A 91,445-nucleotide genomic window follows, 5' to 3' on the forward strand; every position below is an offset into this window, starting at 1 on the left:
AGCGCGGCGGTGCCGTCGGCGACCTGCCCGGTTCCGGTGGCCAGGGCGTCGGCTCCGGTCGCGACCTGGCCCGCGCCGGCGGCGAGGCCGCCCGCTCCCGTGCTGAGCTGCGCGGCCCCGGCGGCCAGGCTGTCGGACCCGGTGGCGACCTTGCCCGTGCCGTCGGCGATCTGGGCGGCACCGTCGGCGAGCTGCCCGGTGCCGTTGGCGAGGGTGCCGGCTCCCGTGGCCAGCTGGCCGGTGCCGTCTGCGAGCCGGCCCGCCCCGTCGGCGAGGCTGCTGCCGCCGTCTACGGCGGTCGACGCGCCATCCGTCAGCTGGGTGGCGCCATCGGCGGCGTCGACCAGGCTCGAGCGGATGTCGGACAGGCCGATGAGCAGGGTGTCGGCGGCCTGCTCGTTGACCCGTTCGACGATGGCATCCCGAATGGTCTGGGCGGCCTGGCTGCCGATCGTGGAGGCGAGGTAGCTGTTGGTGTCGTTGGTGGTGAGGGTGATCGTGGCCTGGTGCGGGGTATCGGATGAGGACGAGGCGATCGAGCTGGAGAAGTCGGCGGGAATCGTGACGCTGAAGTCGTAGGTGGCGTCGGCCACACCGGCCTTCGCGGTCGCCGCGGTCACGGTGTGCCAGTCGAAGGTGCCGTCCTCGATGAGCTGCTCGGCGACGTCGGTGCCGTAATTGGTGGCGGCGCCGTCCAGCTCCGAGCCGGTGTCGGACACGACGAGGGCCACGGGCACCCGGTCCAGGCCCGCGTACGGGTCCTGGTTTGCCCAGAGGTAGAGGCCGCCGTAGAGCACGGGCACCAGCATCAGCGCGACGAGTGCCACGCGGGACATGGTCGTGGCGGTCAGGCGCGCCAGTTCGGCGCGGATCATGGCGAAGATCTTCACAGTTCGTCGGCTCCAGCGGTGGTGAGGGATGAGCGCACGAGTCCGGCGGGCAGTTCCCCGGCCGGCTCGAGGTTGGTCAGTTCCAGGTCGGCGATCGCGTGCGCGGAGGCGTCACCGGCGATCACGAGCACCGCATACCCCCGCGCGGCCAGGCCGCCCGCGACGTCCCACCAGCCCAACGGGTCGCCGCCGTGGCGGTCGGGCGAGGTGAGAACGAGGCCCAGAACGCCGTCGCGAAGCACCGCCAGCTCGGTAAGCAGGCGGATGCGGTCGTCGGGCGCGAGGTCGCCCATGTCAGAGCGTGCCTGGTCGGCGAGGTCGAGCTCGGTGAGCACCCGCGTGACCGTGCGTCGGCGGCCGAGTCGGCCGGCGAACATGAGCTCTTCGGCTACAACCTCGTCAACCTTCAGGTCCGCGGCCGGCTCCGAGACCCCGAGGGCGTCGACGAGGGCGATCTGGCGGCGCAGTCCCGCATAGTCGGTGTGGCCGTCCAGGGTGACGGTTCCGGCATCCGGCCGCATCCGCCCCGAAGCGATCAAGCCCAGAACAGTGGGGCGGCGTTCGGTCTCGGCGCGAGCAAATGTGACGGCGCCGCTGGCGAATTCCAGGGTCGTTTCCGGAAGGGCCGAGTTCTTCGGTCCTTTGGTGACGGCAGTGAGGTTAACGCGCATGCGAGCGCCTCCAGGGGGAGAGGGGCCCGACCAACGCCGGACCGAATTCTGGGGGAAAAGGGGCATCGCGGCGCTGGGACAGGGTCACACTCTAATTCACCCACCCCGACTTGGGCTGACTAGTCAGTGTGAGTTCGAAAGCTCTCAGAGAACACCCGAGCCAGGGGTGCGCTTGCATCCGTCGAAAGAGCGGATCTATACTGACTAGTCGGTACAAAGATGCCGACGAGAGAGGAACGACGTGCAGGCGACACTGGTAGCGGATGAACTGAGCGTGAGTCACAAGCGGGGCGTGGTCTTCGGGCCGCTGAGCTTCAGCGCCGACGACGGCCTCACCGTGATCTGCGGTCCGGCCGGCAGCGGCCGCACGAGCCTGCTCCTCACCCTGGCCGGGCGGATGAAGCCCAGCTCCGGCAGCCTGTTCGTGCTCGGGGAGGACCTGCCCCGCCACGCCAGGCGGATCCAGCGCCGCACGGGCGTGTCGGGGTTCCACGGCATCGACACCCTCGAGGAGTCGGTCAGCGTGGCCGCGGCCATCCGAGAACGCCACGCGTGGCTCGCCCCGTGGTGGTCCTTCATCCGCGCGGTCGACGATGCCGAGGTCGCCCGCGTCTGCGGTCCCGTCTTCGGTGACATCCCCGTGCCCGCCGCCAGCACCATGATCTGGGACCTCGACGAGGTGGAGATGGTGCTGCTGCGCGCGTCGCTGGCCATGATGAGCCGCCCCGACGTGCTGTTCTTCGACCAGGTCGAGCAGGTGCATTCCGCCGAGGCCCGCCGCCAGCTCTGGTACCGGCTCGGTGCGATCGTGCAGGCCGGCACCCCCGTGATCGCCTCGGCGATCGCACCGGACTTTGAAATGTGGGCGGAACTGGGCATCGACCCGACCGTCCTGTACATGAACCAGGAGATTCGCTAGATGTTCGCCTTCCTCTCTACGGGAACGGAGCTGCGCCGCTTCGGCAAGGGCACTCTGCCCAAGATCGCACTCGTCGTGCTGATGTTCATCCCCCTGATTTATGGCGCCCTGTACCTGTGGGCCTTCTGGGCGCCCGACAAGGAGCTCAGCCACCTGCCGGTCGCCCTGGTCAACACCGACACCGGCGCCAGCCGCGACGGTGAGGAGTTCAGTGCCGGCGACGACCTCGTCGACAAGCTCATCGACGGCAACGACCTGGGCTGGGTCGAAACCAGTGCCGCGGATGCCGCCACCGGCGTCATCGACGGCGACTTCTACTTCTCGGTCACCATCCCCGCCGACTTCTCCACCGACGCGATCTCCGCCGGCACCGACACCCCCACCGCGGCCGAGGTGCAGGTCGCCTACAACGACAGCAACAGCTTCCTCGCCTCAACCCTGGGCAAGCAGGCCATGGTGCAGCTGCGCGACGCCGTGTCGGTGAACATCGGCGACCAAACCGTCAGCGCGATGCTCGTGGCCGTGAACGAAGCCGGCGACGGCATCCGCAGCGCGGCAGACGGCGCCGGCACCCTCGCCGACGGCCTCACGACGGCCGAAACCGGCACCGGCACCCTCGTCGACGGGTTGGGCGACCTCTCCGCCGGCGCTGTGGAGCTCGACGACGGCGCCGCGCAGGTGGCCGACGGCTCCTCCACGTTGGCCACCGGGCTCGGCACGCTGTCCACCGGAGCGGCGACCCTGTCCGACTCCTCGGTGAAACTCGCCGACGGTGCCACCGCGGTCGCCGACGGATCCCAGAAGGTGTCCGACGGCTTCGCCAAGGCCGCCACCGGGGCAGTCACCCTCTCCGACTCCTCCGACCAGCTCGCCGCCGGGGCCACCTCGATTGCCACCGGTGCCGGGCAGCTCGCCACCGGGACGACCACGCTCTCCGATGGTCTGAAGAATCTCGAGGCGGCCATCGCTGCGGCCCCGGCCGGCACACCGGCCTCCGCCTTCCTGCCCTCGGTGACCAAGCTCGCCGGCGGCGCCGACACCCTCAACACCCAGACGGAGGGTGCCGCGACCCAGATCTCGGCCTACGCGACCTCCAGCGGGCAGTTCGCGGCCGGTCTCGGCCAGCTCTCCGACGCCCTCACCGGTGGTGCCCCCGGCGCCGCCCAGGTCGCATCCGGAGCCTCGGACGTCGCCGCCGGCGCCGGCGCCCTCTCGGCCGGGGCCGGCAAGCTCGCCACCGGCGCGGCGACCGCGGCCACCGGATCGGCGACCCTCGCCGACGGCGCTGACAGCCTGGCCGCCGGAACCGGCACCCTCGTCGACGGCAGCACCAAGCTGGTCGACGGCGGGACCGAATTGCAGTCCGGCACCGTGCAACTCGCCGATGGCGGCCACACCCTCGCCGATGCCCTTGCGACCGGCGCGGCAGCCGCGCCGGACGACAGTGACGCGCAGATCGCCACGAAGGCCTCGGTGATCGCGAACCCGGTCGACCTCAAGCAGACCTGGGAGAACGCCTCCGACAGCTTCGGAGAGGGGTTCGCGCCCTTCTTCCTCGCCCTGGCCACCTTCGTCGGTGCGCTGATCACCTGGCTGATCCTGCGGGCGCTGCCCACCCGGGCGCTGGCCAGCGCCGCCTCCGGGCTGCGCGCCACGATGACCGGGTTTCTGCCGGCCATGGCGATCGGCCTCAGCCAGGTCGTGATCATGGTCCTGGTGCTGGTCTACGGCATCGGGCTCACCCCGGCGCACTGGCTGGGCATGTCGGTCTTCATCTACCTCACCACTCTGGCGTTCCTGGCGCTGCAACAGATGTTCATCATCCTGTTGGGCACCGCGGCCGGCCGCGTGGTCAGCCTGGTGCTGCTCATGCTGCAACTGAGCTCGTCGGGCGGAACCTACCCGGTGGAGACCACGCCGGAGTTCTTCCAGATCCTGCACCCGTGGATGCCCGCCTCGTACGTGGTCACCGGGCTCCGGCAGCTCATCACCGGAGGAATCGACTCTAGACTGTGGCTCTCCGTGCTTGTGCTCGTGGGCATCCTGGTCGGCTCGATCGCCGTCAGCGCCTGGAGCGCGTCCCGGCAGCGGATGTGGACGATCACCCGGCTGCACCCCGAGATGACCATCTAGCCCTGAGCCCGCACCGAGTGCACTGAGAGGACCGGCCCATGCCCCGCGCGATCGGAACCAAACGAGCGATCCTGGATGCCGCGCTGGAGCTGGCCGCCACCCGCGGGATCACCGGCACCACGATGGATGACGTCGCGGAGCGCGCCGGGGTGGCCAAGGGCAGCCTGTATTACAACTTCAGCTCGAAGGACAACCTCTTCGAGGCGCTGTTGCAGGAGGGGGTCGGCGCGCTCGCCGATTCCCTCCGCGTGGCGCGCACCGGCCTGCACGGCCGGGCCGCGCTGGAAGCGTTGATCACGGTGCTGCTCGACCGGATCGAGGCCAACGCGGGCCTGGCCAAGCTGATGGCGGCCGAGATCTTCCGCACCGACCGGGCCTGGCAGAAGACCCTGTTCGCCCTGCGGCACGACGCCCTCGCGGTCTTCGCCGAGGCGATCGCCGAGACCAAGCCGGCCACCGCGGCGGCCGGCACCAGCGGGCTGATGGCGTCCAGCGTGTTCGGTGCCGTGCTCATGGCCGGCCTGGAATGGCTGGTTTTCGAGCCCGACCGGCACCGCGACGAGGTCTCCGCGGCCATCCTCGAGTCCCTCTCCGGCGGCCTGCTCGCCTGAGCCCCCTGTCGCGAACTGTGACCTGAGCCCCAGAATCGGGCGAATGTGGTGCTTAAGTCGCAGCTCGCGGGGCTGAATCGCGGGTCGCGGTAGTATCGAGTGTGACCGGCGCAAATCTGATCGACCAGCCCGAGACCCTCCTACCCGCGGAACCGGAGGTGACCGAAGCGCTCAGCCGAACCGCAACGCAGGATATTGCGACCGTGGTGGCGGCGCATCCGAAGTCATCGCTGGCCTGGTCGGCGCTTGCCGACTACACGCACAGCCAGGGTCGCCTGCTCGAGGCCTACGCCTATGCCCGGGTGGGCTACCACCGGGGCCTCGACGCCCTCCGTAAGGCCGGCTGGCGTGGCCAGGGCCCGATCCCGTGGGCGCACGAACCCAACCGGGGCGTGCTCCGCGCGCTGTTCGCCCTCCGCCGTGCCGCGGCCGAGATCGGCGAGACCGACGAGTTCGAGCGTCTCACCGCGTTCCTTACGGGCGCGGACCCCACCGTCATCACCCGGTTGCGCTCGCAGCACACCGAGACCCAGATGTTCCCGGCGATTCAGCCCGCCGTTTCGCCCGGCGACGACCCGGCCCCGCCGACCGCCGCCTTTGTTATTCGAGGAGACAACTAACCCATGCCAGCAATTGTTCTGATCGGCGCCCAGTGGGGCGACGAAGGTAAGGGTAAGGCCACCGACCTCCTCGGCAGCCGTGTCGACTACGTCGTCAAGTTCAACGGCGGCAACAACGCCGGCCACACCGTGGTCGTGGGTAACGAGAAGTATGCGCTACACCTGCTGCCCTCGGGCATCCTCACCCCCGGCGTGACCCCGGTGATCGCCAATGGCGTCGTCGTCGACATCGAGGTTCTCTTCGAGGAACTCGACGCGCTCAGCTCCCGCGGCGTGGACGTGTCGAAGCTGCGCGTGAGCGCCAACGCGCACGTCATCACGCAGTACCACCGCACCATGGACAAGGTCACCGAGCGGTTCCTGGGCAAGCGCCAGATCGGCACCACCGGCCGCGGCATCGGCCCGACCTACGCCGACAAGATCAACCGGGTCGGCATCCGCATCCAGGACCTGTTCGACGAGAACATCCTGCGCCAGAAGGTCGAGGGCGCCCTCGGCCAGAAGAACCACATGCTGGTCAAGGTCTACAACCGCCGCGCCATCACGGTCGACGAGATCGTCGACGACCTGCTCAGCTACGCCGAACGCCTGCGCCCCATGGTCGCCGACACCGCGCTGCTGCTGCACCAGGCGCTCACCGAGGGCAAGACCGTTCTGTTCGAGGGCGGCCAGGCCACGATGCTGGATGTCGACCACGGCACCTACCCGTTCGTCACCTCATCGAATGCCACCTCCGGCGGCGCGGTGACCGGTTCCGGCATCGGCCCGAACCGGATCGACCGCATCATCGCGGTCGTCAAGGCGTACACGACCCGGGTCGGCGCCGGTCCGTTCCCCACCGAGCTGTTCGACGAGTCCGGCGAGTTCCTTCGCGCCAAGGGCTTCGAGTTCGGCACCACCACCGGCCGCCCGCGCCGGTGCGGCTGGTACGACGCCCCGATCGCCCGCTACACAGCACGCATCAACGGTGTCACCGACTTCGTTCTCACCAAGCTCGACGTGCTCACGGGCCTGGAGACCATCCCGGTCTGCGTCGCCTACGAGGTCGACGGGGTGCGCTTCGACGAGGTGCCCGTGTCGCAGTCCGACTTCCACCACGCGAAGCCGGTCTACGAGGAGTACCCCGGTTGGACCGAGGACATCACCATGGTGCGTCACTTCGAGGACCTGCCCAAGAACGCCCAGGACTACGTGCTCGCCCTCGAAGCAATGAGCGGCGCCCGCATCTCCGCGATCGGCGTGGGCCCCGACCGCGAGGCCATCCTCACCCGTCACGACCTCATCGACTAACCCGCACCGCACGCGAACCGTGAGCACGGCCCCGACCCCGAGTTTTTGGGGCTCAGCTCACGGTTCGGCGAAGGGAGAACCCACGTGACCGCGTTTCCACCCCAGGCGAGGCTGCTGACGGGGCGCTTCGTGTGCCTGGAACCGCTCAGCCGGGCACACCTGCCCGAGCTGCATCGCGCCATCGCGCATCCGGCCGTCTTCGCCGGTGGTTACGGCGGCGGTCCGCACGGCCTACCCGCCGACCTCGATGATTTCGTGGCCTTCGCCCTCAATTACTACCAGTGGGATGCCCACCCCTACGCCGTTCGCGTCGTCTCCGGCCCACACGCCGGCAACCTGGTGGGCACCTCGACGCTGGGCGACATCGACCTGCCCAACGAGGCACTGCACCTGGGCTGGACCGCATACGCCCCGCAGGTCTGGGGCACCGCGGTGAACCCGGAGACCAAGCTGCTGATGCTCGGTGCCGCCTTCGACAGCGGCTTCGGCCGGGTCAAGATCCAGGCCGACGTGCTCAACTCGCGCTCCCGGGCCGCGATCCTGGGCATCGGCGCCCAGTTCGAGGGCATCAACCGGCGGGTGCAGCGCCGGGCGGACGGGTCCTGGCGGGATACCGCCGTGTACTCGGTTCTCGCCGACGAGTGGCCTGTCGTGCAGGCCGGGCTGCACAAACGACTCGACGTTTTCGGCGGCAAAGTCGTGGAGTACCGCGACCCGCGGGCACCCCGCCGTCGGGTCACACCCAGCTGATTTCGGTCATCCGCCCGCGATTTTCGGACATCACCGTCGGCGCGGGTCACGGTGCCCGCCGGGCACCGCGCCCGTGGGCTAGGGTCAGCGGGTGACTGATATTTCCAGCCCCAACAACCCCAGGGTGGCCCTGCAATTCCTCGGGATGGGGGTGGTCTGGGGCGCCAGCTTCCTGTTTATGAAGGTGGCACTCGACGGCGTGAGCTTCGGCCAGGTCGCCTGGTCACGCCTGGTCTTCGGGGGGCTCACGCTGGGCCTCATCGTGCTGGCCACCCGCCCGCGTCTGAACAATGGTCCGGTGCTGCCCCGGGAGGGCGTCGTCTGGCTGCATTTCCTGGTGATCGCGCTCACCGGATGCGTCGTGCCGCACCTGCTGTTCGCCTGGGCCGAGCAGTACGTGTCGTCGAGCCTGGCCAGCATCTACAACGCCGTCACGCCCATCATGACCGCGGTGATGGTCACCGCCGTGTTCAGGGTGGAGAAACTCGCCCGCGACCAGGTGATCGGCGTGCTGATCGGCATCATGGGTGTGGTCGTGATCATCGCGCCATGGCAGTATTCGGAGCTGACCGGTGACCTGTGGGGCCAACTCGCCTGCCTGGGCGCGGCGCTCTGCTACGGCTTCACCTTCGGGTACACCCGCAAGCACCTCAGCGGCCGGCCCATCGCGGGCACCACCTTCGCCTTCCTGAACATCGGCCTGGCCGGCGTCGTGATGCTCGTGCTCACGCCCGTGCTCGCCTGGCAGCCGGTGTCCCTGACCATGCCGATCGTGCTCAGCCTGCTCACCCTCGGGGTGCTCGGCACCGGATTCGCGTACATCTGGCACATCAACGTCCTGCGGGCCTGGGGGCCGACGACCACCTCCACGGTGACCTACGTCACCCCGGTGGTCGGTGTGCTGCTCGGGGTGCTGGTGTTGGCCGAAACGTTCTCCTGGCACGAACCGGCCGGGGCCGTGCTTGTGCTGCTCGGCATCCTGCTGACCCAGAAACGGCTGCGGCTGCCGCTGGCGGTGCCTCGAACCGCTTCGTGAGCGGCGCCGCCCGGCGCGGGCATCCGGGCCGGTGCAATATCGTAAGGACATGGCTGTAAACGAGGAATTGCCCGCTGACGCGGGGCAGGACGCGATCAACGAGTTGCAGAGCATCCGCCAGAGCATCGACAACATCGATGCCGCGCTCATTCACCTGCTCGCCGAGCGGTTCAAGTTCACCCAGAGCGTGGGAAGGTTGAAGGCCGAGCACGGTCTGCCCCCGGCCGACCCGGCCCGGGAGTTCTTGCAGATCCAGCGCCTGCGCGGCCTGGCCGAGGACGCCAGACTGGACCCGGCGTTCGCCGAGAAGTTCCTCAATTTCATCATCGCCGAGGTCATCCACCACCACGAGAAGATCGCCGGCGACTCGTCCGGGGGCGCCAGGGCCGCGGGCGCAGCCGCGTCTCGCCCCGCCGACCCGGCCCACCCCGCCACCTCAGCGTGAGCTGGAACCCGCGCGCGCTGCCCGACCAGTCCGGGCGCACCTTCGTGGTCACGGGCGCCAACGCGGGCCTCGGCTACTTCACGAGCGAGCAGCTGGCCGGCGCCGGCGCCCACGTGGTGCTCGCCTGCCGCAACCCGGCCAAGGCCGCGGCCGCCATCGCCGCGATCCGCGGACGGGTGCCGGGAGCCTCCGTCTCCGCTCTCACCCTCGACGTGGCCGATCTCGGCTCGGTGCACGGCGCCGCCGACCGGATACTCGAATTCCCGCGGCTGGACGGCCTCATCCTCAACGCCGGCATCGTGCACCCGCCGCAGGACCGCTCCGTGAGCCTGGACGGTGCCGAACTGGTGCTCGCCACCAATTACACCGGGCACTTCCTGCTCACCAGCCTCGCGCTGCCCGCCCTGCAGCGCACCCCCGGCAGCCGGGTGGTGTCGCTCGGCTCGATGATCTCCCGGCTGATGGACTCGTCGCTGGATGACCTGCAGCTGGAGGTCACCTACAACGGCTGGAAGGCCTACGCGCAGTCCAAGATCGCCATGCAGGTGTTCGGCTTCCAGCTCGACCGTCGCCTGCGCGCTGCCGGCCAGGGCGGCCTCGACGGCGTGCAGAGCCTGGTGTCGCACCCCGGTTACTCGATCTCTGGACTCACCCCCGGCATCCGCGGGGTCAACGAGGTCAGCCGGGCCAAACGCTTCGCCGACACCCTGCAGGGCTTCATCGGCGCCCAGAGCAAAGACGCCGGCGCCTGGCCCACGGTGCGCGCGGCGATCGACCCGGATGCCCGCGGTGGCCAGTACTACGGCCCGCGGTTCCTCACCCGGGGTGCGCCGGCCCTGCAGCACCCCACCCGCACCTCACTCGACCGTGGCATCGCCGAGCGCCTGTTCACCCGAACCGAGGCCCTCGTCGACCAGCCCTTCGCCCTGCCCGCACAACTCGGGCCGCTCTAGCCCTGCTATCTCGCGAGAGCGGCCGCGTGGCTACCTCAGCGGGCTGAGGCAGCCACCTTCCCGCTTTCGCGACCCTTGAGTTTCCGAGAAACGACCACGGGGCCGCTTTCGTGCCTCAGGGGCGCCAGCCTGCGGCTTCCAGAGCCGTGGTGATCTTCCGCAGGGCGGGTGAGGGCGACATCCTCAGGTGCGATTTGTTGACGCGGATGACGCGCCAGCCGGCCTCCATGATCGCGTCAAGACGGTCCACGTCCCAGTGATATTGCTCCTCGTCCGAGCGGTGCTGCTCGCCGTCATACTCCACCAGGACCCGGTACCCGCGAAAGACCAGATCTCCGGTCGCGATCTTGCGGCCGAGCCTGTCGAAAATCTCACCGTTGACCTCCGGTTCGGGTAGCCCGGCCCGCACGATCATCAGCCTGGTCGCTGTCTCCTTGGCTGAGTCCGTGCGGGGACGCACCGACTCGAACGCTTCACGCAGCCTTTTCGCACCCCGTTGCCCGGTGTAGCGCAACACGCCAATGCGCAGCTCAGCCATGGTTGCCAGCGGCCGCTTGCGTCTCACCAGCGCATCTCCCACCTCAATCAGGGTGTCCAACGCCAACAGGGTGGACAGCTGACACCAGGTGTCGACCGGAGCCGTCACCGGCACTCCGCTTACGACGACGACCCGAACACGGTCGCGCTGCACGTGGTGCCCCACCACCCCGCGGCCGCCGTGCCGCAACCCGGCGATGTGTGTCGACACGTGCACGCGTGGGTCGCGGGCAAGGCGCGGTGGCAGCGGCAAGCCGTGGATCAGTGCCGCACTGGAATGGCTGAAAAACTGCTCACTGCTGAGATGGGGCAGGTATGCGCGGACATGGGCGAGCGGGTCAGTCGGGTCCAGGGGCGGGGAGCGGATCCCGTAGTACGGCGTGGCCAGGTCGTCACCACGCATCCGCGCCCGCGTGACGCCTTCGGCCAACCCTTCTTGATGGCTGAATGCACGACCTCGTAGAGCCGTAGGTACCTCGGTGCGCCGCTTCATCCCCAGAGGATGCACCTAGGCTCCCTCGCCGCGCCGAACTTATCCCCAGCCCGCGCCCGGCATCCCGCGAGAGCGGTCGTGTGGCTGCTTCATCCCTGTGAGGCAGCCCTTTCGCCGCTCTCGCGGGAGGTGGGGGTAGGGGTGCTTTCGCGAGAGCGGTCGGGTGGCTGCTTCATCCCTGTGAGGCAGCCGTTTCGCCGCTTTCGCGGGATGCCGGACGCGGGCCGCCGCGTGCTCGGGGCATGCGGGCCTGGAATGCTGCGTTCTGCCGGGCGGGGCATTGCCCAGGCACCGCTCCGGGGGCAGGATGCCACCGTGCGGGGGTTCGTCGAACCTGTGGTCCGCCACGGGCGGTGCAACGGGACGGACGGGCATGGGCGATCGGATTGCGATCATCGGCGGCGGAATCGTAGGGGTCGCTATCGCGCGGGCACTCGTATTACGCGGATTCGGCGACGTCACCGTGTTCGAGAAGGAAGACCGGCTTGCCGCGCACCAGACCGGGCGCAACTCGGGGGTGGTGCACGCCGGTCTCTACTATCAGCCGGGCACGCTCAAGGCGCGGTTGTGCGCCGCGGGCCGGATCAGCATCCGCGACTACTGTGCCGAGAAGAACCTGCCCTACCGGGAGGTGGGCAAGCTCGTCGTCGCGGTCGACGAGTCCGAGCTGGCCGCCCTGGCCGACATCGAGCGCCGGTCACTGGCCAACGGGGTGCCCGACCTGGCCCGCCTCGACGGGCTCGACCGCCTCCGTGAGATCGAACCATCCGTCGCGGGCATCGCCGCGGTGCACTCGCCGCACACCGCGGCAGTGGACTACGGCGCGATCACCGAGGCGATGGCCGAGGATGTCCGCAGCCACGGCGGCACCATCCTGACCGGCCACGAGGTCGTGGCGTTGCACATCGAAGGCCAGACCGTGCGGGTGCGCACGCGCGACTCCGAGTATCTCGTTGACCGAGTGATCGCCTGCGCCGGGCTGCAGTCCGACGTGGTGGCGCACCTGGTCGGCGCGGACCCGTCGCCGAAGATCCTGCCGTTCCGCGGTGAGTACTGGGCGCTGGCTGCCGCCCGCACCGACCTGGTGCGCGGCATGATCTACCCGGTGCCCGACCCTCGATTCCCGTTCCTCGGCGTGCACTTCACTCGCGGTGTCTACGATGACGTGCACGTGGGGCCCAACGCGGTGCCGGCGCTCGCCCGTGAGGGCTACACCTGGCTGACCATCTCACCGAAAGACACCTGGGACTCGCTGCGCTGGCCGGGGGCCGGCACTCTCGCGAAACAGCACTGGCGGATGGGACTGGACGAGATCAGCGGCTCCCTGCTGAAACCGTTGTACTACCGCAAGGCCCGCCGGTTCATCCCCGAACTCAGGATGAACGACCTCACGAGCAAGACCGCCGCCGGGGTGCGCGCCCAGGCCTGGGGCCGGGACGGCGCCCTTCTGGACGATTTCGCGGTCGACCAGGTCGGCCCGGTCACCCTGCTGCGGAACGCCCCGTCACCGGCCGCGACGTCGTCGATGGCGATCGCCGATCACCTGATCGAACACTACGTTTTCGCCCGCACGACCGACTAGCCGACGGGGCGGGGCACCCTCGCCGGCGCTCGCTGCCCCTCTGCTGGCGCTACCCGCCACGGACGGGGCGGCAAAGACCTGCCTACTCGCTGAGGTTGTCGCTGAGGATCTCGAGCACGGCCGAGCGAGTCACCCGGGCGCGGTCGCCCAGGCGGGCCGCCACCACCTCCACCAGCGCTTCGATCAGGATCACATGCGGCACCCGCGACGTGTGCTCGAGTTCGTGCCGGAAGGTACCCCGGGCCGGCGCCACAACCAGGGCGACGTCGGCCAGGCTGACCAGCGGCGAGGTGGCGAACGATGTGATGATCAGCACCGTCGCTCCGGTCTGCCGGGCCGCACGCGCGGCCTTGAGGCTCGCCTCGCTCGCACCGCTGCCGCTGATGATCAGCACCGCATCGGCCCCGGTCAACTGCCGGGCAGCGATCTGCTGCCCGATCGGGTCGGCCACGAACTCGGTGGGCCGGCCGATCGCGGTGAGCCGCATGCCCACGTCCAGCGCCAGCGGTGAGGACAGCCCGCTGGCCAGCGCCAGCAACCGTCCCGCCCCCACGATGGTGCTCACGGCCCGCTCCACAGCATCCTCACCGAGCACACTCGCGATGCGCGGCAGCGTCGCGGCCAGCGCGTCGATATCCGCGCGGATGGCGCCCAGCGCGGATTCGCCGTAGTCCCGCTCGCTCACCAGCGTCTGCGCGAGCTCCCGGGTGAGGGCCACCCGCAGCTGGGCGAAACCGCGGTAGCCCAGCTTCTGGCAGGTGCGGATGACGCTCGACCGAGCCACCCCGGCCCGGTCGGAGAGGTCCTGCGCGGTCATCTCCACCACGCCCTCGGCGTCGGAGAGGATCAACCCGACCACGCTGAGCTCGCTGGGCTGCAGGGAATTTTGCACGGTGGCGATGCGGGTCGTCACAGTGGCGTCGTCGTTACCGGTCCAGCTCACGAACGGATGCTCCTTCGGTTATGCGCCGGCGCAGGGCGCCGGACACGGCATCGATGCTCATCGTCACGACAACCACCACGAGGAGCAGCATCCCCACCGTCGACCACTCGCGATACTGAGTGTACGAGGTGAGCATGTCGCCGATGCCGCCGACACCGATCAGGCCGAGTATTGCGGATGCGCGCACGTTGATCTCGAATCGGTACAACCCGAACGAGATGAAGTCGGGCATCGCCTGAGGCCAGACGCCCCAACGGATCACCTCCGGGGTCGACCCGCCCGCCGCGCGCACGGCCTCGAGGGGCCCGGGGTCGACACTCTCGATGGCCTCGTACCCCCACTTGCCCAGCGTGCCGACGCTGTTCACGGCCAGCGCGAGCGCCCCGGTAAGCGGTGTCAGGCCGGTCACCGACAGGATGGCGATGGCGATGATGATCTCCGGCACCGCCCGGATGACCGAGAACAAGAGGCGCAACGCGCCACGGGCCGGTGCGGGGGCGAAACCGCGCGCGGCGAGAAAGCTCAGCGGCAGCGAAATCACCAGGCCGATGACCGTGCCCACCCAGGCCATCTGCACGGAGCGCCAGGTCTGCAGCAGCGCCTCGCCGATTTTGTCCCAGTTCGGATTGGCGAACATCAGCCAGAGATAGCGCACGATCTCGCCGGGCATGCTGCCCAGCCTGGCCCAGTTGATGTCGACCGACCAGAACGCGACGATCACGATGACCGTCACCACGACGGCGGCGGTCAGCCGGCCCCGCGAGCTGGGCTTGGCCGGCAACACGAGGGCGCGGGTGGCGGGCGGGGAGGAGATGAGAGCGGTCATACCAGCCTCCGTCGGATAGCGGCGCTGACCGAGTCGATGACGACGACCACCACGAGGATCTCGAGGATGATCAGCGACAGCTGGTCATAGCGGTAGAAGGTGCGCACGGCGTCGATGAGCAGGCCGAGCCCGCCCGCGCCCACGAGGCCGAGCACTGTCGAGGCGCGCACGTTGAGTTCGAGCACATACAGGGTTTGGTTCACGAACGCGGGCCAGGCATCCGTCAGCGCGATGGCGCGGTTGATCTGCAGCTGGCTGCCGCCGGCGGCGCGGCCGGCTTCGAGCGGTCCGGCGTCGTTCACCTCGATCGACTCCGACACCATTTTCACGATGATGCCCACGTTGAACAGCACCAGCGAGATAATGCCGGGCAGCGCGCCCACTCCCACCATCGCCACCAGCACGGATGCGTAGAGCAGGTCAGGAATCGACCGCACCGCGTTGAGCACGGTCTTGACCACACCGCGGGTGTACCGGTTCGGATTAGTCAGCCGCGCCGCCCAGAGGCTGAGCGGCAGCGAGACGACGGCCCCCACGAAGGTGGCGATCACGGCCATCTGCAGGGTCTCCATCAGGGGTGGAATGGTGCGCGGGAAGAACGTCCAGTCCGGTCGCAGCAGGGCGAGCACCTTGTCGGCGCCGTTCTGCCAGTTGCGCACTATCGCGTCGAAGCTGAACGCGATGCCCCACTGCGGACTCAGCGTGACTGCCGTGATGAGCAGCACCACGGCCAGGCTCAGCCAGGGTTTCCACCGTCCGCGCGGCTTCGGCGGTAGAACCAACGGTGCCAGGGCGCTCATCAGCCGAGCACATCCTCGTGTTGGATCGACCGGCCGTAGATGGTCTCGAACACGGCGTCGGAGGCGGTGGCGGCCGGGCCGTCGTAGACGACCTCGCCCGCGCGCAGCCCGATCAGCCGGGTGCCGTAGGTGCGGGCCAGGTCCAGCAGGTGCAGGTTGGTGAGCACCGTGATGCCCAGGTCCTGGTTGATCCGGCGCAGGTCCCGCATCACGCCGTGCGCGGTGGGCGGGTCCAGGCTGGCGACGGGTTCGTCGGCGAGCACCAGCTTGGGCTGTTGGGCCAGGGCGCGGGCGATGGCCACCCGCTGCTGCTGACCGCCCGAGAGCGTGGACGCGCGGTCATATGCCTTCGCGAGAATACCGACGCTGTTCAGCGCCTCGTAGGCGATCTGCTTGTCGTCTGCCCGGTAGAGGCCGAGCAGGGTGCGCCAGGTGGGTGTGTGGGCGAGCCGGCCCACGAGCACGTTGTTCAGCACGCTCGCGCGCCGGGCCAGGTTGAAGCCCTGGAAAATCATGCCTATCTCGCCGCGCAGCTGCCGTAGTTCCCGGCCGCGGGCGGTCTCCAGGTGGCGTCCGCCTACCTCGAGGGTGCCGGAGCTGATCGGCACGAGCCCGTTGATGGTGCGGATCAGGCTGCTCTTACCGGAGCCTGACAGTCCCACCACGGAGACCATCTCGCCGGCTTCGATGTTGAGGGACACGTCCTTCAGCGCGACGACCCCGTTGGGGTAGCGCACGTTGACGTCCCGCATCCGGATCGACCACGGCGCGGCGGCCGGGGTGTGCACCCCGGCCGCCGCGCTTTCGTGAAGGTCAGTCATCGGCTACTGCAGTCCCAGCTTCGTGGCCGCGTCGGCGACGACGGTGAGCGTCGACGGGTCGGCGGGCGCGAGCTTGGTGATGGAGTAGATCGAGGTAAGAACGGCGGAACCCTCTTCGGTGCTGGAGTAGTCGGCCAGGGCGGTGGTGATCTTCTCCTGCAGCTCGGGGGAGAGGCTCTCGGTGAGGGCCACGCCGTCGTTGGGGATCTCGTCGGTCAGTGCGAACACGACGACCTTCTCGCCCACGTCGGGCTTGTCCTTGGCCACGATGGTGCGGGCATCCCAGAAGCTGAAGCCCACTTCGGCGTCACCGTTGTAGACGGCGAGCACGGATGCGTCGTTGGTGGTCACCGGGATCTGCTCGATGTCGGCGTCGGTGTCCAGGCCCGCGTTCTTCAGTGCGAGGACCGGGTAGATGTAGCCGGCGGGCGAGCCCGGGCCGAGCAGGGCCACCTTGGCACCGGTGACCTTCTTGATGGAGTCCAGGCCGGCCGGGCCGGCGAGGGCGTCTGCGCCGTTGCAGAACAGCATGCCGTCGCGCTCCACCGGGGTGTCGTCGCAGTACTTGTCGGGGTTGTTGGTCATGAACTGCGCCGGGTAGGTGATGTTGCCGTTACGTTCGGTCTGCAACACCACGGATGCGCCGTACATGTCGCTGGCCTGCCAGAGCTGCAGGGACGGCAGGAAGCCGATCTGAGCCTGGTCGGCGCCCATCGCCTCGACGGCGGCCTGGTAGTCCTTGGAGACGACGCCGGTGACGGGGATGCCGAGGGCCTCGGTGAGCATGTCGGTGAGGGGCTTGGCGGTGTCGACGAGCCCGGCCTGGTCCTGCGAGGGCACCAGGGCCAGGGTGAGCGAGGCGGGGTCGGCGGCCGGGGCGGGCGTGCTGTCCGCGGCCGAGTCGCTGGTGGCGCAGCCGGTGAGGGCGACGGCGGCGAAGGATGCCGCGGCGATGAAGGAGAGTGCTTTCTTGGGGATCACTGGTCAGCCTTTTCTGTGGTGAGAACGGTGGAGGGAAGGGTGCTGGAAGTGGAGTCGAGCCAGCCGCGCAGAGCCGGGTAAAGCTCGTGCAGGTGTTCGGCCCGGTAGGTGGGGGTGGCGGGGGAGGGCCGGTGGGCGCCGACGAGGGCGGTGGTCGCTCCGCGACGATAGGCAGGCGCGAGGTCGTTCTCCCAGACGTCGCCGATGCTGGCGAGGTTGGTCGAGCTCGCTCCGACGGGCAGCCTGGTGAGCAGGCTGTCCAGCAGCGGGTCGAATCCGGCGGGCTTGCCCACGTCGGTGTGCACGACGTCGAACGCCCCGGTCAGACCGAGCGCGGCGAGGGCTTCGTCGATGCGGATGGCGGGGGCGTTGGTCGCGAGCACCAGGTAGGCAGCCGGGCGCGCCTCGGCGAGGAAATCCGCCAGGCCGGCCGGCGCGGTGACCGGAGCGGCGTTGGTGGCGAGCTGGTGCCTGCTGGCCAGGTACGCAGCGCTGCGGGCGCTCGCGCTAACGTCGTAATGCGCGGCCAGGAGGCGCACCAGGTCATACCCGTCGATCGGCTGCCCGTCCGGGCAGGTTGTCGCCGAGGGGGTGGCGGAGATGTTGTCTTCGAAGCGACCCAGGAAGTCGACGGCCTGTGCGGTGGGCAGCCCGCCGGCGATGAATCGTGCGTAGGAACGAATCGGTCCGTGCCCGAGGGAGACAGTCCCATCGAAGTCGAAGACCAACACCCGTTCGCGAAAAGCCACGTTTTACTCAATCCTGTTCCAGCGCCCCGGTGGACGCATGGTTCATGTTAGGAGTGTCGTATGGACCAAATGACCGCGCCAGGTGAACACCATGTAAACCTTCGGTCCCGGCCGGTTGGCGAGCTGTGCCTACGATGGGCAGATGATGTTCGAGCAGATCGCCCGCGATGCCGAGACCGGCCGTTTCGACGACTGGGCGCTGTCCACGGTGATCGACGAAAACGTCCAGTCCCCCGTGATCTCTAAGGCCGAGTTCCTCAGGCTGCATGCTGCGGCAGGGCTTGCAGCGACCTGGCCGATCGGCAACGCCGGCCTGTTACACGTCTACGGGTACCTCCTATCGACCGTGGTGACACCGTTCGGCCTCAAGGGCGACCGTTGGCGCAACGGAGAGCTGGCCGGCCATTTCAGTCTGGCGCCCACGGCATTCCTGCTCGACGCGGCGGATGCGGGAGGCCAGACGGTACTCGAGCGGGTGACGGATGCGGCGCTGCCGCACCTGGCGAACCCTGCGGGCTCCCGCGGCGACGTTCTGGTCATCGACGACGAGGTTCCCGGTGAGGCGACGTTCTTCCGCACGACCGTGGTGAGCGCACCCGGCCAGCCCGGCGCGGCCCTGATTTACGGCGTGAGTGAGGGCGACCGGATGCGCGTGGTCACGGCTTTCCCGCTGGCCCACCCGACCCCGGCGTCGCTGGACGCCCTCGCGGCGGAGCCGCCGCGGATGCGCTACAACGCCGCCCTGACCGCGCTTCCCCCGCTCACCCCGCTGCGCCGCCGTCCCTGAGGCGCGCACGGCCCCGCGCTCGCGGTCGCGGCTGCGCGCGAGAGCGGCCGATCGGTCGCCTCAGCGGTGCCGAAGCAACCCTTACCCCGCTTTCGCGGATGTTGCTCCCCGCGAGAGCGGCCGATCGGTTGCTTCAACTCGCCGAGGCGGCCACACGCCCGCTTTCGTGGAGCTTGCCGCTCGCGAGAGGCGCAGCGGTTACGCGAACGCGTTCGGCAGGGTGCTGCGGTGACGGGACTGCAGCTCGGTCAGCGGCACCGTGAAGTAGTCCTGAATCTCCAGGACCGGGGCGGTGGCATCCGTCACGCCGATGCGCAGCACCGGGTAGTCACGGCCCTCGCAGAGACCCATGAACTTCACGTCGTCCTCACGCGGGACCGAGACCAGTACGCGGCCGGTCGACTCCGAGAACAGGGCCACGGATGCGTCGACGCCGTCGCGCTCGAGGATGTCGCCGAGCCAGACCCGCGCGCCGACACCGAAGCGGAGCACGGCCTCGGCGAGGGCCTGCGCGAGGCCACCCGTCGAAAGGTCGTGCGCGCTGTCGATGAGGGCCTCGATCGACGCGGCGTGCAGCAGGCCGGCGAGGTCGGCTTCACGGCCGAGGTCCACCACCGGCGGCCTGCCGCCGAGGTGGTCGTGCACCACTGCACTCCACGCGGAGCCGTCGAGCTCCTCGCGGGTGATGCCGAGCAGGTAGATGTTGTGTCCGTCGTCCTGCCAGCCGCTGGGCACCCGGCGGGCCACGTCGTCGATCACGCCGAGCACGGCCACGACCGGGGTCGGGTGGATCGGCTGGTCGCCGGTCTGGTTGTAGAACGAGACGTTGCCGCCGGTGACCGGGATCTCCAGCTCGAGGCAGCCATCCGCGAGGCCCTCAACGGCCTGGGAGAACTGCCACATGACCTCGGGGTTCTCCGGCGAGCCGAAGTTGAGGCAGTCGCTGATGCCCACCGGCACCGCGCCGGTGACGGCCACGTTGCGGTACGCCTCGGCCAGGGCCAGCTGCGCGCCGCGGTACGGGTCGAGCTGGCAGTAACGGCCGTTGGCGTCGGTGGAGATGACGAAGCCGAGGCCGGACTCTTCGTCGATGCGGATCATGCCGGCGTCGTCGGGGAAGGACAGGGCGGTGTTGCCCATCACGTACCGGTCGTACTGGTCGGTGATCCAGCTCGGGTCGGCCAGGTTAGGCGAGCCGAGCAGCGCGAGGAACTGCTCCTGCAGTGTCGCGGCATCCGTCGCCCGCGGCAGCGCAGAGGCGGAGTCGGCCTGCAGGGCGTCGATCCAGGTGGGGTAGGCCACCGGGCGGTCGTAGACCGGGCCGTCGACGGCGACGGTGCGCGGGTCGACGTTGACGATCTCTTCACCGTGGAAGTCGATGATCAGGCGGCCGGAGTCGGTGACCTCGCCGAGCACGCTGGTCTCCACGTCCCACTTCTCGACCACGGCGAGGAAGCCGGCGAGCTTCTCCGGCGTGACGACGGCCATCATGCGTTCCTGGCTCTCGCTCATCAGGATCTCTTCGGCCGTGAGCGAAGGGTCGCGCAGCAGCACCTTCTCCAGCTGGATGTACATGCCGCCGTCGCCGTTGGAGGCCAGCTCGCTGGTGGCGCAGGAGATTCCCGCGGCGCCCAGGTCCTGGATGCCCTCGACGAGCTTCTCGCGGTAGAGCTCGAGGCAGCACTCGATGAGCACCTTCTCGGCGAACGGGTCGCCCACCTGCACGGCGGGGCGCTTGGTCGGGCCGCCCTCGCTGAAGGTGTCCGAGGCCAGAATGGAGGCGCCGCCGATGCCATCGCCGCCGGTGCGGGCTCCGAAGAGCACCACCTTGTTGCCGGCGCCCGAGGCGTTGGCCAGGTGCAGGTCCTCGTGGCGCAGCACGCCAACGGAGAGCGCGTTGACCAGCGGGTTGCCCTGATAGACCTTGTCGAACCAGGTCTCGCCGCCGATGTTGGGCAGGCCCAGGCAGTTGCCGTAGAAGCTGATGCCGGAGACCACACCGTGCACGACACGGGCGGTGTCGGGGTCGTTGATGTCGCCGAAGCGGAGCGCGTCCATCACGGCGACCGGGCGGGCGCCCATCGAGATGATGTCGCGCACGATGCCGCCGACGCCGGTCGCGGCGCCCTGGAACGGCTCGATGTAGGACGGGTGGTTGTGTGACTCGATCTTGAAGGTGACCGCCCAGCCCTCGCCGACGTCGAGAACGCCGGCGTTCTCGCCCATGCCCACCATCAGGTTCTTCTTCATGGCGGGGGAGACCTTGTCGCCGAACTGGCGCAGGTACTTCTTCGAGCTCTTGTATGAACAGTGCTCGCTCCACATGACGGAGTACATGGCGAGCTCACCCGACGTCGGGCGGCGGCCCAGGATGGTACGGATCTCGGCGTATTCGCCGGGCGTCAGCCCGAGGGCAGCGTACGGCTGCTCCTTCTCCGGAGTGTTGATCGCGTTGGTCACGGTGTCAGCGACGCCGCGGGAGGATGTATTGGAAACAGCGGTCACGAGTGGCGTTCTCCCAGAGATAGCGGATGCTTGACCCGCTTAGTCTACCGGGCGGGGTGTGCTTCGATCCGGATCCGAGCCCGCTCGAGCCTGGCTGCCGGCCCCGCGCGATCCGGGCCCGGCAGCCCGCGCCCGCGGTTGCGGACAACGCGCGCTACCCTCGAGCCATGACATTCGCGAATGTAGGCACGCTTGAGACAGTTCCCGGCAAGCGCGACGAGCTCGTCGCGCATCTCGTGCGCCGAAACGACAGCCTGGCTGTGGCCGGGTGCCTCTCCTACGAGGTCGGCGTAAACGACGACGAACCGAACTCAGTGTTCGTCGTGGAGCTCTGGGAGAACGCGGCAGCACACCGGGCGTCACTGGCTCTGCCCGAGGTGCAAGCCTCGATCGGCGCAGCCCGCCCGCTGCTCACAGGCACGTTCGGCGGCTTCCGCTTCGACGTCGTCGGGTCGCCGCTGCGCGACTGACGTCAGCGCCGGCCGGCGAGGGGGAGCGCGGTTAGGCGCCGCCGCCGGGCGGGCCCATCACGAGCAGGGTGGTGAACACGGCCACCAGGCCCACCACGAGCACGGATGCGAGCAGCACCGGTCGCGCCAGCCCCAACCGCAGCAGTCGGCTCACCAGGGTGTGGTCGCGGGGGTCGTCCGTGGCCTCCCGGCGCCAGGTGCCGTCGAGCAGGTCGCGGCGCTCGAGCCAGCGGTCGAACGGGATCGTCGCGTACGGCACCACGGCGGTGGCCACGGCGAGCAACATCAGCCGGGGCCGCCAGCGCTGGTTCACGCCCACGAGCACGGCCGTGATCCCGTAGGCCAGGAACACCAGTCCGTGCACGAAGCCGCCCACCCGCACGGCGCCGTCACCGAAGTCGCCGGGGGTGAAGACGTACTTGAGCAGCATCGCGGTGATCAGGATGGTCCAGGTGATCGCCTCGGCGATGGACAGGATGCGGTAGAGCAGGCGGGGTGACACGGGGTGGGACTCCGTAAGACAGAGGTGGACAGGTAGGGTCCCAGCCTGTCATCTTCGTCTGAGCGGAGCATCCGTCGAAGGTTTGACCCTTGGTCAGACCACTGTGTCAGCATGAGGAGATGACGTACCTTCCCGCAGACACCCGTTACGACTCCATGCCCTACCGCCGCACCGGGCAGAGCGGCCTCAAGCTGCCCGCAATCTCGCTGGGCCTGTGGCAGAACTTCGGCGATGGCGCCCCGGTTGAGACGCAACGCGCCATCCTGCGCCGCGCCTTCGACCTCGGCATCACCCACTTCGACCTGGCCAACAACTACGGCCCGCCCTACGGCAGCGCCGAGACGAACTTCGGTCGCATCTTCGCCGAGGACTTCTCCGCCCACCGCGACGAGACCGTCATCTCCACCAAGGCCGGCTACGACATGTGGCCCGGACCATACGGTGACTTCGGCTCGCGCAAGTACCTGCTGTCCAGCCTCGATGCGTCGCTGAACCGGATGGGCCTGGACTACGTCGACATCTTCTACTCCCACCGCGCCGACCCGGACACCCCGCTCGAGGAGACCATGGGCGCGCTGCACACGGCCGTCACGAGCGGCCGGGCGCTGTACGCCGGCATCTCCTCGTACTCGCCCGAGCGCACCCGGCAGGCCGCCGAGATCCTCGCCGACCTCGGCACGCCGCTGCTGATCCACCAGCCGTCCTACTCGATGTTCAACCGCTGGGTCGAAGACGGCCTGCTCGACACCCTCGACGACCTCGGCGTCGGCTGCATCGCCTTCTCCCCGCTGGCCCAGGGGCTGCTCACCGACCGTTACCTGAACGGGGTGCCGGAGGGCTCCCGCGCGTCGCAGGCCGGTTCGATGAGCCGCGACATGGTGAACGATGCCACGGTGGGGCGTATCCGTGCCCTGACCGAGATCGCGGATGCGCGTGGCCAGTCGCTCGCGCAGCTCGCGCTGTCGTGGGTACTCAGGCGCCAGACCGTCACCTCGGCCCTCGTGGGGGCCTCCTCGGTCACGCAGCTGGAGACCAACGTCGCGGCGATCGACAACCTCGTCTTCACCGACGAGGAGATCGCCGCGATCGACGCACATGCCGTGGACCTGGGCATCAACCTCTGGGAGCCGTCCAGCGCCGTCTAGTCAGCGCCGTCTACTCCACCGAGTTGCCCCTTAACGGACGAATTGCCCCGGCGCACCGGGGCAACTCGTCCGAAACAGGGCAACTCGGCCCCGAGAAAACTACGCGTTGACCAGCGAACGCTCGATCACCGAGGTGAAGAACGCGAGCCCGTCCACGCCGCTGCGCATCGCGGCAGCGGTGTCGGGGCCGAAGCCGGGCTCCACGGCATGCTCGGGGTGCGGCATCAGGCCAACGACGTTGCCGCGGGCATTGCTGATGCCGGCGATCTCGTTGAGCGAGCCGTTCGGGTTCACGTCGAGGTAGCGGGCGATCACGCGGCCCTCGCCCTCGAGGCGGGCCAGGGTGTCGGCGGAGGCGATGAAGCCGCCCTCGCCGTTCTTCAGCGGGATGGTGATCTCCTGGTCGGCGGTGAAGCCGTTGGTCCAGGCGGTGTCGGTGTTCTCGATGCGCAGGCGCTGGTCGCGGCAGATGAACGCGCCGGCCTCATTGCGGATCAGCCCGCCCTCGAGCAGGTGCGCCTCGGTGAGCATCTGGAAGCCGTTGCAGATGCCGAGCACGGGCATCCCCTTGTTCGCGGCGTCGATGACCTCGGCCATGATCGGCGACAGGCTGGCGATCGCACCGCAGCGCAGGTAGTCGCCGTAGCTGAACCCACCGGGCAGCACGAGGGCGTCCACGCCGTGCAGGTCGTGCTCGCCGTGCCACAGGGCCACCGGCGTCGCGCCGGCCAGGCGGATGGCGCGCTGGGCGTCGCGGTCGTCGAGCGAGCCCGGGAAGGTGACGACGCCGATGCGCATCAGTGCGTTTCCCCGGCGGCGACCTCGAGCACGAAGATGCTGGTGACGTCCTCGATCACGGAGTTGGACAGCACGGTGTCGGCGAGTTCCTGCACCTCGGCGAGCAGCGCGGCGTCCGCGGGGCCCTCCACGGTGAGTTCGAACCGCTTGCCGACGCGCACGCCGGTGAACTCGGTCTTGCCGAGGCGGCGGAGGGCGCCGGCGACGGCCTTGCCCTGGGGATCGAGCAGTTCTGCCTTGGGCATAACTTCTACGACGATGGTTGGCATGGCTCACTCCGTAAAACGTCGGGGGCGGATGCGTCGATTCTACAGGCCCGAAGGGGAGCCGAGTCCGGCCTGGCCGAGCAGGATACCGCGCAGCACGTCACGCACGGCCGCGACGCCGTCATAGGTCTCCACGAAGCTGGTGCTCAGCGGCGACAGCCCGATCCGCAGGCCCTCCGGCGCGCGGAAGTCCGGGATCACGTCGTGCTCCCAAAGGATCCGAGTGACCTGGCGCATGGCGGGATGGTCCACGGTGATGTGGCCGCCGCGGTGGGTGTGCTCGCGTGGGGACGCCACGGTGACGCCCATCGGCACCAGCCAGGCATCCACCAGGTCCAGCGCGAACTCGGTCAGTGCCACCGACTTGGCGCGCACCTCGTCGATGCCCACCTCGTCGATCATGGCGATGGTGTCCTGCATGGCGAGCATGCCCACGATCGCGGGCGTGCCGCTCATGAAGCGGCGGATGCCTGCGGCCGGCACGTACTCCGGCCCCATCGCGAACACGTCGGCGGCGCCCATCCAGCCCTGGATCGGCTGGGTCAGGTCCGGTTGCAGCTCGGCACGCACATAGCCGAACGCGGGGGCGCCGGGTCCGCCGTTGAGGTACTTGTAGCTGCAGCCCACGGCCAGGTCGACGCCGTCGAGGTCGAGATTCACCGGCACGGAGCCGGCCGAGTGGCAGAGGTCCCAGAGCACCAGGGCGCCGGCCTCGTGCACGGCGGCGGTGATCGCGGGCACGTCGGCGAGGTAGCCGGAGCGGTAGGCCACGTGGCTGAGCACCACGAGCGCGGTCTGCGGGCTCACCACGGCGCGCACCTGGTCCACGGTGACCCCGCCGGTGCTGCTCGACTCGATCCAGCGCAGGGTGAGGCCGCGCTCCGCGGCGATGCCGGCGAGCACGTACCGGTCGGTGGGGAAGTTGTCGGTGTCGAGCACGATCTCGCTGCGCTGCGGCAGCGAGTCGACGGCGGCCCGGGCGAGCTTGTAGAGGGTCACGGTGGTGGAGTCGCCGATGTACACCTGGCCGGGGCCGGCGCCGAGGGCGGCCGTGCCGAGCGCGTCGCCGATGGTCAGCGGCAGTGCCATCCACTCGTCGTCCCAGCCGCGGATCAGCCGGGTTCCCCAGGCGGTGCCGAGGAACTCGGTGATGCGCGCCACGCTGGCGATGGTGGGGCGGCCCAGGGAATTGCCGTCGAGGTAGACGATCGACGGGGCGTCGGGGCCGGCCGCGGCGGTGTCGTCCAGGCCCACGAACCGGCGGCGGTAGTGGCCGAGCCCGTCGATGCGGTCCATCCGCCGGGCGAACGCGAGGTGGGCGTCGAGGCCCTCGGCGACGGTGCTGTCGTGCTGGGTCATGTTCTGAGGTCCTCGAGGTCGGGCCGGGGGAGCGCGCGGGCGGCGATGCGGCGGGGTGACTTCGGCCGGTTCCCGCGACTAACGGTAACCCGCGAGGTCGGCATCGTGGGGGCGACCGGCGGTGTCATACCGACCGGGGTGTTCAGCGGCCCACGATTCCGAGTCTGTAGGCGAGGATCACGGCCTCGACCCGATCGCGGAGGCCCTGCTTGAACAACACCCGCCCCACGTGCGCCTTGACCGTCGATTCGTCGATCCCATCGACGGTGGTTCGTTCGCCCTAGCGTTGCGTGAGCGTGCGTGCCTCAACCATGTGTGTTCTTTCGCATACCAATCACGCTAGGAGCCCGGCGCGCGCACCACATCGGCCCACGGTCCACAGTTCGTGGCGGGCGCCCGGTACCCCAGTACTGGGTGCAGCCGGGCGGGCGGACCCGCCAGGCCGCTGGGCGCCGCCCCGCCGGCCCGGGTTGCGGGGAGGCTTCCCTCCGCGACCTCGCAGGAAGGGGATCTAGAATCGACCCCATGACTACCTCTGCCCGGCCCCCGCAGGACGCGTCCCAACCGCGGCGCCGCGACGCCCGGCAGAACCGGGAACGTCTCATCGACGAAGCCCGCAGCATGATCGCCGAGCACGGCGTCGACGCCTCGCTCGAAGAGATCGCCCGCCGCGCCGATGTGGGCGTTGCCACCCTCTACCGCAACTTTCCCACCCGCGACGACCTGGTCAGGGCCCTGTACGACATCGCCCTCGCCGAACTGTTCGCCGTGCGCGGTGAGATCGAGGCGGCACCGTCGGCCTGGGCGGGTGTGGTGCTCTACACCGAGCGCCTCGCCGAATGGCTGGTGGCCGACCCGTCGCTGCCGCCGATCCTCAAGCGGATGGCGACCATCGATCCCACGGCCCGGCCTTCTGTTGAGCTCGAGAGCTTCATCGCCGCCCTCGTGCTGCAGGCCAAGAAAGACGGCGAGTTGCGCCCGGATGTCGACTCGATGGACCTGGCCGTGCTCGTCACCATGATCGGGTCGCTGGGCACCCTCGGCGGTGGTTACACCGGCCAGTGGCGCCGGCAGCTCTCCCTCGTTCTCGACGGGCTGCGGATGCCGGAGAAGCCCCGACCCAAGCTGCCCGGGCGACCGCTGAGCGTCAAGGAGTTCCAGGCCACGGTGCACGGCCTCACCCGCCGCGCCAAACGCGCCGCCCGAGGCTCCCGCTCCGCTACCTGATCCACCCGCCCCGGTCGGGCCCATGCCCACTTGTGGCACGTGTTGGTGCCCGCGGCAGGTGTAGTGCCCCGCGGCCCGTGTCTCAACCCGTGCCGCCGCAGACAACCCGTGCCGCCGGATCGACGGAGTGCTGCGAGGTCCCCGCTACGCGGCGGTCAGCAGCCCGAGCAGCTCCCGGTACCGGGCCGCGGTCTGCGCCACGATCTCGGCGGGCAGCTCCGGCGGGGTGCCGGTCTGGTCCCAGTTCGCGGCCAACCAGTCGCGCACGATCTGCTTGTCGAAGCTGGCCATGCGCTCACTGGGGGTGGCACCGTCCAGCCATCGCGCCGCATCCCAGTACCGGCTGGAGTCGCTGGTGAGCACCTCGTCGCCGAGAGTCAGCAGACCGGTGGCGCGGTCGGCGCCGAACTCGAACTTGGTGTCGGCCAGGATCACGCCGGCGGTTTCCGCGATCACGGAGGCCCGGTTGAAGATCTCCAGCGATGCGTCCCGCAGCGCCGCGGCCACGTCGGCGCCCACGAGTTCCACGGTGCGCTCGAACGAGATGTTCTCGTCGTGCTCGCCCATCGGGGCCTTCCACGCCGGCGTATAGATCGGTTCGGGCAGCCTGTCGCCGTTCTGCAGGCCGTCGGGCAGCGGGATGCCGCAGACAGTCTGGCTGGCGACGTACTCGAGCCAGCCGGAGCCGGTGAGGTAGCCGCGCACGACGCACTCGATCGGGTACATGTCCAGGGTCTTGCAGAGCATCGCCCGGCCGGCGACGGCGGCGGGGATCAGGCTCGACGCATCAACCCGGTGGTCGGGTACGAGGTGGTTGGGCACACCGTCGAGCTGGTCGAACCACCACAGGCTCAGGGTGGTGAGCAGTTCGCCCTTGCCGGGGATGCCCGGTTCGAGGACGTGGTCAAACGCGCTCACCCGGTCGCTGGCCACGACGAGGACCCGGTCGGCGTCGGCCAGGCCGGTCGCACCGTCCGGTACGTACAGGTCGCGCACCTTGCCCGAGTAGACGTGCTGCCAGCCCGCCAGGGCCAGAGCGGCCATTAGTTCGCGACCTTGGCGGCGATGTCTCCGCGGTGCTGAGAACCCTCGAGCCCGATCAACCCGACGGCCTCGTAGGCGCGCGCGCGGGCCTCGGTGAAGTCGGCGCCAACGGCCACGACGCTGAGCACCCGGCCGCCGGTGGCGACCATCGCCGAACCGGCCAGGGCGGTCGCGGCGTGCGCGATGCTCACACCGGTCACGGTCGCGGCCTCGGCCAGCCCGGTGATCACGCGTCCGGTCACGGGGGTCTCCGGGTAGTTCTCGCTGGCGATCACCACGGTCACGGCGGCGTCGGTGGAGAACTCCGGGCGGGGCAGCCCGGCCAGTTCTCCGGTCGAGGCGGCCAGCAGCAGGCCGGACAGCGGCGTCACCAGGCGCGGCAGCACCACCTGGGTCTCCGGGTCGCCGAAGCGTGCGTTGAATTCGATTACCCGGATGCCGGCATCCGTGAGAATCAGCCCGCAGTAGAGCAGCCCGATGAACGGGGTGTCCTCGGCGGCGAGCCGGCGCACGGTGGGCAGCGCGATCGTCTTGATGACCTCGTCGACGAAAGCGGTCTCGCTGCCGAAGCCGGCATCGAGCCAGGGCAGAGGCGAGTAGGCGCCCATGCCGCCGGTGTTGGGGCCCTCGTCATTGTCGGCGAGGCGCTTGTAGTCCTGGGCGGGGGAGAGCGGCAGCACGGTGTGGCCGTCGCTGAGGAAGAAGAGGGACACCTCCTGGCCGGAGAGGAACTCTTCGACGAGCACGGCGCCGTGCTGCAACCAACGCACCGCGTGGGCGAGGGCGTCATCACGGTCGGTGGTGACGAGCACACCCTTGCCGGCGGCCAGGCCGTCGGCCTTCACCACGTAGGGAGCGCCGTACTCGTCGAGGGCGCCCTGCGCCTCGGCGAGGTTGCCCGCGCGCACGGCGCGGCCGGTGGGCACGCCGGCCTCGTCCATGATGCGCTTGGCGAAGGTCTTGCTGCCCTCGAGGGCGGCGGCGGCCTGGCCCGGGCCGAACACGGGGATACCGCGGGTGCGCAGGGCGTCGGCGACGCCGGCCACCAGCGGTGCCTCGGGCCCCACCACGACGAGGTCGATGTTGTGTTCCTGCGCGAAGTTCGTCACCACGTCTGAGTCGGTGGGATCAAGATCGACCACGGGTACGTCGGCGGCGATGCCGGCGTTGCCGGGGGCGGCGATCACGTGGGGTCGCGGCTCCTCACGCAGGAGGGCAGTGACGATGGCGTGCTCGCGGGCACCGGAACCGAGGACCAATATTCTCACCGGATCAGGCTACCCGGCGAACACGGTCGTGCGCACCCGAGCGCCTGCGGGGCGTCACAGAACCGTCAGGAGGCGGCAGACTGGGAGCATGGCACGCGCGAGGATCGATGACGGGTTGGGCAGAACCGCCGTGAAGGCGTACCTGGCCGACGAAGCGGGCGCGACCCGCGACACCCGAGCGCTCGCCGTGCGGTACACCCTGCAACTCCTCGCCGAGCAGGCCGAGGGCAACACCGTCGAGGTGCGGGTTCCCCCGTTCGGCGCCACCCAGTGCATCGCCGGCCCCCGGCACACCCGCGGCACCCCGCCCAACGTCGTCGAAACGGATGTCGCCACCTGGCTCGGCCTGGCCACCGGCACCCTGGCCTGGAGCGACGGTCTCGCCTCCGGCCGCATCCACGCCTCCGGGCAGCGCGCCGACCTCAGCGCGGAGCTGCCGCTGTACCCCTAGCCGCACCCTGTGCCCCGGTTCTGTTCCCCGTGCGGACACCTGCGTCCGGTGCACCGGGCGCAGAGGTCCGGATCGGCAACAGTTGCGGTGCGCGGCTCAGGCCAGGACGGCGCTGACCTCGGCCCGCGACGGCATCGAGCTGGTGGCGCCGTGCCTGGTCACCGAGATCGACGACGCCACGGTGGCCCAGCGCACGGCGTCGATCATCCGCTCCTCGGTGATGCCGGCGGCGGACACGGCGCCGGGCGACTGCACCGCAGCCAGTCGCGCCACCAGCGCGCCCACGAAGGTGTCGCCCGCGGCGGTCGTGTCCACGGCCGTGACCGGTCGGGCGGGTGCCAGCCCCAACACCGTGCCGTCGTAGGCGACGATGCATCCTTCGGCGCCGAGGGTCACGATCGCCCAGGTGCGGGCGTTACTGAGCACCTCGGCGGCGCGGGCCGGATCGCTCTCACCGGTGAGTTCGGCGGCCTCGATCTGGTTGGGCACGACCAGGTCCACCGACGCCAGGAAACCCGCCGGCAACTCAACGACGGGCGCGGGGGTGAGCACCGTGAAGACGCCGTTCGCCCGGGCGATCGTGATGGCCGCCGCCAGCGCCGCCACCGGAAGTTCGCACTGCATCACCAAGAACGAGGCCCGCTGAATCGTCGATTCCTGCTCCGCGGTCAGCGCGGTCACCGTGGCGTTGGCGCCGGACACCACGACGATCGAGTTCTCGCCGGAGTCCACGACAGAGATGTGCGCGGTGCCCGTCGGCGCCGATACCTCGGCCAGGCCGACCGCACCGATGCCCTCGCCGGCCACGAGGTCCCGCAGCTCGCGGCCGTAGCCGTCCGCGCCGATGGCGCCGATGAAATCGATGTCGCCGCCCTGCCGGGCCGCGGCCACGGCCTGGTTCAGGCCCTTGCCGCCGGGCACGGTGCTGAAGCCGGTGCCGAACATCGTCTCGCCGGGCTTCGGTAGGCGGGGCTGGCGCACCACGAGGTCCATGTTGGCGCTGCCGAGCACGGCGATCCGGTTGGTCCTGCTGAAATCGTTCACCGGCCCAGTCTGACGGATGCCGCGTGCGACAATAGAAGCGTGAGCTCCGCAGATCAGCACGACGACGCCGAGACGCGACAGCCCGGCAGCGTTCAGCCAGCCGCGATCCGGCCCGGCCCTGCCGTCGTCGCCGGAACCCCGGTACCCGTCGAACCCACCGAGACCGTCGTGTCGGAGGACACTCTCGTTGTGCGTCGGTCGCCCAGGTACACCAGCTTCATGATCGTCGGCGCCGTCGTCGGCGCCCTCCTGGCCCTGCTGCTCACCGTGATCTATCCGCGGAACGCCGACTTCGATCCGGCCCAGGTCTTCGGATTCCTGCTGCTGGGCGGCGTCGCGATCGGTGTCGCGGTCAGCTGCCTCGTCGCCATGGTGCTCGATCGAATCGTCGGTCGCTCCTCAACCACGGTCGTCGTCGATAGACTTGACGCGAACTCAACACGCGCCTTCGAGAATGCGGATCCTGGATCCGACCCCCAACCTTCCAACGAGAATTCCTAGTAAAGGGGCTGCGGCTTGCCCGGTGGCGACGGACGACTGAATCATGATCTTCTTCCTGGCGAGAAGGGTCCGCAGGATGCCTGTGGAGTCTTCGGCGTCTGGGCTCCGGGCGAAGAGGTAGCCAAGCTCAGCTACTTCGGCCTGTACGCCCTGCAGCACCGCGGCCAGGAATCGGCGGGTATCGCGACCAGCGACGGCTCGAAGATCCTCATCTACAAGGACATGGGCCTGGTCTCCCAGGTCTTCAACGAGGCCTCGCTCAGCACCCTGCTCGGCCATCTCGCGGTGGGGCACACCCGCTACTCCACGACCGGGTCGTCGAGCTGGCAGAACGCCCAGCCCACCCTCGGCCGCACCGCAGCCGGCACCGTCGCGCTCGGCCACAACGGCAACCTCACCAACACCGCCGAGCTCCTCGAGCTGGTGCGCGAGCGCTACCCCAAGGTTGACGGCGAACTGGCCCGCGGCAACACCACCGACACGGCGGTGATCACCGCCCTGCTCACCGGCGACCTCGACCACACCCTCGAAACCACCGCCATGGAGGTGCTCCCGCGCCTGCGCGGCGCCTTCTGCCTGGTCTTCATGGACGAAACCACCCTCTACGCCGCCCGCGACCCGCAGGGCGTGCGCCCGCTGGTGCTCGGCCGGCTCGAGCGCGGCTGGGTCGTCGCCTCCGAAACCGCCGCCCTCGACATCGTCGGCGCCAGCTTCGTGCGGGAGGTCGAACCCGGAGAGCTGATCACCATCGACGAGGACGGCCTGCGCAGCCAGCGATTCGCCCAGGTCAAGCGCGCCGGATGCGTGTTCGAGTACGTCTACCTCGCCCGGCCCGACACCACCATCGCCGGCCGCGGCGTGCACGAAGCCCGCGTCGAGATGGGCCGCCAGCTCGCCGCCGAGTATCCCGTCGAAGCCGACCTCGTCATCCCCACCCCCGAGTCCGGCACCCCCGCGGCAATCGGCTACGCCCAGGCATCCGGCATACCGTTCGGCCAGGGCCTGGTCAAGAACACCTACGTGGGGCGCACCTTCATCCAGCCGTCGGAAACCATCCGCCAGCGCGGCATCAAGCTCAAGCTCAACCCGCTCAAGGCCGTGATCAAGGGCAAGCGGTTGATCGTCGTCGACGACTCCATCGTGCGCGGCAACACCCAGCGCGCCCTGGTCAGCATGCTCCGCGAGGCCGGCGCCGCCGAGGTGCACGTGCGCATCTCCAGCCCGCCGATCACCTGGCCGTGCTTCTACGGCATCGACTTCGCCTCCCGTGCGGAACTCATCGCCACCGGCCTCGGCGTCGATGAGGTGCGGCAGGCCATCGGCGCCGACTCGCTCGGCTACCTCTCGGAGGACGGCATGATCGCCGCCACCGAGCAGCCGCGAGAGAGCCTGTGCACAGCCTGCTTCACCGGCGTGTACCCGATCAAGCTGCCCGAGACCCAGCACCTGGGCAAGAACCTCCTCGAGCGCGACTTCTCCACCTCCGACGGATGCGATCCAGGTCCCGACGCCGAGTTCGAGAGCGTGCTCACCCCTGACCCGGAGCGAGCCACCGTGCTCATCGAACACGGTCAGGTCCCGTTCGGCGATCCCGGAAGACCAGAATGAGCAACGCAAGCTACGCCGCCGCCGGAGTCGACACCCATGCGGGTGACCTCGCGGTGTCCCTGATGAAAACCGCCGTCTCGGCCACCCACGGTCCAGAGGTGCTCGGCGGCTTCGGCGGTTTCGCCGGTCTCTACGACGTGTCGTTCCTCACCGGCTTCACGCGCCCGCTGCTGGCCACCTCGACGGATGGCGTCGGCACCAAGGTCGCCATCGCCCAGGCGCTCGACAAGCACGACACCATCGGCCAGGACCTGGTGGGCATGGTCGTCGACGACATCATCGTCGTCGGCGCACGCCCCCTGTTCATGACCGACTACATCGCCTGCGGCAAGGTCGTCCCCGAGCGCATCGCGTCCATCGTCGAGGGCATCGCCAGGGCCTGCGCCGCCACCGGCACCGCCCTCGTCGGCGGGGAGACCGCCGAACACCCGGGCCTGCTCGGACCCGACGACTACGACGTGGCGGGAGCCGCGACGGGTGTCGTCGAGGCCGACCAGGTTCTCGGCGCCGAGCGCGTGCAGTCGGGCGACGTCGTCATCGCGATGGCCTCCTCCGGTCTGCACTCCAACGGTTTCTCCCTGGTGCGGCACATCCTCGCCCAGCGCGGCATCGGCTACACCGACACCTCCGCCGAGCTCGGCGGGGTCGTCGGTGAGGCGCTGCTCGAGCCCACCCGGCTCTACACCGGCCCGCTGCTCAGCGTGCTTTCCGACCCCGAACTGGCCGGCGTTGTGCACTCGCTCAGCCACGTCACCGGTGGCGGCATCGCCGCCAACCTGGCCCGGGTGCTGCCCGTGGGCAGCTGGGTCGAGGTCGACAGGTCCACCTGGTCACCTCCTGCGGTCTTCAGGGTGCTCGGCGACATGGCCGGCTCCACGCTGGAGAGCGCAGAAGGCACCTGGAACCTCGGCGTGGGCATGTTCGCCGTCGTCGCGGCACACGCCGCGTCATCCGTGATCGCCCGCCTGCAAAACGAAGGCATCCCGTCCTGGGTCGCCGGCCGAGTCTCGATGGCGCCGCACGACCTCACCGGCTTCGAGCAGGGAGCCAAGGGCGTCAACGGCGGGGCCGTTCGCCTGGTCGGCGGCTACGCCGCCTGACCCCGTCTCACCCGGCCGCCGGGCGCGACAACGGACCGCCCCGAGGCAACTGCCTGGGGGCGGAACCGACGCTGAGAGTTGCCCGGGAAGCGGTCGACGGGCGCGCCAACACGACAGCCGCGCACGAGAACGTGCGCGGCTGATCGAGAAACGGGCTAGGCGCGCTTCTTCTCGTCTTCGGTGTCGTAGTGGTCGACATAGTCGTCCGACTCGTCCGACGTCGTCTTGTTCGCTTCGTACTCCGGCCACTTGGCCAGGTCCTCGTCGAGCCGCGGGTCGGTCACCGGATGCCCGGTGAGCTCGCGTTCGAGCGCGTTGTAGTTGGTGTCCGGGCTGAAGTACTTCAGCTCGCGGGCAACCTTGGTGTGCTTTGCTTTTTGACGGCCGCGCCCCATGCGTGACCCCCTAACGATGCCAGGCCGGGTGAGTGATGAGTCACCCGGGAGTTGCCGAACGGAATAGTGAAATCTAGCCGCTAGTTTAGCATGGTGGGCCTCTCGCCCCGATGCCGCGGTTCCGCGGTCAGAACCCCAGGGAAGAGGACGCATGGTGAACGCCACGGCTGTGCCGGTGGTGATCATCGGTTCCGGCCAGGCCGGACTCTCCGTGGCGTACCACCTCAAGCGGTTCGGGCTCACGGCGGGGCGTGATTTCGTGATCTTCGACCGCGGTGCTGATGCCGGTGGCGCCTGGCAATACCGCTGGGAGTCCCTGCGCCTCGGCGCTGCTCACAGGGTCAACGACCTCCCCGGCCTGAACGAGCTCGGCCTGAGCTTCGAGAACGCCGACCGTTCCCGGCCCGCGCGGGACGTGGTGAGCGAGTACTACCGACGCTTCGAGGAGCATTTTGAACTCAACGTCGTGCGCCCGGTCTCGGTTCAATCGGTGTTCAACCGACGAGCCGACCTCGTCGTGCGCACAACGTCCCCGGTCTACGGCGAGCGGGAGACCCTCGCCGGCTTGCTCGTCAATGCCACCGGCACCTGGGGCGCACCGTTTGTGCCGCACTACCCGGGCGCCGGGCGGTTCGCCGGCCGCCAGCTGCACACCGCGGGCTTCAGGGATGCCGCCGAATTCGCCGGTCAGCGGGTCGTTGTGGTCGGTGGCGGCACCTCCGCGATCGGCTTCATGCTCGAGTTGGAGGGTGTCGCGGCGAGCCTGACCTGGGCCTCGCGTCGCCCGATCGATTGGGTGCACACCGAGCATCTTGATCTCGAGGGGGCATCGGCCGCGGTGGCCATGCAGGACGACGCCGCCCGCAATGGCCGCGCGCTGCCGAGCATCGTCAGCGGCACCGGCGTACCGGTCAGCCGACGCATCCAGGGCGGTATCGACAGGGGCACCCTGGTGGCGCGGCCGATGTTCGTCGGCCTGGAGCCGACCGGGGTGCGGTGGGCCGACGGCTCCGTCACCGAAGCGGACGCGATCATCTGGGCCACCGGGTTCCGGCCGGAGCTGCGCCACCTGGCACCGCTCAAGCTGCGCGATCAGGCGGGCGGGCTCGTGGTCGGCGCCGGCTCCTCCTGGACGGACCCGCGGATCTTCCTGGCCGGCTACGGGCCACAGGCCAGCACCATCGGCGCCCGACGGGCCGGCCGGACCATCGCTTGGCAGGTCTTCGCCCTGCTCTGACGCGTGCTTACTTGCGCTTGCGCCGGTTCGGGTTGACCGGCCGGGGCCGCGGTTTCATGGGCGGGCTGGCCGGGCTCGACTTGGGGCCGATATCCTCTGTCTGCACTGCGACGCTCGTCGTGTCCATGCCCGCCGGAGCTAGGGGCTTACGGGGGATCGGGTGCGAGCGCACGGGCTCACCGCGACGCTCCTGGCCGGGGATCGGTCGGGACCTGCGCCCGTAGATGAGCTCAGAGGAGTCCAGCAGCCACGGCACCAGCGCTATGGTCACGCCGTGCACGAGCATCAGCTTCTGGCGCAGTCGGCGGGCCTTGTGGTTGTGCAGCAGCGACTCCCACCAGTGCCCGACGATGTAGATCGGCGTGTACACGGTGACAACCTCGGAGCCGTACTCCTCGCGGCGGTCCTTGATGTAACAGATCAGCGGCCAGCTGATGTCGCGGTACGGCGACGCCACGATGTTCAGCGGCACCTGGATGTTCTGCTTGGCCCAGTCGATGATGAGGTCCTCGGTCTCCTCCTCGTCGATCGACACGTGCACGGCCTCCAGGCTCACGTGCCTGGCCGCGATGGCGTAGTCGAGGGCCTTGAGCACGGGCTTCTGCATCTTGCCCACGAGCACGATGGCGTGGTCGCCCTGCGAACCGAACGTTGTGATCGGGTCGACCTCGATCTCCTTGGCCACGTCGCGGTAGTACCGGTTCACGCCGATCATCAGCACGAACAGGATCGGCATCATCAGGAACACCAGCCAGGCGCCATGGGTGAACTTGGTGATCGTGACGACGATCAGCACCACGCCGGTGAGCGCGGCCCCGAAACCGTTGATCGAGAGGCTCCGGATGATCGAACCCCGGTTGGGCGGATCCGTCTTCAAGAGGGTCAGCCAGTGCTTCACCATGCCGGTCTGGCCGATGGTGAACGACACGAAAACGCCGATGATGTAGAGCTGGATCAGCACCGTGAGGTTGGCCTGGTAGATCACGATGATCACGATGGCGGCCAGAGCGAGCAGCACAACGCCGTTCGAGTAGATCAGTCGGTCGCCGCGGGTGCTCAGCGACTTGGGCGCGTAGGAGTCGCGGGCCAGCACGCTGCCGAGCAGCGGGAACCCGTTGAAGGCCGTGTTCGCGGCCAGCAGCAGGATCAGGGCCGTTGCACCCTGCAGGATGAAGAACATCAGCGAGTTGTTACCGAAGGTGGCCGCAGCGATCTGGGCGATCAGGCTGCGCTGGGGCTGGGTCTCGCACTCCGCCCAGCCGATCAGGTCGCAGGGGTTCTCCGCGTAGTGCACCTTGGAGAACAGCGCCAGCGCGGTGAGCCCCACGAACAGCACAATGGCGATGCCGCCCATCAGGGTCAGGGTGATCTGGGCGTTCTTGATCTTGGGGCGCTTGAAGGCCGGCACGCCGTTGGCGATGGCTTCTACGCCGGTCAGGGCGCTACATCCGCTGGCGAAGGAGCGCAGAAGTAGCAGGATGAACGCCGTCTGGGCGAGGTTGTGGGCCTCCACCTCGAATCCCGCCGACTCCGCGACCGGCGCGTCGCCCAGGGCCACACGGCCCAGGCCGACGACGATCATCAGCAGCACGCTGCCGATGAACAGGTAGGTGGGCAGAGCGAAGGCCTTGCTCGACTCGGCGACTCCCCGCAGGTTGACGGCGGCGAGCACGATGACAAAAAGCACGGCCAGTTCCACCCGTAGTGGTGCCAGCCCGGGCAGCGCCGAGATGATGTTGTCCACGCCGCTGGACACCGAGACCACGACGGTCATCACGTAGTCCACGAGCAGGGCGGATGCGACGACGAGGCCGGCCTTCTCGCCGAGGTTCTTGGAGGCGACTTCGTAGTCGCCACCACCGTTGGGATAGGCCTTGATGAGTTGCCGGTAGGAGGCCACCACCACCACCAGGAGCAGCACGACCACGGCCGCGACCCAGGGTGCGAAGCTCAGGAAGGCGAGCCCGCCGAGGGTCAGGATCATCAGCAGTTCCTGCGGAGCGTACGCGACGCTGGACAGCGGGTCGCTGGCGAAAATCGGCAGCGCCAGGTGCTTCGGAAGCAGCTGCCCGTCCAGGTGTTCGCTGGCGAGCGGTTCGCCGATTATCCACCGTTTCGGTGATCGGGCTTCGGGTGCTGGGGGGTTCCCCTCTGGTGTCACGAGGGACGACACTACTCCGATGCACCTCGCTGTCAAGTTGTCGGCACATTGACAGGATCAGCCGGGCGTTTTCGCAGCTGAAGTCCGGTCGGTCGTTCGCATCGTTCCGGCTGATGGGCCCGTAGTTCCGCACGCTGTGCCTGGAGAGTCCGGGCCTCCACCGTGCGTCCGGACTCTCCCAGCTGCCGCGCAGGTTACCGCGTGAGCGAGTCGCGGATGCTGGCGCGCACGGCGTCGAGCTGGCGCCGCAGTTCCGGCACGGTGTCGACCGGCATCGTCGAACGGTAGGCCTGGCGGCGCAGGTCGGCGCGCACCTGCTGCCGGAACTCGTTGAGCACCATGTCGGCCTCCCTCAGCGCCAGGTTCGCGTCGCCGGTGGGGCGGGCGTCCGCCGTGGACTTCGTCGGCTCTGGCGGCTTCTGGCGGGCGGCCGAGGCCAGGTCGGCGCGCAGGCTCTTCATGGCCTCGGTGACCCCCGTACGAACCTCGTCGGCGAGGCGACGCACCGAGTCGGTGACCTCGCTCTCGATATTGGCCAGGTCGTCGGCGCGGGCGGCGAGCTCGGCGCGGCCGGCGTCGGTGATCTCGTATACGGTCTTGCGGTCGCCGGCCGTCTTGGTGACCAGTCCCTCCTCCTCGAGCTTTGCCAGGCGCGGGTAGATGGTCCCGGCGCTCGGGCTGTAGGTGCCGCCGAAGCGGTCGCTCAGTGCCTGGATAAGCTCGTAACCGTGCCGAGGACGCTCGGCAAGCAGGCTCAGCAGGTAGAGGCGCAGGCTGCCGTGGGCGAAGATCGGGGTCATGATGACGCTCCGTCACCCGCGGTCTCGGTGCTGCCGGCCGTGCTGCCCGCGTCGTTGACGCCGGCGCCGTGGCGGCGGATGACCGAGATGTTTCCGGATACCGAGTTCGCGCGCAGGTCGAGCCAGGCACCGTCGAGGTTGCCGGTGCTGCCGTCGTACCCCTTGCCGAGGGTGCCGCGGATGGTCTGGTTGTCCAGCTGCAGGGTGCCGGAGACGGTGTTGATCTTGTAGCGGGTCGGCACGTCGGCGCCGATGCGCACGGTCAGGCTGCCGCTGACGAGGTTGGTGGAGACCTGGTCTGGTACGCCGTCGATATCGAGGAAGACAGCGCTCGTGACGCCGTCGACGGTGAACCGGCCGATGTCGCCGCTCGCGGTGACGTCGCCGGATACAGTGTGCGCCACGATGTTGCCGGTGTGATTGCGAACCGACATCTCCCCGTTCACGCCGTTGAGCTCGAGGTCGCCGATGATGTCGTCGACCACGAGGTCGCCGGAGACCGTGCTGAGCTTGGCGTCATTGCGCAGCCCCGTTACGAGGGCGTCAGCTGTGACGACGCCGAATTTCATGGCGACATCGCGGGGGACGGTGATGCTCACCTCGGCCTTGGCGCTGCCGCGGAAGGAGGCGAACACGTCGATGAAGTTGTCCCAGCGCAGCTGGGGGTGATCGATCTCGAGGGTGTCATCGACCACCGAGATCTTGAGGTCCTTGCCCGAGACGCTGTGCACCTCGATGCGCGCGCCCGGTTCGTCGCTGCCGATCACGTCCACTTTTCCACCGATCAGGCCCACTTTGAGCGAGCGAACCAGCTCAACATCGATGACCTTCGTCTGCCCGGGGGCGACGAGCCATTTTTCCTGCGTCATAGTCTTCTCCTTCGCGATATATCGCGTTCAATGCATCTCAAGATATATCGCGTCTTGACTCCCGGCAAGGCCCTCACGGCAAACCCGAAGGTAGTCCGGTCAGCCCGGTCAGCCCGGTCAGCCCGGTCAGCCCGGTCAGTAGGGGAAGATCGTCAGCCAGTCGCGGTTGTGGGCGTGCACCAGCACGAGGAACACCGCGAGGTCGAAGAGCAGGTGCACGCAGACCACGTAGGTCAGCGATTTCGTGATCGAGAAGGTGTAGCCCTGCAGCAGGGCGAAAGGGATCGTCAGCAGCGGCCCCCAGCTGCGGTAACCGAGTTCCCACAGGAACGAGACGAAGATCACCATCTGCAGGAGGTTCGCCGTCCAGAAGGAGAAGTGCCGCCTGAACAGGGCGAACACCGTGCAGATGAAGAACAGTTCGTCCCAGATGCCCACGAATCCCACGCCAACGAAGAGCCGGCCGAGCTCGTCGGGCGCGCTGATGCTCGGCCAATTCAAGTAGGCGCCGGAGCGGATGAAATAGCTCGGCAGAATGAGGTACCCCAGCAGCAGCACACCCACCAGGTACCAGCGTTCCAGAGTGGTCCAGCGCTGCCCGGTCTTGATCGGGAACCAGACCTGGCGGTCCCCGAAGGCGCGCCGTGAGATGAGGTACGGCACGGCCACCGCGGCCGAGAGCACCACCCCCATCAGTGCCATGTTGGAATAACTGATGTCGGCCTCGACCGAGATGGTGCTGATGATCAGGAGCCCGACCGCTATGAGGAGCAGGTCGCGGAACAGCGCCCGGTCCACCAGCACGGCCACGAGCAGGGCCGCCGCGAGCGTGGCGTAGCCGGGCAGCGGCATCCGCAGTGCGAACAACAGCACCGCCGAGGTCGAAATCAGTGCCGCCGCAAGCAGGCGAAGCGGCGCGTTCGCGGATGCCCGCTCCGGCGTCGCCGGAGCATCCACGGCGGCTTCGTCTCCCATCATGCAATTCTGGCCGAAACCACCGCCAGGGTAAACAGTGCTCCGCCGGGCCGCCGGGGGAGGCCCCCTGCCGGACCGGGCCATCGGGCACTAGGTTCGGTGAATGGCGACGAACCCTTCTCACGAGCCGGGCCCGACCGGCGCCCTCGAACCCGGCTCACTCGAGCCTGGTGACAACGGTCACCTGGATCCCGTCGTGCTGGCCGCCCGCCTCATCGCAATCGATTCCACCAACCCCGACCTCTACCCGGACGGCGCCGGCGAGGCCGAGATCGCCGACTGGTGCGCCCAGTGGCTGGCCGCGCGAGGTTTCGAGGTGCATCGGCTGGAGGAACGCACCGGCCGGCCGTCCATCGTCGGCATCAAGCGCGGCACCGGCGAGGGTGCCTCCCTGATGCTCAACGCCCACCTCGACACTGTCGGGGTCGACGGCTACGAGGGCGACCCGTTCTCCGGCGCCCGGCACTCCGACCGGGTGCACGGTCGCGGTGCCTTCGATACCAAGGGAGGCCTGGCCGCCGTCCTGGTCGCCGCGCACCGGGCCACCCTCACGCCGCTGGCCGGCGATCTGCTGGTGACGCTGGTGGCCGACGAAGAATTCGGCAGCCTGGGCACCGAGGAGGTGCTGCGGCGGTTCACCGCCGACGCGGCCATCGTCGTGGAGCCGAGCGAGCTCAGCCTCACCGTCTGCCACCGTGGTTTCGCCTGGTTCGAGCTCACCCTGCACGGGCGGGCGGCCCACGGGTCGATGCCCGGCCAGGGCGTCGACGCCATCCGGCATGCCGGCCTGGTGCTTCAGGGCCTCGATGAGCTCCGGGCCGGCATTGAGCAGAAACCCGCGCACCCGCTGCTCGGCCACGGCAGCGTCCGGGTCGCCACGATCACCGGCGGTACGGATGCCGCGACCGTCGCCGCGAGTGCCACCCTCACCATCGAGCGGCGCACGCTGCCCGGCGAGACCCCGGAGCGGATCGAGGCCGAGCTGCGGCGCCTCCTCGATCGCCTGGCCCGTGACACCGCCGACTTCCGCTACGACCTCACCCGTCTCGTCGCCCGCGGCGCATTCGAGGCCGATCCAAACTGGCCCATCGTGCGCCTGCTCGACGAGCAGGCCGAACGGGTGCTCGGCCACGCTGTCGTGCAGAGGGGCGAGCCGTTCTGGACCGACGCCGGCCTGGTCCGGGAGGCCGGCATCCAGTGCCTGCTGTTCGGGGTCGACGGCGCCGGAGCGCACGCCCGTGTCGAGTGGGCCACGGAGTCGTCGATCCATCAGGTCGCCGAGATCCTCGAAGACACCATCGTCGCATTCTGCGGTTGACATTGACGCAGCGTCAAGAATTATCCTGGACGTCGTCGGGCGGCCCGCCCGACGCCGCTACCGAAAGGAGCGCGACACAGGTGGACCACTCGATCCAGGACATCGCCCGGCTGGCCGGAACCACGAGCCGCACCCTGCGCCACTACGGCGCCGAGGGGCTGCTCCCACCGAGCCGGATCGCAGCCAACGGCTACCGCTACTACGACGACCGGGCGCTCGTGCGGCTGCAACGCATCCTGTTGCTGCGCGCGCTGGGCCTCGGGCTGCCGGCGATTCGTGGTGTGCTCGACCGCGAGACCGACGAAGCGGCGGCCCTGCGATCGCACCTCGGCTGGCTCGAGCAGGAACAACACAGGTTGCAGCGTCAGATCCGGTCGGTGCGAATCACCATCACAGCTTTGGAGAGAAAGGACCAGCTCATGGCAGAGGCGATGTTCGACGGCTTCGACCACACCACTCATAAGGAGTAGGTCGAACAGCGCTGGGGAGCCGACGCCTACGCCGGCGGCGACAGGTGGTGGCGGGGCATGAGCCCCGCGCAACGTGCCCAGTGGCAGGCGACGACCGCCGCGCTCCAGGCCGACTGGCAGGAGGCCGCCGCACGACAGATCGCCCCCGCCGGTGCCGAGGCGCAGGAATTAGCCAGGCGGCATGTGGAGTGGCTCGATGGTGTGCCCGGCATACCGCGAGAGAACGGCCACCCGGCCGCCGCCTACGTGCGCGGGCTCGGCGAGATGTACGTCGCCGACGACAGATTCGCGGCCCACTACGGCGGCCAGGCCGGGGCCGGCTTCGTGCGTGACGCCCTCGCGGCCTACCTGGACCGCACCCTCTAACGAGGCGGCGTCCATCCCGCGAGAGCGGGAAAGTGGTCGCTTCCGCCGGCCGAGGTCGCCACAGGGCCGTTTTCGCGAGCTACGCGGGATCGAACGCGGGGGTCGGCGCCTCACGACGGCTGCGGTCCCTGGCGAACAGAGGCAGCGTCCACTGACAGAGCGGCCCCACCAGGAGGGCGAACAGCACGGTGCCCACCCCGACGTTGCCGCCGAGCACCCAGCCGGTCGCGAGAACCAGCCCCTCGATGCCGGTGCGCACCGTCCAGATCGGCCAGCCGGTGCGGGCGTGCAGCCCGGTCATCAGGCCGTCGCGCGGACCGGGGCCGAGTCCCGCACCGATGTAGATACCCGAGGCGATGGCCAGCAGCAGCAACCCGGCGGCGAACAGCAACACTCGCAGCCACAGGGCGAGGTCTGCCGGCACTAGCCACAGGCCCACATCCGCCGCCGGGCCCACAAGCACAGCGTTCAGGACGGTGCCGATGCCCAACCGCTGCTTGAGCGGGATCCACAGCAGCAACACGATGCCGCTGATGATCGTGGTGATGACTCCGAAACCGAGGTGCAGTTGCCCGTCGATGCCCTGGGTCAGTACGTCCCACGGGGCCACCCCGATCGCGCCGCGCACGATCAACGCGATACCGATCCCATAAAGGAAGAGGCCAATGATGAGCTGAATCACACGACGGGTCATAAGAGTCAATCCAATTGCATCAGCACCCTGTCCTCAAGTAGCCAATTTGCCTAGAGTGGCTTCATGTCGTCGAACCAGCTCACCGCCCGCGGCCTGGAGTCATTGCTGGGCGACTGGCGCACGGCGGGCAGCGCCTACCGGGCGTTGGCCGACCGCATCCGCCTGCTCACCCTCGACGGCCGCATCCCCACCGATAGCCGGCTGCCCGCCGAACGCGACCTCGGCATCAGGCTGGGGCTCAGCCGCACCACGGTCACGGCCGCGTACCGGCAGCTGCGCGAGGCCGGTTATCTGCACAGTGTGCAGGGCTCCGGCAGTGTCGCCCGTCTGCCCGGGGTGACCGTCGTGGCGGATGCCGCGGTGCCGGCCGGCGTGCTCGATCTCGGCCAGGCGGTGCTGCCCGCCTGGCCCGGCCTCGCCGAGGTGGCCGCGCTCGCCGCGGCGGACCTGCCGGCGCACCTGACCGGCTCTGGCTTCGACCCCGTCGGCCTGCCCGAACTGCGCCGGGCCATCGCCGACCGCTACCGGGCCAGGGGGCTGCCCACCGAGCCCGAACAGATCATGGTCACCGTCGGCGCCCAGCACGCCATCGCCCTACTCGCGCGGGTGCTGATCAGCCGGGGCGACAGGGTCCTCGTCGAGACGCCGACCTACCCGCATGCCTACGAGGCGCTGCGGGCGGCCGGCGGTCGCCTGATGCCGGTGTCAGTCACCGCCGCGCTGCCCGGCGCGGACGCCGGCTGGGACGAGTCGGCGTTGTTGCAGACGATCCAGCGCAGCAATCCGGTGCTCGGCTACCTGATGCCCGACTTCCAGAATCCCACCGGGCAGACCATGCCCGTTGCCCAACGAGAACGGGTGCTGGCCGCGGCTGCCCGGCAGGGCACCGTGCTGATCAGCGACGAAACCATCGGCGAACTCGACATCGACCGGCCGGGGGAGTTCGGCCCGTTCGCCGCCTCGGCCGACCCCGACCGGCCCGACCTCGCCGTCACCGTCGGGTCGGTGGGTAAAACGGTCTGGGGCGGTCTGCGGGTGGGCTGGATCCGGGCCGACCCCGGCCTGATCCGCAAGCTGGCCGCGGCCCGGCTCGCCAACGATCTCGGCACCCCGGTGCTGGAGCAGCTCATCGTCACGCGGCTGCTGCGGGAGCTGCCCGAGATTCTCGAGTCCCGCCGGACGCTGTTGCGGGCGGGGCGGGACCGTCTCGTGACGGGTCTGAGCACGCGGTTTCCCGACTGGCAGGTGCCCCACGTGGACGGCGGCGTCACCCTGTGGGTCAACCTCGGCCGGCCGGTCAGCTCCCAGCTCGCCCTCGCGGCGCGCACCCAGGGGCTGCTGCTGCCGGCCGGCCCGCGCTTCGGCATCGACGGAGCGTTCGAGAGGTTCCTGCGCATCCCGTTCTGCTCCGGTCCCGACGAGATGCCGCGTGCCCTCGACGCCCTCGGGCTGGCCTGGGAGTCGCTGCTGCGGCATCCAATGCCCGACACCGGGTACCTCGCCGATGTGGTCTGACCGTAACCAGACCGTCACATCTCACGGCTGCCGGCCCCGCTGGTGGCTACTGTGCAATGGGATACTGATCGGGTGTATTTTCTCTCGGTCTTGAGCATGAAGAACCGGGCGCTCATCGCGCTCATCACCATCGTCGCGGCCGTTTTCGGCTCCCTCGCGCTGACCAGCCTCAAGCAGGAGCTGATCCCCTCCCTGCAGCTGCCGACGCTGCTGATCTCGACGAGCTACCCGGGTGCCTCGCCCGAGGTGGTCAACGATGACGTGTCCACGCCGATCGAGACCGCCATCCAGGGCATCGAGGGCCTGGAATCCACCTCCACCACCAGCAGCACCAACTCGTCGCTGGTCAACGCCACGTTCACCTACGGCACCGACCTGGTCAAGGCCGAATCCAAGATCAGCCAGGCCGTCAACCGCATCAAGACCACCCTGCCCGCCGACCTCGACCCCCAGGTGATCAGTGGCAGCATCGACGACTTCCCGGTGCTGTCGCTCGCCGTGTCCGGCGGCGACGCCGACACCATCGCCGACCAGCTCACCCGCGGCGTCCTCGGCGACATCCGCGACATCGACGGGGTGCGCGATGCCGCCCTCGTCGGCGACATCGGCCGGCGCGTCACCATCACGCCGGATGCCGCGGCCCTGGCCGCGCGCGGCCTCAGCGCGAGCGCCATCCGGGACGCTCTGCAGCAGAACGGGTCGCTCATCCCGGCCGGTTCCCTCACCGAGAACGACACCACCCTGTCTGTGCAGGCCGGCACCAAGCTCGGCTCCGCCGAGGAGATCGCCGCGCTGCCTCTGATCGCCGGCGCCGCAGCCGGCCTGTCGCCCGCGGCGGCCGGACCGGTCTCGATCGGCGACGTCGCCGCTGTCGCGGTGGTCGAGAACCCCGTCACCAGCATCTCCAGGGTCGACGGCGAACCAGCCCTCACCATCTCGGTGACCAAGGTGCCGGCCGCGAACACCGTCGACGTCTCGACCGCCGTGCGCGCCATCCTGCCGCAGCTCGAAGACGCCGTGCCCGGCACCACCATCACCGTGGTCTTCGACCAGGCCCCGTTCATCCAGGAGTCCATCGACGCGCTCACCCAGGAGGGCATCCTCGGCCTGGTCTTCGCGGTCCTGGTGATCCTGGTCTTCCTGTTGTCGGTGCGCGCCACCCTGGTCACCGCGATCTCCATCCCCACCTCGGTGCTCATCACGTTCATCGGCCTGCAGTCGGTGGGCTACTCGCTCAACATCCTCACGCTCGGCGCCCTCACCATCGCGATCGGCCGAGTCGTCGACGACTCCATCGTCGTCATCGAGAACATCAAACGGCACCTGGTCTGGGGCGCCGACCGCGCCGAGACCATCGTGCGCGCGGTCCGAGAAGTGGCCGGCGCCATCACCGCCTCCACCATCACCACCGTCACGGTATTCCTGCCGATCTCGTTCGTCGGCGGCTCCACGGGCGAGCTTTTCCGACCGTTCGCGCTCACGGTCACCATCGCCCTGCTCGCATCGCTGTTGGTCTCACTCACGATCGTTCCGGTGCTGGCCTACTGGTTCCTGCGCGCGCCGAAGCCCGCCGCCGCCGAGCCGTCCCCGGACGGTCAGGCAATCGCCGCGTCCGCCGCCATCAGCGCCGCGCCAGTCACCGCCCCGCCAGTCACAGCCATGCCAGTCGCAGCCGTGCCACTCACAGCCGCGCCGGTCAGCGCCGGGACCGCACCGGCCGCCGTCGCACCGACCACCTCGTCCACGCCGACCACCCGCAACCGGCACGCCGCGCCAGACGCCGACGGCTTCGACGAACGCGATGCCCGCGAACAGCCCAGTCGTCTGCAGCAGGGTTACCTGCCGGTCATCCACTGGACCCTCAGGCACTACGTGGCCACTCTCTTGCTCGCCGCACTGGTCCTGGTCGGCACCGTCGCCATGCTGCCCTTCATGAAGGTCAACTTCCTCGGCTCGACCGGCCAGTCCACCTTCCAGGTCAGCCAGGAGCTTCCGGTGGGCACCAGTCTCGCCGCCCAGGATGCCGCCTCCACCGCGGTCGAAGACGCCGTCCGCGCCGTCGACGGGGTGAGCATCGTGCAGGTTTCCATCGGTGGCGGCAGTGCGTTCGCGGCCTTCGCCGGTGGAGGGTCGTCCTCCAGCACCGTCACCTACTCGGTGACCACCGACGATTCCGCGGATGCCGACGCGGTCCAGGTCGAGGTGCGCGAGCAGCTCGACACCCTCGACGACGCCGGCGAGATCACGGTCTCGTCCGGGGGCGGCTTCGGCGGCTCGTCGGACATCGAAATCGACATCACGGCGGCGTCCGGCGCCGACCTGCAGACCGCATCCGACGATATTCTCGCGGTCGTCGGCGAGCTCGACTCCCTCACCCAGGCCAGCAGCAACCTCGCCGCCTCCCGCCCGTACGTGGCCGTGACCATCGACCGCAGTGCGGCGGCCGCCGCCGGGCTCAGCGAACTGGCCCTCGGCACGCTGGTGTCACAGGCGATGCAGCCCAGCACGATCGGCTCGATCGTGATCGACGAGGCCACCCTGTCGGTCTACCTGCAGTCGGGCTCGTCCCCGACCACCACGGCGGAGCTCGCCGCCCTGCAGATCCCCACTCTCGCGGGGCTGGTCCCGCTCGACAGCCTGGCCGCCGTGCAGCAGGTCGACGGACCGTCCACCCTCACCACCACCAAGGGGCTGCGCACCGCGACGATCTCGGCCACGCCCAACAGCGACGACCTCGGTACCGCCACCGCCCAGGTCACGACGGCCCTGGCCGACACCGAGCTGCCCACCGGCGCCACGGCGAGTCTCGGCGGCGTCTCGGCCGACCAGACTGACGCGTTCCAGCAGCTGGGCATCGCGATGCTCGTCGCCATCCTGATCGTCTACATCGTCATGGTCGCCACCTTCCGGTCGCTGTTGCAGCCGCTGCTCCTGCTGGTATCGGTGCCGTTCGCGGCGACAGGGGCGATCGCGTTGCAGGTGGTCACGGGCATCCCGCTCGGCGTCGCCTCATTGATCGGCGTGCTGATGCTCATCGGCATCGTCGTGACCAACGCCATCGTGCTCGTCGACCTGGTCAACCAGTACCGGCGCCGGGGGCAGAGCGTCTACGACGCCCTGGTGCACGGCGCGTCTCGCCGGTTGCGGCCGATTCTGATGACGGCGCTCGCCACCATCTTCGCCCTGTTGCCCATGGCCGTCGGGCTCACCGGACACGGCGGCTTCATCTCGCAGCCGCTGGCGCTCGTCGTCATCGGCGGCCTGGTGTCATCGACGGTGCTGACCCTGGTGGTGCTGCCGGTGTTGTACCTGGTGGTCGAGGGCGGCCGGGAGAGCCGTCGGATGCGACGTTCACTGCGCTGATCTAGCCGATCCCGAGTCCGATCCCGCGGTCGGTGAAGAAGGGGAGTGGGTCGAGAGCTATGGCGTCGACGCGCACCTCGAGGTGCAGGTGGCAGCCGGTGGAGGAGCCGGTGCTGCCCACTCCGGCGATCACCTGACCGGCCGTGACCCTCTGGCCGGCAGCCACGAGGGTGGCGTCGTCTGCGATGTGGGCATAACCGGTGGTCACCCCGTCGCCGTGGTCGATCAGCACCCAGTTGCCGTAGGTCCCGAATCGGCCCGTCTGGGCGACGATACCGTTGCTGGCGGCGTACACCGGGGAGCCGCACGCGGTGGCGAGGTCGGCACCCGAGTGGAACGGCAGAACGCCGGGTAACGGCAGCTCAGGTCGGGGGCCGAATCCGTCGGTAAGGCTTCCCACAGCAGGAGTGGCCCAACCCTGGTCACTCAGCCGGGCACCGAGGGTGCCGGCCAGCTGGCTGACCGCCTGAGTAGCGCGTTCCGCAGAGGCCTGGACGGAATCGGCCAGCGCCGCCTCGGCGTTCGTGCTGGCGGTTGCGAAGGCCGCGGTGGCCTGGCTCAGCGACACCTCCGCGGTCGCGAGGGCGTCCTGCTGCTCGGTGACGGTGAAAGCCAGCGCCGCCGTCTGCGCGGTCGCGAGGTCAGCCTGCAGGGTGGCCGCACGTTGGCTGTCCCGATCGACAAGCGCTCGGATCTCGCTCATATTGCCCGCCAGCATCGAGATCCGGTCGACGGTTCCCAGGCGGGAGAGCAGGTCCGCCGAGCCCCGATCGCTGAGCAAGGCGTCCAGTGCCGCCGTGCCGGAGCCCTCTTGCACCATCGTTCGCACCAGGTTGGCCATCGTGCGCGTCGATACCTCTGCGCGAAGTGCGGCCGCGTCGGCCAACACCCGAACCTCCTCGAGCCTGGTGAGGGCGGCGGTCTTATCGGCCATCGTCGCCGCGAGATCGAGTCTTGCGGCGTCGTAGGCCGACTGGGCGTTGGCGCGGGCGCTCTCCGCTGCCGCGAGAGCGGATGCTGCGCGGGCGGCATCGAGCGAGGGAGCCGCCACCGCGGTGCTCAGGGGCCTCGTCGCGCGGCCGGGCGAGCGTGGGGCCGGAGACGACGGCCTTGTTGATGTCGAGGGGGTGTTTTCTGGGCTCGCGGGGGGCGTGACTGGAGACGTCGGGGGCGCGGAGTCGGTGGGCGGATCCGTGGGTTGGGGGGGTGGCTGCGGGGTCGGCGTAGGCTCCGCTGTCGGCTCCGGGGTGGGGGTGGGGGTCGGCTCCGGGCTCGTCGGGTCGCCCGGTGTGGCTGGGCTGGTCGGGCTGGGGCTGACCGGCGGCGGAGACGGCTCTGGAGTTGGTCCCGGATCCGAAGGCTGGTCGCTCGGTGTCTCCGTCGGTATCGGAGTCGACGTCGGGGCGCCTGGGGTGTCCGTGGGAGTGGGAGTGGGATTCTCGGTGGGCGTGGGCGTGGGCGTGTCGGTTGGCTGGGGTGCGACCGTGGTCACGGCCAGGGTGGACGCGGCGTCCGCTGCGGTCGGTGCGCCGGCCGTGAGAACCGTGGAGCCCAGCACGAGCAGACCCGCAATGGTCCCGGTTCGCAGTCGGCGTTTGTGCAGGGGGCGTGCGCGCACGACGCGATGCACACCGCGGCCGTGCGATGTCGTGGCCATGTAGGTTCTCAATCCCAAGCGGTAGAGAGTCGGCCGGTCAACCGGCAGTGGCGCAAGTATTTCACCGCCCCCCAACGGCCGCAACGCATCGGGCCAAACCCGTGGCTAGTGCGGCTGGCCGAGCTGGTTTGCACGGCCGAGCTGGTCCCGCGGTCCCGCTGTTCCCGGTAGTCCCGCTGGTCCTGCTCGTCCCGCCCCGCCAGGTGGGCGAGGACGTCGATCCCGCCGAGACTCCGCCGAGGTCATCAGGTAAAAGCGCTGATCGGCGGGCCTGCGGGTGTCATGGAACTATCGTCGCGCCTGGCGATCAACGATGGACTGGACGTGATGGGACCTCCTGCTTCTCGCGTCAGAGGGCGTACTCGCTCTGAGCTACTGGCCTCAACTCACCCTGACCCGCAGGGGTGGTCCGAAACAGGCGATGAGGCGCATTTCAGGGGCGTCCGACAATCATGCCAAGATGGATTACACCGCACCCTTATGCCGTACCACGGCGCAAAATCCACCCAGCTAGAGCCCATACGAGATGGAGGATCTGATGCCGAAGACTCCCACTGTCTACGATGTCGCGGATCTCGCGGGGGTGTCGATCGCGACCGTGTCGCGGGTGTTCCGAAAGCCGCACAAGGTGTCGCAGGCGACCAAGGACCGCGTAGACGCAGCCGTCTTGAATTTGGGCTACGTGCCGAGCGGAAGCGCTCGGAGCCTGGCGGCGCGACGGGCCGGTGCGATCGGGCTGTGCTTCCCCGACTTCGACGGGATCGACGGCGGACCGGCGCCGATCGTCTATACCGATGGCAGGGTGATCGAGCACTTCGACCCGCCCGAGGACGTCGAGCCGAGCGGGGACCTCTACCTCAGCGAGGTCATGCTTGGCACGGAGATCGAGGCGTGGCGGCACGGCATGGCCGTGACTATCGCGGTGGCGCGTGGCGACGAGATCTTCGACAACCTTGCCGGTCGCGTCGATGGCATGATCACGCTCTCGCGGACGGTGCCCGAGCGGCTGCTTGCCCACATCGCCCGGCATATCCCGGTCGTGGTCATCGCCGGCACGCGCGCAGGGGACGACTACGACCACATCGGCACCGACAACGTAGCCGGCATGCAAGCGATGACCCAGCACATCGTCGGCGCCCACGGGGTCCGCGACCTGGCCTTCGTCGGAGGCCCGGCCGACTCCCCGGACGATCACGACCGCTTCGAGGGATTCCGCATGGGGCTGCAAGCAGAGGGGATCGAGCCGCCGGCCGGGCCACTGCTGCGGGGTGACTTCACCCGGAGTCACGGTCGGATGCTCGGTCGTCGTCTGGTCGAGGCAGGTCGGGTCCCGCGGGCCCTCGTGTGCTCGAACGACCAGACCGCACTGGGAGTCCTCGACGCCCTGCTCGCCTCAGGACTGAGGGTGCCCGAGGACGTCATAGTCACCGGCTTCGACGGGATCGACGCCTCGCAGACGTCACAACCGCGGCTCACAACCGTCCGTCAACCCATGCGTGAGTTGGGTCGAGCGGCGGTGGACACCTTGCTGCGCAGACTGGGGGACCCCCTGATGCCACCGCAGACCGGAACCCTACCGGTCACGGTACTGCTGCGTGAGAGCTGTGGTTGCCTCGCCTGACCCAGGCCGGGCATCGTCACGTCCATCCCGTCGTCTGTTCGATCGGAAGTTGCGCGACGGGATGTATGCGCATACAGTATGAGGACAGCACTACTTGCCGACGTGATCCGCGTGGATGCGTAACGCTCGGCCGAGGTGACAAAGATGACACTAAGGGGAAGACATCCATGATCGATCGCACCCGTCGGACGCGTACGCGCCTGACTTCCGTCCTGGGGCTGGGGCTCGTCGCAGCCCTGGCTCTGAGCTCCTGTGCAGCTCCCGAACAGGGAACCGAGTCCGGAACGGCAGGGTCGAGCTCGCTCATGCTCGCCGCCGACAACGGATCGCCGACTTTCGTCAAGAACTTCAACCCATTCGTGATCGAGAAGCGAACCGCATCGACGATCATCAATGAACCCCTCATGGTCGTCAACGCTCTCGACGGCAAGTCAACGAACTTCCTGCAGACGAACTACACGCAGCCCGACGCCAAGACGATCGTCTCGGACATCCGCGAGGGCGTCACCTGGAGCGACGGCGAAGCATTCACCGCCGAGGACGTCGTCTTCACGTACAGCCTCCTCAAAGAGTTCCCGGCACTGGACAGCACCGGTGTCTGGTCGCGTCTTGAGTCCCTGAGCGCGGATGGCCAGACGGTCACCTTCGTCCTCCAGGCGGAGGACTCGTCCGCACCGATCACCATGCTCGCCGTGCCGATCGTCGCCGAGCACCTCTGGGCAGACGTGGCGGACCCGGTGACCTTCACCAACGATGACCCCATCGGAACCGGCCCCTACACTCTCGGCGACTTCAACGCGAACCAGTACAAGCTCGAGAAGAACCCGGACTACTGGCAGGCCGACAAGGTGGCCGCCGATGAACTCGTGCTCCCCGCCGCGAACTCGCAGCTGGACGTCGTCAACAACGGTTACGACTGGGCCTACGCGTTCATGTCGGATGTCGAGAACACCTGGGTCGCCGCCGACGAGGGCAACCAGTACTGGTTCCCCGCCGCTGGCACGGTTGCCATCGCGCCGAACCTCACCAAAGCGCCCTACAACGACCCGAACTTCCGCGAGGGCATGTCTCTCGCTCTCAAGCGCGACAGCATCGCCGACAACGCCTCAGAGGGCACGGTTGGTGCCGCCGGACAGCAGGGACTCCTGCTGCCGACACAGGCCGAGTGGCTCACCGACGCCATCCCCGACGAGGGCATGGTCACGCAGGACACCGACGCCGCTGAGGCGGCTTTCGCCAAGGCCGGCTTCACGTCCAAGGGCGGAAAGCTCGTCGACGCGGACGGCGTGCAGGCCAAGATGACGATCACCACACCGAACGGCTGGACCGACTGGCTGCGCGCAGTGCAGGAGATCCAGAAGCAGTATGTCGCGATCGGCATCGATGTGAAGATCAACCAGCCGCAGCCCGCCGCTTACTTCCAGGCGGTGCAGAACGGTGATTTCGATGTCGCGATGACGTCCTTCGGCGGCAACGGCTCGGTCTACCAGGGCTACTACAACCTGCTGAGCTCCGATTTCCTCCAGCCGATCGGCACCACGGCTCCGTCGAACTACCAGCGGTACTCCAACCCTGAGGTCGACAGGATGCTCACCGAGTTCCGCACGACCGTAGACGCGGACCGCCAGAAGGAGCTCGCCGGGGAACTCCAGGAGGTCATGTACAACGACCTCCCGGTCATCTCCGTCTACTACGCGGGCCTCTGGGGTCTCGTCTCCGACAAGAGCTTCACCGGCTGGCCCGACGCCGACAATCCCTACATGACGCCGACTCCGTACACCTCGGCAGCGCTCGTCGTCCTGACCACCATCACGAAGGCGAACGGCTAAGAGGTTCTCCTGCAGAACCGCTACAGGCTGAGCGAGGTGCCTCTGACACCTCGGGCACCTCGCTCAGCCCCGCTGTGCCCCCAACCTCCTATCGAAGGCGAGTAACCCGTGTGGTACCCCCTGCGCAAGCTTGGCTTGCTGCTCCTGACCGCGTGGGCCGCGATCACCCTGAACTTCCTGCTGCCGCGGCTCATGCCCGGCACGCCTGCTGACGCGGCCATCGCGAAGCTGGCACAGAACGGCCCTGTGGATCCAGCGACCCGAGCAGCCATCGAGGCTCAGCTCGGCGTCCCGACCGGCGACGTGTGGTCGCAATACGCTCAGTACCTCGGCAACGTGTCCCGCCTCGACTTCGGGGTCTCGTACACGTTCTTCCCGCAGAGCGTTTCCTCCCTCGTCTTGAACGCGCTCCCGTGGACACTTGTCATGGTCGGTCTCGTGACCATCGTGGCGTTCGTGCTCGGGACTCTGCTCGGTGTGCTCGCCGCCTGGAAGCGCGGCACCTGGCTGGACACGCTCCCCACGCTCGGCGGAACGTTCACCTCGGCCTTTCCATACTTCTGGACCGCCCTTCTGCTCGTCTTCTTCCTCGGCTACACGCTCAAGTGGTTCCCGACCTCGGGTGCGTATGGCCTCGAAGCGACCCCCAACCTCAGCCTCGCCTTCATCGGCGACGCGCTCGGCCACGCCTGGCTGCCCGCCGTGACGATCCTCGTCACCTCCGTCGGCGGCTGGATACTCGGGATGCGCAACAACATGATCAATACCCTCGGCGACGACTACGTCACCTTCGCCGAAGCGAACGGTCTGCGCACCCATACCGTCGCCATCAAGTACGCCGCCCGCAACGCGATCCTGCCGAACCTCACCGGCTTCGGCCTGGCGCTCGGTGGTGTGGTGGGTGGCTCGCTGCTCGTCGAGCAGGTCTTCAACTACCCCGGTGTGGGCTACTTGCTCTTCAACGCGGTCACGAACCAGGACTTCCCGCTCATGCAGGCGCTGTTCCTCATGATCACGATCAGTATTCTGCTCGCGAACTTCTTGGTCGACATCTTGTACGGACTATTGGATCCGAGGACCCGACGATGACTTCTCTAGTGAATCTCCCTGAACCCACGGGCTCGACCCCGCCCCATCAGGCCGCGCGCGGTGCCGGCCCCGTCCTCCCCAAGCAGCACGGACCGGCCTCGCCCTTGCGGGTCCTCACGCGCGGCGCCTCGACGATCTGGAGCAACAAGAAGGCCCGCATCGGCGTGGTCCTGCTCCTCGCCTTCGTGGCTCTGGCCATCTTCGCGCCGCTCATCGCGCCCTACGGCGCGAGCGAGAACGGCTTCGGACGCAACCAATCTCCATCCCCGAGCCACTGGTTCGGTACCACGGCTGCCGGCGAGGACGTGCTCTCGCAGGTTATCTTCGGTGCCCGGATTTCGGTGCTCGTCGGCTTCATCGCCGGGTTTCTCTCCACGCTCATCGCCGTCGTCGTGGGCCTGTCATGGGGCTATATCCGTGGCCCGCTCGCCGACGTCATCAACTTCATCGTCAACCTCGTGCTCGTCATCCCGGGGCTACCGCTCATGATCGTCATCGCGGCCTACCTGCAGAACGGCGGCATGACGATGATCATCTTCGTCGTTGTGCTCACCGGTTGGGCCTATGGGGCCCGCGTGCTCCGATCGCAGACACAGTCCATCCGCGGTCGTGACTTCATCACCGCGGCGCAGTTCGCCGGAGACGGCGCGGCCCGCATCGTCTTCCACGAGATCCTGCCGAACATGACCTCGCTCATCACCGGCAGCTTCTTCGGTGCGGCGACGTCGGCGATCCTCGCGGAGTCTGGCCTGTCCTTCCTGGGGATCGGTGACACGACGACCGTGAGCTGGGGATCCATGCTCTTCTGGGCGTCGAATTCAAACGCCCTGCTCACCGGTCAGTGGGTGCTGTTGTTCGCACCCGGCCTGTGCATCGCACTGATCGCCACGTCGCTCACTCTTATCAACTTCGGGGTGGACGGCCTGTCCAACCCCCGCCTACGGGAAGGAACCGGACGATGAGCCTGCTCGAGGTCAACAATCTGTCGGTCATCTATGAACCGCGCGGTGCGGAGCCGACTTATGCGGTCAAGAACGCTTCTTTCTCCCTGGAACGGGGCGAGTTCGTCGGCCTGGTGGGAGAGTCCGGCTCCGGAAAATCAACCCTGGGCTTCGCGGTGACCCGCCTCGCCAAGGCGCCGGCGCGCATCTCACAGGGAACGATCCTTTTCGATGGGCGCGATATCGCGAACATGGATGACGAGGAGCTGCGCAAGCAGCGCCAGGGCGGTTTCGCGATGGTGTTGCAGTCGGGCATGAACGCGCTCAACCCGGTGCGCTCGATTCGCAAGCATTTTGGTGACATTTTCGCCGCGCACGGCCACGTGCCCGCAAGCAAGCGGCTCGCGCGAGCCTACGACCTCGTCGAGAAGGTCGAGCTACCCCGCGATGTGCTCGACCGCTTCCCCGGCGAGCTTTCCGGCGGGATGCGACAACGCGTCTCGATCGCTCTCGCCCTGTCTCTCGAGCCTCAGCTCATGGTCTTCGATGAGCCGACCACCGCTCTCGACGTGCTCGTGCAGCACGCCGTCATGGGCACCATCCGGGAGCTGCAGAAGTCTGAGAACTTTACCGCGCTGCTGATCAGTCACGACCTCGGCATCGTGCTGGAGTCGACGACACGGGTCATGGTCATGAGCGAGGGCGTCATCGTTGAGGATGGTACGTCGCAGCAGATCCTGCACGCACCGCAGCACGAGTACACACAGATGTTGCTCGGCCACTATGCCGACCCCCGCGCGGAGGTCGTCCAGGTGCCCGGGCTCGTCGTGCGCGGCTCGACGATCTCGACCACCGGGCTCGATGGCGTCCCCAACGCTGTCTCGCCGATGACGGGCGAGTTGGTGACAAGTGCGCCCTCCGGGCCCGCCCGGCGCCGACCGGGGCGACCCGAGGCGGCGGCGATCGTGGTCGACGACGTCACCAAGGTCTATCCGCGGCCGCGCCGCGGTAGCGACCCGGTCACTGCCGTGGACCACGTCTCCTTCACCCTCGACCGGGGCCAGTCCATGGCCCTGGTCGGCGCGAGCGGCTCGGGAAAGTCCACCATCGCCAAGCTCATCACCGGCGTCGAACGTCCGACATCGGGCGCGATCCATTTTGGTGAGACCAGGGTCGATACGCTACGGGGCAAGGGGCTGCGGGGGCTACGCCAGGAGGTGCAGATGGTCTTCCAAGACCCGTACTCCGCGCTCAACCCACTGCACACCGTCGAGTACGCGCTCATGCGCCCCGTCCTCAACTACACCGGACTGCGCGGTGCCGAGGCGCGCACCCGCGTGCTCGAGCTCCTCGATACCGTGGGTCTGACGCCCGTCGAGCAGTTCGCGGCGAAGCTCCCGCATCAGCTCTCCGGCGGACAGCGTCAGCGCGTGGTCATCGCCCGCGCGCTCGCTTGCGACCCGCAGGTGATCATCGCGGATGAGCCCGTTTCGATGCTCGACGTGTCGTTGCGCGCTGGTGTTCTCGCGCTCCTTGATGGACTGCGGGTCACGTTCGGCGTTTCGATGCTCTACATCACCCATGACCTCCTCTCCGCCCGGCTGGTGACTGACCAGATCATGGTCCTCAATCAAGGCCGCGTGGTGGAGTCCGGACAGACCGCCCAGGTGCTTCGGTTCCCCCAGGACCCCTACACGATGGAGCTGCTCGAGGCGATTCCGCAGCCACACCGCGCGGGAGCCGGGCGATGACCGGCGCCGGGCGCACTGCGCACACCACGTGCTGACTGCACCAATCCACACAAGACCAAGCGAGGCAAACATGCTGCACTTCCCCGAAGGATTCCGCTGGGGATCCGCGACCGCCGCTCACCAGATCGAGGGCAACAACGTCAGCTCCGACTGGTGGCGTCGCGAGCACCTCGTGGACTCCACGATCGCCGAGCCGAGCCTTGATGCCTGCGATAGCTACCACCGCTTCCGCGAGGACATGCAGGCGCTCGTCGATGCGGGCCTGGGTATGTATCGCTTTTCGATCGAGTGGGCTCGCATCGAGCCCCAGAAAGGCTTCGTCTCTCAGGCGGAGCTCGCCCACTACCGCCGCATGGTCCTGACGGCCATTGAGCTCGGCCTCGAGCCGATGATCACGCTGCACCATTTCACCATTCCGCAGTGGTTCGAGGACGAAGGTGGGTGGCGTGCGCCCGACGCCGTCGAGCGATTCGCTTTTTACACGCGGACCGTGCTCCCCGTCCTTGAGGGCGTGGAATGGGTGTGCACCATCAACGAGCCGAACATGGTCGCGATGATGGCCGGAGGCGACGGTCTAGGTACGACCTTGCAAGCTTTCGGACAGCCCGGACCCGACGTCAGCGTCGCCCGGACCCTGCTCGCGGCCCACCGCGCCTGCCGAGCGGTGCTCGCGGAGGCAGGCGATTTTCGCACTGGCTGGACGGTCGCCACACAGGACTTTCAGCCTGAGCCAGGCTGCGAGGAGATCGCCCGTGAGTATGGCTACGACCGTGACGCCTGGTACCTCGAGATGGCTGCCGGCGACGACTGGGTCGGCGTGCAGGCCTACACCCGCACCAAGATCGGTCCCGAGGGGCCGCTCCCGATAGCCGACGACGCCGAGAGGACCCTTACCGGCTGGGAGTTCTACCCGCGAGCCCTCGAGGACGGTATCCGCCTGTCCCACGAGATGGCACCGGGGGTGCCCGTCTTCGTCACCGAAAATGGCATCGCTACCGACGATGACACCCGCCGGGTGGCCTATCTGCAGGGCGCGCTCGAGGGACTGCACCGGGCGATCACCGACGGGATCCAGGTGGAGGGCTACCTGTACTGGAGCTTGCTCGACAACTACGAGTGGGGTTCCTACGGCCCGACCTTCGGGCTCGTGAGTGTGGACCGCTCCACCTTCGTGCGGACCGTCAAACCCAGCGCTCATTGGCTCGGCAACGTGGCGACGGCCAACGCTCTCGCCGTCTGAGCTTTCCCGCCCGCACCATCCCGCTCGACCCGCCGCACCCTACCCACTTGCAGCTGCCTGCCTTGAGGAATATTCGTGACCACGCACACCGTCCACCCATCCACTGCCGATCCTGCCGCAGCCGTCACAGACCTGCCGGCCGAGCGTGGCCAGAGGAGAGTCGCGCCGACGGCGGCGTTGCTTGAGGCGGGGACCACTCGCATCGAGCTGTCAGCCGCCGGCGACGTGCGTGCCATCACGTATGGGGAGTCGATATTGGTCAACCAGTATCTGCCGAGCGAGCATGACGCCATGGTCGGCGGCGTGTTCTTGCGCCGCCACGGCCTGGACGCCTCGGGTGCTCGCATCGTCGAGGGGGTGCCGCTCGTCGGTGGACGCTCGGCCGGTGACCTCGCTGAGGCGCCCGGCTGCGTGCGCTGGTCAGGTCAGGCCCTCGGGGCCGGTTACGTGGTGACGCTCACTCTCGACCCGCACGGTGACGTCTGGGTGTGGCGGGTGGACCTCGCGGCCGCTGAGCCCGGCGCGGCTGACTCGGTCTACGACGTCGTCTTCGCCCAGGACCTGGCCCTCGTGCCGTTCTCGACGGCCGTCAACAACGAGCCGTACGTGAGCCAGTACGTCGTGCACCACGTGCTCGACGACGCCCGCGCCGGAGCCGTGGTCGCGAGCCGGCAGACCATGGCGACTGCGCCCGTGCTGCCTCTGGCGGTGACCGCTCTCGTCGAAGGAGCTCGCGCCTACCTCACCGACGGATTCTCGTTCTATGGGCTCGACGCGAAGATCGATGGCCGCGCTCACAGCCTGGGTGTGCCCGACTGGGACTCGCTCATCTATCAGTACGAGTTCGCCTTCCCGGTGCTACTCGGTCCCGAGCTCGATCTCACCGCTCCGCGCACCGTGCACGCCGTGACGGCCGTGGTCGCGGACTACCGCGGAGAGCTCGCCGACGCCCTCGACGAGGTGCCTGGACTGTTCGATCGCGCGCTCGCGCTGGGGCTGGGCAGCGCGCCCTCAGCACTGCACGACGGAGTGAGCTCCGTCACAGTGCATACCGCTCCCGCTGCCGGGCCGCACGCGTCGTCCCGCTCCCTGTTGGTATCGGCCCCGCTCTTGGCCGGCCTCGACCTCTCCGACGCCGAGCTCACCGAGCTCGGGGCCGTGTCGGGGAACTCCGACGCGTCGTCCCGGGTCCTCCAGCCCGAGCGCGACGATGCCGGGAACCTGCTGTCCTTCTTCACGCCCGAGGCCACCCACGTCGTCAGCCGTGCAAAGGAACTCGCGGTTGAGCGACCCCACGGGCACGTCCTCAAGGCCGGCACCGACGTTAGCCCGAACGACAACATCCTCTCCGCGACGGCCTACGCCTACGGGGTCTTCGCCTCGCACGTTGTCGTCGGGAACACGACCGCCAACCGTTTCGTCTCCGTCCAACGCAACCACCTCAACCTGCTGCGTTCCTCAGGGGTGCGGGCACTCGTTCGAATAGGTGACCGGTGGCAGCTGCTCGGAGTGCCCTCCGCCCTCATCCTCGACCTCGGCGGGGTCCGTTGGATCTACGCGACCGAGGACGGTCGCATCGAGGTGCGCACGACGGCGAGCCATGACGCCCGTGCCATCGAGATCTGCATCGACTCCGAGCAGCCGATCGACATCATCCTCACCGTGGATGTCGAGCTCGGCGGGCAGTCGTGGACCGCAAGCCGGGCCCTCAACGGCCGCGCGATCGTCTACGCTGCGGACGCCGGGACCGACGTCGCCGAGCACTGCCCTGATCTCGTCTACGTACTCGCCAGTGAGGCCGGGCGCTTCGGTGACGACACGGTGCTCTTCCCCGACGGCCGCTCCCATGGCACGAACCTGACGACTGTCGCTTTCGACGCAACGACCTCGGCCTCGCTTGTGCTCTCCGGTGACCTCGACGGCGCCGCGGACGCCCTCGCCCACGCCGAGGCGGTGCTCGACAACCCACTCGACGTCGCCGCCGAGCTCGAGGCGCACCGCGGTTACATCGCCGACTACACGCGCAACCTACGGGTCGAGGGCGACGGCCGCCTCACCGAGATCAACCTCCTGCTGCCGTGGTTCACGCAGAACGCGCTGGTTCACTTCCTCGTCCCGCACGGTCTCGAACAATACTCCGGCGCGGCCTGGGGCACCCGTGACGTCTGCCAGGGACCGCTCGAGCTCAACCTCGCCTTCGGCCACTTCGACGCGGCGCGGGACATCGTCCGCCGGGTGTTCGCCCAGCAGTCCCCGGACGGGACCCTGCCGCAATGGTTCATGTTCGACGCCTACCGCGAGCGGTACTCCGACGAGGCCCACGGCGACGTCGTCGTCTGGCCCTTGATGGCGCTGGGGGAGTACCTGGCTGCGACCGGCGATACGACGATCCTCGACGTCACGGTGCCGTACTGGGACGGCGAGCTGCGCCGCCCGGGCAGCGTGGCTGCGCCCCTCACCGACCATGTGCGCGCCTCCCTGAACTACATCCGCAGCCACCGCGCCCCTGGGACTGACCTGCTCTCGTACGGTGAGGGCGACTGGGATGACACCCTCCAGCCCGCACAGGCCTCAATGAGCCGTGAGATGGCCTCCGCCTGGACCGTCGCCCTTCTGTTTCAGGCGGTCAGCACCCTCGGCGGCCAGCTTCGGGGGACCGCGCACGACTCGCTCGCCACCGACCTCATGTCCGAGGCGTCGACGATAGCGGCTGAATTCGCTGAGCGTCTCATCATCGACGATGTGCTCGCCGGCTACGTCGTCTTCACCCCCGAGGGCCCGCGGCCCGTGCTGCACCCCAGCGACGACCGGACGGGGCTTTCCTACCGGCTCATCCCCATGACCCGGTCGATCATCGCCGGACTGTTCACCCCCGAGCAAGCAGTGCGCCACGAGAGTCTCGTCGAGGAGCACCTGCACTTCCCCGACGGCGTCCGCCTCATGGACCGGCCCGCGCCCTTCCACGAAGGCCAGACGCGATTCTTCCGTCGTGGTGAGCAAGCGGCGAACTTCGGCCGTGAAGTCGGGCTCATGTACACCCATGCCCACATCCGCTACACGCAGGCCCTCGCGACGCTGGGCCGAGAGCGGCTCGTCACGGAGCTGTTGAGAATCAGCCCAGTCGGCCAGTTCGAGCGACTGAGCACGAGCATGCCGCGCCAGCGAAACTGCTACTACTCCTCCTCCGACGCAGCCTTCACCGACCGCTACAACGCCGCCGCGAATTTCGACCGGTTGCGAGATGGCACCGTCGGGGTCAAGGGCGGATGGCGCGTCTACTCCAGTGGCCCGGGTATCTACCTTCGCCAGCTGGTGCAGGGAGCGCTCGGCCTCGTCGAGCGAGCCGGCGCGGTGGTCATAGACCCGGTCCTCGCTCTCGAGGACGACGGCCTCACGATCGCCATCGACCTTGCCGGCGAGCGTCGCACGGTGCGCTTCCACGTCGAGCCCGGCAGCGGGGATGTCCGCGTGATGGCCGACGGCGCGCCCCTCACCGGGGTCAAGACGACGGCGCACTACCGCCAGGGCGGCCTGTCCGTCTCGTTCGCGGACCTCGTCGGAATCTCGGTCCTCGACGTTCACGTCGGCGTTGACCGCAGCACACTTGAGGCCTGACCATGGAGAAACATCTGATGACATCGCCGGCGGACAACCCCACCCCATCGCTCTCGGCGGGCGAAGAGCAATTGGCGCAGGCCTCCACGGGCCTGGTTGACACCGAGACCTACATCGACCCGGAGCTCGTCGCGCTGTGCCGGGAATCCGCCGCTGACGGGACTGTCCTGCTCCGCAACGACGGCACCCTCCCTCTGCGCGGGGGGTCGCGCATTGCGCTCTTCGGGCGGGTCCAGATCGACTACTTCTCGGTCGGGTACGGGTCGGGCGGGGACGTCAACGCTCCGTACTCCTGGAACCTTCTGGACGCACTGCGCGACGGCGGCCAGGTCACCGTCGACGCAGATCTCGCCGCGTCCTACACGCGCTGGTGCGCGGAGAACCCACCCGACGAGGGCACCTGGGGGAATTGGCCGCGCTACTTCGAGGAGATGCCCCTCGAAGGCGAGGCCGTTCGAGCCGCCGCAACCCGGACGGACGTCGCCATCGTCGTCCTGGGGCGTGCCGCCGGGGAAGCGCGAGAGAACACCCTGACCCAGGGCAGTTATTACCTCACGGACGCGGAGAAGAGCCTGCTGGACGCGGTCACCTCAGCGTTCACGCACACCGTCGTGGTGCTCGATTGCGGCAACGTCATCGATCTCGCCTGGCTGGACCAGTACGGCGAGGCGATCTCCTCGGTGCTCTACGCCTGGCAGGGCGGCATGGAGGGCGCGCGGGCCATCGCGGACGTCCTGACCGGCGTGCAGGTGCCCGGAGGGCGACTCACCGACACCATCGCGCGTTCCTACGCCGACTACCCGAGCGCACCGAACTTCGGCGGGCTCGAGCATAACGACTACGCGGAGGACATCTACGTCGGCTACCGGTACTTCGAAACCTTCGCGCCCGACGCCGTCCTCTTTCCCTTTGGGTTCGGTCTCGGGTACTCGAGACTCGATGTGGTGGCCACGGCCGACGTCAACGACGAGGAGGTCACGGTCACCGCGCGCGTGAGCAACGTCGGGACGGAGCATCCCGGCGCTGAGGTCGTCCAGGTGTACGTCCAAGCGCCGGACGGCGAGCTCGGCAAGCCTGCCCGCACGCTGGCATCCTTCGCGAAGTCGCGACGACTGGACCCGGGCGAGAGCGAGTCGTTGCACCTGGCGTTCCCGATCGCCTCTCTGGCCTCTTACGACGATTCCGGGGCAACCGGCCATCGGTCCGCCTACGTCCTCGAGGCCGGTCAATACACGGTGTTCGCCGGCACCGACGTGCGCGCGGCGACCCAGATCGCCTCGTTCACGCTCAGCGAGCTGCGCGTCGTCGAACAGCTGACCGAGGCGTGCGCACCCGCCGCCGCTCACCCCTTCCAACGGATGATTCTCGACCGCGACGACGCCGGTCGCGCCGTCGTCGGGTGGCAGGATGTCCCCACGCGGGAGGTCTCCCGCCGCGAACGGCTCCAGGCACGCACGGTTCCGGCGCTGGAGCAGACCGGAAGCCAGGCCGTCACTCTGGCCGATGTCGCTGAAGGGGCAGCGACGCTCGACGAGTTCGTGGCCCAGCTCTCCCACGAGGACCTGGAAGCGCTCACCCGAGGTGACGTAGTCATGGACAGCCCGCTCGGGACGCCCGGGAACGCCGGCGTGTTCGGCGGCATCACCGCGTCGCTACGAGCGAAGGGCGTGCCTCCCATCACGACGACGGACGGCCCCTCCGGCATCCGGCTGGCGGCCTACGCTGCGCTCCTGCCCTGCGGAGCGGCACTCGCCTCAACCTGGAACACCCCGCTCGTGCGTCGACTCGCGGCGCACCACGGCGAGGAGATGGTCCGCAAGGGCACCCACGTGCTACTCAGCCCGGGAATGAACATTCACCGTGATCCCCTGTGCGGGCGCAACTTCGAGTACTTCTCCGAGGACCCGCTGGTCACCGGCCTTATCGCGGCCGCAGTCGTGGCTGGCGTCCAGGAAGCGGGAGTAGCGGCCTGCCCCAAGCACTTTGCGTGCAACAACCAGGAAACCAACCGGAACCTCAACGACTCGAGGGTCTCGGAACGGGCTCTGCGGGAGATCTATCTGCGCGGGTTTCAGATCTGCCTCGCCCAGGCGCGCCCGCACACCCTCATGACGTCGTACAACAAAATCAACGGCGCATGGTCGCACTACAACGACGAGTTGTGCACGACGATCCTGCGGGAGGAATGGGGATTTGAGGGAACGGTGATCACCGATTGGTGGATGCAGCGCGCCGTCGACCCGGATTTCCCGGCGGTGGCTGACGACGCTTACCGGGTCCGCGCGCAGGTCGACGTCTTTATGCCTGGCGGATGGTTCGACCACGTCAGCGGCGGCTTCGACGCCTCGGCGGCATCGTCTCTGCTCGATTCCCTCGCTCGCCCAGACGGCATCACACTCGGCGAGGTCCAGCGCACCGCCCGAACCGTCCTCCAGCTCGTCCTGGCGCTGCCCGCGCTGAGCGAGGAGATCCTCAGGAACTCGGCGGCGGGGAGCCAGCCATAGGAACGAGTATCGGCGTAGACCTTCCCTTTGCCCCTCAAGCCGGCCCTTCCGCATCAACCAGTGCCGGAGCGGCGTCGGATGAGAACAACGACGACCACCCGGCCGGGCGGAGTGCCGGCGGGTTGTGGATAACTCTTTTCAGGCCGTGCGCCTGGCTCAGTCCGTGTCGAGGTGCTCGTGCAGAAAGGCCGACACCGCACCGCGCATCGCCGCATCGAGGATGCCGATGGAGTGCAGGCTGCCCGGCACGGTGACGAGCTGGTTGACGATGCCGAGGGCGTTGAGCTCCGCGGCGAAGCCGGTGGACTGGCTCAGCGGAATGAACTCGTCAGTGGACGACCCGACGAAGACGGGCGGGTCGGTGCGATCCAGCGACCTGACGGCCGACGCGTCCCGGGCCGCCCGACAGTCCAGCAGCGATTCGCAGTCCAGGTAGTCGAGCACGATCTGCTCAAGCCCAGAGGAGCCGCCGGCCACCACGATGCCGTCGTAGCTCAGGTCGACGGGCCCGGAGAGCTCGGCAACAGCCGCGACCCGGCTGCCATCGGTAAGCGATCCACTGCCGCGGGCACCGAGCAGCGAGGCCAGGTTGCCGCCCGCCGAACCGCCGAAGGCACCGATTCGGTCGGGGTCGATGCCGTAGTGCTCGGCATTTGCGCGCATCCACTCGACGGCGCGGCCCAGGTCTTCAATGGCAGCCGGAAAACTCACCGCCGGCACCAGCCTGTAGTTCACCGAGTACGCCACGAACCCCTCGGAGGCGAGCCATTCGCAGACATTGCGCCAATCGCTGTTGCCTTTGTCGCCGCGAGCCCAGCTGCCGCCGTGGATGGAGAGCACCGCCGGCCGGAGGGTGGCTTGAGAGGGCGTCTCGGTATCCGTGCCCGGTTCCATCGCGCCAGCGGTGGCCGGATCCGCGGATGCGTCGTCGGCGGGAGCCGCCGTCGACTCGGGCTCAGCGGACGGATCGGGTGCGGCCGTTTGGCCGGCCGCCGCGTCCCCGGTGCCGCTGTCCACGTCAGCGGTTGACCCGGCATCCGCTTCTGGCGGCGAGCAGACGTCGAGGGTGAGCTGGGTGCCGTCCGGCTGGGTGGCGTAGACGACGTCCTCATCGATCACGGCGTCCCCGGGCGCGGTGAAGGTGCGGATGCCCACGATCGCCGTGGTGTCGACCTCGCTCGCGGTTCCGCCGGCCTGTGCGGGCGCCACCGGGCGCAGGTTCCAATGCAGGCCGCCGAGCAAGGCGGTGGCCACGACGGCCATGCCGCCGGCATAGGCGACGAAGAGAACGAGAAAGCGTCGGGAGCCGAGTCCGATGATGCGGCGACCGTTACTCACGGATGCTCCTGAAATGTGCTGGGTGCGGGTGCTTTCGAGAATAGATCGGTCGGGCCCGGCTCGCTAATCGGCGGGCGTCAAAACGCCGGCCGGGCGCGTCGCAGAGCGGCCCGACGGCGGCCTCAGCGGGGCGTCAGGCCTTCGCGGGGACGTCGCGGGTAATCCCCGGGCTCAGAGCGGCGAGCATCCGGGTGACGTCGAGGGCCGCCGCGCTGGCCGCGACGATGGCTTCCGCACCCAGTTCACGGTGCTCATGGATCGCCTCGGTCATGGCGGCTGCGGCATCCTCGGCCGCCCGCAGGGCGTCGAGACTCGGTTCCCCGGTGTCCCATTCATTGACCAGGGCGGCCGTCGCCCGCACCGCCGCACTCAGCGCCGGTCGCAGCGCGGCCGGCAGCTCCACGGGCACCGGTGTACCCCAGGCCGCCCCAGCGAGCACGTCGGTGAGGTCGCGCACATAGAAGGTCGCGTTCTCGAGCGCCGCCAGGTCGTCATAGTCGGTGCTGAGATCGTGCGGCCGGATGCGCGCCCGTGGGTTGATCCGGCGGCTCTCGTCGGCCTCCGCCAACGCGCGACGCACGGCGGTGCTGGTGCTCGCCAACGTGGCGCCCTGCTTGGACCATTCGCCCTCCTCGGGCGGCCAGCTCGCCTCGAGGGCGTCGGCAACCGAACCCAGGTGCAATCCGAGCGCACGCCGCAACCTGGACAATTCCTTCACCGCGGCAGTCACCCGCAGCGGGGGTGCGACGAGGAGGTTCACCGCCAGCCCGACAACGATGCCCAGGGTCATCTGCGAGACGTATCCGATCGAATAGCCGTCGGCGTTCGGACCGCCGACGATCAGCACGAACAGACCCGCGATCGGCACGTACTCCCGTCCGGCGCCCAGCTGGCGGATGCCGCCGAACAGCATGCCGATCCCCACCACGAGCGACACCGTCAGCACGCTGGGTTCGCTGAAGATGATCACCGCGGCCGCCAGAGCAATGCCGATCACCAGCCCGGCAAGGGTCTGCATAGCGTTCTTGATCGACCCCATCAGGGTCGGAAAGCTGGCCACGATGACACCGAGCGGCGCGTAGTAGGGGTAATCGTTGGCGACGCCGGGCATCAGGGGGGCGAGCTTCCAGGCGATCGCCACCGCAACGGCCGTCTTCACGGCCTGCAGCAGGCGGGGATGTGCCACGGCGGTCTTCACCAGGCCACCGGCGGCACGTGGGGAGAGATCGGGAGTGCGCATCGAACGAGTCTGCACGATTCCCGGCTTCCCGCCCAATCGCGGCTGGCCCCGCGGGCCCAGAGGTTTCGGCGCCATCGGCATAGAATCGCGGCATCACCTGGGCCTGTCCCCGCGGGGAGAGCTCGAAAAGGAGGCGTCGTGAAGATCGCGATAGCGGGAGGAACCGGCACCGTCGGGCGTCACGTCACCGACCTGGTCAGCCGTCTTGGGCACCAGCCTGTCGTCCTCGCCCGGTCGACCGGAATCGACCTCGTGACCGGAGACAGGCTCTCCTCGGTGCTCGACGGTGTTGACGGGGTCATCGATGTGGTCAATACCTCCACGCTGTCCGCTAAAGCGTCCACCCGCTTCTTCGGCACGGCCACGGCCACTCTGCTCAGGGCAGAGGCCGCCGCCGGGGTGCGGCACCACGTCACCCTCTCGATCGTGAATGCCGACACGGTCTCCGCCGGGTACTACGCGGGCAAGGTCGTCCAGGAGGAGGTGGTGAAACGCGGCGCCGTGCCGTGGACCATGCTCAGGGCCACGCAGTTCCACGAGTTCGCGGCCCAGACCCTCGGGCGAGGCTCGCGCGGCATCCTCACCCTGGTGCCCGTCATGCGGACCCAGCCCGTCGCGGCGCGGGAGGTTGCCCAGCGGCTCGTCGAGCTTGTGGTGGGCCCGCCGCGCGGGCAGGTGCCCGATCTCGGCGGCCCACGGGAGGAACGCCTTGTCGACATGGTGCGCGACTACGCCCGAGTCACGCGCACTCACGCCCGCATCGTTCAATTCAAGCTCCCAGGCCGAATGGGCACCGCGATGCGAGACGGCACCCTGTTGCCGGCCCCCAACACCGAACGAGGTGCCCAGTCCTTCGCACAGTGGCTCGACGGCATCGCGCACCCAAAGCCGGCCGGCTAGCAACCGTGACTTTTGGGACTCGATAAGGTAACGTGGACAAGTCGGCTCTTGACACCGCGTGTTTCATTGTGTGCGCGGATGGGTTTGTAAGTCAGGATGGGCCGGTTTCCCAGTAATCCGCTGGTGAAAAATCACTGTATGTGAACGGCCCCGGCCATAGACTGCCCGGGTTCTCAGGTTGCGTCGCCGTGCGACGCACTACTGCCATGTACTCAACACAACCCAGAAATACTTCTATGCCTTCTAGCAAGAAGCCGGCCGTCGGCCGCGCAGCCAAGAACTTCGACCCGAGCCACTCCAAGGGCGGCCCCAAGGGCGCACCCAAGGGCGGCAGCAAGAGCCCCGGACACCGCGGCTACCGCGCAGACGATGGCGCTCCCAAGAAGCAGCGCTGGAACGCCGACGAGCGCGCAGCGCGTTCCGGTGAGCGCTCCTCCTCCGACCGTCCCGCCTACGGTGACCGTCCCGCCTACGGTGCCCGCACCGAGCGTCCGGCCTCCAACGACCGTGCCCCGCGCACCGACCGTCCCTCGTACAACAACGACCGTCCCGCTCGCGGCGACCGTCCCTCGTACAACAACGACCGTCCCGCTCGCGGCGACCGTCCCTCCTACGGCGACCGTGCCCCGCGCACCGACCGCCCGTCGTACAACAACGACCGTCCGTCGTACGGCGACCGTGCCCCGCGCACCGATCGCCCGTCGTACAACAACGACCGTCCGGCTCGCACAGAGCGTCCGTCCTACGGTGACCGTGCCCCGCGCACTGACCGTCCGTCGTACAACAACGACCGCCCGTCGTACGGTGACCGTGCCCCGCGCACCGATCGCCCCGCCTATAACGACCGCAACAGCGACCGTCCGGCTCGCACAGAGCGCCCGTCCTACGGTGACCGTGCCCCGCGCACTGACCGTCCGTCGTACAACAACGACCGCCCGTCGTACGGTGACCGTGCCCCGCGCACCGATCGCCCCGCCTACAACGACCGCAACAGCGACCGTCCGGCCCGCACCGAGCGTCCGTCCTACAACAGCGACCGTCCGGCCCGCACGGAGCGTCCGTCCTACGGCGATCGCCCCGCCCGCACCGACCGCCCGTCGTACAGCAACGACCGTCCGGCCCGTGGCGAACGTCCCGCGTACGGCAATGACCGCGCGGCCCGCAACGACCGTTCCAACGACGGCGGCCACTCCAGCAACTTCTACCCCGACCGCGACTCCAAGCCCAAGTTCGCCGCCGGCGACGACGTGGTGCTCGAGCGCCTCGAGGCCATCGCCACGACCGCAGAAGATGTTGTCGGCGTGACGTTCGGCGACCTCGGGCTCGGTGGCAACATCGTGCGCGAGCTCGCTCTCCTCGGCGCTCCGTCCCCGTTCCCGATCCAGGCCGCGACCATCCCCGATGTGCTCGCCGGCCGTGACGTGCTCGGCCGCGGCAAGACCGGCTCCGGCAAGACCATCGCGTTCGCCGCTCCCATGATCGAGAAGCTCATGGAGAACAACGGCGCCAAGGACCGCAAGATGGCCCGCAAGCCCCGCGCGCTGATCCTGGCCCCCACCCGCGAGCTGGCCCTGCAGATCGACCGCACCGTGCAGCCCATCGCGCGCAGCGTCGGCCTCTTCACCACCCAGATCTACGGCGGCGTTCCGCAGTACCGCCAGGTCAGCGCCCTCCAGCGCGGCGTGGACATCATCATCGGCACCGCCGGCCGCATCGAGGACCTCGTCGAGCAGGGTCGTCTCGACCTGTCCGAGGTCGTCATCACAGTCCTCGACGAGGCCGACTACATGTGCGACCTGGGCTTCCTCGAGCCGGTTCAGCGCATCCTGCGCCTCACCAAGAAGGGCGGCCAGCGTCTGCTGTTCTCGGCCACCCTCGACAAGGGCGTCGCCTCGCTGGTCAAGGAATTCCTGACCAACCCGGCCGTGCACGAGGTCGCCGGAGAAGACCAGGCCTCCAGCACGATCGACCACAAGGTCCTCCTCATCGAGCACCGCGACAAGGCCTCCATCATCGGCCAGCTTGTCGACCGCCAGGGCAAGACGCTCATCTTCAGCCGCACCCGCGCCTACGCCGAGCAGCTCGCCGACCAGCTCGAGGACGCCGGCGTCAAGGCCACCAGCCTGCACGGCGACCTCAACCAGGCCCGCCGTACCCGCAACCTGCAGATGCTCACCAGCGGTCGCGTCAATGTTCTCGTCGCCACGGACGTCGCCGCCCGCGGCATCCACGTCGACGACATCGACCTGGTCATCCAGGCCGACATGCCCGACGAGTACAAGACCTACCTGCACCGCGCCGGCCGCACCGGCCGCGCCGGCAAGTCCGGTACCGTCGTCACGCTGATCCCCAAGCAGCGTCGTCGTCGCATGGAAGACCTGCTCGACCGGGCCGAGATCGACTCCAGCTTCACCTCGGCCACGCCGGGCGACGCCTCGATCACCGCTCTGGCGAACCTGTAACACCAGCGCACAACCGGCAGGGCATCCGTTTCGGCGGGTGCCCTGCCGGCGGTTAACCGGCGCGCGAATCCGTCGCGCACGATCGGGGATGCGGTACGGTTTTGTCGTTCGCGTGCTCCCTCACAATTCGGGTTTGTGACAGCGCGCGCGAGCACAGGATGTCTGTGGGGCATCCGCGCGGTGCTCCACAGATATCCGCCCGGCCTGGTCAGCGGGGGCGGATGCGCGGCTCAGCGGATGCTTGCGACGGCCTCGAGCACCCGGTCAGAAAAGTCAGCGGACAGCGGCGCCGAACCCGCGCTCTCTGCGGCGGCGGCCTGACCCTCCGGGCTGGTCACGTAAGCCAGGTAGGCCGCGACGAGCTCGGCCTGGTCGGCGTCGGGATAGTCTTCGCAGGCGATCAGGTAGCTCACGAGCACCAGCGGGTACACGCCGGGGGCCGTGGAGGTGCGGTCGACATCCACCACCAGGTCGTTGGGGTTGTCCCGCTCCACCAGGGGCGTGGCGTCGATGACGGCCGCAGCGGCCTCGGTGGAGTAATCGACGAACTCGTCGCCCACCTGCAACGCCGCGACAGAGGGGTCACCGACCCTGGACGCATCCGCGTAGCCGATGGTGTTGTTGCCGTTGGCGACGGCGCTCACGACGCCGGAGTTGCCTTGGGCGCCCTCACTTCGTCGTGCCCGAATCGTCCGAGCGATGCACCGCGGAGATCTGTTCGGCGGGCAGGGTGGCGTCGGGGTTCAGGTCGACGAGGGCGGGGTCGTTCCACCGCGTGATCGCACCGGAGAAAATGTTCGCGATCGCCGACGGATCCAGGCGCAGGGTGTCCACGCCATCGACGTTGTAGACCAACACCAACGGTGACACGTAGACGGGCAGGTCGTTGGCGGCGGACCCCGGCGCGCTCGACCCGGCACCGTCCAGCGTGCCGGCCAGAGTGCTCGTCTCGTCACCGGATTCGTTGGCGGCGCAACCCGACAGGAGCAGGGCGGCCACCGCGATCGACGTGCCGAGGGAAAATGCCGGGTGCCTGTCTGGTGCCAGCACTGTTCCCATTCTGCCCGACCGGAGCCGCGTGTTCTCCGAGAGGCAGCTGAACGGCGCGGTCCTGATAGATTCGAGGAACCGTGACAAAGGGAGAATCATGACCACACGCTGGGCGCGCTTCGCCCGTGGGTGGATCGTCGCGGCCGTCTCCACGTTTGTTGCCGCGTTGTCGCACACCGTGGGTGGCGGAGCCGTGCCCGGCCTGTTGGCCGTGGTCGTGTCCCTGGCTTTCGCCGGGATCGTCTCCATCGCCCTGTCCGGCCGCACCCTGTCCACCTGGCGACTCACCGCGGCGGTGCTGCTGAGTCAACTCGTCTTCCACGGGCTGTTCTCCTTCGGCAGCGCGGGCGGCGCCCTGGTGACCACGGATGCGGCAACCGCGCACGCCCACAGCGCGGGCAGCGTCGCCGTGCTGGTGCCATCATCGATGCAGGCCGGCACCATGTCCGGCGCCGATCACGGGATGATGATGACCGGGGCCCACGTCCTCGCCGCCGTGGTGACCGTCCTGGCGCTCCGCTTCGGCGAGCGGGCCTTCTGGGGTCTGTTCAGCACCGCGACGGTGGCCCTGAAGGCCCTCGTGCGGTTCCTCGTGCTCACCCCGATCCCGAACATCCCCCAGACGATCTCGGCGTCCTCGGCCGCTCTGCCGCCCCGCGACCTTCTCGTCCTGCTGAGTCCGATGCGGCATCGTGGGCCGCCGGTGCACCTGTTCGCCTGAGCGTCACGCTCGGCCACCTTCAGTCTTCGCACCTCTTATATATATGTCGACCCATCCGTCGGCCGCCCCGTCGAATTTTCGTACCGAGCCCCGCCATGCCTGTCGGCCCCGCGCGGGCCGCGGCCACGATTCGACCACTCGCGTGTCGACCGGCCACCAACCCAAGGACCCATCATGAAGCTCTCCACGCCCGTCTTCTCCGCCACCGCCCTTCTCGGAGCCGGCCTGCTCGCCCTGTCAGCGCCGCTGGCCGCCAGCGCCCACGTCGATGTCGAACCGTCGTCGACCGCCGCCGGCTCCTACAGCCTGCTCACCTTCTCGCTCGGCCACGGCTGCGACGGGTCGGCCACCACCGGCATCACCATCGACATCCCCGACACCATCACCAGCGTCACCCCCACCATCAACCCGGGCTGGGACATCACGCCGCTCACCGACGGCCAGGTCACCTACACGGCTCTCACCCCGCTCGCCGACGGCCTCCGCACCACCTTCGTACTCAGCCTGCAGATCCCCGAGGACGCCGCCGTCGGCGACACGCTGGCGTTCCCCGTGCTTCAGTCTTGCGAGGTCGGGGAGACCGACTGGTCAGAGACGGTCGTCGAGGGCGAGGCCGAACCGGCCCACCCGGCCCCGTCGCTCACCGTCACCGAGGCCGGCGCAGAGTCCGGCCACGGTCACAATGCCGCTGCCGCAGCGGATGGCGCCCCCGCGACCGAGCCGATCGCCACCGACGATGTGCTGGCCCGGTTGCTCGGCATCGGCGGTCTCATCGTCGGCGCCGTCGGCCTCGTGGTCGCCGTCGCCGCCCGCCGCAAGAACGCCGCATAGAGCTCCCCATGGCACCCATCCGAAACAGCCGCCGGCACGCCCGCATGCTGAAGCGGTCGGCGCTGGCCGGGGCCGTGCTGGCCGTCGCCAGTCTCGGCGCCACGGCCGCCCCGGCGTTTGCGCACAACTACCTGGTCGGCTCGACACCGGCGGCGGGTTCGATCGTCACCGAGCAGCCCGGGACCGTATCGATCACCACCAACGACAACCTGCTCGACCTCTCGGGCCAGGGCGAGGGCAGTGTCATCCAGGTCACCGGCCCGGCCGACGCGCCGAGATACTACGGCGACGGCTGTTCGACGATCGCCGGGCCCACCCTCGAAACCGCGGTGCAGCTCGGCCAGCCGGGGGAGTACACGGTGACCTGGCAGGTCGTGTCGACCGATGGGCATCCGATCTCGGACACCTTCACCTTCACCTGGCAGCCCAACGCGGCCCAGGTGCTGAACGAGGGTTCCGCGACCGCGCCCGAGTGCGCCACCGCTGGTTCAGGCCAGACCGGACCGGCCGACACCGAAGCGGCCGGCGACGACGCCGCGGAGTCCGGCTCGGCGGTCGACGTCACCGACCTGCTCTGGATCGGCGGAGCGCTCGTGGCAATCCTCGCCGCGATCGGTGTGACGCTCCTGCTGCTGCGCCGTCCCACCCCGAAATAGCCATCACCCCATCCCGCAGTAGGTCAGGCAATTTCGCGAGAGCGGTGGAACGGTCACCTCGGGTGCTCCGAAGCAACCACACCACCGCTTTCGCGAGAGCTGCGGGCGGGCCGTGGCCTCCATCCACAATGCCGCCGCCCCGGCCGGTGGCGTCGGTGGGCGCGGGTAGAGTTGGCGGGTGAGTTGGAACGCCGAGATACCGTGGGATCCTGACGAGTTCGAGCCGCCGGACGACTTCGATGCCCCACCGCCCCCAGACCCCTACGGTCAGGGTGGCTTCGCCACGCCCGCGTCGGCCGCCGCCGGCCCGGCCGGCTCCGGTCCCGTCGATTTCGGCCCGCCCGCCGGCGGCGCAACGCTGCTCGCCCCGCCGCCGCCCAAGCGGGCCACCGCCAAGTTCGGCACCGCCGCCGAGGCGCTGCACACGGTTTTCGGCTACGACTCGTTCCGTGGTGAGCAGGCCCAGATCATCGACCAGCTCATCGGTGGCGGCGACGCCGTCGTGCTGATGCCCACCGGTGGCGGCAAAAGCCTCTGCTACCAGATCCCGTCGCTCGTGCGCGAGGGCACCGGCATCGTCATCTCCCCGCTGATCGCACTCATGCAAGACCAGGTGGATGCGCTCACCCTCGTCGGCGTGCGCGCCGCGTTCCTCAACTCCAGCCAGGACTCCGCCGCCCGCAACCAGGTCGAACGTGACTACCTCGCCGGCAACCTCGACCTGCTCTACGTCGCCCCCGAGCGATTGAGCAACGAGGCCACCAAGCGGTTCCTCGATCGCGGCACCATCGCCCTGTTCGCCATCGACGAGGCGCACTGTGTCTCCCAGTGGGGCCACGACTTCCGCCCGGACTATCTCGCGCTTTCCGAGCTCGCCGACCGCTGGCCCGATGTGCCCCGCATCGCGCTCACCGCCACGGCCACCGACGCCACCCACAAGGAGCTCACCGAGCGCCTGCAGATGGGCGAGGCGCAGCACTTCGTCGCCAGCTTCGACCGGCCCAATATCCAGTACCGCATCGTCGGCAAGAACGAGCCGCGCAAGCAGCTGCTCAACTTCATCAAGACCGAGCACCCCACCGACGCCGGCATCGTCTACGCGCTCAGCCGCAAGACCGTCGAGCAGACCGCCGAGTTCCTGCGCGCCAACGGCCTGAACGCCTATCCGTACCATGCCGGCCTCGACCAGGGCCTGCGCGCCCGCACCCAGTCCAGGTTCCTCCGCGAAGAGGGCGTCATCATCGTGGCGACCATCGCGTTCGGCATGGGCATCGACAAACCGGATGTGCGCTTCGTCGCGCACATCGACCTGCCCAAGTCCGTCGAGGGCTACTACCAGGAAACCGGCCGGGCCGGCCGCGACGGCCTGCCATCCACCGGCTGGCTCGCCTACGGCCTGCAGGACGTCGTGCAGCAGCGCCGCATGATCGACGAGTCGCCGGGGGACCTCTCGCACCGCCGCAAGATGAGCGCGCACCTGGACGCCATGCTCGCGCTCTGCGAGACCGTGCACTGCCGGCGGGTCAACCTGCTGCGCTACTTCGGCCAGGCCAGTGAACCGTGCGGCAACTGCGACACCTGCCTCACGCCGCCGGAGGCCTGGGACGGCACCGTTCCCGCCCAGAAACTGCTCTCCACGATCGTGCGCCTGCTGCGCGAACGCAACCAGCGCTTCGGCGCCGGCCAGCTCATCGACATCCTGCGCGGCAAGACCACCCCGCGCACCACCCAGCACAACCACGACCAGCTGGCCACCTGGGGCATCGGCGCCGACCTCACCGACCAGCAGTGGCGGGGAGTCGTGCGGCAGCTGCTCGCGCAGGGGTTCATCGCCACCTCCGGCGAATACGGCACCCTGATCCTCACCGAGGCCGCCGCAGAGGTGCTCGCCGGCAACCGCCCCGTGCAGCTGCGCAGCGAACCCGACAAGCCCGTGAAGCGCACCCCCGCTGCCCGCGCCGCCACCGCCAAGGCCGGCCTCGCCGAGCTCAGCACCGAGCAGGAGGCGCTGTTCCAGGCCCTGCGTGCCTGGCGCAGCACCACCTCACGCCAGCAGGGCGTTCCCGCCTACGTGGTTTTCGGCGATGCCACCCTGGTGGCCGTCGCGGCGGCGAAACCGCGCACGCTGGCGGACCTCGACGGCATCACCGGCGTCGGTGCGAAGAAGCTCGAGTCTTACGGCGAGGCCCTGCTCGAGGTCGTCGCAGCGAACGCTTGACCCACCCGGATCGACGGGGGTGGCGGAGCTCATCCGCCGCCCCTTTTGTGGGCCTTGGTAGGTTGAGTCGCCCCCTTGTTGTAGAAGAGCTACAGTCTGAGTGCGCCGCGCCGCGCCCTTCTTTGTAGCCCCGTCACGCACTATTTCCGCACTCGGCGACCCCGATCTAACGTGGTCGAACACTCGACTTCCGCGCCGACGTTAGGACCAATGATGGTTGACACTGCCCAGCGCCCCACTCCCGCCCGGCCCGACGCGGTCGGCACCGACATCCGCACCGACACCGGGCCCGTCCGGGTCGCCGGCGACCCGCTCGCCCCGCGCATCGACCTGCCCGCCCTGTCGCGAACCCTGCTCGGCACCTGGGCCGATGTGCGGCTGAAGGCCCGCGAGCTCACCGCCCGCCCTGACCTGCAGCGCATCGAGGGGCAGTCCATGGCGGACCACCGCCTGCGGGTGCTCGGTCAGCTCAAGATCCTCGCCGACAACGGCCACGTGCACCGGGCCTTCCCGAGTTCGCTCGGCGGTTCGGATGACCACGGCGGCAACATCGCCGGATTCGAGGAGCTCGTCACGGCCGACCCGAGCCTGCAGATCAAGGCCGGTGTGCAGTGGGGGCTGTTCGGCGCCGCGGTGCTACACCTGGGAACCACCGTGCATCACGAAACCTGGCTGCCCGACATCATGTCCCTCGCAGTGCCCGGCGTCTTCGCGATGACCGAGACCGGCCACGGGTCGGATGTCGCCGCCATCGGCACCACCGCCACCTTCGACGTGGCCACCGGCGAGTTCGTTGTGCACACCCCGTTCCGGGCGGCCTGGAAGGACTACCTCGGCAACGCCGCCATCGACGGCACCGCCGCCGTGGTCTTCGCGCAACTGATCAGCCTGGGCGTCAACCACGGCGTGCACGCCTTCTACGTGCCGCTCCGCGACTCCACCGGGGCGTTCCTGCCCGGCATCGGCGGCGAGGACGATGGCCTCAAGGGCGGCCTGAACGGTATCGACAACGGCCGGCTGCACTTCGACCAGGTGCGCATCCCGCGCACCAACCTGCTCAACCGGTACGGCGATGTCGCCGTCGACGGCAGCTACTCCAGCCCGATCGGCAGCCCCGGCCGGCGCTTCTTCACCATGCTCGGCACCCTCGTGCAGGGCCGGGTGTCCCTCGACGGCGCCGCCACCCAGGCCTCCGCCCTGGCGCTCACCATCGCCATCCGCTACGGCAGCGAACGCCGCCAGTTCACCGCCGGCAGCGAGACCGATGAAGAGGTCATCCTCGACTACCAGCGCCACCAGCGCCGCCTCATCCCGCGCTTGGCCACCGCCTACGCGCAGACCTTCGCGCACGACGAGTTCCTGGTCAAGTTCGACCAGGTGTTCAGCGGCGCCGCGGCGACGGATATCGACAGGCAGGACCTGGAAACCCTCGCAGCGGCCCTCAAGCCGCTGTCCACCTGGAACGCCCTGGACACTCTGCAGGAGTCCAGGGAGGCCTGCGGCGGCGCCGGTTTCCTCGCCGAGAACCGCTTCGTCGGGCTGCGCGCCGACCTCGATGTCTACGCCACCTTCGAAGGCGACAACAACGTTTTGCTGCAGCTGGTGGCCAAGCGTCTGCTCACCGACTACAACCGCAAGTTCGCCGGCGCGGATGCCGGAGCGATGGCCAGGTACGTGGTGCAACAGACCGCGGGGCGCGCCTACCATGGCACCGGCCTGCGCACACTCGGCCAGTCCGTCGCCGACTTCGGCTCCACGGCGCGCAGCGTCGGAGCGCTGCGGGAGACCGGAACCCAACGAGCCCTGCTCACCGACAGGGTCGAGACCATGATCGCCGCCATCGCCCAGTCGTTGCGGAACGCCAGCAAGCTGCCCAAGAAGGAGGCGGCCGCTCTCTTCAATTCCCACCAGAACGAGCTGATCGAGGCGGCCCGCGCCCACGCGGAGCTTCTCCAGTGGGAGGCGTTCACCCGCGCTGTCGAGACGACCACCCACGCGGGCACCCGGCAGGTGCTCACCTGGCTGCGCGACCTGTTCGGCCTGCGCCTGATCGAGGAGCATGCGGCCTGGTACCTCATCAACGGACGGCTCTCCGGCAAACGGGCGTTGGCGGTCACGGCGTACATCGACCGCATCATCTCCAGGCTGCGGCCGCACGCTCTCGACCTCGTCGACGCGTTCGGTTACGCCCCCGAACACCTGCGGGCACCGATCGCCACCGGGGCCGAACGCGAACGCCAGGTCGAGGCCCGCGCCTACTACCGCGCACAGCGGGCCGCCGGCACCGCCCCCGTCCCCGAAAAACCGGTCCGCCGCCCCTGACCCGCCGGCCCTGCCCGGTCCGGTCCGGTCCGGCCAGAGGATGAGGGGCGGCGCCCCGTAACCATCCGCTCGACGGATGCGGGCGCCCGGTCCGGCGTCATACTCTCGTCTGTGGGGTCGACGCGGCATGCGTTCCGTCCCCGCCGACGGGAAGAGGAACCGGATGATTCAGGCACAGTCCCTGACCAAACGCTACGGAAGCAAGACCGCGGTCGACGCCGTCGACTTCACGGTGCAGCCCGGCCGGGTGACGGGGTTCCTGGGCCCGAACGGGGCCGGCAAGTCCACCACCATGCGTATGATCGTGGGCCTGGACCGGCCCAGCCACGGCTCGGTCACCGTCAACGGCAAGCAATACCGCGAGCACAAGGCGCCCCTGCGTGAAGTGGGGGTGCTGCTTGACGCCAAGGCCATCCACACCGGCCGCAGCGCCTACAACCACCTGCTCGCCATGGCTGCGACACACTCCATTCCGGCCAGCCGGGTCAAGCAGGTCATCGAACTCACCGGACTCGACTCCGTCGCCCGCAAGCGCGTCGGCGGTTTCTCGCTCGGCATGGGCCAGCGTCTCGGCATCGCCGCGGCGCTGCTCGGCGACCCGGCCACGCTGATCCTCGATGAACCCGTCAACGGGCTCGACCCCGAGGGCGTGCAGTGGGTGCGCCATCTGGTGCGCCACCTCGCCGCCGAGGGCCGCACAGTCCTGCTCTCCTCCCACCTGATGAGCGAGATGGCCGTCACCGCGGACCACCTCATCGTGCTCGGCCGCGGCAAGGTCATCGCGGATGCCCCGGTGGCCGAACTGATCGGCGCCGCCACGCGCAAGGTCGTGCGGGTACGCACCCCGTACGCGCCGGAGCTCGCCGCCCTGTTCCAGAGCGCCGACATCACCGTCACCCGCACCGAGGCAGACCTGCTCGAGATCGTCGGCATCACCACCGCCGACATCGGCAACCAGGCCGCCCGTGCCGGCATTGCCCTGCACGAGCTGACGCCGATCAGCGCGTCGCTCGAGGAGGCCTACATGTCCCTCACCCAGAACGACGTGGAGTACCGCACCGGCGGCACCTCCGATGACCCCGCCGCCGAACACTCGGCTGCAGACCTTACGGAGAGTGTCCGATGACCACGATCGCCCCGGCCCCCGTCCGTGCCTTCGTCCCTTCCGGACCCGGCCTCAGTTTCGGTGGTGAACTGCGCTCGGAGTGGATCAAGCTCCGCACGGTGCGCTCCACCATCTGGTCGTACGCCACCGTCATCGTCATCTCCCTCGGCATGGCTGCACTCATGTCGGCCGCGTTGCCCACCGAGGGCGGTTCTCTGCCCGCGGCCGTGCAGACGAGCATGCTCGCCCAGGCCGCCACCTTCGGCGTCTTCTTCGGCCAGCTCGTCGTGGCGGTCCTCGGCGTGCTCGCGATCAGCGGCGAGTACAGCACGGGCATGATCCGGTCCAGCATCACCGCCGTTCCTCGGCGGCTGCCGATGTTGGCGGCCAAGGCCGTTGTGCTCTTCGTCTGTACCTTCGTGGTCGGCCTGATCAGCACCCTCGGGTCCTATCTCGTGGCCGCCCCGATCCTGGCCGGCAAGGAAATCACGGCCAGCCCGACCGACCCCGACCTGTTGCTCCCGTTGCTCGGCGGTGCGCTGTACCTCGCGCTGGTCGCCGTCTTCGCCCTGGGCGTCGGCGCCATGTTACGCAGCAGCGCCGGCGGCATTTCCGCAGCCCTCGGCATCCTGCTGCTGCTGCCGATTGTGTTGTCGATGATCCCTGCCCAGTGGTTGGCGGACCTGCTCCCGTACCTGATCTCCAACGCCGGCCTGGCCATCTTCGGGCTCAACGGCTTCACCAGTGCCACTTTTGAGACCTGGCAGAATGTCCTCATCGTGCTCGGCTGGGTGGCCGTCTCGCTGGTCGGCGCCGCGGTGCTGCTCAAGCGTCGGGACGCCTGAGGTACGACGGTTTCCTGCGGCGCACCCCGGCGCGGGGTGCGCCGCGAGCCCCCGGCCCGGGCCGTAGGCTCGACATATGAGAGAGTTCTACCCCGAGATCGAACCGTACGACACCGGCATGCTCGAGGTCGGCGACGGCCACACCCTGTATTACGAGGTGTCCGGAAACCCGAACGGCAAGCCGGCCGTCTACTTGCACGGCGGGCCGGGCGGCGCGTCCAGCGCCACCCAGCGGCGGGTGTTCGACCCTGAGAAGTACCGCATCGTGCTGTTCGACCAGCGCGGCTGCGGCCGCAGCACCCCGCATGCCAGTGCGCCGGATGCCGACCTGACAGCCAACACAACCTGGCACCTGGTCGCCGACATCGAGCGTCTCCGCGAGCACCTCGACATCGACCGGTGGTTGGTCTGCGGCGGTTCCTGGGGCAGTTCCCTGGGGCTCGCCTACGCTGAAACACACCCAGAGAAGGTCACCGAACTCGTTCTGCGCGGCATCTTCACCCTGCGCCCGATCGAGCTGGACTGGTTCTACGAGGGGGGAGCCGCGGCCATTTACCCCGATCTGTGGGAGGGTTTCATCGCGCCGGTGCCCGTCGACGAACGGGGACGGCTCATCGAGGCGTACAGCCGCCTGCTGCACGACCCCGATCAGTCAACCCGTGAACGCGCCGGTGTGGCCTGGTCCACTTGGGAGTCCTCCACCATCACCCTGCTGCAACAGCCGGAGACCATCGAGCGGTTCACCGAGCCGGCCTTCGCCGTGGCGTTTGCCCGCATCGAGAACCACTACTTCATGAACAAGGGCTGGTTCGAACCCGAGCAGCTGCTCCGTGACGCCGCCAAGCTCAAGGACATTCCCGGAGTCATCGTGCAGGGCCGCTACGACATGTGCACGCCGGCGTTCACCGCCTGGGCGTTGCATCAGGCCTGGCCGGAGGCCGACTTCCAGATGATCCCGGATGCCGGCCATTCCTTCGAGGAGCCCGGCATCCGCGCCGCTTTGCTCGACGCCACCGACCGCTTCGCGAACTAGCCTGCGGGGTCAAGATCGGCATCACCCGGCGGCCGTCTGTTCTGCGTGCACACGGTGACCGCTGGTACCGTGCGTGTCAGCGCCGATAGTCCGGAGCGCCGTCCCGGCACCGGCGGCGGTGCCACGCACGGCGGCGACCAGTAGCGCGCCCGGCCGACCCGTCCGGGAGCGGTGCCTCCCGTTGCGCAGCACGCTGACGGCGTACCCCGGGCTGGCTAGGAGCCACTGCACGATGTGACGCCGGCCGAGGTGACGTGCGGCGAATGTCAGCCGGCTGCGGCAGGCGGAGTAGACGTCCAGCGGCGACACCACTCCGGCGACCGGGAACGAACGGGTGCTCCGCACCGCGGTGACGTCGCTGTGCACCGCGAGGCAGCCGCCGGCGGCCACGCAACGCCAGGACAGATCGACGTCCTCCCACGAGCGGAAATGGCCCTCGTCGCATCCGTCCAGCCAATCCCAGAGGGAGGCGTGGATCATCAGGCACGCCCCGCTGAGCCAGCCTCCTGGCGCGGAACTATCCGCATCATCGGTCATCAGCGCGCGGCCACGACGGATGTCCACAGTGCCGCCGCCGAACCACAAGGAGCCATCCGTGCCGACGATGCGAGGGCTCAGAATGCGCTGGGGTTCTGCTGAGCAGCCCTGGGCCAGCGTGAGCATCCCCGGTTCGTCGATGCGCACGTCGGGGCTCAGTATCAACAGGCGATCACAGCCGTGCGATCGAAGCAGCCGCACCCCGGCGTTGACCGCGGCTCCGAAGCCGAGGTCGATTCCCGGCGCGATCAGCGTCCAGCCTTCGCGAGCGCACAACACCGTCGTCGCTTCGCGGTTGGCGAGCCCGCTGAAATTGTCGACGACGACGACCCGTCCGGTGCGCGCGCGCCGCCCGATTCCGACCAGATTGAGCTCGAGAAGATCGGGTTCGCCGTGGTTGACGACAACGATCCCCAGCTCAGCGGGCAGCGGCACCCGAACTCCGGTCCGCCGACATGGTCACAGAGCGCCTCGCGCCACGGTGGACGGCGGCCGCGCACCGGTGCGTCCTCTTCGGGGAGAGCGACCGGTGCGTCCCGGGCTTTTGCCCTGGGTGCTGTATCCGGAGACAAGGCGACGGGCGAGATCTTCGTAGCTGTCGGTGACGTGGCCCCAGTTGTACAGGGCGGCGGCGCGACGCTGCAGAGCCTCACTGACCTCCTGGGTGTGGTGGGGATTCAGCTCGGCGTCCTCGATCAGGGCCGCGAGAGTCCCGGCGTCCCGAAAATACGCTCCATACACGCCGAGCACGTCGCGGTTGAACCTGACATCCCAGGCGATTGCGGCGGTCCTGGCTCCCATCGCGCGCAGGAGCGACGGGTTCGTTCCCCCGACGGAATGGCCGTGCAGATAGCTGACCGAGTGGGCGTACAGCTGGTCGAGCTGGTCCTGGTCCCACAGCCTGCCGAGCAATCGCACCCGCGGGTCGTGGGCCAGGGCGGTGATTTTGCGCGCGTATGCGCCTGGATGCGGGGCGGAACCCACGACTACCAAGGGGAGAGTGGCACTGCTGCGCCGGTAGCCGTCGATGATCACGTCGACATGGTTCTCGGGCTCGAAGCGGGCCACAACGAGGTGATAACCATGGGGCCGCAGGCCCAATTCGGCCAGCCGCGTCGCCGGGGAATTCTGTAGGAGATGTGTCCCGTAGCCGATGAGCTCCGTGGGGATGGCGAACTCCGCGTGGTAATAGTCGACGATGCCCGGCGCGTCGGCGATGAGGGCGTCTGCCCATCGCACCGCCTGTTGCTCGGCCCAGCGGTAGTAGCGGCGGGCAGTCCCGCCCCACTTGTCCCGCTTCCACTCGAGGCCGTCGACATGCACGGTTGTCGGGATGCCGCGTCTGCGCAGGAACGGCACGAATGGTGCGTTCGCCGAGTTGAAGACGAACGCGGCATCCGGGCGCGACCCGGTGGCGGCGTGTGCCACCGAGAAAGCGGTGTGGCTGAGCGGTCCGAATGCGCCCAGACGCAGTGCCGGCAGATGCACGAGACGCATTCCCAGGTAGACGGTGGCCGGGGGGAGGTGGCCAGGCGCCGAGTTGCGGGAGCGGCAGTAGACCGTCACGGCGTGCCCACGATCGACCAGTCGACGGCCGACCTCCTCCACCGCTGTTTCGAATCCACCGAACGCGGCCGGGATGCCTCGGGTGCCGATCATCGCGATCCGGAGCGCCCCCACGTTCGAGGGGGTGACCGGATCGGTGTGGCCGGGGGCCGCCATGTCAGTAGGCCCCCAGGGGGCGGATGACGATCTTCACGGTTCGCCAGATGATCATCAGGTCGCCGGCCAGTGACCAGTTCTCGACGTAATAGAGGTCGAGGCGAACGCTTTCCTCCCAGCTGAGGTTGGAGCGCCCGTTGACCTGCCACATGCCGGTGAGACCGGGCTTGATGTACAAACGCCGGTGCATGTGCGACTCGTAGTTCTCGACCTCGGCGGGCAACGGTGGGCGCGGCCCGACGAGGCTCATCTGGCCGACCACGATGTTCCAGAGCTGCGGCAATTCGTCGAGGGAGTACTTGCGCAGGACCCGGCCCACCCGGGTGATCCGCGGGTCGCTGCGGATCTTGAAAAGCACCCCGGCGCCCTCGTTCTTGTCGAGCAACCCGGCCAGATCGTCTTCGGCCGTTCGCACCATCGAACGAATTTTGATCATGTGGAAGGTGCGGCCGTTGCGACCGACCCGCTCCTGCCGGAACAAGACGGGTCCTGGGCTGTCCAGCTTGACCAGGACCCCGATCACGAGGAGCAGTGGGCTGATCACCAGGAGCGCGGTGGCGCCGAGGGTGATGTCCAGAGCGCGCTTGAGCACGTGCTTGGCGCCGTCGTACTGGGGGATCTCGACGTGGATGAGGGGAAGGCCCTCGACCGGGCGGAAGTGGATGCGGGGACCGGCGACGTCGGTCAAGCGGCTCGACAGCACGAGCTCTGCCGAGGTCTTCTCGAGGTCCCAGCCCAGGTTGCGGATGAAGGTGTTTCCCAGGCTCGGATGCCCGGCCACGATCACGGCATCGACCCCCAACGACTGCGCCGCGGCGGCGACGTGAGCGAAATCGGACACCACGGGAACCCGGTGCCCGGCCGACGTGACGCTGGTCGTGTTCTCGTCCTCCAGCGCCGCCCCCACCACGTGATAGGCGGCGCCCGACTTGTCGTTGATCTGCCGCACGACGTATTCGATGTCGTCCCGGCCGCCGACGACGATGGCCCGGGCGAGGTAGTGACCGAACTTGCGTTGGTGGATGAGCCACTTGCGCCAGAGCCACCGCTCCAGGACCAGGGCCGCGACCCCGAGTGGCAGGGCGAAGACGAAGTACGCACGGGCGGTGTTGACCTGCAACAGCAGGAAGGCGATGGCGAGAAGACCGAAGGCCAGCGCACTGGCGTTGATGACGAGCTTGTACTCGGTGGCTCCCACCGCGACGACCCGCGGCGCCCTGGTACGGAAGGTGGACAGCGTGACGATCCAGGTTCCGATCACCAGTCCGATGACCGCCCAGGCCGACAGCGGGATCGGGGTCGTGTTCGCGATCGGGGTGCCCAACGCGAACCGAGCCAGGAAGGCGGCGGTGACGGCGGCGACGATCACCGCGGCGTCCGTGAGCTGGAGCTTGGTGCGGTACTGGCGTGCCCACGCCGCACCGGACAGGCCGCTGGCGGCGGCGGCCGTGGCCGTGTCCTGAACGTCAGGGACCGGGACCGTCGCGGGCCTGACCAGGCGTAACGGAACGCGGTATCCGCGGGGGATCGCTTCGGTCAGCGGAGAACCCGGCTTGGGCGCGCTCATGTGTGACCGAAGCTTCCGGCCGCAGACCAGGCCTGCCCGGGGCCGGCTCGCCGGGCCGGGTTCGGGGGTTGAGATTTTCGGGGTCGACGGATCGGTCGACACGTCAAGGACGTATTCACGGAGATTCCCCTGCAGTTCGGGTTTACAGGTTCGTGCGGGAAGTGAAACGGGTACTGGGTGACGGAAATGTCGGATGGCGCGGGTGTGACGTTGTGGCGGGTGTCGCAGATGATCTCGTGAGTGAGCTGATATATCCTCAGCAACTCACGAGCTGACCATACCCTGCAATCAGATTTCGGCGCTGTGACCTGAAAGGGGGGTCAGGTTGCAACGGCTACGCGGCTTCGACCGGCCGAGGCGGGGCATCGGCAGCCGGCGCAGCCAACTCCTCGGAGAGGTGCCGCGCCAGTCTCACCGCCAGGCACACCGCAAGGAACGTCGGGTTGGCTTCGCCGGCGGTTCTGAAAACGCTGCTGGATGCGATGAAAAGATCGTCCATGCCGTGCACCTTGCAGTCGCTGTCGACCACACCGTCGCCTGGATCGGCGCTCATGCGGGTCGTGCCGATGTGATGGAATCCATCCGTTGCCTGAGCGAGCACCGAGGACACCCTCTGGTCCTCGGCGTCGAGGTAGACCACCCGACCGCGTCCGGATGCCCGCAACTGCTCGTCCAGGTACTGGTGCGCCGCGAGCACCGAGTCGAGGTCCTGCACCGCGTACCTGAAATCGATGTCCAGGCCCGGCTGGCCGTCGGCGCCCGTCGTCCCGTTGAGCCGGATCCTGGAATCCGGATTGGGCGTCTGCTCGGCGTGGAAGTGCAGCGCGTAGCTGCCCCCGGCGTTCCGCAGCAGGAAGCCGGGTTTTCGAACCGGTGAGAGGTAGCGCTTGCGGAGGATCGTTATCACGTCGGCCGCGGCGCGAAACGGCCGCTTCGCGATGTTCAGCAGATGAGGTGCGTACCTGCGCGGGCGCGGCCCGATGTGGCGCAGACGGATGCCCTCAGCCAGGATCCGCCGGCCCACCGGGGCCAGGGAGAGGGCGAGGAAGACCAGCGAGAGCGTCGCGTTGCGGTGCCCTTCCTCGTAGAACGGCGGGTTGTCGGCGTAGAAGCTGGTGTTCAACAGGTGTCTCTCGCGCTGGGTGCGCTCGGAGAACGTGAAGCGCCTACGGACGTAGGCATTGTGGTCGTCGAGGCTGAAATCGAGGTCGCGGATGTCCGCCGCGTCGGTGAGCTGGATGTTCGCGATGCTTCCCGTGAGATGACCCATGTAGTAGCGGCCCAGCGGTCCGTCGGCGCCACCGAAGTGGGAGGGCAGCCGGCGCTGCACGGTCAAGAGCAGTCGGGTGGTTTCCAGTCCTCCGCAGGCCAAGACGTACGTCGCGGCGCGTATCGCGAAGGTCTGGCTCTGGTGGAGCACCTGGAGGTGGGTGACGCCGGCGCCGTCAGGGTTGATGATGATGTCGGTGACGGTCGCTTCGCACAGCACCGAGATGCCGGGATGCGCGGCAACCCTGGAGCCGAGCCGGGCCGCCAGTTTGGGCTGTCGTGCCCAGCGTTCCAATTGCGAAAGGCTGACCTCTCCCAGGCCGGCCCAGTCCGCGGCGGCGCTCCGGAAGGTCGGTGCTCCGCAATCCAGGTAGGCTGCGGCGGCCGCTTCCGAAGGCAGCACGTCGGCTTGGCTCAGGGGCCAGCCGCTCCCGTCGACGTAGTCGCGGGTTTCGAAGTCGATCGCCTCGAAGCGCACACACCGGCCGCCCCACAACCAGGACGATCCGCCGAGCCCGCGTCGGGTTGCCTGTTCGATGGGTGCGTGCGTGGCGGGATCGAGCACATGCACCGGAGGACGTGCCGCCCGGGCCGCGGCATCCTCTTTGGCGGCTTGGGTCCCGGCGTCCAGGACGAGAACCCGGAGCCCGGCGTTCGCGGCCTCAAGGGCGAGGGAGAGGCCGACGGGTCCCGCTCCGACGACGCAGCAGTCATAGATTTCGGTGGGGGTGGGCGGTTCTGTGGTTATCGACATCGATACCCGCCTTCGGGACGGTTGGGGCGAGGCCCTCAGACAGGGGTCGGCCGTAGCGACAGAGCCCGAGTGCGGGCGCAGGCGAGTGAGCGATGCTCTCAGGCGGGTGAGATCGTTGCACCGATCCCGACGGTGCGCATCCCCGGCGAGCGGATTCGAACACCCCCCTTCGGGGGCGAGCGGGCCTATGGCCCCCGTGGCACTCTGTGCGGTGTGAGCGATACTCAGCTGTCACGCTGACTGCCGCCCGATCTCCCGTTCTTTCGCACAGGCAATCAGAGGAGCACCGTGTCTGAACGTTTGCCCGTCGTCGACGGCCGAGCCGGAACCTCCACGTTCCTCCCGAGGTTCGGTTCCCTCGCCGCCAAGGCTCTGGCGACGGTCATCGTTGTCGTGAGCGGACTGTTGATCCCGCTCGGGGCGCTGCCGGCGAATGCGGCCGGATGCGGAACGGCACCCAACCCCATCGTGTGCGAGAACGCCCTTCCGGGGACCGCCGCGTCGGTGTGGGACATCAGCGGAGCCGGTGATCCGTCCATCCAAGGGTTCTCCACAGACATCAGCACCAACGTCGGCGGCACCGTAGGGTTCAAGATCGACACCAACGCCCGGGCGTACACGATTGCGATCTACCGCACCGGCTGGTATCAGGGCAACGGCGCCCGGAAGATCGCCGACGTCACACCGGCCGCGGCGCTCCCACAGAACCAACCCCAGTGCATCACCGAGGCCGCGACCGAGTTCTACGACTGCGGCAACTGGGCCCTGTCGGCATCCTGGCCGGTGCCCGCCGACGCGGTCTCCGGTGTGTACATCGCGCTGCTGACCCGTACCGACACCGGTGGCCAAAGCCACATCACCTTCGTCGTGAGGGACCAGGCCAGCACGTCGCAGGTCTTGTTCCAGACCTCCGACCCCACCTGGCAGGCCTACAACACCTATGGCGGCTCCGACTTCTACCAGGGCGCCGATAACGGCCGCGCCTACAAGGTCAGCTACAACCGGCCCGTCGCGACCCGTGGGGGGATCGACGGTCGCGACTTCTATTTCAGCAATGAGTATCCGGCAGTCAGGTTCCTGGAGAAGAACGGTTATGACGTCTCCTACTTCAGCGGCGTCGACACCGATCGTTTCGGGGCCAGCCTGAAGAACCACGAAGTCTTCCTCTCCGTCGGCCACGACGAGTACTGGTCAGGAGCCCAGCGCAAGAACGTGGAGGCCGCACGAGACGCCGGTGTGAACCTGCAGTTCCTGTCCGGCAACGAGGTGTACTGGCGGACCCGGTACGAGCCGTCCGCCGACAGCAGCGCAACGGCCTACCGCACCCTGGTGTCCTACAAGGAGACCTGGAGCCAGCGGAAGATCGACCCCTCCGCCGAGTGGACCGGTACCTGGCGTGACCCCCGGTTTGCGTCCTCGGCCAACGGTGGGGGCCTCCCCGAGAACGGGCTGACCGGCACGCAATACCAGTCCAATTACTCTGACCTCCCTGTCACGGTCTCGGCCGCTGAGGGCAAGACACGCCTGTGGCGGAACACCGGTTTGTCCAGCCTCGCGGCGGGAACCTCCGCGGCCTTGGCGCCGCACACCGTCGGCTACGAATCAAACGAAGACATCGACAACGGCTTCCGACCGGCCGGTCTGATCAGGCTGTCGACGACCACGGGATCGGTGCCGGAATACCTCACTGACTTCGGCAACACCGTCAGGCAAGGCAGCACGACGCACCATGTCACCCTCTACAAGGCACCGAGCGGGGCCCTCGTGTTCTCGGCCGGCAGCGTGCAGTGGACGTGGGGGCTCGACCGGGAGCACGACGGCCCCGGCGCACCGGCAGACGTGCGGATGCAACAGGCACAGGTGAACCTGCTGGCCGATATGGGTGCCACCCCCGCCACGTTGGCGGCCGGCCTGGTAGCCACGACAGCGAGCACCGATACCACCGCACCCTCTGTCACCGTCACCTCTCCCGCGGCAGGAACCGCCGTGCCCAACGGCGCCAGCACCACGATCAGTGGAACGGCCACCGACTCCGGCGGGGTCGTCGCCGGCGTCGAGGTCTCCACTGACGGCGGAACCAGCTGGAGCGCGGCGACAGGCACCTCGAACTGGTCGTACACCTACGTTCAACACGGCGTCGCCACCCAGAGCATCCGAATCCGGGCGATCGACGACAGCGCCAACTATCCGACCACGCCCACCACACTCGCCGTGACCGTCACCGGGCCGCACTCTGTATTCGGAGTCCAGGCTCCGGCCAAGCCCGACTCGCAGGACCCCAGCGCGGTCGAGCTGGGCCTTCGGGTGACACCGACGGAGAACGGAACGATCGACGGCATCCGGTTCTACAAGAGCACAGCCAACACCGGAACCCACACCGGATCGCTGTGGAGCTCCACCGGCACCCGCCTGGCGACCGCGACCTTCACGAACGAAACCGCGTCCGGATGGCAGACCGCCACTTTCGCCACCCCGGTAACCGTCACCGCTGGAACGACCTACGTTGCCTCATACTGGGCGCCGAGGGGCCGGTATTCAGCTGATGACGACCCCTGGGCCTACCGGGGAGTCACCCGTGCGCCCCTTGCCGTCGCGGGCGGCTTCGGCGCCCAACCGGCCAGCGTCTACAACACCAACGGCGACTTCCCGACCGACATCTACGGTCAGAGCAACTACTACGTCGATGCTGTGTTCACCCGGTCGGGCAACACCGCCCCCTCGGCGACGGCCCAGTCCCCTGGACCGGGTTCCTCCAGCGTCGCCCTCAACACGGCCATCAGCGCCACGATTTCCACAGAGGTCGTCGCCTCCTCCGTCGCCTTCACTGTGCGTAACGCGCAGGGCACGGCCGTCGCAGGCAGCACGAGCTACACGGCCGCCACCCGCGTCGCCACCTTCACGCCGAGCAGTGCGCTCGCCGAGGCCACCACGTATACCGTGACCCTGGCGGCCAGGGACGCCGCGGGGGCCGCGCTCAGCTCGGGCGGCACGTGGTCGTTCACCACTGTGCAGGCTGCCCCGGGCAGCGGATGCCCGTGCAGCCTGTACGACGACAGCACCACGCCCAGCGTGGTGACCGTCGCGGACAACCAGGCGGTGACCCTGGGCGTGCGCTTCTCCGCCCAGACCGCCGGACAGATCACCGGGATCAAGTTCTACAAGGGGCCCGGCAACACGGGCAGCCACACCGGCACACTGTGGGCCGCCGACGGAACCGTCCTCGCCTCGGGAACGTTCACCGCCGAGAGCACCTCCGGTTGGCAGACCCTGGTCTTCGGGTCGCCGGTGAGCATCCAGGCTGCCACGGAGTATGTCGCCGGCTATCGCACCACGGTCGGCCAATACTCCGCGACACCGGGCGGGTACTCCGCCGCGTACACGCGGGGTCCGCTCAGCGCGGGCGTCAACGCGGGCACCTTCAGCTACGCGGCCGGTTTCCCCACCAACCAAACCTCCACCGACTACCTCGTCGACGTGGTGTTCACCGGAGGAGGCGCGGCGGCCGTCGCGGTGTCCTCGACGACCCCCGCCGCCGGCGCAACCGGTGTCGCGGCGACCGCGACGGTGTCCGCGACCCTGACGGCCGCGCCCGCGTCCGGCACACCCTCCCTCTCCGTATCCGACGAGGCGGGCGCGGTTGCCGGTGCGTCGACTTACAACGCCTCCACTCGGGTCGTCACGTTCACCCCGGTGGCGGCGCTTCCGGCGGGCACGGCGCATTCCGCGGTCGTCTCCCTCGCCGGCGCCGCCCTCCCCGGTGGGTCCTGGTCGTTCACCACGGCCGCAGCACCCGGCACCGGCACCTCGTACAGCCTGCTCGGCAACCTCACCCCGGCGCAGGCCGCGTCACCCGACGACACCTCGCCGGTGGAACTGGGCATGTCCTTCAGTTCGGCCGAATCGGGCTCTGTCACGGCGATCCGGTTCTACAAGGGTTCGACGAACACCGGCACCCACACCGGGTCGCTCTGGTCGTCCACCGGCCAACGGCTGGCGACGGTGACCTTCACCAACGAGACGGCGTCAGGCTGGCAGACCGCGCAGCTGGCGACACCCGTGGTCTTGACCGCCGGCCAGACCTACGTGGTGTCCTACTTCGCACCCAACGGCCGCTACGCCTCCACGACAAACTTCTTCTCCACCCCGCGCACCGTCGGTCCCCTCACGGCCGGCACGGCAAACAACGGTCGATACCTCTATGCCTCGGCCGGAGGCTTCCCGACCAACACCTGGCAAGCCGCGAACTACTTCGTCGACGTGGTCTTCTCCACCTCCACGACCACTCCTCCGGCGGCGGTGACGGTGTCGTCGACCACGCCGGCGGCGGGTGCGACGAATGT

Annotated in this window: 73 protein-coding genes and 1 pseudogene; 42 read left to right on the forward strand and 32 right to left on the reverse strand. The window is 68.7% G+C overall.

The annotated features are described in order from the left end of the window. The coding region (locus E3T19_RS16225) for a YhgE/Pip family protein (protein ID WP_166788911.1) at positions 1 to 890 on the reverse strand (890 nt) is incomplete at its 3' end. Continuing rightward, positions 887 to 1,561 carry a hypothetical protein gene (locus E3T19_RS16230; protein ID WP_134409356.1) on the reverse strand — a complete coding sequence of 225 codons (675 nt, stop codon included), beginning with the start codon at positions 1,559 to 1,561 and terminating at the stop codon, positions 887 to 889. The genes E3T19_RS16230 and E3T19_RS16225, both read right to left, overlap by 4 nt. A 241-nt stretch (positions 1,562 to 1,802) precedes the next feature. Here E3T19_RS16230 and E3T19_RS16235 point away from each other — a divergent pair, with 241 nt between their 5' ends. The 9 genes from E3T19_RS16235 (at position 1,803) to E3T19_RS16275 (ending at position 10,318) form a co-directional block, all read left to right on the forward strand. Beyond that, positions 1,803 to 2,480: an ATP-binding cassette domain-containing protein gene (locus tag E3T19_RS16235; RefSeq protein ID WP_088457407.1), complete on the forward strand. Its 678-nt coding sequence runs from the start codon at positions 1,803 to 1,805 to the stop codon at positions 2,478 to 2,480. Continuing rightward, positions 2,481 to 4,613 carry a YhgE/Pip family protein gene (locus tag E3T19_RS16240; protein ID WP_134409357.1) on the forward strand — a complete coding sequence of 711 codons (2,133 nt, stop codon included), beginning with the start codon at positions 2,481 to 2,483 and terminating at the stop codon, positions 4,611 to 4,613. It abuts the gene before it with no gap. A 38-nt stretch (positions 4,614 to 4,651) separates the two neighbouring features. After that, complete coding sequence (locus E3T19_RS16245) at positions 4,652 to 5,224, forward strand: TetR/AcrR family transcriptional regulator (protein ID WP_134409358.1); 573 nt, start codon at positions 4,652 to 4,654, stop codon at positions 5,222 to 5,224. Between the two features lie 101 nt (positions 5,225 to 5,325). Further along, complete coding sequence (locus tag E3T19_RS16250; RefSeq protein ID WP_088457404.1) at positions 5,326 to 5,844, forward strand: DUF3151 domain-containing protein; 519 nt, start codon at positions 5,326 to 5,328, stop codon at positions 5,842 to 5,844. A gap of 3 nt (positions 5,845 to 5,847) precedes the next feature. Next, positions 5,848 to 7,134 (forward strand): adenylosuccinate synthase, encoded by a 1,287-nt coding sequence (locus E3T19_RS16255; RefSeq protein WP_088457403.1) that lies wholly within the window; start codon positions 5,848 to 5,850, stop codon positions 7,132 to 7,134. Between the two features lie 84 nt (positions 7,135 to 7,218). After that, a complete protein-coding gene (locus E3T19_RS16260; protein ID WP_088457402.1) occupies positions 7,219 to 7,884 on the forward strand; it encodes a GNAT family N-acetyltransferase in 666 nt (221 codons plus the stop codon). Positions 7,885 to 7,975: 91 nt separating this feature from the next. After that, the gene (locus tag E3T19_RS16265; protein WP_370028191.1) at positions 7,976 to 8,920 is read left to right on the forward strand and encodes a DMT family transporter; all 945 of its coding nucleotides are present in this window, start codon (positions 7,976 to 7,978) and stop codon (positions 8,918 to 8,920) included. Between the two features lie 49 nt (positions 8,921 to 8,969). Beyond that, the gene (locus E3T19_RS16270) at positions 8,970 to 9,365 is read left to right on the forward strand and encodes a chorismate mutase (RefSeq protein WP_134409359.1); all 396 of its coding nucleotides are present in this window, start codon (positions 8,970 to 8,972) and stop codon (positions 9,363 to 9,365) included. Further along, positions 9,362 to 10,318, forward strand: a complete 957-nt coding sequence (locus E3T19_RS16275) for an SDR family NAD(P)-dependent oxidoreductase (protein ID WP_134409360.1) — start codon at positions 9,362 to 9,364, stop codon at positions 10,316 to 10,318. The genes E3T19_RS16270 and E3T19_RS16275 overlap by 4 nt, the downstream gene beginning before the upstream one ends. 115 nt (positions 10,319 to 10,433) lie before the next feature. Here E3T19_RS16275 and E3T19_RS16280 read toward each other — a convergent pair whose 3' ends face one another. After that, complete coding sequence (locus E3T19_RS16280; protein WP_134409361.1) at positions 10,434 to 11,348, reverse strand: endonuclease domain-containing protein; 915 nt, start codon at positions 11,346 to 11,348, stop codon at positions 10,434 to 10,436. A gap of 373 nt (positions 11,349 to 11,721) precedes the next feature. Here E3T19_RS16280 and lhgO point away from each other — a divergent pair, with 373 nt between their 5' ends. After that, a complete protein-coding gene (gene lhgO, locus E3T19_RS16285; RefSeq protein WP_134409362.1) occupies positions 11,722 to 12,930 on the forward strand; it encodes an L-2-hydroxyglutarate oxidase in 1,209 nt (402 codons plus the stop codon). Between the two features lie 82 nt (positions 12,931 to 13,012). Here the strand turns inward: lhgO and E3T19_RS16290 are convergent, their stop codons facing one another. The 6 genes from E3T19_RS16290 to E3T19_RS16315 are packed head-to-tail and all read right to left on the reverse strand — an operon-like array spanning position 13,013 to position 18,050. Continuing rightward, complete coding sequence (locus E3T19_RS16290) at positions 13,013 to 13,873, reverse strand: MurR/RpiR family transcriptional regulator (protein WP_088457397.1); 861 nt, start codon at positions 13,871 to 13,873, stop codon at positions 13,013 to 13,015. Next, a complete protein-coding gene (gene phnE / locus E3T19_RS16295) occupies positions 13,857 to 14,699 on the reverse strand; it encodes a phosphonate ABC transporter, permease protein PhnE (protein WP_134409363.1) in 843 nt (280 codons plus the stop codon). The genes E3T19_RS16290 and phnE (E3T19_RS16295) overlap by 17 nt, the downstream gene beginning before the upstream one ends. After that, positions 14,696 to 15,499 (reverse strand): phosphonate ABC transporter, permease protein PhnE, encoded by an 804-nt coding sequence (phnE, locus tag E3T19_RS16300; RefSeq protein ID WP_134409364.1) that lies wholly within the window; start codon positions 15,497 to 15,499, stop codon positions 14,696 to 14,698. Before phnE (E3T19_RS16300) ends, phnE (E3T19_RS16295) begins: the two co-directional genes overlap by 4 nt. Then, entirely contained in the window at positions 15,499 to 16,320 is an 822-nt protein-coding gene (gene phnC / locus E3T19_RS16305; RefSeq protein ID WP_103478567.1) for a phosphonate ABC transporter ATP-binding protein, read from the reverse strand. The genes phnE (E3T19_RS16300) and phnC overlap by 1 nt, the downstream gene beginning before the upstream one ends. A 3-nt stretch (positions 16,321 to 16,323) precedes the next feature. Further along, positions 16,324 to 17,298: a phosphate/phosphite/phosphonate ABC transporter substrate-binding protein gene (gene phnD, locus E3T19_RS16310; RefSeq protein ID WP_103459405.1), complete on the reverse strand. Its 975-nt coding sequence runs from the start codon at positions 17,296 to 17,298 to the stop codon at positions 16,324 to 16,326. After that, positions 17,298 to 18,050, reverse strand: coding sequence for an HAD family hydrolase (locus tag E3T19_RS16315; protein ID WP_174776725.1), 753 nt, complete (start codon positions 18,048 to 18,050; stop codon positions 17,298 to 17,300). Before E3T19_RS16315 ends, phnD begins: the two co-directional genes overlap by 1 nt. Before the next feature lie 142 nt (positions 18,051 to 18,192). On the opposite strand from E3T19_RS16315, the gene E3T19_RS16320 reads away from it, so the two are divergent. After that, positions 18,193 to 18,837 (forward strand): amino acid deaminase, encoded by a 645-nt coding sequence (locus E3T19_RS16320; protein ID WP_134409365.1) that lies wholly within the window; start codon positions 18,193 to 18,195, stop codon positions 18,835 to 18,837. Positions 18,838 to 19,035: 198 nt separating this feature from the next. Here the strand turns inward: E3T19_RS16320 and purL are convergent, their stop codons facing one another. After that, positions 19,036 to 21,342, reverse strand: a complete 2,307-nt coding sequence (gene purL / locus E3T19_RS16325) for a phosphoribosylformylglycinamidine synthase subunit PurL (RefSeq protein WP_088457391.1) — start codon at positions 21,340 to 21,342, stop codon at positions 19,036 to 19,038. 167 nt (positions 21,343 to 21,509) lie between these two features. Here purL and E3T19_RS16330 point away from each other — a divergent pair, with 167 nt between their 5' ends. Continuing rightward, positions 21,510 to 21,812 (forward strand): putative quinol monooxygenase, encoded by a 303-nt coding sequence (locus E3T19_RS16330; RefSeq protein ID WP_088457390.1) that lies wholly within the window; start codon positions 21,510 to 21,512, stop codon positions 21,810 to 21,812. A gap of 31 nt (positions 21,813 to 21,843) precedes the next feature. On the opposite strand, the gene E3T19_RS16335 is transcribed toward E3T19_RS16330, so the two are convergent. Then, positions 21,844 to 22,314, reverse strand: a complete 471-nt coding sequence (locus E3T19_RS16335) for a DUF3817 domain-containing protein (RefSeq protein WP_088457389.1) — start codon at positions 22,312 to 22,314, stop codon at positions 21,844 to 21,846. A 119-nt stretch (positions 22,315 to 22,433) separates the two neighbouring features. Here E3T19_RS16335 and mgrA point away from each other — a divergent pair, with 119 nt between their 5' ends. Continuing rightward, a complete protein-coding gene (gene mgrA / locus E3T19_RS16340) occupies positions 22,434 to 23,459 on the forward strand; it encodes an L-glyceraldehyde 3-phosphate reductase (RefSeq protein ID WP_088457388.1) in 1,026 nt (341 codons plus the stop codon). A gap of 99 nt (positions 23,460 to 23,558) precedes the next feature. Here the strand turns inward: mgrA and purQ are convergent, their stop codons facing one another. From purQ to E3T19_RS16355, 3 genes are read right to left on the reverse strand one after another with little or no spacing between them, the layout of a single operon-like run. Then, entirely contained in the window at positions 23,559 to 24,257 is a 699-nt protein-coding gene (gene purQ / locus E3T19_RS16345) for a phosphoribosylformylglycinamidine synthase subunit PurQ (protein WP_088457386.1), read from the reverse strand. Beyond that, positions 24,257 to 24,526, reverse strand: a complete 270-nt coding sequence (gene purS / locus E3T19_RS16350) for a phosphoribosylformylglycinamidine synthase subunit PurS (RefSeq protein WP_088457385.1) — start codon at positions 24,524 to 24,526, stop codon at positions 24,257 to 24,259. Before purS ends, purQ begins: the two co-directional genes overlap by 1 nt. A gap of 39 nt (positions 24,527 to 24,565) precedes the next feature. Continuing rightward, positions 24,566 to 25,882 (reverse strand): kynureninase, encoded by a 1,317-nt coding sequence (locus tag E3T19_RS16355; protein ID WP_134409366.1) that lies wholly within the window; start codon positions 25,880 to 25,882, stop codon positions 24,566 to 24,568. Between the two features lie 525 nt (positions 25,883 to 26,407). On the opposite strand from E3T19_RS16355, the gene E3T19_RS16365 reads away from it, so the two are divergent. Further along, positions 26,408 to 27,109, forward strand: coding sequence for a TetR/AcrR family transcriptional regulator (locus tag E3T19_RS16365; RefSeq protein WP_088457383.1), 702 nt, complete (start codon positions 26,408 to 26,410; stop codon positions 27,107 to 27,109). A gap of 144 nt (positions 27,110 to 27,253) precedes the next feature. On the opposite strand, the gene E3T19_RS16370 is transcribed toward E3T19_RS16365, so the two are convergent. Then, positions 27,254 to 28,153 carry a phosphoribosylaminoimidazolesuccinocarboxamide synthase gene (locus E3T19_RS16370; protein WP_088457382.1) on the reverse strand — a complete coding sequence of 300 codons (900 nt, stop codon included), beginning with the start codon at positions 28,151 to 28,153 and terminating at the stop codon, positions 27,254 to 27,256. Next, a complete protein-coding gene (gene purD / locus E3T19_RS16375; RefSeq protein WP_134409367.1) occupies positions 28,153 to 29,421 on the reverse strand; it encodes a phosphoribosylamine--glycine ligase in 1,269 nt (422 codons plus the stop codon). The genes E3T19_RS16370 and purD overlap by 1 nt, the downstream gene beginning before the upstream one ends. A gap of 88 nt (positions 29,422 to 29,509) precedes the next feature. Here purD and E3T19_RS16380 point away from each other — a divergent pair, with 88 nt between their 5' ends. Further along, the gene (locus E3T19_RS16380) at positions 29,510 to 29,872 is read left to right on the forward strand and encodes a sterol carrier family protein (protein ID WP_103459378.1); all 363 of its coding nucleotides are present in this window, start codon (positions 29,510 to 29,512) and stop codon (positions 29,870 to 29,872) included. Positions 29,873 to 29,968: 96 nt separating this feature from the next. Here the strand turns inward: E3T19_RS16380 and E3T19_RS16385 are convergent, their stop codons facing one another. Further along, entirely contained in the window at positions 29,969 to 30,916 is a 948-nt protein-coding gene (locus tag E3T19_RS16385; RefSeq protein WP_240632276.1) for a ribokinase, read from the reverse strand. A gap of 39 nt (positions 30,917 to 30,955) precedes the next feature. On the opposite strand from E3T19_RS16385, the gene E3T19_RS16390 reads away from it, so the two are divergent. From E3T19_RS16390 to purM, 3 genes are read left to right on the forward strand one after another with little or no spacing between them, the layout of a single operon-like run. Further along, a complete protein-coding gene (locus E3T19_RS16390; protein WP_103459377.1) occupies positions 30,956 to 31,417 on the forward strand; it encodes a hypothetical protein in 462 nt (153 codons plus the stop codon). Between the two features lie 15 nt (positions 31,418 to 31,432). Beyond that, a complete protein-coding gene (purF, locus tag E3T19_RS16395; RefSeq protein WP_088457378.1) occupies positions 31,433 to 33,025 on the forward strand; it encodes an amidophosphoribosyltransferase in 1,593 nt (530 codons plus the stop codon). Continuing rightward, a complete protein-coding gene (gene purM, locus E3T19_RS16400; protein WP_088457377.1) occupies positions 33,022 to 34,125 on the forward strand; it encodes a phosphoribosylformylglycinamidine cyclo-ligase in 1,104 nt (367 codons plus the stop codon). The genes purF and purM overlap by 4 nt, the downstream gene beginning before the upstream one ends. Positions 34,126 to 34,280: 155 nt before the next feature. Here the strand turns inward: purM and E3T19_RS16405 are convergent, their stop codons facing one another. Then, on the reverse strand, positions 34,281 to 34,520 hold the full coding sequence (locus E3T19_RS16405) for a DUF3073 domain-containing protein (RefSeq protein WP_088457376.1): 240 nt from the start codon (positions 34,518 to 34,520) through the stop codon (positions 34,281 to 34,283). A gap of 151 nt (positions 34,521 to 34,671) precedes the next feature. Here E3T19_RS16405 and E3T19_RS16410 point away from each other — a divergent pair, with 151 nt between their 5' ends. After that, positions 34,672 to 35,757, forward strand: a complete 1,086-nt coding sequence (locus E3T19_RS16410) for an NAD(P)-binding domain-containing protein (RefSeq protein WP_134409368.1) — start codon at positions 34,672 to 34,674, stop codon at positions 35,755 to 35,757. A gap of 7 nt (positions 35,758 to 35,764) precedes the next feature. Here the strand turns inward: E3T19_RS16410 and E3T19_RS16415 are convergent, their stop codons facing one another. The 4 genes from E3T19_RS16415 to E3T19_RS16430 form a co-directional block, all read right to left on the reverse strand. Further along, entirely contained in the window at positions 35,765 to 37,918 is a 2,154-nt protein-coding gene (locus tag E3T19_RS16415; protein WP_174776242.1) for an APC family permease, read from the reverse strand. 194 nt (positions 37,919 to 38,112) lie between these two features. Then, positions 38,113 to 38,718, reverse strand: coding sequence for a PadR family transcriptional regulator (locus tag E3T19_RS16420; protein WP_088457374.1), 606 nt, complete (start codon positions 38,716 to 38,718; stop codon positions 38,113 to 38,115). Beyond that, positions 38,715 to 39,587, reverse strand: a complete 873-nt coding sequence (locus E3T19_RS16425; RefSeq protein WP_103478554.1) for a DUF4097 family beta strand repeat-containing protein — start codon at positions 39,585 to 39,587, stop codon at positions 38,715 to 38,717. Before E3T19_RS16425 ends, E3T19_RS16420 begins: the two co-directional genes overlap by 4 nt. 135 nt (positions 39,588 to 39,722) lie before the next feature. Then, positions 39,723 to 40,562, reverse strand: coding sequence for a CPBP family intramembrane glutamic endopeptidase (locus E3T19_RS16430; protein ID WP_240632515.1), 840 nt, complete (start codon positions 40,560 to 40,562; stop codon positions 39,723 to 39,725). 103 nt (positions 40,563 to 40,665) lie between these two features. On the opposite strand from E3T19_RS16430, the gene E3T19_RS16435 reads away from it, so the two are divergent. Continuing rightward, positions 40,666 to 41,880: a M20/M25/M40 family metallo-hydrolase gene (locus E3T19_RS16435; RefSeq protein WP_134409369.1), complete on the forward strand. Its 1,215-nt coding sequence runs from the start codon at positions 40,666 to 40,668 to the stop codon at positions 41,878 to 41,880. Between the two features lie 80 nt (positions 41,881 to 41,960). Beyond that, positions 41,961 to 42,716 (forward strand): annotated as a pseudogene (locus tag E3T19_RS16440) (MerR family transcriptional regulator). 79 nt (positions 42,717 to 42,795) lie between these two features. Here the strand turns inward: E3T19_RS16440 and E3T19_RS16445 are convergent. After that, the gene (locus tag E3T19_RS16445) at positions 42,796 to 43,410 is read right to left on the reverse strand and encodes a YitT family protein (RefSeq protein ID WP_088457370.1); all 615 of its coding nucleotides are present in this window, start codon (positions 43,408 to 43,410) and stop codon (positions 42,796 to 42,798) included. Positions 43,411 to 43,473: 63 nt separating this feature from the next. Here E3T19_RS16445 and E3T19_RS16450 point away from each other — a divergent pair, with 63 nt between their 5' ends. After that, positions 43,474 to 44,925: a PLP-dependent aminotransferase family protein gene (locus E3T19_RS16450; RefSeq protein WP_134409370.1), complete on the forward strand. Its 1,452-nt coding sequence runs from the start codon at positions 43,474 to 43,476 to the stop codon at positions 44,923 to 44,925. A gap of 72 nt (positions 44,926 to 44,997) precedes the next feature. Beyond that, entirely contained in the window at positions 44,998 to 48,288 is a 3,291-nt protein-coding gene (locus E3T19_RS16455) for an efflux RND transporter permease subunit (protein WP_134409371.1), read from the forward strand. A gap of 1 nt (position 48,289) precedes the next feature. Here E3T19_RS16455 and E3T19_RS16460 read toward each other — a convergent pair whose 3' ends face one another. Continuing rightward, positions 48,290 to 49,339, reverse strand: a complete 1,050-nt coding sequence (locus E3T19_RS16460; protein WP_134409372.1) for a M23 family metallopeptidase — start codon at positions 49,337 to 49,339, stop codon at positions 48,290 to 48,292. 1,144 nt (positions 49,340 to 50,483) lie between these two features. On the opposite strand from E3T19_RS16460, the gene E3T19_RS16465 reads away from it, so the two are divergent. From E3T19_RS16465 to E3T19_RS16500, 8 genes are all read left to right on the forward strand, one after another. Continuing rightward, positions 50,484 to 51,566 (forward strand): LacI family DNA-binding transcriptional regulator, encoded by a 1,083-nt coding sequence (locus E3T19_RS16465; protein ID WP_088458133.1) that lies wholly within the window; start codon positions 50,484 to 50,486, stop codon positions 51,564 to 51,566. A 167-nt stretch (positions 51,567 to 51,733) separates the two neighbouring features. After that, a complete protein-coding gene (locus tag E3T19_RS16470; RefSeq protein WP_088457366.1) occupies positions 51,734 to 53,395 on the forward strand; it encodes an ABC transporter substrate-binding protein in 1,662 nt (553 codons plus the stop codon). Between the two features lie 108 nt (positions 53,396 to 53,503). Beyond that, on the forward strand, positions 53,504 to 54,484 hold the full coding sequence (locus E3T19_RS16475; RefSeq protein ID WP_088457365.1) for an ABC transporter permease: 981 nt from the start codon (positions 53,504 to 53,506) through the stop codon (positions 54,482 to 54,484). An 8-nt stretch (positions 54,485 to 54,492) separates the two neighbouring features. Further along, a complete protein-coding gene (locus E3T19_RS16480; protein ID WP_241980324.1) occupies positions 54,493 to 55,446 on the forward strand; it encodes an ABC transporter permease in 954 nt (317 codons plus the stop codon). Continuing rightward, entirely contained in the window at positions 55,443 to 57,176 is a 1,734-nt protein-coding gene (locus E3T19_RS16485) for an ABC transporter ATP-binding protein (RefSeq protein WP_134409374.1), read from the forward strand. Before E3T19_RS16480 ends, E3T19_RS16485 begins: the two co-directional genes overlap by 4 nt. Positions 57,177 to 57,246: 70 nt before the next feature. Next, positions 57,247 to 58,416: a glycoside hydrolase family 1 protein gene (locus tag E3T19_RS16490; RefSeq protein WP_134409375.1), complete on the forward strand. Its 1,170-nt coding sequence runs from the start codon at positions 57,247 to 57,249 to the stop codon at positions 58,414 to 58,416. A 75-nt stretch (positions 58,417 to 58,491) separates the two neighbouring features. Next, entirely contained in the window at positions 58,492 to 62,031 is a 3,540-nt protein-coding gene (locus tag E3T19_RS16495; protein WP_134409376.1) for a hypothetical protein, read from the forward strand. A gap of 17 nt (positions 62,032 to 62,048) precedes the next feature. Further along, on the forward strand, positions 62,049 to 64,535 hold the full coding sequence (locus tag E3T19_RS16500; RefSeq protein WP_134409377.1) for a glycoside hydrolase family 3 C-terminal domain-containing protein: 2,487 nt from the start codon (positions 62,049 to 62,051) through the stop codon (positions 64,533 to 64,535). 156 nt (positions 64,536 to 64,691) lie between these two features. Here E3T19_RS16500 and E3T19_RS16505 read toward each other — a convergent pair whose 3' ends face one another. Both E3T19_RS16505 and E3T19_RS16510 read right to left on the reverse strand, forming a co-directional pair. Continuing rightward, positions 64,692 to 65,873, reverse strand: coding sequence for an alpha/beta hydrolase (locus E3T19_RS16505; RefSeq protein WP_134409378.1), 1,182 nt, complete (start codon positions 65,871 to 65,873; stop codon positions 64,692 to 64,694). Positions 65,874 to 66,006: 133 nt separating this feature from the next. Beyond that, positions 66,007 to 67,113, reverse strand: coding sequence for an aromatic acid exporter family protein (locus tag E3T19_RS16510; protein WP_088457360.1), 1,107 nt, complete (start codon positions 67,111 to 67,113; stop codon positions 66,007 to 66,009). 138 nt (positions 67,114 to 67,251) lie between these two features. On the opposite strand from E3T19_RS16510, the gene E3T19_RS16515 reads away from it, so the two are divergent. Next, positions 67,252 to 68,013: an SDR family oxidoreductase gene (locus E3T19_RS16515; protein ID WP_134409379.1), complete on the forward strand. Its 762-nt coding sequence runs from the start codon at positions 67,252 to 67,254 to the stop codon at positions 68,011 to 68,013. A gap of 236 nt (positions 68,014 to 68,249) precedes the next feature. Continuing rightward, a complete protein-coding gene (locus E3T19_RS16520; protein WP_134409380.1) occupies positions 68,250 to 70,475 on the forward strand; it encodes a DEAD/DEAH box helicase in 2,226 nt (741 codons plus the stop codon). A gap of 230 nt (positions 70,476 to 70,705) precedes the next feature. Here E3T19_RS16520 and E3T19_RS19675 read toward each other — a convergent pair whose 3' ends face one another. Both E3T19_RS19675 and E3T19_RS19680 read right to left on the reverse strand, forming a co-directional pair. Beyond that, entirely contained in the window at positions 70,706 to 71,119 is a 414-nt protein-coding gene (locus E3T19_RS19675; RefSeq protein ID WP_370294277.1) for a substrate-binding domain-containing protein, read from the reverse strand. Between the two features lie 25 nt (positions 71,120 to 71,144). Continuing rightward, complete coding sequence (locus tag E3T19_RS19680) at positions 71,145 to 71,525, reverse strand: substrate-binding domain-containing protein (RefSeq protein ID WP_370294278.1); 381 nt, start codon at positions 71,523 to 71,525, stop codon at positions 71,145 to 71,147. Positions 71,526 to 71,622: 97 nt separating this feature from the next. Between E3T19_RS19680 and E3T19_RS16530 the strand changes: the two genes are divergently transcribed. The 8 genes from E3T19_RS16530 to pip all read left to right on the forward strand — a co-directional run bounded on the left by E3T19_RS16530 (position 71,623) and on the right by pip (position 81,256). Further along, positions 71,623 to 72,246, forward strand: coding sequence for a hypothetical protein (locus E3T19_RS16530; protein WP_134409381.1), 624 nt, complete (start codon positions 71,623 to 71,625; stop codon positions 72,244 to 72,246). Positions 72,247 to 72,420: 174 nt separating this feature from the next. Continuing rightward, positions 72,421 to 73,077 carry a YcnI family protein gene (locus tag E3T19_RS19440; RefSeq protein ID WP_134409382.1) on the forward strand — a complete coding sequence of 219 codons (657 nt, stop codon included), beginning with the start codon at positions 72,421 to 72,423 and terminating at the stop codon, positions 73,075 to 73,077. Positions 73,078 to 73,085: 8 nt separating this feature from the next. Next, positions 73,086 to 73,733 (forward strand): copper resistance CopC family protein, encoded by a 648-nt coding sequence (locus E3T19_RS16540; protein ID WP_134409383.1) that lies wholly within the window; start codon positions 73,086 to 73,088, stop codon positions 73,731 to 73,733. Between the two features lie 178 nt (positions 73,734 to 73,911). Beyond that, on the forward strand, positions 73,912 to 75,951 hold the full coding sequence (recQ, locus tag E3T19_RS16545; protein WP_088457354.1) for a DNA helicase RecQ: 2,040 nt from the start codon (positions 73,912 to 73,914) through the stop codon (positions 75,949 to 75,951). A gap of 213 nt (positions 75,952 to 76,164) precedes the next feature. After that, complete coding sequence (locus tag E3T19_RS16550) at positions 76,165 to 78,273, forward strand: acyl-CoA dehydrogenase (RefSeq protein ID WP_134409384.1); 2,109 nt, start codon at positions 76,165 to 76,167, stop codon at positions 78,271 to 78,273. Positions 78,274 to 78,436: 163 nt separating this feature from the next. Beyond that, the gene (locus E3T19_RS16555; protein WP_134409385.1) at positions 78,437 to 79,399 is read left to right on the forward strand and encodes an ABC transporter ATP-binding protein; all 963 of its coding nucleotides are present in this window, start codon (positions 78,437 to 78,439) and stop codon (positions 79,397 to 79,399) included. Next, positions 79,396 to 80,223 carry an ABC transporter permease subunit gene (locus E3T19_RS16560; protein ID WP_088457352.1) on the forward strand — a complete coding sequence of 276 codons (828 nt, stop codon included), beginning with the start codon at positions 79,396 to 79,398 and terminating at the stop codon, positions 80,221 to 80,223. Before E3T19_RS16555 ends, E3T19_RS16560 begins: the two co-directional genes overlap by 4 nt. Before the next feature lie 76 nt (positions 80,224 to 80,299). Then, complete coding sequence (pip, locus tag E3T19_RS16565) at positions 80,300 to 81,256, forward strand: prolyl aminopeptidase (protein WP_088457351.1); 957 nt, start codon at positions 80,300 to 80,302, stop codon at positions 81,254 to 81,256. 21 nt (positions 81,257 to 81,277) lie between these two features. Here the strand turns inward: pip and E3T19_RS16570 are convergent, their stop codons facing one another. The 4 genes from E3T19_RS16570 to E3T19_RS16585 all read right to left on the reverse strand — a co-directional run bounded on the left by E3T19_RS16570 (position 81,278) and on the right by E3T19_RS16585 (position 87,105). Beyond that, the gene (locus tag E3T19_RS16570; protein WP_088457350.1) at positions 81,278 to 82,228 is read right to left on the reverse strand and encodes a glycosyltransferase family 2 protein; all 951 of its coding nucleotides are present in this window, start codon (positions 82,226 to 82,228) and stop codon (positions 81,278 to 81,280) included. 24 nt (positions 82,229 to 82,252) lie between these two features. After that, entirely contained in the window at positions 82,253 to 83,515 is a 1,263-nt protein-coding gene (locus E3T19_RS16575; RefSeq protein ID WP_088457349.1) for a DUF1972 domain-containing protein, read from the reverse strand. Between the two features lies 1 nt (position 83,516). Beyond that, complete coding sequence (locus tag E3T19_RS16580) at positions 83,517 to 85,082, reverse strand: sugar transferase (protein WP_134409386.1); 1,566 nt, start codon at positions 85,080 to 85,082, stop codon at positions 83,517 to 83,519. A 334-nt stretch (positions 85,083 to 85,416) separates the two neighbouring features. Next, on the reverse strand, positions 85,417 to 87,105 hold the full coding sequence (locus E3T19_RS16585; RefSeq protein ID WP_088457347.1) for an FAD-dependent oxidoreductase: 1,689 nt from the start codon (positions 87,103 to 87,105) through the stop codon (positions 85,417 to 85,419). Positions 87,106 to 87,393: 288 nt separating this feature from the next. Here E3T19_RS16585 and E3T19_RS16590 point away from each other — a divergent pair. Beyond that, the coding region (locus E3T19_RS16590) for a DUF4082 domain-containing protein (RefSeq protein WP_241980325.1) at positions 87,394 to 91,445 on the forward strand (4,052 nt) is incomplete at its 3' end.

It is taken from the genome of Cryobacterium sp. TMT4-31, from assembly GCF_004403385.1.
In the GTDB taxonomy this organism is placed as follows: domain Bacteria; phylum Actinomycetota; class Actinomycetes; order Actinomycetales; family Microbacteriaceae; genus Cryobacterium; species Cryobacterium zongtaii.

Excerpts from the sequence above, each read along its gene's own strand:
- E3T19_RS16245 (WP_134409358.1), top strand. The coding sequence starts at position 4,652 with ATGCCCCGCGCGATCGGAACCAAACGAGCGATCCTGGATGCCGCGCTG.
- E3T19_RS16255 (WP_088457403.1), top strand. The coding sequence starts at position 5,848 with ATGCCAGCAATTGTTCTGATCGGCGCCCAGTGGGGCGACGAAGGTAAG.
- E3T19_RS16575 (WP_088457349.1), bottom strand. The coding sequence starts at position 83,515 with ATGGCGGCCCCCGGCCACACCGATCCGGTCACCCCCTCGAACGTGGGG.
- E3T19_RS16435 (WP_134409369.1), top strand. The coding sequence starts at position 40,666 with ATGGCGACGAACCCTTCTCACGAGCCGGGCCCGACCGGCGCCCTCGAA.
- purS (WP_088457385.1), bottom strand. The coding sequence starts at position 24,526 with ATGCCAACCATCGTCGTAGAAGTTATGCCCAAGGCAGAACTGCTCGAT.
- lhgO (WP_134409362.1), top strand. The coding sequence starts at position 11,722 with ATGGGCGATCGGATTGCGATCATCGGCGGCGGAATCGTAGGGGTCGCT.
- E3T19_RS16380 (WP_103459378.1), top strand. The coding sequence starts at position 29,510 with ATGGCACGCGCGAGGATCGATGACGGGTTGGGCAGAACCGCCGTGAAG.
- E3T19_RS16555 (WP_134409385.1), top strand. The coding sequence starts at position 78,437 with ATGATTCAGGCACAGTCCCTGACCAAACGCTACGGAAGCAAGACCGCG.
- phnC (WP_103478567.1), bottom strand. The coding sequence starts at position 16,320 with ATGACTGACCTTCACGAAAGCGCGGCGGCCGGGGTGCACACCCCGGCC.
- purM (WP_088457377.1), top strand. The coding sequence starts at position 33,022 with ATGAGCAACGCAAGCTACGCCGCCGCCGGAGTCGACACCCATGCGGGT.
- E3T19_RS16270 (WP_134409359.1), top strand. The coding sequence starts at position 8,970 with ATGGCTGTAAACGAGGAATTGCCCGCTGACGCGGGGCAGGACGCGATC.
- E3T19_RS16560 (WP_088457352.1), top strand. The coding sequence starts at position 79,396 with ATGACCACGATCGCCCCGGCCCCCGTCCGTGCCTTCGTCCCTTCCGGA.
- E3T19_RS16585 (WP_088457347.1), bottom strand. The coding sequence starts at position 87,105 with ATGTCGATAACCACAGAACCGCCCACCCCCACCGAAATCTATGACTGC.
- E3T19_RS16230 (WP_134409356.1), bottom strand. The coding sequence starts at position 1,561 with ATGCGCGTTAACCTCACTGCCGTCACCAAAGGACCGAAGAACTCGGCC.
- E3T19_RS16500 (WP_134409377.1), top strand. The coding sequence starts at position 62,049 with ATGACATCGCCGGCGGACAACCCCACCCCATCGCTCTCGGCGGGCGAA.
- E3T19_RS19440 (WP_134409382.1), top strand. The coding sequence starts at position 72,421 with ATGAAGCTCTCCACGCCCGTCTTCTCCGCCACCGCCCTTCTCGGAGCC.
- E3T19_RS16280 (WP_134409361.1), bottom strand. The coding sequence starts at position 11,348 with ATGAAGCGGCGCACCGAGGTACCTACGGCTCTACGAGGTCGTGCATTC.
- E3T19_RS16490 (WP_134409375.1), top strand. The coding sequence starts at position 57,247 with ATGCTGCACTTCCCCGAAGGATTCCGCTGGGGATCCGCGACCGCCGCT.
- phnE (WP_134409363.1), bottom strand. The coding sequence starts at position 14,699 with ATGACCGCTCTCATCTCCTCCCCGCCCGCCACCCGCGCCCTCGTGTTG.
- E3T19_RS16405 (WP_088457376.1), bottom strand. The coding sequence starts at position 34,520 with ATGGGGCGCGGCCGTCAAAAAGCAAAGCACACCAAGGTTGCCCGCGAG.
- E3T19_RS16320 (WP_134409365.1), top strand. The coding sequence starts at position 18,193 with ATGATGTTCGAGCAGATCGCCCGCGATGCCGAGACCGGCCGTTTCGAC.
- E3T19_RS16520 (WP_134409380.1), top strand. The coding sequence starts at position 68,250 with ATGCCTTCTAGCAAGAAGCCGGCCGTCGGCCGCGCAGCCAAGAACTTC.
- pip (WP_088457351.1), top strand. The coding sequence starts at position 80,300 with ATGAGAGAGTTCTACCCCGAGATCGAACCGTACGACACCGGCATGCTC.
- E3T19_RS16410 (WP_134409368.1), top strand. The coding sequence starts at position 34,672 with ATGGTGAACGCCACGGCTGTGCCGGTGGTGATCATCGGTTCCGGCCAG.
- E3T19_RS16510 (WP_088457360.1), bottom strand. The coding sequence starts at position 67,113 with ATGCGCACTCCCGATCTCTCCCCACGTGCCGCCGGTGGCCTGGTGAAG.
- purQ (WP_088457386.1), bottom strand. The coding sequence starts at position 24,257 with ATGCGCATCGGCGTCGTCACCTTCCCGGGCTCGCTCGACGACCGCGAC.
- E3T19_RS16530 (WP_134409381.1), top strand. The coding sequence starts at position 71,623 with ATGACCACACGCTGGGCGCGCTTCGCCCGTGGGTGGATCGTCGCGGCC.
- E3T19_RS16580 (WP_134409386.1), bottom strand. The coding sequence starts at position 85,082 with ATGAGCGCGCCCAAGCCGGGTTCTCCGCTGACCGAAGCGATCCCCCGC.
- E3T19_RS16465 (WP_088458133.1), top strand. The coding sequence starts at position 50,484 with ATGCCGAAGACTCCCACTGTCTACGATGTCGCGGATCTCGCGGGGGTG.
- E3T19_RS16470 (WP_088457366.1), top strand. The coding sequence starts at position 51,734 with ATGATCGATCGCACCCGTCGGACGCGTACGCGCCTGACTTCCGTCCTG.
- mgrA (WP_088457388.1), top strand. The coding sequence starts at position 22,434 with ATGACGTACCTTCCCGCAGACACCCGTTACGACTCCATGCCCTACCGC.
- E3T19_RS16430 (WP_240632515.1), bottom strand. The coding sequence starts at position 40,562 with ATGGGAGACGAAGCCGCCGTGGATGCTCCGGCGACGCCGGAGCGGGCA.
- E3T19_RS16420 (WP_088457374.1), bottom strand. The coding sequence starts at position 38,718 with ATGACCCCGATCTTCGCCCACGGCAGCCTGCGCCTCTACCTGCTGAGC.
- E3T19_RS16445 (WP_088457370.1), bottom strand. The coding sequence starts at position 43,410 with ATGACCCGTCGTGTGATTCAGCTCATCATTGGCCTCTTCCTTTATGGG.
- E3T19_RS16485 (WP_134409374.1), top strand. The coding sequence starts at position 55,443 with ATGAGCCTGCTCGAGGTCAACAATCTGTCGGTCATCTATGAACCGCGC.
- E3T19_RS16450 (WP_134409370.1), top strand. The coding sequence starts at position 43,474 with ATGTCGTCGAACCAGCTCACCGCCCGCGGCCTGGAGTCATTGCTGGGC.
- E3T19_RS16540 (WP_134409383.1), top strand. The coding sequence starts at position 73,086 with ATGGCACCCATCCGAAACAGCCGCCGGCACGCCCGCATGCTGAAGCGG.
- E3T19_RS16330 (WP_088457390.1), top strand. The coding sequence starts at position 21,510 with ATGACATTCGCGAATGTAGGCACGCTTGAGACAGTTCCCGGCAAGCGC.
- E3T19_RS16550 (WP_134409384.1), top strand. The coding sequence starts at position 76,165 with ATGGTTGACACTGCCCAGCGCCCCACTCCCGCCCGGCCCGACGCGGTC.
- E3T19_RS16355 (WP_134409366.1), bottom strand. The coding sequence starts at position 25,882 with ATGACCCAGCACGACAGCACCGTCGCCGAGGGCCTCGACGCCCACCTC.
- E3T19_RS16370 (WP_088457382.1), bottom strand. The coding sequence starts at position 28,153 with ATGGCCGCTCTGGCCCTGGCGGGCTGGCAGCACGTCTACTCGGGCAAG.
- E3T19_RS16240 (WP_134409357.1), top strand. The coding sequence starts at position 2,481 with ATGTTCGCCTTCCTCTCTACGGGAACGGAGCTGCGCCGCTTCGGCAAG.
- E3T19_RS16425 (WP_103478554.1), bottom strand. The coding sequence starts at position 39,587 with ATGACGCAGGAAAAATGGCTCGTCGCCCCCGGGCAGACGAAGGTCATC.
- phnE (WP_134409364.1), bottom strand. The coding sequence starts at position 15,499 with ATGAGCGCCCTGGCACCGTTGGTTCTACCGCCGAAGCCGCGCGGACGG.
- E3T19_RS16365 (WP_088457383.1), top strand. The coding sequence starts at position 26,408 with ATGACTACCTCTGCCCGGCCCCCGCAGGACGCGTCCCAACCGCGGCGC.